This window comes from Streptomyces incarnatus (assembly GCF_001027185.1).
Taxonomy (GTDB): Bacteria; Actinomycetota; Actinomycetes; order Streptomycetales; family Streptomycetaceae; genus Streptomyces; species Streptomyces puniciscabiei.
This window is the reverse complement of the sequence record NZ_CP011497.1, coordinates 5,667,725-5,783,067: the sequence shown is the minus strand read 5'-3', so window position 1 is coordinate 5,783,067 and position 115,343 is coordinate 5,667,725. Positions and strand designations below refer to the sequence as shown.

General features: G+C 72.2%; 100 protein-coding genes and 2 tRNA genes (1 of these 102 cut by a window edge). 29 read left to right on the top strand and 73 right to left on the bottom strand.

Annotated features, from left to right (window positions below):
* Positions 1-264, top strand: the end of a protein-coding gene (locus ABB07_RS26065) for a dihydrodipicolinate synthase family protein (protein WP_208900972.1). It extends 663 nt beyond the left edge of the window; only the last 264 of its 927 coding nucleotides appear in the window; the start codon falls outside the window, past its left edge; the stop codon is at positions 262-264.
* Here ABB07_RS26065 and ABB07_RS26060 read toward each other — a convergent pair.
* From ABB07_RS26060 to leuA, 6 genes are all read right to left on the bottom strand, one after another.
* Positions 261-1,439: a sialidase family protein gene (locus tag ABB07_RS26060; RefSeq protein WP_208900971.1), complete on the bottom strand. Its 1,179-nt coding sequence runs from the start codon at positions 1,437-1,439 to the stop codon at positions 261-263. The genes ABB07_RS26065 and ABB07_RS26060 overlap by 4 nt on opposite strands.
* Positions 1,436-2,101, bottom strand: coding sequence for a response regulator (locus tag ABB07_RS26055; RefSeq protein ID WP_208900970.1), 666 nt, complete (start codon positions 2,099-2,101; stop codon positions 1,436-1,438). The genes ABB07_RS26060 and ABB07_RS26055 overlap by 4 nt, the downstream gene beginning before the upstream one ends.
* The gene (locus tag ABB07_RS26050; protein ID WP_425264762.1) at positions 2,098-3,324 is read right to left on the bottom strand and encodes a sensor histidine kinase; all 1,227 of its coding nucleotides are present in this window, start codon (positions 3,322-3,324) and stop codon (positions 2,098-2,100) included. Before ABB07_RS26050 ends, ABB07_RS26055 begins: the two co-directional genes overlap by 4 nt.
* Positions 3,325-3,339: 15 nt before the next feature.
* Positions 3,340-5,415: an MMPL family transporter gene (locus ABB07_RS26045; RefSeq protein WP_208900968.1), complete on the bottom strand. Its 2,076-nt coding sequence runs from the start codon at positions 5,413-5,415 to the stop codon at positions 3,340-3,342.
* Positions 5,416-5,575: 160 nt separating this feature from the next.
* Entirely contained in the window at positions 5,576-6,271 is a 696-nt protein-coding gene (locus ABB07_RS26040) for a TerB family tellurite resistance protein (protein ID WP_208900967.1), read from the bottom strand.
* Between the two features lie 238 nt (positions 6,272-6,509).
* Positions 6,510-8,231 (bottom strand): 2-isopropylmalate synthase, encoded by a 1,722-nt coding sequence (leuA, locus tag ABB07_RS26035; protein WP_208900966.1) that lies wholly within the window; start codon positions 8,229-8,231, stop codon positions 6,510-6,512.
* A 359-nt stretch (positions 8,232-8,590) separates the two neighbouring features.
* Here leuA and ABB07_RS26030 point away from each other — a divergent pair, with 359 nt between their 5' ends.
* Both ABB07_RS26030 and ABB07_RS26025 read left to right on the top strand, forming a co-directional pair.
* Complete coding sequence (locus ABB07_RS26030; protein WP_208900965.1) at positions 8,591-9,661, top strand: M4 family metallopeptidase; 1,071 nt, start codon at positions 8,591-8,593, stop codon at positions 9,659-9,661.
* A gap of 20 nt (positions 9,662-9,681) precedes the next feature.
* Entirely contained in the window at positions 9,682-9,948 is a 267-nt protein-coding gene (locus tag ABB07_RS26025) for a protealysin inhibitor emfourin (RefSeq protein ID WP_208900964.1), read from the top strand.
* 30 nt (positions 9,949-9,978) lie between these two features.
* Here the strand turns inward: ABB07_RS26025 and ABB07_RS26020 are convergent, their stop codons facing one another.
* Positions 9,979-11,283 carry a UDP-glucose dehydrogenase family protein gene (locus tag ABB07_RS26020; protein ID WP_208900963.1) on the bottom strand — a complete coding sequence of 435 codons (1,305 nt, stop codon included), beginning with the start codon at positions 11,281-11,283 and terminating at the stop codon, positions 9,979-9,981.
* Positions 11,284-11,514: 231 nt separating this feature from the next.
* Between ABB07_RS26020 and ABB07_RS26015 the strand changes: the two genes are divergently transcribed.
* The 4 genes from ABB07_RS26015 (at position 11,515) to ABB07_RS26000 (ending at position 15,821) form a co-directional block, all read left to right on the top strand.
* Positions 11,515-11,736, top strand: a complete 222-nt coding sequence (locus tag ABB07_RS26015) for a hypothetical protein (RefSeq protein WP_208900962.1) — start codon at positions 11,515-11,517, stop codon at positions 11,734-11,736.
* Complete coding sequence (locus ABB07_RS26010; RefSeq protein WP_244189528.1) at positions 11,733-13,127, top strand: glycosyltransferase; 1,395 nt, start codon at positions 11,733-11,735, stop codon at positions 13,125-13,127. Before ABB07_RS26015 ends, ABB07_RS26010 begins: the two co-directional genes overlap by 4 nt.
* A gap of 127 nt (positions 13,128-13,254) precedes the next feature.
* Positions 13,255-14,568, top strand: coding sequence for a GH1 family beta-glucosidase (locus ABB07_RS26005; RefSeq protein WP_208900961.1), 1,314 nt, complete (start codon positions 13,255-13,257; stop codon positions 14,566-14,568).
* Positions 14,565-15,821 (top strand): MFS transporter, encoded by a 1,257-nt coding sequence (locus ABB07_RS26000; RefSeq protein ID WP_208900960.1) that lies wholly within the window; start codon positions 14,565-14,567, stop codon positions 15,819-15,821. The genes ABB07_RS26005 and ABB07_RS26000 overlap by 4 nt, the downstream gene beginning before the upstream one ends.
* A gap of 76 nt (positions 15,822-15,897) precedes the next feature.
* On the opposite strand, the gene ABB07_RS25995 is transcribed toward ABB07_RS26000, so the two are convergent.
* Positions 15,898-16,461 carry a ScbR family autoregulator-binding transcription factor gene (locus ABB07_RS25995; protein WP_244189527.1) on the bottom strand — a complete coding sequence of 188 codons (564 nt, stop codon included), beginning with the start codon at positions 16,459-16,461 and terminating at the stop codon, positions 15,898-15,900.
* Between the two features lie 329 nt (positions 16,462-16,790).
* Here ABB07_RS25995 and ABB07_RS25990 point away from each other — a divergent pair, with 329 nt between their 5' ends.
* The 5 genes from ABB07_RS25990 to ABB07_RS25970 all read left to right on the top strand — a co-directional run bounded on the left by ABB07_RS25990 (position 16,791) and on the right by ABB07_RS25970 (position 21,832).
* Positions 16,791-17,897, top strand: a complete 1,107-nt coding sequence (locus ABB07_RS25990) for a ScbA/BarX family gamma-butyrolactone biosynthesis protein (protein WP_208900958.1) — start codon at positions 16,791-16,793, stop codon at positions 17,895-17,897.
* Positions 17,897-19,105: an acyl-CoA dehydrogenase family protein gene (locus tag ABB07_RS25985; protein WP_244189526.1), complete on the top strand. Its 1,209-nt coding sequence runs from the start codon at positions 17,897-17,899 to the stop codon at positions 19,103-19,105. The genes ABB07_RS25990 and ABB07_RS25985 overlap by 1 nt, the downstream gene beginning before the upstream one ends.
* Positions 19,102-19,815: an HAD family hydrolase gene (locus ABB07_RS25980; protein ID WP_244189525.1), complete on the top strand. Its 714-nt coding sequence runs from the start codon at positions 19,102-19,104 to the stop codon at positions 19,813-19,815. Before ABB07_RS25985 ends, ABB07_RS25980 begins: the two co-directional genes overlap by 4 nt.
* Positions 19,816-19,928: 113 nt before the next feature.
* Entirely contained in the window at positions 19,929-20,525 is a 597-nt protein-coding gene (locus ABB07_RS41575; RefSeq protein ID WP_208900957.1) for a TetR family transcriptional regulator, read from the top strand.
* A gap of 161 nt (positions 20,526-20,686) precedes the next feature.
* Positions 20,687-21,832: a hypothetical protein gene (locus ABB07_RS25970; RefSeq protein ID WP_208900956.1), complete on the top strand. Its 1,146-nt coding sequence runs from the start codon at positions 20,687-20,689 to the stop codon at positions 21,830-21,832.
* Positions 21,833-21,924: 92 nt separating this feature from the next.
* Here ABB07_RS25970 and ABB07_RS25965 read toward each other — a convergent pair whose 3' ends face one another.
* The 6 genes from ABB07_RS25965 to ABB07_RS25940 all read right to left on the bottom strand — a co-directional run bounded on the left by ABB07_RS25965 (position 21,925) and on the right by ABB07_RS25940 (position 28,150).
* Positions 21,925-23,025, bottom strand: coding sequence for an amino acid kinase family protein (locus tag ABB07_RS25965; protein WP_208900955.1), 1,101 nt, complete (start codon positions 23,023-23,025; stop codon positions 21,925-21,927).
* The gene (locus ABB07_RS25960; protein ID WP_244189524.1) at positions 23,022-24,113 is read right to left on the bottom strand and encodes an aspartate-semialdehyde dehydrogenase; all 1,092 of its coding nucleotides are present in this window, start codon (positions 24,111-24,113) and stop codon (positions 23,022-23,024) included. Before ABB07_RS25960 ends, ABB07_RS25965 begins: the two co-directional genes overlap by 4 nt.
* A gap of 6 nt (positions 24,114-24,119) precedes the next feature.
* Positions 24,120-25,130 carry a DMT family transporter gene (locus tag ABB07_RS25955; protein ID WP_244189523.1) on the bottom strand — a complete coding sequence of 337 codons (1,011 nt, stop codon included), beginning with the start codon at positions 25,128-25,130 and terminating at the stop codon, positions 24,120-24,122.
* Between the two features lie 205 nt (positions 25,131-25,335).
* Positions 25,336-26,337, bottom strand: coding sequence for an amino acid ABC transporter substrate-binding protein (locus ABB07_RS25950; protein WP_208900954.1), 1,002 nt, complete (start codon positions 26,335-26,337; stop codon positions 25,336-25,338).
* Positions 26,334-27,713 carry a methylaspartate mutase gene (locus tag ABB07_RS25945; protein ID WP_208900953.1) on the bottom strand — a complete coding sequence of 460 codons (1,380 nt, stop codon included), beginning with the start codon at positions 27,711-27,713 and terminating at the stop codon, positions 26,334-26,336. Before ABB07_RS25945 ends, ABB07_RS25950 begins: the two co-directional genes overlap by 4 nt.
* Entirely contained in the window at positions 27,710-28,150 is a 441-nt protein-coding gene (locus ABB07_RS25940) for a cobalamin B12-binding domain-containing protein (RefSeq protein WP_208900952.1), read from the bottom strand. Before ABB07_RS25940 ends, ABB07_RS25945 begins: the two co-directional genes overlap by 4 nt.
* A 372-nt stretch (positions 28,151-28,522) precedes the next feature.
* On the opposite strand from ABB07_RS25940, the gene ABB07_RS25935 reads away from it, so the two are divergent.
* From ABB07_RS25935 to ABB07_RS25905, 7 genes are all read left to right on the top strand, one after another.
* Entirely contained in the window at positions 28,523-29,749 is a 1,227-nt protein-coding gene (locus ABB07_RS25935; protein ID WP_208900951.1) for an MFS transporter, read from the top strand.
* 286 nt (positions 29,750-30,035) lie between these two features.
* Positions 30,036-30,578 carry an SRPBCC family protein gene (locus ABB07_RS25930; protein WP_208900950.1) on the top strand — a complete coding sequence of 181 codons (543 nt, stop codon included), beginning with the start codon at positions 30,036-30,038 and terminating at the stop codon, positions 30,576-30,578.
* A gap of 107 nt (positions 30,579-30,685) precedes the next feature.
* Positions 30,686-32,332, top strand: coding sequence for a class I adenylate-forming enzyme family protein (locus tag ABB07_RS25925; protein ID WP_208900949.1), 1,647 nt, complete (start codon positions 30,686-30,688; stop codon positions 32,330-32,332).
* A gap of 77 nt (positions 32,333-32,409) precedes the next feature.
* A complete protein-coding gene (locus tag ABB07_RS25920; RefSeq protein ID WP_208900948.1) occupies positions 32,410-33,183 on the top strand; it encodes a 2,3-dihydro-2,3-dihydroxybenzoate dehydrogenase in 774 nt (257 codons plus the stop codon).
* A 127-nt stretch (positions 33,184-33,310) separates the two neighbouring features.
* A complete protein-coding gene (locus ABB07_RS25915; RefSeq protein WP_208900947.1) occupies positions 33,311-33,976 on the top strand; it encodes an isochorismatase family protein in 666 nt (221 codons plus the stop codon).
* Between the two features lie 27 nt (positions 33,977-34,003).
* Positions 34,004-36,034 (top strand): anthranilate synthase family protein, encoded by a 2,031-nt coding sequence (locus tag ABB07_RS25910; RefSeq protein WP_208900946.1) that lies wholly within the window; start codon positions 34,004-34,006, stop codon positions 36,032-36,034.
* Positions 36,035-36,189: 155 nt separating this feature from the next.
* The gene (locus ABB07_RS25905) at positions 36,190-37,176 is read left to right on the top strand and encodes an NADPH:quinone reductase (RefSeq protein WP_208900945.1); all 987 of its coding nucleotides are present in this window, start codon (positions 36,190-36,192) and stop codon (positions 37,174-37,176) included.
* 35 nt (positions 37,177-37,211) lie between these two features.
* Here ABB07_RS25905 and era read toward each other — a convergent pair whose 3' ends face one another.
* Positions 37,212-38,165 (bottom strand): GTPase Era, encoded by a 954-nt coding sequence (gene era / locus ABB07_RS25900; RefSeq protein ID WP_208900944.1) that lies wholly within the window; start codon positions 38,163-38,165, stop codon positions 37,212-37,214.
* Positions 38,166-38,317: 152 nt separating this feature from the next.
* On the opposite strand from era, the gene ABB07_RS25895 reads away from it, so the two are divergent.
* Both ABB07_RS25895 and ABB07_RS25890 read left to right on the top strand, forming a co-directional pair.
* A complete protein-coding gene (locus ABB07_RS25895; protein ID WP_208900943.1) occupies positions 38,318-39,634 on the top strand; it encodes an ammonium transporter in 1,317 nt (438 codons plus the stop codon).
* Complete coding sequence (locus ABB07_RS25890) at positions 39,631-39,969, top strand: P-II family nitrogen regulator (protein WP_055704377.1); 339 nt, start codon at positions 39,631-39,633, stop codon at positions 39,967-39,969. Before ABB07_RS25895 ends, ABB07_RS25890 begins: the two co-directional genes overlap by 4 nt.
* Here ABB07_RS25890 and ABB07_RS25885 read toward each other — a convergent pair.
* The 5 genes from ABB07_RS25885 to ABB07_RS25865 form a co-directional block, all read right to left on the bottom strand.
* Positions 39,863-40,873 (bottom strand): WxL protein peptidoglycan domain-containing protein, encoded by a 1,011-nt coding sequence (locus tag ABB07_RS25885; protein ID WP_208900942.1) that lies wholly within the window; start codon positions 40,871-40,873, stop codon positions 39,863-39,865. The genes ABB07_RS25890 and ABB07_RS25885 overlap by 107 nt on opposite strands.
* Before the next feature lie 59 nt (positions 40,874-40,932).
* Positions 40,933-42,270 (bottom strand): beta-xylosidase, encoded by a 1,338-nt coding sequence (locus ABB07_RS25880; protein ID WP_208900941.1) that lies wholly within the window; start codon positions 42,268-42,270, stop codon positions 40,933-40,935.
* 162 nt (positions 42,271-42,432) lie between these two features.
* The gene (locus tag ABB07_RS25875) at positions 42,433-42,909 is read right to left on the bottom strand and encodes a hypothetical protein (protein WP_208900940.1); all 477 of its coding nucleotides are present in this window, start codon (positions 42,907-42,909) and stop codon (positions 42,433-42,435) included.
* Between the two features lie 220 nt (positions 42,910-43,129).
* Positions 43,130-43,483, bottom strand: a complete 354-nt coding sequence (locus tag ABB07_RS25870) for a cytidine/deoxycytidylate deaminase family protein (protein ID WP_208900939.1) — start codon at positions 43,481-43,483, stop codon at positions 43,130-43,132.
* 28 nt (positions 43,484-43,511) lie between these two features.
* A complete protein-coding gene (locus tag ABB07_RS25865; RefSeq protein WP_208903629.1) occupies positions 43,512-44,375 on the bottom strand; it encodes a helix-turn-helix transcriptional regulator in 864 nt (287 codons plus the stop codon).
* A 143-nt stretch (positions 44,376-44,518) separates the two neighbouring features.
* On the opposite strand from ABB07_RS25865, the gene ABB07_RS25860 reads away from it, so the two are divergent.
* Complete coding sequence (locus tag ABB07_RS25860; protein ID WP_208900938.1) at positions 44,519-45,961, top strand: MFS transporter; 1,443 nt, start codon at positions 44,519-44,521, stop codon at positions 45,959-45,961.
* Here ABB07_RS25860 and ABB07_RS25855 read toward each other — a convergent pair.
* The 8 genes from ABB07_RS25855 to ABB07_RS25820 form a co-directional block, all read right to left on the bottom strand.
* Positions 45,946-46,965 carry a S66 family peptidase gene (locus ABB07_RS25855; protein ID WP_208900937.1) on the bottom strand — a complete coding sequence of 340 codons (1,020 nt, stop codon included), beginning with the start codon at positions 46,963-46,965 and terminating at the stop codon, positions 45,946-45,948. The genes ABB07_RS25860 and ABB07_RS25855 overlap by 16 nt on opposite strands.
* A 42-nt stretch (positions 46,966-47,007) precedes the next feature.
* Complete coding sequence (locus tag ABB07_RS25850; protein WP_208900936.1) at positions 47,008-47,367, bottom strand: MmcQ/YjbR family DNA-binding protein; 360 nt, start codon at positions 47,365-47,367, stop codon at positions 47,008-47,010.
* Positions 47,364-48,665, bottom strand: a complete 1,302-nt coding sequence (locus tag ABB07_RS25845; RefSeq protein WP_208900935.1) for a hemolysin family protein — start codon at positions 48,663-48,665, stop codon at positions 47,364-47,366. Before ABB07_RS25845 ends, ABB07_RS25850 begins: the two co-directional genes overlap by 4 nt.
* Before the next feature lie 9 nt (positions 48,666-48,674).
* Positions 48,675-49,172 carry an rRNA maturation RNase YbeY gene (ybeY, locus tag ABB07_RS25840; RefSeq protein ID WP_208900934.1) on the bottom strand — a complete coding sequence of 166 codons (498 nt, stop codon included), beginning with the start codon at positions 49,170-49,172 and terminating at the stop codon, positions 48,675-48,677.
* Positions 49,173-49,184: 12 nt separating this feature from the next.
* A complete protein-coding gene (locus tag ABB07_RS25835) occupies positions 49,185-50,252 on the bottom strand; it encodes a PhoH family protein (protein ID WP_208900933.1) in 1,068 nt (355 codons plus the stop codon).
* Positions 50,253-50,394: 142 nt separating this feature from the next.
* A complete protein-coding gene (locus ABB07_RS25830) occupies positions 50,395-51,552 on the bottom strand; it encodes a carbohydrate kinase family protein (RefSeq protein WP_208900932.1) in 1,158 nt (385 codons plus the stop codon).
* A gap of 64 nt (positions 51,553-51,616) precedes the next feature.
* On the bottom strand, positions 51,617-52,906 hold the full coding sequence (locus ABB07_RS25825) for a glucarate dehydratase family protein (protein ID WP_208900931.1): 1,290 nt from the start codon (positions 52,904-52,906) through the stop codon (positions 51,617-51,619).
* Positions 52,903-53,859, bottom strand: a complete 957-nt coding sequence (locus tag ABB07_RS25820) for a 5-dehydro-4-deoxyglucarate dehydratase (protein WP_208900930.1) — start codon at positions 53,857-53,859, stop codon at positions 52,903-52,905. Before ABB07_RS25820 ends, ABB07_RS25825 begins: the two co-directional genes overlap by 4 nt.
* A 211-nt stretch (positions 53,860-54,070) precedes the next feature.
* Between ABB07_RS25820 and ABB07_RS25815 the strand changes: the two genes are divergently transcribed.
* Complete coding sequence (locus ABB07_RS25815; protein ID WP_208900929.1) at positions 54,071-55,348, top strand: MFS transporter; 1,278 nt, start codon at positions 54,071-54,073, stop codon at positions 55,346-55,348.
* Here ABB07_RS25815 and ABB07_RS25810 read toward each other — a convergent pair.
* The 10 genes from ABB07_RS25810 to hrcA form a co-directional block, all read right to left on the bottom strand.
* Positions 55,300-56,304 carry an adenosine deaminase gene (locus tag ABB07_RS25810; protein WP_208900928.1) on the bottom strand — a complete coding sequence of 335 codons (1,005 nt, stop codon included), beginning with the start codon at positions 56,302-56,304 and terminating at the stop codon, positions 55,300-55,302. The two genes, ABB07_RS25815 and ABB07_RS25810, sit on opposite strands and share 49 nt — an antisense overlap.
* Positions 56,305-56,324: 20 nt before the next feature.
* The gene (locus ABB07_RS25805; protein ID WP_208900927.1) at positions 56,325-57,230 is read right to left on the bottom strand and encodes a ribonuclease Z; all 906 of its coding nucleotides are present in this window, start codon (positions 57,228-57,230) and stop codon (positions 56,325-56,327) included.
* A 6-nt stretch (positions 57,231-57,236) separates the two neighbouring features.
* Positions 57,237-57,590 (bottom strand): histidine triad nucleotide-binding protein, encoded by a 354-nt coding sequence (locus tag ABB07_RS25800; protein WP_208900926.1) that lies wholly within the window; start codon positions 57,588-57,590, stop codon positions 57,237-57,239.
* A gap of 49 nt (positions 57,591-57,639) precedes the next feature.
* Positions 57,640-60,834, bottom strand: a complete 3,195-nt coding sequence (locus ABB07_RS25795) for a S41 family peptidase (protein ID WP_482268866.1) — start codon at positions 60,832-60,834, stop codon at positions 57,640-57,642.
* Positions 60,835-60,880: 46 nt separating this feature from the next.
* On the bottom strand, positions 60,881-61,429 hold the full coding sequence (locus ABB07_RS25790; protein ID WP_208900925.1) for a hypothetical protein: 549 nt from the start codon (positions 61,427-61,429) through the stop codon (positions 60,881-60,883).
* A gap of 434 nt (positions 61,430-61,863) precedes the next feature.
* Positions 61,864-62,256 carry a VOC family protein gene (locus ABB07_RS25785; RefSeq protein ID WP_208900924.1) on the bottom strand — a complete coding sequence of 131 codons (393 nt, stop codon included), beginning with the start codon at positions 62,254-62,256 and terminating at the stop codon, positions 61,864-61,866.
* 15 nt (positions 62,257-62,271) lie between these two features.
* Positions 62,272-63,024 (bottom strand): 16S rRNA (uracil(1498)-N(3))-methyltransferase, encoded by a 753-nt coding sequence (locus ABB07_RS25780; protein WP_208900923.1) that lies wholly within the window; start codon positions 63,022-63,024, stop codon positions 62,272-62,274.
* Complete coding sequence (locus tag ABB07_RS25775; protein WP_208900922.1) at positions 63,021-64,097, bottom strand: nitronate monooxygenase; 1,077 nt, start codon at positions 64,095-64,097, stop codon at positions 63,021-63,023. The genes ABB07_RS25780 and ABB07_RS25775 overlap by 4 nt, the downstream gene beginning before the upstream one ends.
* Before the next feature lie 112 nt (positions 64,098-64,209).
* Positions 64,210-65,346, bottom strand: coding sequence for a molecular chaperone DnaJ (dnaJ, locus tag ABB07_RS25770; protein ID WP_208900921.1), 1,137 nt, complete (start codon positions 65,344-65,346; stop codon positions 64,210-64,212).
* The gene (gene hrcA, locus ABB07_RS25765) at positions 65,347-66,363 is read right to left on the bottom strand and encodes a heat-inducible transcriptional repressor HrcA (RefSeq protein ID WP_208900920.1); all 1,017 of its coding nucleotides are present in this window, start codon (positions 66,361-66,363) and stop codon (positions 65,347-65,349) included. It abuts the gene before it with no gap.
* 172 nt (positions 66,364-66,535) lie between these two features.
* Here hrcA and ABB07_RS25760 point away from each other — a divergent pair, with 172 nt between their 5' ends.
* Positions 66,536-67,258, top strand: a complete 723-nt coding sequence (locus tag ABB07_RS25760; protein ID WP_208900919.1) for an MBL fold metallo-hydrolase — start codon at positions 66,536-66,538, stop codon at positions 67,256-67,258.
* 34 nt (positions 67,259-67,292) lie between these two features.
* A complete protein-coding gene (locus ABB07_RS25755; protein WP_208900918.1) occupies positions 67,293-68,111 on the top strand; it encodes a DUF3097 domain-containing protein in 819 nt (272 codons plus the stop codon).
* Here ABB07_RS25755 and ABB07_RS25750 read toward each other — a convergent pair.
* From ABB07_RS25750 to lepA, 5 genes are all read right to left on the bottom strand, one after another.
* On the bottom strand, positions 68,089-68,364 hold the full coding sequence (locus tag ABB07_RS25750; RefSeq protein ID WP_244189521.1) for a hypothetical protein: 276 nt from the start codon (positions 68,362-68,364) through the stop codon (positions 68,089-68,091). The genes ABB07_RS25755 and ABB07_RS25750 overlap by 23 nt on opposite strands.
* Positions 68,365-68,430: 66 nt before the next feature.
* On the bottom strand, positions 68,431-69,663 hold the full coding sequence (gene hemW / locus ABB07_RS25745; protein ID WP_208900917.1) for a radical SAM family heme chaperone HemW: 1,233 nt from the start codon (positions 69,661-69,663) through the stop codon (positions 68,431-68,433).
* 27 nt (positions 69,664-69,690) lie between these two features.
* Entirely contained in the window at positions 69,691-71,517 is a 1,827-nt protein-coding gene (locus tag ABB07_RS25740; RefSeq protein ID WP_208903626.1) for an ATP-binding SpoIIE family protein phosphatase, read from the bottom strand.
* Between the two features lie 170 nt (positions 71,518-71,687).
* Entirely contained in the window at positions 71,688-73,562 is a 1,875-nt protein-coding gene (locus ABB07_RS25735; RefSeq protein ID WP_208900916.1) for an AMP-dependent synthetase/ligase, read from the bottom strand.
* Between the two features lie 271 nt (positions 73,563-73,833).
* The gene (lepA, locus tag ABB07_RS25730) at positions 73,834-75,708 is read right to left on the bottom strand and encodes a translation elongation factor 4 (RefSeq protein WP_208900915.1); all 1,875 of its coding nucleotides are present in this window, start codon (positions 75,706-75,708) and stop codon (positions 73,834-73,836) included.
* Positions 75,709-75,934: 226 nt separating this feature from the next.
* Here lepA and rpsT point away from each other — a divergent pair, with 226 nt between their 5' ends.
* Complete coding sequence (gene rpsT, locus ABB07_RS25725; protein ID WP_208900914.1) at positions 75,935-76,195, top strand: 30S ribosomal protein S20; 261 nt, start codon at positions 75,935-75,937, stop codon at positions 76,193-76,195.
* Between the two features lie 519 nt (positions 76,196-76,714).
* Here the strand turns inward: rpsT and holA are convergent.
* The 7 genes from holA to leuS all read right to left on the bottom strand — a co-directional run bounded on the left by holA (position 76,715) and on the right by leuS (position 87,164).
* Positions 76,715-77,704 carry a DNA polymerase III subunit delta gene (gene holA / locus ABB07_RS25720; RefSeq protein WP_208900913.1) on the bottom strand — a complete coding sequence of 330 codons (990 nt, stop codon included), beginning with the start codon at positions 77,702-77,704 and terminating at the stop codon, positions 76,715-76,717.
* Between the two features lie 87 nt (positions 77,705-77,791).
* A complete protein-coding gene (locus ABB07_RS25715) occupies positions 77,792-78,037 on the bottom strand; it encodes a hypothetical protein (RefSeq protein WP_208900912.1) in 246 nt (81 codons plus the stop codon).
* A 354-nt stretch (positions 78,038-78,391) separates the two neighbouring features.
* The gene (locus tag ABB07_RS25710; RefSeq protein WP_244189520.1) at positions 78,392-81,028 is read right to left on the bottom strand and encodes a ComEC/Rec2 family competence protein; all 2,637 of its coding nucleotides are present in this window, start codon (positions 81,026-81,028) and stop codon (positions 78,392-78,394) included.
* 161 nt (positions 81,029-81,189) lie between these two features.
* Positions 81,190-82,464 carry a ComEA family DNA-binding protein gene (locus ABB07_RS25705; protein ID WP_208900910.1) on the bottom strand — a complete coding sequence of 425 codons (1,275 nt, stop codon included), beginning with the start codon at positions 82,462-82,464 and terminating at the stop codon, positions 81,190-81,192.
* Positions 82,465-82,566: 102 nt separating this feature from the next.
* On the bottom strand, positions 82,567-83,412 hold the full coding sequence (locus ABB07_RS25700; protein ID WP_208900909.1) for a DegV family protein: 846 nt from the start codon (positions 83,410-83,412) through the stop codon (positions 82,567-82,569).
* A gap of 71 nt (positions 83,413-83,483) precedes the next feature.
* A complete protein-coding gene (locus tag ABB07_RS25695; protein ID WP_208900908.1) occupies positions 83,484-84,140 on the bottom strand; it encodes a hypothetical protein in 657 nt (218 codons plus the stop codon).
* A gap of 141 nt (positions 84,141-84,281) precedes the next feature.
* Positions 84,282-87,164 (bottom strand): leucine--tRNA ligase, encoded by a 2,883-nt coding sequence (gene leuS / locus ABB07_RS25690; RefSeq protein WP_208900907.1) that lies wholly within the window; start codon positions 87,162-87,164, stop codon positions 84,282-84,284.
* A gap of 439 nt (positions 87,165-87,603) precedes the next feature.
* Between leuS and ABB07_RS25685 the strand changes: the two genes are divergently transcribed.
* Together ABB07_RS25685 and ABB07_RS25680 are read left to right on the top strand one after the other, a co-directional pair.
* Positions 87,604-88,875 carry a ferric reductase-like transmembrane domain-containing protein gene (locus ABB07_RS25685; RefSeq protein ID WP_208900906.1) on the top strand — a complete coding sequence of 424 codons (1,272 nt, stop codon included), beginning with the start codon at positions 87,604-87,606 and terminating at the stop codon, positions 88,873-88,875.
* The gene (locus ABB07_RS25680; RefSeq protein ID WP_208900905.1) at positions 88,876-90,486 is read left to right on the top strand and encodes an NADH-quinone oxidoreductase subunit NuoF family protein; all 1,611 of its coding nucleotides are present in this window, start codon (positions 88,876-88,878) and stop codon (positions 90,484-90,486) included. It abuts the gene before it with no gap.
* Positions 90,487-90,604: 118 nt separating this feature from the next.
* Here ABB07_RS25680 and ABB07_RS25675 read toward each other — a convergent pair.
* From ABB07_RS25675 to ABB07_RS25630, 10 genes are all read right to left on the bottom strand, one after another.
* A tRNA-Ala gene (locus ABB07_RS25675) sits at positions 90,605-90,677 on the bottom strand.
* A gap of 462 nt (positions 90,678-91,139) precedes the next feature.
* Positions 91,140-91,373: a hypothetical protein gene (locus ABB07_RS25670; RefSeq protein ID WP_006136074.1), complete on the bottom strand. Its 234-nt coding sequence runs from the start codon at positions 91,371-91,373 to the stop codon at positions 91,140-91,142.
* Positions 91,374-91,376: 3 nt separating this feature from the next.
* A complete protein-coding gene (locus tag ABB07_RS25665) occupies positions 91,377-91,550 on the bottom strand; it encodes a hypothetical protein (protein WP_107100515.1) in 174 nt (57 codons plus the stop codon).
* A gap of 481 nt (positions 91,551-92,031) precedes the next feature.
* Positions 92,032-92,104: transfer RNA gene (locus ABB07_RS25660), tRNA-Ala, on the bottom strand.
* A gap of 117 nt (positions 92,105-92,221) precedes the next feature.
* Positions 92,222-92,890: a histidine phosphatase family protein gene (locus ABB07_RS25655; protein ID WP_208900904.1), complete on the bottom strand. Its 669-nt coding sequence runs from the start codon at positions 92,888-92,890 to the stop codon at positions 92,222-92,224.
* Positions 92,887-93,333: a ribosome silencing factor gene (rsfS, locus tag ABB07_RS25650; RefSeq protein ID WP_208900903.1), complete on the bottom strand. Its 447-nt coding sequence runs from the start codon at positions 93,331-93,333 to the stop codon at positions 92,887-92,889. Before rsfS ends, ABB07_RS25655 begins: the two co-directional genes overlap by 4 nt.
* Before the next feature lie 101 nt (positions 93,334-93,434).
* Positions 93,435-95,159: an LCP family protein gene (locus ABB07_RS25645; protein ID WP_208900902.1), complete on the bottom strand. Its 1,725-nt coding sequence runs from the start codon at positions 95,157-95,159 to the stop codon at positions 93,435-93,437.
* Positions 95,160-95,175: 16 nt separating this feature from the next.
* A complete protein-coding gene (gene nadD, locus ABB07_RS25640; protein WP_208900901.1) occupies positions 95,176-95,862 on the bottom strand; it encodes a nicotinate-nucleotide adenylyltransferase in 687 nt (228 codons plus the stop codon).
* A 56-nt stretch (positions 95,863-95,918) separates the two neighbouring features.
* Positions 95,919-96,074, bottom strand: coding sequence for a hypothetical protein (locus tag ABB07_RS25635; RefSeq protein WP_167528500.1), 156 nt, complete (start codon positions 96,072-96,074; stop codon positions 95,919-95,921).
* 120 nt (positions 96,075-96,194) lie between these two features.
* Entirely contained in the window at positions 96,195-96,359 is a 165-nt protein-coding gene (locus ABB07_RS25630) for a hypothetical protein (RefSeq protein WP_208900900.1), read from the bottom strand.
* A gap of 101 nt (positions 96,360-96,460) precedes the next feature.
* Between ABB07_RS25630 and ABB07_RS25625 the strand changes: the two genes are divergently transcribed.
* Positions 96,461-97,549 (top strand): M48 family metallopeptidase, encoded by a 1,089-nt coding sequence (locus ABB07_RS25625; protein WP_208900899.1) that lies wholly within the window; start codon positions 96,461-96,463, stop codon positions 97,547-97,549.
* A gap of 162 nt (positions 97,550-97,711) precedes the next feature.
* Here the strand turns inward: ABB07_RS25625 and ABB07_RS25620 are convergent, their stop codons facing one another.
* The 13 genes from ABB07_RS25620 to ABB07_RS25560 all read right to left on the bottom strand — a co-directional run.
* On the bottom strand, positions 97,712-98,782 hold the full coding sequence (locus tag ABB07_RS25620) for an SCO2583 family membrane protein (protein WP_208900898.1): 1,071 nt from the start codon (positions 98,780-98,782) through the stop codon (positions 97,712-97,714).
* Between the two features lie 88 nt (positions 98,783-98,870).
* On the bottom strand, positions 98,871-99,437 hold the full coding sequence (locus tag ABB07_RS25615; RefSeq protein ID WP_463670915.1) for an SCO2584 family spore wall biosynthesis protein: 567 nt from the start codon (positions 99,435-99,437) through the stop codon (positions 98,871-98,873).
* 120 nt (positions 99,438-99,557) lie between these two features.
* Positions 99,558-100,844: a glutamate-5-semialdehyde dehydrogenase gene (locus ABB07_RS25610; RefSeq protein WP_208900896.1), complete on the bottom strand. Its 1,287-nt coding sequence runs from the start codon at positions 100,842-100,844 to the stop codon at positions 99,558-99,560.
* 92 nt (positions 100,845-100,936) lie between these two features.
* Positions 100,937-101,362 (bottom strand): hypothetical protein, encoded by a 426-nt coding sequence (locus tag ABB07_RS25605; protein ID WP_055703589.1) that lies wholly within the window; start codon positions 101,360-101,362, stop codon positions 100,937-100,939.
* Between the two features lie 181 nt (positions 101,363-101,543).
* Positions 101,544-102,650 carry a glutamate 5-kinase gene (proB, locus tag ABB07_RS25600; RefSeq protein WP_208903625.1) on the bottom strand — a complete coding sequence of 369 codons (1,107 nt, stop codon included), beginning with the start codon at positions 102,648-102,650 and terminating at the stop codon, positions 101,544-101,546.
* Between the two features lie 232 nt (positions 102,651-102,882).
* Positions 102,883-104,097, bottom strand: coding sequence for a glycosyltransferase family 2 protein (locus ABB07_RS25595; protein WP_279617401.1), 1,215 nt, complete (start codon positions 104,095-104,097; stop codon positions 102,883-102,885).
* 265 nt (positions 104,098-104,362) lie between these two features.
* Positions 104,363-106,474: a hypothetical protein gene (locus ABB07_RS25590; RefSeq protein WP_208903623.1), complete on the bottom strand. Its 2,112-nt coding sequence runs from the start codon at positions 106,472-106,474 to the stop codon at positions 104,363-104,365.
* Positions 106,475-106,657: 183 nt separating this feature from the next.
* Positions 106,658-108,154, bottom strand: coding sequence for a bifunctional cytidylyltransferase/SDR family oxidoreductase (locus tag ABB07_RS25585; protein ID WP_208900895.1), 1,497 nt, complete (start codon positions 108,152-108,154; stop codon positions 106,658-106,660).
* Between the two features lie 206 nt (positions 108,155-108,360).
* Positions 108,361-109,506, bottom strand: coding sequence for a hypothetical protein (locus ABB07_RS25580; RefSeq protein WP_208900894.1), 1,146 nt, complete (start codon positions 109,504-109,506; stop codon positions 108,361-108,363).
* Positions 109,507-109,688: 182 nt separating this feature from the next.
* Entirely contained in the window at positions 109,689-111,137 is a 1,449-nt protein-coding gene (obgE, locus tag ABB07_RS25575; RefSeq protein ID WP_208900893.1) for a GTPase ObgE, read from the bottom strand.
* Positions 111,138-111,263: 126 nt separating this feature from the next.
* Positions 111,264-111,518: a 50S ribosomal protein L27 gene (rpmA, locus tag ABB07_RS25570; protein ID WP_023550764.1), complete on the bottom strand. Its 255-nt coding sequence runs from the start codon at positions 111,516-111,518 to the stop codon at positions 111,264-111,266.
* 14 nt (positions 111,519-111,532) lie between these two features.
* Positions 111,533-111,853: a 50S ribosomal protein L21 gene (gene rplU, locus ABB07_RS25565; RefSeq protein ID WP_028422127.1), complete on the bottom strand. Its 321-nt coding sequence runs from the start codon at positions 111,851-111,853 to the stop codon at positions 111,533-111,535.
* 231 nt (positions 111,854-112,084) lie between these two features.
* The coding region (locus ABB07_RS25560) for an Rne/Rng family ribonuclease (RefSeq protein WP_244189519.1) at positions 112,085-115,343 on the bottom strand (3,259 nt) is incomplete at its 5' end.

Genomic DNA, 115,343 nt, shown 5'->3' with positions numbered 1-115,343 from the left:
GTCCGGCTGTACCGGATGTGCCGGGCCGGTGACTGGGAGGGGGCGCGGGGGGAGCAGGAGCGGTTGTGCGCGCTGTTCGGGATGGTCACGGCCGGGGATCCGGCGCGGATGGGGGGCAGTTCGTCGGCGCTGGGCGCGTTCAAGGCCGCGCTGCATCTGCGGGGGGTCATCGCGTGCGGGGTCACGGCGGAGCCGCAGGTGCCGTTGTCGGGGGAAGAGGTGGAGAGGGTGGGCAAGTTCCTGGCGGCCGCCGGGTTGCTCTAGTTCCCTGGCAAGGCCAGTCTGCGGAACTCCACGGTCTCGTACGCCTGCTTGTTCCCCGTCTCGTACAGGACGCCGATCGTGTCATGGCCCAGCTGGACCAGGTCCGAGTAGGCGGCCGGGTGGTTCGAGAGGGTGAGGAGTCTGGTGAAGGTGCGGCCGGCGTCCCTGCTGGACCAGAGGGCCAGGGCGCGGCGGGCCGTGGGCACCGAGGGGGCCGAGAAGAGCAACGGGGTTTCCCGGCCGTGGAGTTGGAGGAGGCTGCCCTGGACGACCGGGACGGCGTTCAGGGTGGGCTGGACGGTGTAGGGGCGGTCGAGGGTGGTGCCGCCGTCGGAGGAGTAGGTGTCGAGGCGGTTGCCGGGGGCGGTGCCGTACTGGTCGCGGGCGTTGAAGTAGAGGCGGCCGTCCGGGAGTTGGGCGGCGGTCGTCTCGTTGACGTCGGTCACGCCGTCGTGGGGCCCGGTCACGAAGCCGAGGTGCCAGGTGCGGCCGCCGTCGTCGCTGTAGAGGGCGTGGCCGCCGTCGTACCGGGACGCGCGGCCGGAGGAACCGGCGGGCGGGGCCACGGAGTGGTTGGCGGGGACCAGCAGGCGGCCGGCGTGCGGGCCCCGGGTGAGGGCGACGGCGTGGCCGGGGCCGGTGGCGTACCAGCGCCAGCCGGGCCGCTTCACCCGGGCCGTGATGTCCGCCGGGGATGTGAAGTGCCGGCCGTCGTCCCGGCTGCGCTGTACGAACACCCGGCGGTCCCCCGCACCGCGCCGGATCTGGTCCTCGGTGGCCTTCCCGCTGTTGGCGCAGGTCACCAGGACGACGTCGCCGGTGCGCGGGTCCACGACCGGCGCCGGGTTGCCCCGGGTGTCCCCGTCCCCGGCGGCCACGACGGTCAGCGGGCCCCAGCTGCAGCCGCCGTCGGTGGAGCGGCGCAGGACGACGTCGATGTCACCGGTGTCGGCGGCACCGTGGCGCCGGCCCTCGGCGAAGGCGAGGACGGTGCCGAGCCGGGTCCGCACGACCGCGGGGATGCGGTAGGTGGCGTAGCCGCCCCGGCCGGAGACGTACGGCACCGAGGAGGCGCAGCCGGGGCCGGGCCGGGCGGATGCCGTGGCGGGCAGGCCGGCGGTGAGCGCGGTGAGGAGCGCGAGGGTGGTGAGCAGGGGGCGGCTCTTCGGGGTCACCCGCCCATGGTCCCCGGAATCACCAGTCCCGACTCGTAGCCGACGATCACCAGCTGGGCGCGGTCCCGGGCGCCGAGCTTGCCCATGATCCGGCTGACGTGGGTCTTGGCGGTGAGCGGGCTCAGGCCCAACGCCTCGGCGATCTCGGCGTTGTTGAGGCCGCGCGCGACCAGGGTCAGGACCTCGCGCTCGCGGTCCGAGAGGCACTCGGGGCCGCCCGTCACCGGCGCCGAGGGGCTGCGCAGAAACCGCTCGATCAGGCGTGCCGTGGGCCCCGGGGAGAGCAGTGCCTCGCCCGCCGCGACCGTGCGGATCGCGTCGAGGAGGTCGGCCGGACGGGTGTCCTTCACCAGGAAGCCGGAGGCGCCGGCCCGCAGCGCCTCCACCACGTGCTCGTCGGTGTCGTAGGTGGTGAGCACCAGGACCCTGACCCCGGCGAGGTCCTCGTCGGCGGCGATCAGCCGGGTCGCCTCGATGCCGTCCAGGCCGGGCATGCGGATGTCCATCAGGACGACGTCGGCGCGCTCGGCGCGGGCCAGGTCGACGGCCTCGCGGCCGGTGCCGGCCTGCCCGACGACCTCCATGTCCGGCGCCGACTCCACGAGCATCGCGAACGCGGCCCGCACCAGGGTCTGGTCGTCGGCGAGCAGGACTCTGATCATCCCTCGGCCCCCACTCTCTCTCCCGGTTTCTCCCCCAGCGGCAGGACGGCGCTCACCTCGAAGCCCGGTCCGCCGGCGCGCGGTCCGGCCTCGACGGTGCCGCCGACGCTGCGGGCCCGCTCGCGCATGCCGACCAGCCCGAAGCCGGGCGGGCCGGCATCGGGCGCGCCCACGCCGTCGTCGGTGACCCGGACGCGCAGGCCGTCCTCCTCCTCGTGCACGGCCACCCGCACGGTCAGGTCGGCCCGGCCGCCGTGCCGCACCGCGTTCGTGAGCGCCTCCTGCACGATCCGGTAGGCGGCCGCGCCGACGGCGGGCGGGACCGCGTCGGCCCGCACGGTCAGCTCCGCCTCGGCCCCCGCCGACTTCGCCAGTTCGGCGAGGCCCGCGAGGCCGGGCAGGGGGCCGCGGGCGTCCGGGGTGCCGGGGGCGCGCAGCACCTCCAGGGTCGTACGGAGTTCGCCGCGGGCCGTGCGGCAGGTCTCGGCGATGTCGTCGAGGGCCTGCGCGACGGCCGTGCGGTCCAGGCGCTCGGGGTCGGCCGCCAGGACGTGCGCGGCGACCGAGGTCTGCACGCCGATCAGGGTGATGCTGTGGGCGAGCAGGTCGTGCAGGTCGCGGGCGATGCGCAGGCGTTCCTCGGCGACCCTGCGGCGGGCCTCCTCCTCGCGGGTGCGCTCGGCCCGTTCGGCGCGTTCCACGGCCGCGGCGGCGTTCTCCCGGTGGACGCGGATGTAGCCGCCGAGGACGAGCATGGAGACGATCCAGCCGGTGATCTGGAAGCTCACCTGGACCCCGGCCATGCCGTGGCGGATCTTCAGGAGCAGCATCAGCGTGACGACGGCGGCGCCGACGAGGGCCGTGCGCCGGGGGCCGTGGGTCACCGCCACCGTGTAGAGGACGACCATCGAGGCGGCGGTGGGCGCCGAGTGGTTGTAGTCCAGCTGGTGGTAGGTCGCGATCAGGGCGATCATGACCGCGAGCACGGTGAGCGGGGCCCGCCGGCGCCACACCAGCGGCACGTGCAGGCCGAGCAGCAGGGCCCAGCCGAGCGCGTCCGGGTGCCGGCCGCTGCCGACGGTGACGGCGATGCCGGAGGCGAGGGCGGCGAGCCCGGCGGCCAGGAGGGCGTCCTGCCGCAGCGGATCCAGGGAGGCGAGGGTCCGGCCGGGCCGGGACGCGGCGGTGGTCGCCTGCACGGGGTTCGTGACGGTTGCCTGCACGGGGTTCATCTTCCGCTACGCGCCCACCGGCTCCGGCGCGCGGTCGGCCTCCGGCGCCGGGCGGGACAGCCGGCCCGGCCACCACACCCTGCGCCCGAGCGCCACGCTCGCGCTGGTCACGAGGTAGGTGCGGACGAGGAAGGTGTCCAGCAGGACGCCGACGGCGATGACGAAGCCCAGCTCGACCAGCGGCACCAGGCCCATGTTCGTCAGCACCGCGAAGGTGGCCGCGAGCACCAGCCCGGCGGAGGCGATGACCCCGCCGGTGGTGCGCAGGGCGGTGAGGGCGGCCGCCGCCGGTTCGGCGCCCTTGACCGACTCCTCCCGCATCCGGTGCATCAGGAAGATGCCGTAGTCGACGCCGAGGGCGACCAGGAACACGAAGGACAGCAGGCCGAGGCCGGGGTCGGTGCCGGAGAAGCCGAACAGCGGGCCGAAGGCGAGCCCGCCGAGGCCGAGGGCGGCACCCCAGACGGCGACCACGGCGGCCACCAGCAGCAGCGGGGCGACGAGGGAGCGCAGCAGGGCGATCAGGATCAGCAGCACGGAGGCGAGGACGATCGGCACGACCACCAGGCGGTCGCGGGCGCTGGTGTCCTTCAGGTCGAGCTGCTGGGCGCTGGGGCCGCCGACGTGGGACCCGGGCAGGCGGTGCCGCAGCGCCTCGATGGTGGCGGTCTCGGCGGCGGACTGGGGCGGCGCGGACGCGGTCACCGTGATCTCGGTCCAGCCGCCGCCGGTACGGCCCTCGCGGGCATCGGCCACTCCCGGGGTGCCCTTGACCGCGGCGAGGGACGCGTCGGCACGCCCGGCCGGGGTCATGATCTCGACGGGCTGCGCGGACCGCTCCGGGTAGGCCTTGGCCACGGTTTCCATGGCGGTCACGGACTCGGGCCGGTGCACGAAGGTGTCCAGCTGCTTGACCGCGCCGGGCAGGTTCAGGGTGCCCAGCGCGAGCGCGCCGAGCAGGACGGCGCCGGAGGCGAGGACGGTCAGCGGGCGGCGCCCGGCGGAGGAGCCCATCGCCGCGAACAGGGAACGGCGGGCCTTGGGCGTGCTGCCGTACGCCGGGACCAGCGGCCAGAAGACGCGGCGGCCCAGCAGGACGAGGACGGCCGGGAGCAGGGTGAGCATCGCGGCGAGCGCGCACAGCACGCCGGCCGTGCCGAGCGGGCCCATGCCCCGGCTGGAGTTGAGGTCGGCGGCGAGCAGGCAGAGCAGTCCGGCGGCGACCGTGCCGGAGGAGGCGAGGACGGCGGGCCCGCAGCCGCGCAGGGCGGCGCGCATCGCGTCGTACGGCCGCTCGTGACGCCGTAGCTCCTCGCGGTAGCGGGCGACGAGCAGCAGCGCGTAGTCGGTGCCGGCGCCGAAGACGAGGATGGTCATGACGCCGGCGCTCTGGCCGGAGACGGTGGTGCCGAAGGCCTGGTTGAGGCCGTACGCGGCGGCTCGGGCGAGGAAGTCGCCGACGCCGGCGACGACGAGCGGGACCAGCCACAGCAGGGGGCTGCGGTAGATGAGGATCAGCAGGATCGCGACGACGGCGACGGTGGTGTAGAGCAGGGGGCCGCCGAGCGAGGCGTACACGCCGGAGGCGTCGGTGGCGAGGGCGGCCGGACCGCCCACCCGCACGCTCAACCCGCCCTGGTCATGGGCCACTTGACGGACGTCGTCGACGAACGTGTTCCGCTTCTTCTCGTCCGTGCCGGGCTCGTTGCTGGTGACGGGGTACATGAGGGTGGTGCCGTCGGCGGACGGGATGCCGTGCGGGGTGCCCCCGGTCAGCCGGTGCCGCCGGCCGATCCCGGCGACCTGGGCCTGTGCCGTGGTCCGGTCGGCGGCGGTGAGACCGGCCGTCCGGTGGTAGACGAGGACCAGCTCGGTGGTCTGGCCGCCGGGCAGCCGGTCCTCCAGCTCGGCGACCTGGGTGGAGTCGGCGGACGCCGGCAGGTAGTCGGTGGCCCGGTCGTGCTGGACGTCGCCCAGCCTCGCGGCGAACGGCCCGGCGACGGCCAGCAGCACCGCCCACAGCCCGACCACCAGCCAGGGCAGCGCCCCGGTCCTCCGTGTCTTGGCAGCCCCCGTGAACATCGGGCCTCCCCTGCGCAGTGGATGTCTGGATACGGCTTCCAGACTCCCGGCGAAGGGGGCGGCAGACGTCGGACGCGGGAGCGACTTCTCGGGTACTGCCGAGGGCGGCCTCGGGGTGCCGTTACTCCCCGGGGAGTACGGGGGGCGACGGGCGGGCGGGTCAGGAGGGCGTGCGCGCCGCCGCGAGCAGCCGGGTCACGTCGTCGGCGCAGATCGTCAGGGCCGCGCCCACCGTCGTGAGGGCGTCGTGCTCGGCGGGGGTGTAGGGGCCGTCGGCGAGGGCGATGCGGGCGGCCTGGAGGAGGAGGGACTCGCGGCCGGCCGGGGCGAGGTGCGGGGCGAGCGGGTCCAGGGCCTCGTGCAGCTCTATGGTCAGGCTGGTGCCGGTCTCGGCGCCGAGGACCCGGCCGGTGTCGGCGGCGAGGGCGTCGACCAGGGCGGCCAGCTGCTCCTCGGTGCAGCCGTCGAAGCCGGCCGCGCGCACGGCGCCGGCGGCCGTCTCCAGGGCCGTACGGGAGGAGGTGCCGCCCGCGGCGAGCACGGCGAGGGCGACGGTGTGCACGGCGTCGCGGAGCATCGCGGAGAAGCGGCGGGTGGTGGGGTGGTCGAGGACGTCGGTGCCGTAGTGGTGGCGGCAGGCGGCGCACTCCACGACCGGGCCCGCGGCGCCGCGCGGCAGCAGCGGGACGCCGAGCAGGGTGAGCCTGCGGCGGCCGGTGAGCCGCTGGTAGTTGCGGTCGCCTCCGCAGCCGGGGCAGTAGAACTCGCCGTCCCCCACCGGTGTCCACGCGGTGCGGATGCGCAGGAAGTGCGCAGCCCTGGCGGCACGGCCGTCTCGTCCCCGTACTGGCAGCACGTCGCACCTCCGTAACGACGCCGCAACATCGCGGCGCTGGCGTGATGTTAGCCACATCACCGGCGTGCAGTCAGTACCCCGTAAGAGACCTTTCTGTGACCTGCGCTGGACCTTGGCCGGAAAACGGTGGGCGGGACAGCGCCCCGAAGGGGCGCGGGGAACTGCGCGACCAGCCACAACGGCGCTGCAGCCGAGCGACGGCCCATCGCGGCACTTCCCCACGCGCCCCGGCCAAGCGCTAGCGTGCCGCGCGGTTGACCGCCGAGACGACCGCCTTCAGCGACGCACGCGTCGTGTTCGCGTCGATGCCGATCCCCCACAGGACCTTGCCGTCGATCGCGCATTCGATGTAGGAGGCGGCCTGCGCGGAGGCGCCCTCGCTCATCGTGTGCTCCTGGTAGTCCAGCAGGCGTACGTCGATGCCGATGGACTCCAGGGCGTCGAAGAAGGCCGAGATCGGACCGTTGCCGGAGCCGGTCAGGACGGTGTCCTCGCCGTCGACGGTCGCCTCGACGGTCAGGGTGTCCACGCCGTCGGTGTCGGTGGTCGACTGGCCGGTCCTGACCTGAATGCGGCCCCAGGGGTTGTCCGGGTTCGGCAGGTACTCGTCCTGGAAGACCGCCCAGATCTCCTTCGGCGTGATCTCGCCGCCCTCGGCGTCCGTCTTCGCCTGGATGAGCCTGGAGAACTCGATCTGCATCCGGCGCGGCAGGTCCAGCTTGTGGTCGTTCTTCAGGACGTAGGAGATACCGCCCTTGCCGGACTGCGAGTTGACGCGGATGACGGCCTCGTAGGAGCGGCCGACGTCCTTGGGGTCGATCGGCAGGTACGGCACCGCCCACTCGATGTCGTCGACGGTGACGCCCTTGGCCCTGGCCTCGGCCTCCATGGCGTCGAAGCCCTTCTTGATGGCGTCCTGGTGGGAGCCGGAGAAGGACGTGTAGACCAGGTCGCCCACGTACGGGTGGCGCGGGTGGACCTCCATCTGGTTGCAGTACTCCCACGTACGACGGATCTCGTCGATGTCGGAGAAGTCGATCTGCGGGTCGACGCCCTGGGAGAACAGGTTCATGCCCAGGGTGACCAGGTCGACGTTGCCGGTGCGCTCGCCCTGCCCGAACAGGCAGCCCTCGACGCGGTCGGCGCCGGCCATCAGCGCCAGCTCGGCCGCCGCCACGGCCGTACCGCGGTCGTTGTGCGGGTGGACGGACAGGCAGACGTGCTCGCGGCGGGACAGGTTGCGGTGCATCCACTCGAAGCGGTCCGCGTGCGTGGACGGGGTCGAACGCTCCACCGTGGCGGGCAGGTTGAGGATGATCTCGCGGCCCGGACCCGGCTGCCAGACGTCCATGACCGCCTCGCAGACCTCCAGCGCGAAGTCCAGCTCGGTGTCGGTGAAGATCTCGGGGCTGTACTGGTAGCCGAACTCGGTCTCGGGGCCCAGCAGCTTCTCGGCGTACTCCATCACCAGGCGGGTGCCGTCGACGGCGATCTGCTTGATGTCGTCCTTGGAGCCGCGGAAGACCACGCGGCGGAAGACGGGGGCGGTGGCGTTGTACAGGTGGACGGTGGCCCGCTTGGCGCCCTTCAGGGACTCCACGGTCCGCTCGATCAGGTCCTCGCGGGCCTGGGTCAGCACGGAGATCGTGACGTCGTCCGGGATCGCGCCCTCTTCCTCGATGATCGAGCGCACGAAGTCGAAGTCGGTCTGGCCGGAGGCGGGGAAGCCGACCTCGATCTCCTTGTAGCCCATCTTCACCAGCTGGTCGAACATCCGGCGCTTGCGCTCGGGCGACATGGGGTCGATCAGGGCCTGGTTGCCGTCGCGCAGGTCGGTGGAGAGCCAGCGGGGGGCGGCGGTGATCCGCTTCTCCGGCCAGGTGCGGTCCGGGATGTCCACCTGCTCGTAGCGGCCGTACTTGTGGATCGGCATGGAACTGGGCTGCTGGCGGTTGGCCATGTCTGCGTGGCTCCTCGAAGGTTCCGCGGGGGCGGGTCCGGTGGACGGCCGACGACGCAACACCAAGCTCCGCGGGGAGGGAGTCGGCCTTTGTCTACAGGCCCTCGCCGCGGCAGCTAAGGAGAAGCAGCCCGAAACGCATGATGCTCCGCAGCCTAGCCGAGCCGCCCCGGCGCCGGGGGGCGTGTCCCAGTATGCGGGACCGCACCTATAAACCCATTAGAAAGCGGATAAATAGTGCGCCGCTCCACAGCGGCCGTACCACAGCGTCACGGAGCGTTGCCTTCCGTGTCCGGGTATTTCACCAATCATGGTGGCCTCTAGTGACACCGGCATCACGGAGTGCAATGGTGCCAGGCATGACGACCAACGGGGGCTTCCAGCCCGTCTTCTGCACGATCGTGCCGCCGCACGTCCTCGACCGGCTCGCGCAGGCCGAGGACACCGCGCTCTCCGGCCCGGCCCGCCGGTCCCTGGAGCACGACGCCTACCAGCGCACCAAGCGCCGCCTGACCACGGTCATCGGCGCGCCCTCCGTCGCCGCGCCCGCGGGCGCCGCCGCGGACCAGCCGCACCGCACGATCTACGACGCCCGGCACACCCAGGACCTGCCCGGCACACAGGTCCGCGCGGAGGGCTCCGACCCGGTCCAGGACGCCACCGTCAACCGCGCCTACGCGGGCCTCGGCGCCACCTTCGAGCTGTACCTGAAGGCGTACGGCCGGCACTCCATCGACGACAACGGGCTGCCGCTGGACGCCAGCGTCCACTACGACCAGAACTACGACAACGCCTTCTGGAACGGCGAGCAGATGGTGTTCGGCGACGGTGACGGCGAGATCTTCCTCGACTTCACCATCCCGGTCGACGTCATCGGCCACGAGCTGACCCACGGCGTCACCCAGCACACCGCCAACCTGGAGTACTTCGGGCAGTCCGGCGCGCTGAACGAGTCGGTCTCGGACGTCTTCGGCTCGCTGATCAAGCAGTACACCCTCGGCCAGACCGCCGCCGAGGCCGACTGGCTGATCGGCGCCGGCCTGCTCGCCCCGCACGTGCACGGCACCGCGCTGCGCTCGATGAAGGCCCCGGGCACGGCGTACGACGACCCCAACCTCGGCAAGGACCCGCAGCCGGCGACCATGGACCACTACGTCCGCACCGGCCGCGACAACGGCGGCGTGCACATCAACTCCGGCATCCCCAACCACGCCTTCTACCTGGTCGCCAGCGCCATCGGCGGGCACGCCTGGGAGCGGGCCGGGCAGATCTGGTACGACGTGCTCACCGGCGGCGAGCTGAAGCAGGACGCGCTCTTCGCCGACTTCGCCACCCTGACGGTGAAGGCGGCGCGGGAGCGGTACGGCGCCGGGGACGAGCTCCAGGCCGTGCAGAAGGCGTGGGAACAGGTCGGGGTGCGGACGCTGTAGTTCCGTACTAGACACTCCCCATGCGTATTCGAGTACGGCGCACGGGCGGCTTCGCGGGCATCGAGCGCCGGGCCGAGGTGGACACCTCGGGCCGGCCCGACGCCCCCTCCTGGCACACCCTGGCCGACCGCGTCCTCACGTCCGGCCGCAGCACCCCCCCGGCCGGCGTCCCGGACGGCTTCCGGTACGAGATCACCGTGGACGACCGCACGGTGTACGCGGCGGATCCCCGACTCACCGAGGACGAACGGGAGTTGGTGTCGCGGGTGTTGAAGGAGGGGGCTTAGCGAGCGGTCCGGCCGGCCGCTCCGACCCCGTCACGGCCGGACCGTGGCGCGCCCCACACTCATGCAGGTGTAGCCGAACCGGCCCAGCGTGTCCGGATCGAGCACGTTGCGCCCGTCGAAGAGGACGGGCGTGCGCATCAGGCTCCGGGCTGCCGCCCAGTCCGTGTCGAGCAGGTCGTGCCATTCGGTGACGATGACGGCGGCATCGGCTCCGGTGAGGGCTTCGAGGACAGTGGGCCGCCGCTCGGCCTGGTTCCAGGGCGCGGTGTCGGCCGGCCGCGCCATGGGGTCCCAGCAGGTGAGGTCGGCCCCTTCGGCGAGGAGTCGGGAGGCCATGACGGTGCTCGGGGCCTCCCGCATGTCGTCGGTGCCGGGCTTGAAGGTCATGCCGAGCAGGGCGATGCGCTTGTCGCGCAGGGTGCCGAGTTCGCTCTTGAGGCGCTGGACTGCGCGGCGGGGCTGGAGGTCGTTGACCTCGATGACAGCGTTGAGGAGCTGGAAGGAGTAACCGGAGTTGCTGGCCATGGCGCGCAGGGCCCGGGAGTCCTTGGGGAAGCACGATCCGCCGTAGCCGAGGCCGGCATTGAGGAAGTGGCGGCCCAGGCGGTGGTCGAGGCCGACAGCGTCGGCGACCCGGGTGACGTCGGCGCCCGTCGCCTCGCAGACGGTGGCTATCTCATTGATGAAGGTGATCTTCGTGGCCAGCAGGGCGTTGGACGCGAGTTTGACCATCTCGGCGGAGGCGACGTCCATGGTCTGCACGGGCCCGTGGATGCCGGCGTGCAGACCGGCCACCAGCTCGGCGGTGTCCGGGTCGTCGGTGCCGACGACGATGCGATCCGGCTGGAGGAAGTCGGTGACGGCCCTGCCTTCGGCGGTGAACTCGGGATTCGAGGCGTAGCCGACGTGCTGCAGGCCCGCGCTGTCCAGCGCGGCGCGGATACGGGCTCCGGTGCCGACGGGAACGGTGGACTTCACGACGACCGCGGCCAGGTGGGTGGCGCCGCGGAGGCTGTCGATGACGGACCAGACGCGCGAGAGGTCGGCGTCGCCTGAGGCGGTCGGGGGTGTGTCGACGCAGATGTAGGCGACGTGGGCGTCGCGGACCGCTTCGCTCGCGTCGAGCGTGTAGGTCAGCGACTCCTTGTTGTCGGCGAGCAGTTCACCGAGGCCCGGCTCGTAGATGGGCACGTCCCCGGCCTGCAGCAGCCGGACGCGTTCGGGCTGGATGTCGCGAACGGTGACGCGGTGCCCCAGACGGGCGAAGCAGGCGGCGGTGACCAGGCCGATGTAACCGGCGCCGAATATGGCGATGTTGCGGGCGCTGCCCTGCATGATCAGGCTCCAGAGCGGTGAGAAGGCGGTACGGCTGGGCGGAGGCCGTACGCCTCGGATACGTGGGCAACGGAGCTTACGGGTACTCACATCGCCGTGACCTGCGGACTTGTCTCTTCGTGATCTCCCCGTGACGAAGTACCGCTTTCAAGTACTTACATGCTATACACATCCCTTACAGGATCTTCACGTTCCTGTTCCTGGTGCTTTCTCATCTCCTTGGGGGGAGTTATGTCCGGACACGGACAGCTTGCGCAGACCGGTATGCCCGCCATCGTCATCGGCGGCATCACCTACCCGCTGGGGGGCTGGATGGTCGCCGCCGCGGTCGCCGTCGTCGTCGGCGCCATCCTCGTGGTGCGCTTCCGCTACCGCCGGGGACTGGCCGCGGGTCAGGGCGCCGTCGGGCAGGGCGGTGCGATGCAGGATCGTTCCTCCCGTCGCCCCCGGTGAGCGCCGGCCACACCGCAGAACCGGTGCTGTCGGCCTATCAGCACCGGTCCGCGACGGTCCTGATGGGGATCGTCGTCATGCTCGCGGCGGCGGCCTGGGCGGGGTACCACGCGCTCAGCACGTTCGCGCACGACAGCCACAGCCAGAACCGGCTGACCGTCGTCTGGGTCTCCCTGTTCCTGATCTTCCTGCTGCAGACGTTCATGTACCACCTCGAGCGTCCCCGTAAGCTCACCTCGCGTATCGCCCGGCAGTTGGAGGCCCTGCACGTGGCGATCCTGGTGCCGGTCTACAACGAGGATCCCGGCTACCTCCGGCTCGGGCTCGAGTCCTTCCTGCGCCAGACCCGCAGGCCCGACTCCGTCCACATCGTCGACGACGGCTCCACCCACACCGACTACGCCGAGGTGCGCCTCTGGTGGGAAGCGGCCGCGCACGACGCCGGCATCGCCACGACCTGGCAGCGCGTACCCAACGGAGGCAAGCGCCATGCCCAGGCGCACGCCGTCCGGGTCAGCCCCGAAGCGGACATCTATGTCACGTGTGACAGTGACAGCTGCTTCGCCCCCGCCGCGCTGGAGCAGGCCCTCATCCCCTTCTCCAGGCCCCGGGTGCAGTCGGTGGCGGGCATCGTCATCGCGACGAACAACCGCGCCAACTGGCTCGTACGCATCACCGACCTGTGGTTCGTCGTCTGTCAACTCGTCGACCGTTCCGGCCAGTCCGCCGTCGGGGCCGTCATGGTCAACTCCGGGCCGCTGGCCGCCTACCGGGCGGACATCATCCGTGACAACCTCGACGGCTACCTGAACGAGACGTTCATGGGGCGGCCCGTGAACTTCTCCGACGACAGCATGCTCACCCTCTACGCCCAGGAACGCGGACTGACCGTCCAGCAGCCCTCGGCCATCTGTTTCACGGCGATGCCGGAGAAGTGGTCCCACTTCAACCGCATGTACCTGCGCTGGATGCGCGGCTCCACCATCCGCTCCATCTGGCGCATGCGCTACCTCACCCCCGCCCGCCCCGCTTTCTGGCTGCACACCATGCGCTGGGTCCAGATGGTGCTCACCCAGATGATCACCCTCTGGATGCTCGTCGTCGAGCCCCTCGCCTACGGCAATCTGCCCCCCAGAAGCATGCTGGTCGTGCCGTTCCTCATCGGCTGGGCCCAGGGTCTGCGGTACCTCGGCATCATCCGGTCCGACGAACGCATCCGATCCCGCGCGGTGACGTGGCTCGCCATGCCTGCCGCCATCGTCATGGCCTGGACCGTCCTGCGCTGGCTGCGCTGGTACGGCATCGTCACCTGCGCCAAGACCGGATGGGGTACCCGCCAGAACGGCGCCGAGGTCACCCTCAACGGCGCCGCGCCGACGGCTCCGGCGTGACCTGGCCGGCCATGCCGTCCGCCGGCGCCCGTCCCCACCTCCGGACGGACGCCTGGGCGCAGCGGCCCAACATGGGATCCGTACAAGGCCGTTGACTTCTGTTACCGGGGGTAAGGATGATCCGGCCATGGCGACTGACGACGGCAATCCGATCCCCCGGTTCCCGGCGGACTTCCTGTGGGGTGTCTCGACCTCGGCGCATCAGATCGAGGGGGCGGCCGGGGAGCGCGAGGCGTCCGTGTGGGACGTGTTCACGGCCGAACCGGGGCGGGTGAAGGACGGTTCGACGGCGGACATCGCCTGCGACCACTACCACCGCTACCGCGAGGACGTGGCCCTGCTCGGCGGGCTCGGCGTCGACGCGTACCGCTTCTCCGTCTCCTGGCCCCGGGTCAACTCCCCCGGCGGCCTGGACTTCTACGACCGCCTGGTGGACGAGCTGTGCGCGGCGGGCGTACGGCCCGTGCCCACCCTCTTCCACTGGGACCTGCCCGCCTCGCTGGACTGGCTCCAGCGGGACACGGCGGCCCGGTTCGCGGACCATGTGTCGGCGGTCGCCGAGCGGCTCGGCGACCGGGTCGGCACGTGGATCACCCTGAACGAGCCCGCCGAGCACACCCTGCTCGGCCACGCCCTCGGCGCCCACGCCCCGGGCAGGCGGCTCCTCTTCGACGCGCTCCCCGTCGCCCACCACCAGCTCCTCGCCCACGGCCTCGCGGTCCGGGCCCTGCGCGCCGCCGGGGCGGCGGACGTCGGCATCGCCAACTCCCACGGCCCCACCTGGCCCGCCTCCGCCGAACCGGCGGACGTGGAGGCGGCCGGCTTCTACGACGTCCTGCTCAACCGCCTGTTCGCCGAGCCGGTCATCCTCGGTGAATACCCCGACGGCATGGGCGAGTTGATGCCGGGGGACGTTGCGGCGGACCTGAAGGTCATCGCCGAGCCGGTCGACTGGTACGGGATCAACTACTACGCGCCGACGCGGGTGGGTGCGCCCGGCGGCACCGACAGCGAGTACGGCGGCCTGGCACTGCCCGCCGAACTGCCCTTCTCGGTACGGGAGATCGAGGGCCGGCCGGTGACCGACTTCGGCTGGCCGGTCGTCCCCGAAGGTCTCACCGAGCTGCTGTGCGGCTTCCGCGAGACCTACGGCGAGCAGCTCCCGCCGATCGTCATCACCGAGAACGGCTGCTCCTACGACGGCCTCGACGACCAGGGCCGGATCGCCTACCTGGACGCCCACATCCGCGCCCTGCACCGCGCCATGGAGGCCGGCGTGGACGTGCGCGGCTACTTCGTGTGGTCCCTGATGGACAACTTCGAGTGGGCGGAGGGGTACGCCCGCCGCTTCGGCCTGGTGCACGTGGACTACGCGACGCTGGAGCGCACCCCGAAGGCCTCCTACCACTGGTTCCGGGACGTGCTCCGGGCGCAGAGATGACCGCGGTCGGCCGTTCGGCCGCCGCCCTCGCCGAGCCCGTCGAACCCGTCGGCCGGGGCTGGACGGCGGCCCTGTCGCTGGCCAACGGGGCGATCTGGGTCGGCTGGTTCGGCCCGCTGCAGATCCTGCTCGCCTCCCAGGCGGACGACTTCGCGCCCGGCTCGGGGATGTCCAAGGAGACGCTGCTGGCCTGGGTGACCGGCGCCGGCGCGGTGGTCTCCCTGCTCGCCAATCCCTTCTTCGGCGCCCTGTCCGACCGTACGACCGCCCGGCCCGGCCGCCGTACGCCGTGGATCGTGGCCGGGGCGGCGGGCGGCGCGCTGTCCCTGCTGCTGCTCGCGCGGGCGGGCGGGGTGTGGTCCATGGCGGTGGGCTGGTGCCTGGTGCAGCTCACGCTGAACGCGGCGTTCGCGGCGGTGACGGCGGCCGTGCCGGACCGGGTGCCGCGGCTCCAACGGGGCGCCGTGGGCGGCTGGTTGGGGGCGGCGCAAATCCTGGGCGTGGTCGGCGGCACGGGCCTGGCGACCGTGGCGGGCGGGGTCGGCGCCGGGTACACGGCGTGCGCGGTGTTCACGGCGGCGGGCGTGCTGCCGTACGTCCTGTGCTACGACGACCTGCCGCTGGCGCCCCAGGACCGCCCGGCGTGGTCCTGGCGCGGGTTCCTCGCGGGCTTCTGGCTGAGCCCGCGCCGCCACCCCGACCTCGGCTGGGCCTGGCTCACCCGGTTCCTGATCAACCTCAGCAACTCCCTGGTCCTGTTGTACCTGCTCTACTACCTCCGCGACCGCCTGCACCGTCCCGATCCCGGCCGGGGCGTGCTGGTGCTGACGGCCGTCAACAGCCTGACGCTGATGGCGACCGTCGTGGCGGGCGGGGTGTGGTCGGACCGGGTGGGGCGGCGCAAGCCGTTCGTCGTCTGGTCGGGCGTGCTGATGGCGGTGGCGACGGCGGCCCTGGCCGGCTGGCAGACCTGGCCCGGCGCGATCGTGGCGGCCGCCGTCCTCGGCGTCGGCTTCGGCGTGTTCACCTCGGTCGACTTCGCGCTGATGACGGACGTCCTGCCGAAGGCGCTGGACCGGGGCAAGGACCTGGGCGTCATCAACGTGGCCAACGCCCTGCCCCAGGTGGCCGCCCCCGCGCTGGCGGCGCCGGTCGTGACCTACCTGGGCGGCTACCGGGTGCTGTACCTGGTGGCGGCGGTGATCGGGCTGGCGGGGGCGGTGCTGGTGGGGCGGATACGGGGCGTGGACTGAGCCGGACCGCGTATCCGTCCGGACGCGGCCGGCCCGGGGCCCGCCGCGCCCGGTGCCCGTCGTACGGGCGGGTTCGTCAGGCCCGCAGCGCGCGCAGGAAGAGGTCGCGGACCTCGGGCCAGCGGTCCGCGATGTCGGTGCGCCGGTGGAGGACATCGGAGATGTGCTGCATCCCGAAGAAGCCGGCGACCAGGGCGCGGGCGGCGGCGGCCGGGTCGGCGTCGGGGCGGAGCTGGCCCTGGTCCTGGGCCTGGACCAGGAGGGAGTGCAGGAGGTTGGTCCAGTCCACGTAGGGGGTCGGAAGTTCGGCGTCGATCTGCAGGCGCTCGATCTGCAGGCGGGCCCCGGCCTGGACCATGACGTTGTCACGGAAGGCGAGGGCGGCGCGGTCGAGCATGGCGATCGCGGTCTCCAGGGGCGGCAGCTGCTCGGCCTGGACCTCCTGAAGCAGGCGCGGCCACTGGGCGTAGTGCTCCTCCACGACGGCGACGGCGAGTGCTTCCTTGTTCGGGTAGTGGAAGTAGACGGCGCCCTTGGTCATCTCGACCGCCTCGGCCACGTCCTTCACGGAGGTCTCCCGGAAGCCGTGGGCGGCGAACAGTTCGGCGGCCGCCTTCAGCACGATCGCCTTGGTCCGCACGGCGCGGTCCTGGCGTGGCTCGGGGCCTCGGGCAGCGGCGATCTTCTTGCTGGGAAAGGAAGTTGACGCTGTCTGCGCAGCGGACGGGGTCCGAGTCATGGGTGGTGGCTCTCTCCTCTGTCGCATCGTGCGCCGCCTGTTGGGCGACCCTTGCAATATACCTTCCCGCAGGTATATTTTCGAGCCGCAAACGTCCTTGTGATCTAGGAATCCGCTGCTCAAGGGCGTGCTGAGGCATCGGGGGATGCGTGCGCACGCGTACGTATGCGCTCCGCTGCGGTCACACGTCCGTCGGGCATCCGCGATTCCCTCTTGGGGAGGAGCTCAACATGGATGTCAGTGCCGTGGTCGTCGCGGGGGACGCGCACACCAGGCCGGGGGGATACCACCAGTGTGCGCATGACGGAACGCACGCGGCTCGCGCCTGCGGGGGATTCAGGACCAGGGCGCCGAAGGACGCGCGCTGCACGCTGCACGCCGCCTCGGCGATCCGTGCCGCGGGCCGGCTCATAGCGGAACGGACGCATGTCCCCAAGGAGTTGGTGCACAAGGCCGTGGCCGGTGAGGTCCTGCTGGCCGACGCCGTCCAGGTCGCCGAGGAGCGCTTCACCGTCGCGGTCCGCCGGCCCCGCGACCGCTTCCTCGGGCACCGGGGCGACCGGCCCGTGGGTGACCCGCTGCTGCTCGCCGAGGCCGTCCGGCAGGCCGCGATCTACCTCTCGCACCGTTTCCACGAGGTGCCGCGGGACCACGCGTTCGTCCTGTGCGACCTGGAGTTCGCCCTGGAGGCGCCGCTGCCGCCGGGTGGCGCGCAGTCGGCCCCCGTGATGCTGGAGATCGAGTGCACCCGCGCCGGGCGCGCCACGCGCATGGCGGTCGAGGTGTACGCCGGCGGGGTGCGGATCGGCCGGGCCGGGATGCGCTGGACCGCGATGGAGCGCCGGCGGTACGCGGCGCTGCGGCGGCGGACCGGCGGGACGACGGTGCACTCCAACGCGACGCTGGACGAGGCGGTGGCGGCCGCGGCCGGGCACGTGCCGGTACGGGCGGGAGCCGGGTGCGCCGACCGCGACTCCGTACTGAAGGACGCTCAGGGCGGGGCGGCCGGGGGCCGGTGGCAGCTGCGGCTGGACCTCGGGCACCCCGTGCTCTTCGACCACGCCTGCGACCACATCCCCGGGATGGCGCTGCTGGAGGCCTTCCGGCAGGCGGCCCGCGCGGCCTCGGCCGACCCGGCGAGCGGCCCGGAGAGCTGGGAGGCGGTCTCGGCGTCCATCACGTTCGACGCCTTCGGCGAGCTCGACACACCGGTGTGGATCACCCTGGCCGAGGGCCGGCCGGGCGACGGAGCCCTGCGCCTGACCGCCGTCCAGGGGGAGCGCACCCTCGCGACCGCCGAACTGACCGGTGCCCGCCTCCCCGTGGGCGGTGCCTGATGGCGACGGCCCCGATGCTCGACGTGCGGATGCCCGAGCCGGTCCGGCAGCCGGACGGGCGGACGGCGGACCCCGCGCCCGGCAGGCTGTCGTACGCCGGGGTGATCGCGGCGGCGGCGGACGAGCGCGGTGCCCTGGACGGCCGGCGGCGGCTGTCCGCCGCGGTGGCCGCCGCCCTCAGCCGGGCCGGCTTCGCCCGGCACTTCGTCCCCGTGGAACGGGGCGGCCGCGCGGGCGGGTTCGCCGAGCTGCTGGCGGCGGTGGCCGCGGTGGGCGAGACCTGCGCGTCGACCGCGTGGTGCGCGGCGTTGTACGCGGCGCACGGCCGGCTTGCCGCGTATCTGCCCGAGGCCGGGCAGCGCGAGGTGTGGGCCGACGGCCCGGACGTGCGGATCGCCGCCTCGGTCGTACCGCCGCAGGGCGAGGCCCGCCCCGAGCCGGGTGGCTGGCGGCTGACCGGCAGCTGGACGTACGCCAGCGGAGTGGACCACGCGGAGTGGGTGCTGCTGGCCAGCAGGACACCCGTCGAGGGGGAGGCCGGGCACCGCGTCTTCGCCGTGCCGCGGACGGCGGTGACCGTCGCGGACACCTGGCGCACGCTCGGGCTGCGCGGTACGGGCAGCAACTCGGTCGCCGTGGACGGGGTTCACGTCCCGGAGCACCGCTCCTTCACGCTGGCCGACCTGGGTCGGGTACGGCCGGGGGCGGCACGCTGCCACCGGGTGCCGTACGCGATGGTCGCCGCGCTGATGTTCGCGGCGCCGGCCCTGGGCACGGCCCGGGGCGCGGTGCGCGACTGGGGGGTCCGGGTGGCCGGCAGGACGGCGGCCGACGGGCGGGCGGCGCGCGACAGCGGTGCGGTGCAGCAGGTGCTGGCCCGCAGCACCGCGCACATCGAGTCCGCTCAGCTGTTGCTGGAACAGGCGGCGCACCGGGCGGACCACGCCGAGGCGACCCCGCTCGCCGTGGCCGCGAACCGGCGGGACGCGGCGCTGGCGGTGGAGCTGTGCACGGCCGAGACCGAACGGCTGTGGCGGGCCCTGGGCGCCGGCGGCCTCGCGGAGGACGATCCGGTACAGCGGCGGTGGCGCGACGCGGCGGCGGTGGCGGCCCATCCGGCGGTGAGCTTCGAAGCGGCGGCGGGGGCGTACGCGCACGCCGTGTTCGCGCGCGGCGCGGGCGCGGGGGACAGGGCGGAGGGCCGGTGACGGGCACGCTTACGGGCCGGGGCACGAGTACGGGCGCGGGTGCGGGGGTGCTGTCCCGCGCGCGGGGGATCGCCTTCTTCGACGTCGACGAGACGCTGATCACGGCGAAGAGCATGTTCGCCTTCTGGGACCACTGGGTGGCCTCCGGTGCGGCCGGGCGCCATGGTACGGCGGCCGGATCGGACGACGGACCGGACCGCGCCGCACGCAATCGCGCGCACTTCCGGCGGTACGCCGGGGTCCCCCTGGCACAGCTGCGCACCGCCGCCCGGGAGTGGTACGACCGCTACCGCACCGGGCCGACCGCCTTCGTCGGCCCGACCGTCGAGGCGCTGCGGCGGCATCGGGCCGCAGGAGACGCGGTCGTGCTGGTCTCCGGGTCGGCGCGGCCGATGCTGGAGCCGATCGCCCGTGATCTGGGCACCGATGACGTCCTGTCCACCGAACTCCTGGTCACGGAGGGCGGCTTGCTGACCGGGGAGGTGCGGCGGCCGATGATCGGCGCGGCGAAGGGCGAGGCGGTGGCCCGACTGCTGGAGCGGTACGGGCTGCCGGCGGAGCGGGCTTACGGCTACGGGGATCACGCCAGTGACCTCTCGATGCTGCAAGCCGTGGGGCGTCCCCATGTCGTGGGCGACGACCCGGAGTTGGCGGCTCATGCCGCGCGCCGGGGCTGGCCACGCGTGCCGGCCTCGGCCGGCCCCCGGTAGCGGGGGCGCCGCGATGCGGGCCCGGTGTGGCCCGTATCGTTCGAAGCTGAAAACATTCCTTTCGGAAGGTATGTTTCATCCAGTGGCGACGTACGGAACGCGAGGGAGGGCACATGGCGCAGCAGGAACGCGCCCGGCGCACCAGAGAACGGGCGCTGGAGCTGGCGGCCGAGGAGATCGCGGCGCACGGATACGCACGGACCAACCTGCAGACCGTGGCCGACCGCCTGGGCACGACCAAGGGTGCGCTCTACGGGCATTTCGCGTCCAAGGAGGCGCTCGCGGAGGCCCTGGAGCGCGAGGCCGCCGAGCGCTGGCACGCGCTGCGCGCCACGGCCGAGGCATCCTGCGCCGGCCCCGAACAGGCCCTGCACGACACGATGCTGGCCCTGGCCCGGCAGCTGGAGGACCCGCGCATCCGGGCGGCCCTGCGGCTGGCCGCGGACAGCGGGCGCCGCGGCCGCGGGACGCCCAACCTCCTGGAGGAGGTGCGCCGCTGCCTGCTGGAGCAGCTGCGCAGCGCCCACCGGCTCGGCCGGCTGGCGCCGGAATGGCGGCCCGAGGTGGCCGCCCAGGTGCTGCTCGCCATGGTCTACGGCGCGGTCTTCGCCGGCTGGACCGCCATCGGGAAGGAACCGACCCGCTGGCGGGAGGCACTGTGGGCGTTCCTGGCGTCGTTGCGCGCGGGCGGTCCGGGTCCGGTCACCTGAGCCGTACCGGCCAGGCGGCACAGTCGTACGGCCGTACCACCCGGCAGTAGCCCGTCCGGGGCCGTCCCCTGAGCGAAAAACATACCTTCTAGAAGGAATGTAATGAGCCGGGCTCCACCCGGCCGTCACCCCTACTCGTCTACTCGTCCCGAAAGGCACCCATGACCGTCATGGACCTCTCCCCCAGCTCGTCCCGCGCCCCGCTCGCGCCAGGGGGACAGCACGCCGGCACCGGACTGCGCGCCGCGCTCGTGCTGGACGGCGCCGCCCTGTCCCGTACCCGTTTCATGGTCTCGCCGATGAACGAACTGCTCGCCCAGGCCGCCCGGCACGCGGGGGCCGCGGGACCGGGGCCGGCCCGCCCCTACCGCGGCGAGGTCCCCCCGCGCGACGCGCGGACCGAGGCGACGGTACGGCGGCTGACCGCCGCCCTGCGCGCGGTCCGCCGGCCGGTGGCCGGGCTGCTCTCCCCCACGCTGCTGGACCGCACCAGCTGCCCCGGCTTCGAGGAGGAACTGGAGGCGCTGCGGGCCAGGATGACCGAAGGCTGCCGCCCGTTCGACAGCACGTACTCCGGTCGCGCCTACGGGCCCTCGCCAGGCGGTCCGGAGCCCCTCGGCCCGGAGCCCGCCGGACCCGCGCACGACAGGAGCGACGGCCCCCCGCCGGTGCCCGTCGAGGAGATCGGCGAGCTGATCGAGGCGCTGCGCGCCGCCTTCGGCCTGTGGCTGGCCGAGGACTGGCCCGCGCACCGCCGCGCGCTGGAGGAGGACGTCGCCTGCCGCGCGCATCAGCTCGCCCGGCACGGGGCGGCCCGGCTGCTGGACACGCTGCACGACCGGATCGCCTACGCGGACCAGATCCTGTACGTCTCCCCGCCCCCGTACACCGCGCAGGGGGGCGGCCGGCGTCCCGCGGTGCAGCCGCCCCGGCACAGCGTGGACGGGCTGCTGCTGGTGCCCAGCGCGGTGGCCGCGCACCCCACGGTGCTCAGCGGCGGCGAGCTGCCGGTGCTGCGGTACCCGTGCACGGTCCGGGCCACCCGGGACGAGGCCCGCGCGGCCACCGAACCCACCCCGCTGGCCGCCCTGTTGGGCCGCGCCCGCTCGGACGCCCTGACGTCCATCGGCACCGGTTGCAGCACGACGGAGCTGGCCGGCCGGCTCGGTGTCGGGGCGGCGACCGCCTCCAGCCATGCCGCCGCGCTGCGCCGGGCCGGGCTGATCGTCACGCACCGGCGGGGCAAGCAGGTGGAGCATCTGCTGACGGAGCTGGGCTCGCAACTGCTGACCGCGGGCCACGGCTGAGCCGTCCCGCGTCGCGGGCCGCGGCCTTCGTCCTCCGCCGACGCACGGTGGCCCCGGGGCGTAATCGCCCCGGGGCCACCGTGCGTCCTGCCTCAGGCCCGGACCAGCGCCTCCCGCTCCCGCCCGGCCTGCGCCGTCGTCAGCTCGTCGTGCAGCTCGGCGCCGAGCCGGCGCGCGGCCTGCTCGTCGTCCGCCACATGGATCGTCGCCACCCCGTCGCGCACCGCCGTGACCAGCCGCTCGCTGCCGATGGAGACCGGCAGCCCGGCGTCCGCCAGGGCGCGGCCGACGTCGAAGAAGCCGCCCGTGACGGCCGCCAGGTGACGGCCCGGGACCTGCGGCCGGTGGGCCTGGGCGCCCTCGGCGAGCAGGTGCTCGTAGGCCGCGTCGGCCGTGGCCACGTCCGGGAAGGACGCCACCACCGAGCGCAGGTCGACCACCACGGCCCGCACGCCACCGGTGTCGCCGATGACCGAACCCGAGCTGAAATCGCCGTAGTTGAGGCGGCAGACGATGCGGACGCCATGCCGCTGGGCGGTCCGTACGGCCTGCGGGTGCAGCACCTTCGCGCCGTGCCCGGCCAGCGTGATCATCTCCTCGTAGCCGATCCGCGGCATCGGACGGGCGGCGTCGATGATGTAGGGGTCGGCCGAGTAGACACCCTCCACGTCGGAGAAGATCTCCACCTCCGGCAGGCCCAGGGCTCCCGCCAGTGCCACCGCGCTCAGGTCGGAGCTGTTCTTCCCGAGCCAGGTGGGCCGGTGCTGGTCGTCCGCGCCCTGCCCGCCGGGCAGCACCGGCGTGATGCCGCGGTCCAACAGGTCCTCGATCTCGCCGAGTTCGGTGCGCAGCAGCGGCGCCGCGCGGTCCTCGACGGCCTCGGTGACCAGTCCCGTGCGGTGGCCGTGCAGCAGCGTGGCGGGCACGCCCTCGCGCTCCAGGCCGATGCGCAGCAGACCGGCGCCGGTGGTGTCGGCCAGCGGCAGCACACCGTGCAGGGCCGCGGTGCCCACCCCGGGGTCGATGGAAGTGGCCAGCGAGCGGAGGTTCTCGGTGGCGCCCTGCATCCCGCTGGCGACGATCACCAGCTGCTCGCCACGCGCCATGCGGCGGCGCAGGTAGCGGGCGATGGACCGGTACTGGTGCGTGGACGGGAAGGTCGATCCGCCGAACTTCAGAACGTGCAGGCTCACAGCGCACCTCCGACGATGCCGTGGGAAACAGCTTTCTCGGCGATCTGCAGGGCGTTCAGCGCGGCGCCGATCCGCAGGTTGTCGGCGACCAGCCACAGCAGGAGCCGGTTCGCGTTCTCCGGGTCGGTCCGCACCCGGCCGACGTGGACCAGATCGGGCTGGTCGGTGACCGTACGGGGCGTGGGGAAGCCCTCGGTCCACACCCGCACCTCCTCCTGTCCGGCGAGGAGCGCGGCGACCTCGGCGGCGTCCGCGGCGCGTTCGGTGTCGATGACCACGGCCTCGGAGTGACCGTTGACGACCGGGACGCGGACGCAGGTGGCGGTGAGGTCGAGGCCGTCGAGTCCGAGGATGCGCCGGGACTCCTGGCGCATCTTCTGCTCCTCCAGCGTGCCGCCGTGCTCCAGGAAGCGGTCGATGGCGGGTACGACGTTGAAGGCGAGGCCCGGACCGAAGCGGCTGTTCCCGGGAGCCGGCGCGGCCGGGTCGGCGAGCCGGGCGGCGGTGTCGGCGCGCAGCTCGTCGATCCCGCTCTGCCCGCCGCCGGAGGCCGCCTGGTACGTGGACACGGTCACCCGGCGCAGCCCGTAGCGCTCCTGGATCGGCTTCAGCAGCCGGGCGAGGGGGATGGTGGAGCAGTTGGGGTTGGCCACGATGCCGCTCTTCGGGCGCTCGGCCAGGAGGTGCCCGTTGACCTGGGGGACGACGAGGGGGCTGTCCGGGTCCATGCGGAAGGCGTTGGTGTTGTCGACGACGAGGGCGCCGGCCGCGGCGGCACGGGGGGCGTGCTCGGCGCTGATGGGCGTACCGGCGGAGAAGAACGCCAGGTCGACCCCGGCGAAGTCGCAGGTGGCGAGGTCCTCCACGACGGCCTCCGCGCCGCCGGGCACGGGCAGCACCTGGCCGGCGGAACGAGCCGAGGCGATCAGCCGGATCGAGGAGGTCTCGAAGCCGCGCTGGGCGATGAGTTCGAGGAAGGTGCGGCCGACGGCGCCGGTGCCGCCCACCAGGGCGATGCGGGGGGCGCCGGTCACGGGCCGGGCGCCGGTCTCGGGAAGGGTGGCGGTCACGGGAAGGGTGGCGGTCACGGTGGTTCAGCTCCTGGTGTCGACGGCGACGGCGGGTGCCGGGGAGGGGGAGGACGGGGACGAGACGGACGAGGCGGTGGGTGCGGAGGAGAAGGAGGACGGAGCAGAGGAGTCGGCGGACGGGTCGGACCTCCTCGAGGGGTAGGCGCGCCAGCCGAGGGTGACGCCCAGGCTCGCCACGGTGATGAGGACGATGCCGACGCCCTCGCCCAGCGAGAGGTGGTGGCCGAAGAAGACCAGGTCGGAGAGGATGGCCACGGCCGGGTTGACGAAGGCGACCACGGCGATGGTGGCGCTGGGCAGCCTGGGCACCGCGGAGTACATGAGGAAGTACAGCAGCGCGGTGTGGAAGAGCCCGATCGGGACCAGCCAGCCCCAGCCGCTGCCGGCGTGCGCCAGCGAGCCGAGGTCGGCGAAGGGCAGCAGCAGCGGCACGCCGACGGTGAACTGGATCAGCGCGGTGAGCTGCGGCTTGACGCCCTTGACCTGCTTGGCGGTGACGGTGGCGATGCCGTAGAGCACTGCCGCGGCGGTGGCGCAGCCCATGCCGAGGAGATAGCCGTCGCCGAGGTCCTCCGAACTGAGCTTCCAGATCTCGGTGGTGGCGACCAGGCCGACGAAGGCGAGGACCACCCAGGCGACCTTGTGCCCGGTGATGGCCTCCTTGAACGCGAGCGCGCCCATGAAGAGCACGAAGAACGGCTCGGTGTGGTAGAGCACGGTGGCCAGCGTGATCGAGGTCAGCTTGAACGCGGTGAACAGGAAGACCCAGTTGAAGACCAGGCAGATACCGCCGCCGACGATCAGGGACAGGTTGCGCTTGGTGAGGTTGGTGTCGCGGAAGTCGCCGCGCAGCAGGCAGATCACGGCGATGGCCACGGCGCCCAGCAGGCACCGGACGAAGGCCACGTTGAAGGACGGCTGGCCGCTGGCCAGCACGAAGGCCCCGATGGTGCCCCAGCCGGCCATGGCGGTGCCGATCTGGAGCAAGGGCCGGGCAGCGGAGGGGGGTTGCATGGTGGGAACTCCAGGTGAGTCGGGTCTCCGGAGGCGGGCCGTGAGGGGAGGGGACGGCCACGGCCGATGGACGGGCGGTGGGCGGGCAGTGGCCGGCGGTCGGTGGGCGGCGGGCGGCGGGCGGTGGACGGTCGTGGGCAGGCGGTGGGCGGCGGGCGGTCGTGGGCAGACCACACCCCGTGGACCAGGCGAGCCGGCCCGTGGGTCAGGCGAGCGGCGGGGCGTAGATCAGGCCGCCGCGCAGCCACAGGTCGTTGAGGCCGCGCGGGATGCCCAGGCCGGAGGCGTCCCCGAGGTTGCGGTCGTAGATCTCGCCGTAGTTGCCGACCTGGCCGACGGCGTCCTGGATCCAGGTGGCGGGCAGACCGGCGGCGGCGCCCAGCCCGGCCTGCCGGTCCAGCAGCGCCGACGGGGTGCCGGCCGCGACGCCGGCCGCGGTCAGGCCCTCCGCCTCGGCGGCGACCAGGGCGAAGAACACCCAGCGGTTGATGCGCAGCCAGGCCGGGTCGTCGTCGCGGACGGCGGGACCCATCGGCTCGTTCGAGATCGTCTCCTCCAGGATGACGTGGTCGTCCGGGTCGCCGATGCGGGTGCGCTCTCCCGCCAGCACGATGCGGTCGCAGACGTAGCCGTCGACACTGTCGTCGGCGTACGCCGCCAGGGCCTCGGCGGGCGTGTCGAACGGGACGGCGGTGACCTCCAGACCCTGTGGTCCGTAGTAGGCGTCCAGGCTGGCGGCGCTGCTCGTGCCGCCGAGCACCGCCAGCTTGCGGCCCGCGAGCTGGGCGGCCTCGGTGATGCCGGTGGACTTCTTGACCATGAACGCGCCGCCGTCGTAGGCGGTGGTGGGCAGGAACACGGCCCCGGCCCCGCACTCGCGGGTCAGCGTCCAGGTGGCGTTGCAGCTGAGCAGGTCGATCGAGCCGTCCGCGAGGGAGGGCATCCGCTGCTCGGGGGTCAGCTCGACGTAGTCGACGGCGTCGGCGTCGCCGAGCACGGCCGCGGCCACGGCGCGGGCGGTGTCCACGTCGAGACCTCGGCGTACGCCCTGCTCATCGGTCCAGGACAGGCCCTTGATGCCGGTGGAGACGCCGACGCGGAGCCGGCCGCGGGCACGGACGGCGGCGAGGGTGGGGGATGCGGTCGATCCGGTGGTGGCGCCGGTGGAGGTGTCGGTGGTGGTGTCGGTGGTGGTGTCGGTGGTCATGCGAGGGCCGTTGCCTTTCGGAGGGTGGGACGGGTGGAGACGTGATCGGTGGTGCCGTCGTGGGTGCCGGCGGTGCGGTCGCCGGCGCCGGTGACGCGGTCGTACGTGTCGGTGCTGCCGTCGTAGGCGCGCTGGTTGTGCGAGAGCATCCGCAGGAGTTCGGCGGAGCCCACCCGGCGCAGCCGCTCGGCGGCCGGTATCACGGCGGCCGGCAGCGGCATCCGGCCCGGGTCGGACCAGCGCAGCCGGCCGTCCGGCGCGATGCGGGCGCGGGCCCGCTGCGCGGTGTCCGGGTGCAGGCAGTACGGCACGTCCAGCAGGCCGCGGGCGAAGGCCGTGACGAGTGCGGTCCCGACGTCCGGATGGAGGTCGAGCACCGCCTCGACGAGGGTGCGGGCCTCGGCATAGGTCTCGTTGTCGGTCAGGTCCGCGTCGTCCCCGGGCCGCCGCGCGGGCACCTGGCGGGCGCGGGCGGCGGCCGACTCGAGGGCCTCGACGTTCTCGCCGACGGTCGGGATGCGCATGGCCTCCGCCGCCGTCTTCACGATCAGCCGCTCGGCGCCCGCGGCCCTGGCCAGGTCGACGCTGTCCCGCAGGATCGCGGCGGACCCGGCGGGGGTCCTGGGGAAGAGCCCCATGAACGTGTAGACCACCAGGTGGACCTCCACATCCGGCAGGAACTCCGTGGCCAGTGCCCGCAGGGCGCGCAGCGCCTCGGCGTCCTGGCCCGCGTGCACCTGCTGGGAGTAGCTCAGCGACAGGCTGCGCACGCCGTACGCACGGGCGAAGAGGCCCTCCAGGACACCGAGCGCGACCAGCAGGCCCGGCGGGCAGAGCTGGCCCAGCATGCAGCCGGCGAAGCTCTCCAGGTGCCCGGGGCGCCCGTCGCCGGGGCCGTCGGCGAGCAGCCGGCAGCACTCCGCCCAGGCCGCGACCGCCTGGCGCAGCGGCACGCGGCTGTAGGGGAGGCAGTACGAGACCGGGCCGCCCTCGGTCGCGTCCAGACCGGAGTCCAGCAGCGCCTGGAAGATCTGCAGCGGCTGTGCGGAACCGTGCCGTACCTGGACCGGGAAGCCGGGGCCGATCAGACCGGCCAGCATTCCGCGGGTGCGGTCGGCGCCGTGCGCCACGAGCGGAAACCCGTTCAGGTCCTTTCCGGCCGCCAGGGCGCGGGCCGCCGCGGCGTGGTCGTTGACGCGGGTGTAGCTGTCGAGGGTGAGCGTGCCGACGGTGTCGGCGTCGGCACGTCGTACGGCCTGAAGTGCGGCGCGCATCCGGGCCGTGGTGGCGAAGCCGAGGCGGGGCTGGACGACCAGGGAGCCCGCGGCGGCCCGCTCGGCGACGTAACGGCCGAAGGCGACGGGTGGGCTGCTCATGCCGCCGTCACCAGGCTCAGGTTCCCGACGTAGCGGAGGAATTCCGGCACGGCCTCGTCGCCGACGAACACGCCGTCGAAGCCGGCGTCCAGCAGCTCGGGCACGAGATCGCGGTCCGCTTCACCCGCCACACCGAGCTTTCCGCCGATGACGACCGGGGTGCCGGCGAGTTCCTCACGGCCCTTCAATTCCCTGACGTAATCGGCGCCCTGCAGCCCGCCGTGGCCATTCACGCTGGAGAGCAGAATGAGGTCGGGCCGCAGTTCCAGGGCGCGTTCGGTGAGCATGTCGGGCGGTACGCAGGCGCCGAGATTGGTCACCTCGAAGTCGTTCTCCTCCAGCAGCAGTTGAAGGAAGACGAGGTTCCAGGTGTGCGAGTCCGAAGAGACGCTGGAGATGATCGCGTGCCGTTTCTGAGGTGGAAACCGACCGGGCATGAGGTCCCCCTGGGTACAGGTGTGGTGTGGGCTGGGGAGGAATGGAACGGGATGGCTTCGGGGAAAGGGGATTGGTGATCGGTGACCGGTGGGGCGACCGGCTCGTCCGATGCCCTGGACATTAGGCTGCTCTGGTCAATTCTCGCGATCTGTTCGGCCGTTGGTCGAATGCTGCGCCGTCGCGCCGAGGCCTGGGGCGCTGGTTTCGGCGCTGCGTCGAATACATCGCGCGAAAGGCGGCGCCGGGTGGATGCTGGGGCGCATCCGCCCCATCCCGGAAGGTGTCCGTCCCCTCCCGGAAGGTGTCCATGCCCTCCCGGAAGGTGTCCATGCCCTCCCGGAGATGTCCCCCCCACCCGCAGGAGTACCGTCATGTCCACCACGTCCGCGGCCACCCGGCCGCCGAAGTCAGCACAGGCCGGCGGCGCGGCCCCCGAGACGCCGCGCCGCGGTCTCACCGCCACGCTCGTCCTGGCCCTCGGCACCTTCGCGGTCGGCACCGACGCCTTCGTCCTGGCCGCGTTCCTGCCCTCGATGGCCGCGGGGCTGCGCGTCTCGCAGGCCGCCGCCGGCCAGGCGATCACCGTCTTCGCGATCGCCTACGCGCTGCTCGCGCCCGTCGTCGCCACCCTCACCGCGCGCCTGGAGCGCCGCACCCTGCTGGTCGGCGCGCTGGGCGTGCTGGCCCTCGCCAACCTCGGCTCGGCGCTCTCGCCCAGCCTCTCCGTGCTGCTCGTCACCCGCGTCCTCGCCGCGGTCGGCGCCGCCGCGTACACGCCCAACGCGGGGGCGGTCGGCGCCGCCCTGGTCCGCCCCGAACAGCGGGCCCGGGCCCTCGCGGTGGTCATCGGCGGGCTGACCGTCGCCACCGCGCTCGGCGTGCCGCTGGGCGGCGTGGCGAGCCACTGGCTGGGCTGGCGCAGCGCCCTCGCGCTGGTCGCCGCGCTGTGCCTGCTCGCCGGCGTCGGCGTGGCCGCCATCATGCCCAGGCTGCCCGGCAACCCCCGGGTGCCGCTGCGCGACCGGCTGGCCGCGCTGCGCCGTCCCGGAGTGCTCGCCGTGCTCCCGCTCACCGTGCTGGGCATGGCCGCCTGTTACACCGTCTACGCCTATGCCGTGCCCACCCTGCACGCGGTCGGAGTCCCCACCGCGGACGGCACGCTGATGCTGTTCCTGTACGGGCTGGGGGCGGTGCTCGGAAACCTCCTGGCCGGTGTGGTCACCGACCGCTGGGGCGCCGTGCGACTGCTGACCGGCGCGTACGTCGCCATGGGTGGCTCGCTGGCGCTGCTGGGCGGGATCGCGGCCCACGGCGGCGGAGCCGAACTCGCCGTCGGGCTCCTCGTGTTGCTGTGGGGTGGCAGCAGCTGGTCGCAGACCCCGCCGCAACAGCACCGGCTGATCGCCGCCGCACCGTCCGAGGCGCCGCTCCTGGTGTCGCTGAACTCCTCCGCGATCTATCTGGGCATCAGTGCGGGTACGGGCCTGGGCGGCCTGGCGCTGGCGCACGGGCCGGCGGCCGCGTACGGCCTGGGCGCGGTGCTCGCCGTCGTCGCGATGGCCTTCCTGACGGTGACCGGTCGCGGCCGCAAGGGGTAACTCCGCCTTCGGTCCCGCGCATTGTCCCCCTGCACGCATTCTCCCCCTGCACTCATTCTCCTCCTGCGCGCATTCTCCTTCCGCGCACGTTCTCCTTCGACTCACGTCTCATGGCCCCGGTACGCGGCGCAAGCCCGTGCCGGGGCTTCTCTTTGCCGCAGAACGTGGTTCTCCGGTATCCGAACCCTTCGACGGATCGCCGTACCGTTTCCCGCCCCTCCCCCATCCTTTGGGCACTGGACCGAAAGCATCGCGCGCCCCGGGAAATGCTGCGAGTTTCTTTCCCATGACGAACACGATGCTCGAAGCCCAGGAAACCTTCCGCGCCAGTGCCGGGATCTTCGTCCCGGCGCCTCCCGCCGAGGTCTACGACACGGTCAGCGACCTGCCCCGCAGCGGCGAATGGAGCCCGGAGTGCACCGGCGGCAGCTGGGTCGACGGAACCCCCGCGAAGGTCGGTTCGGTGTTCCGCGGCACCAACCACCGGGCCGCCGACGTCGTCGGCTGGGCCCCGGTCGTGCGCGGCGAGTGGACCACGGAGGCCGAGGTCACCGCGGCCGAGCCGGGCCGCACCTTCCGCTGGGCGATGCGCGACAGCGCGGGCCACGCGCAGGAGAGCGTCTGGGGCTTCGACCTGGCGGAGACCCCCGGCGGAACCCTCCTCACCCACCACTTCCGGATGGGCCGGGCCACCGAGGGCATCGAAGGCATCACCGCGGACATGTGCCGTGCCGAGCGGGCGCAGTTCATCCGCGAATGGCAGGTGAAGATCGAGAAGGACCTCCGGAAGACCGTCGAGCGCATTGCCCGGCTCATGAGCGCCGAATAGCGGCCACCCCTCCAGAAAACACCTCCCCGCTCGCCCCGAAGAAATTCCCCGCACCACCCGGAAATTCCCCGCACCACCGTCCGCCCGTACCGAAATAAGGAACCACCATGTTTCTGCAGCGCATCGGCAACAAGGGAATCGGTCTCGGCACGATACTCGACCGGGCCGCGGCCAAGCACCCGGCGAACGTCATCACCCTCGACCACGACCTGGACATCGCCCCCGAGCGCGGCCGCCGGCTGACCGTCGCCGAGGCCGCGGATCTGGTCGACGACTTCGCCGCCCGGCTGTGGGCGGCCGGCGTACGCTCCGGCGAGCGCGTCGTGCTGCACAAGTCCGACGGCTTCGACATCCCGCTGCTGGCCTTCGCCGTCTCCCGGATCGGCGGCGTACCCGTCCTGCTGTCCCCGAAGCTCGACGGCGCGTCGGTCGCCGAGCTGCTGCGCCGGGCCGCCCCCGCCCACCTGCTGACCGACCAGAGCAAGCTGGAGCGCGAACTCCCCGGCACCGTCCACGAGTACGCGACCAGCGTGCTGCTCGCCGCGGGCCACCACCCCGGCGCCACGGCGCTCGCGGACCTGGCCGGCGTGGCGCGGGTCGCCCCGGTCACCCTGCCGGCCGACCACCCGGCGCTGGTGACGCACACCTCCGGCACCACCGGCCTGCCCAAGCTCGCCGTGCACACCAGCCGTACGCTGCAGGCCCGTTACCGGCCGCAGGCCTCCGCGGTCGCCCTGGTCCGGGGGCGCGAGACCGTGGCCATGCACGTCTCCTTCGTGCACTCCCGGGTCATCAGCGCGATCGCCATCTCCCTGTACCGCGGCTTCCCGCTGCTCGTCCTCAAGGACTCCTCGCCGCGGCACACCGCCGACCTCTTCGCCCAGCTGCGGCCCGGCATCCTCGAAGCACACCCCAACTCATTCATGGAGTGGGAGGAGTTGGCGGGGGATCCGCGCGGCCCGCTGGCCCACGTCAAGTACTTCTCCAGCACCTTCGACGCGATCCACCCGCGCACCGTGCACCGCCTGCTGCACGCCTCCCGCCGTACGGCCCCGCTGTTCGTCCAGCTCTACGGGCAGAGCGAGACCGGGCCCGTCGTCGCCTCCTGCTTCACCCGCCGCCAGGCCGCGGACGCGAACGGGCGCCGGGTCGGCGTCCCCTTCCCCGGTATGACCGAGGTCCGGGTGGTCAGCCGCGACGGCAGGCCCGTCACGCCCGACAACCCCGGCTACATCGACGTCCGCAGCGACGGCCGCGCGGTGACCTTCCTCGGCGAACCGGAGCGCTACGCCCGGCAGGTCACCGCCGACGGCTGGTGGCGGATGGGCGATGTCGGCTACCGCGACCGGCTGGGCCGCCTGTATCTGCTGGACCGCGAGGTCGATGTCATCGAGGGCTTCGGCTCCACCCTGACCGCGGAGGACACGCTGCTGGCGAAGCTGCCGGAGCTGACCGAGGTCATCGTCGTACGGGGCGCGGACGGCCGGCCGGTGCCGGTGGTGTGCACACGGGAGGACCGGCCGCTGGACCTGGCGGCATGGAAGGCCGCGGCGGCCGGGCTGCCGGACATGGCCGATCCCGTGCGGTGGCGCATCGACGAGCTGCCGCACACCGCCACCACCAAGATCAAGCGGCTGGAGCTGGGACGCATGCTCGCCGCGGCGGCCGAGGAGCCGAAGGAGGGGACCGTTCTTGCGGATTCGCTCGCCCAGGAGCCGAAGGAGACGGCCTCGCTCGCCGGTTCGCCGGCCTGAAGTACCCGCCTGCCGACGGGGTACGGACCGGGCCCTCCCCCGCGCGGCCCGTACCCGCCCACCCCGAGGAGCACCGCATGGAACTGCACGGACGCGTCGCCTGGGTCACCGGCGCGGCGGGCGGCATCGGCCGCGCCGTCGTCCGCCGGCTCGCCGAGGACGGCGCCCGGATCGCCGCCAGCGACACCGATCCCGTCGCGCTCGAGGAGGTGATCGCCGAACTGCCCGGAGCCGCCCGGCACATGGCTGTCGAGCTGGACGTACGGGACGCCGATGCCGTCGAGTCCGCCCTGGACCGCGTCGAGGCCGGACTCGGTCCGGTCGACGTCGCGGTGAACTGCGCGGGCATCCTGCGCACCGGCCCGATCGCCGCGCTGACCCAGGAGACCTGGGAGGAGGTGCTGCGCTGCAACGCCACCGGCGTCTTCCTCGTCTCCCGCGCGGTGGCCGGACGGATGGCGGCCCGCGGCGGCGGCAGCATCGTCACCGTCGCCTCCAACGCGGCCGCGCTGCCGCGGATGAACATGGCCGCCTACGCCGCCTCCAAGGCCGCCTCGACGATCTTCACCAAGTGCCTCGGTCTGGAACTGGCCGCCACCGGTGTGCGCTGCAACGTCGTCGCGCCCGGCTCCGTCGACACCGCCATGCAGCACGCCCTGTGGCACGGCCCCGACGCCCGGCAGAAGGTGATCGACGGCGACCCGGCCACGTACCGGCTGGGCATCCCGCTGCGCCGGCTCGCCACCCCCGAGGACGTCGCGGAGACCGTCGCCTTCCTGGCCTCCGATCGCAGCCGGCACATCACGATGCAGGACATCTACGTCGACGGCGGACAGTCACTGCGCGCCTGACGGCCTGCCGGGCCCCTTCTCGTCACCGGGCCGCCCCCTTCTTCCCCACCGGGCACCCCCTTCTTCCCCCCGGGCCGCCCGTCTCCTTCGCCCCGCCGCCCTACTCTCCGCAACGGGAGGACCCACCATGTCCCTCGCCCCCATCCCCGCCTACCCGCTCCCCGGGCGCGACGCCTGGCCGGCTCAGGCCGTCGGCTGGCGGCCCGACCCGTCCCGTGCGGCGCTGCTCGTCCACGACATGCAGGAGTACTTCCTCGCGCCGTACGCCGCGGACGCCGAGCCCCGCCGCTCGGTCACCGCGCACGTACGGGCCCTGCTGGACGCCGCCCGCCGGGCCGGGATGCCGGTCTTCTACACCGCGCAGCCCGGCAGCATGACACCCGCCGAACGCGGACTGCTGATGGACGTGTGGGGGCCGGGGATGCGGGCCGACGCGGCCGACCGGAGCATCCTGGCGGAGCTGGCGCCCCGGCCGGGCGAGACCGTGCTCACCAAGTGGCGCTACAGCGCCTTCGCCCGCACCGACCTGGCGGACCGGCTGGCCGCCGCCGACCGCGACCAGCTGGTCGTCTGCGGCGTGTACGCGCACGTCGGCTGCCTGATGACGGCCTGCGACGCGTTCACCCGGGACATCCAGCCGTTCCTGGTCGCCGACGCGGTGGCCGACTTCTCCTACGACTACCACGTCCAGGCCCTGACATACGCCGCCGAGCGCTGTGCCGCCACCCCCGCCACGGCCGACGTCCTGGCCGCCCTGCACCCCGTACCCGCCCTCGCGACCGCCACGCGCTGAACGCGACCGCCACGAAAGGGAGATGACATGACCGCGCACCAGGCGCCGGCCCTCGAAGGAGGGCTCGCGGACCTGCTCCGCGCCGCCCTTCCCCCGTTCGCCCTCCTGTACCGCCCCCAGACCGGCGGGCCCGGGATCGTGGACCTCCTGATCGGTGACGTCCGGCGGCTGGACCGGCTCGACGACCTGCCCCGGCCCCCGCGCGGCGCCGCCGCCCGTCCCGCCGCACCGGTGATCGACAGCCTCGCGCTGATCCCCTACCGGCAGATCACCGAACGCGGCTTCGCCTGCCAGGACGACGGCGAGCCGGTGCTCGCGCTGGTCCCGCACACCCACCACCAGCTGCCGCTGGAGGAGGTCATCGCCTGCCTGCCCGAAGACGCCCCCGAGCCGTCCACGCCGCGTTTCGAACCCGACGACGCGACGTACGCCGCGACCGTCCGCCGCGTCCTGGAGGACGAGATCGGGCAGGGCGAGGGCGCCAACTTCGTCATCCGCCGCTCCCTGGTCGCCGAGCTCGGCACCCCCTCCCTGCGGCCGGTCACCGCGGCCTTCCGGCGGCTGCTGGAGCGCGAGCGCGGCACCTACTGGACCTTCCTCGTCCACACCGGCGACCGCACCTTCATCGGCGCCACCCCCGAACGCCACATGTCCCAGCGCGGCGGCACCGTCACCATGAACCCCATCAGCGGCACCTACCGCTATCCCGCCGCCGGACCGGACCTGCCCGGTGTGCTGTCCTTCCTCGACGACGCCAAGGAGCGCGACGAGCTCTACATGGTCGTCGACGAGGAACTGAAGATGATGGGCCGGGTGTGCCCCGAGGGCGGCACCGTGCACGGCCCGTTCCTCAAGGAGATGTCCGGGCTGGCGCACACCGAGTACGTCATCGAGGGCCGCAGCGGGGCGGCGCCCGCCGACATCCTGCGCGCCGGCCTGTTCGCCCCGACCGTCACCGGTTCCCCGCTGGCCAGCGCCTGCCGGGTCATCGCCCGGCACGAACCGCGCGGCCGCGGCTACTACAGCGGCGTGATCGCCCTGCTGGGCCGGGACGCGGACGGCCCGACGCTGGACTCGGCGATCCTCATACGCACCGCCGACATCGACGCGGCCGGACGGCTGGAGATCGGCGCGGGTGCCACCCTCGTACGCCACTCGGACCCGGCGGCGGAGGCGGCGGAGACGCGGGCGAAGACGCAGGCGCTGTGGCGGGCGTTCGCGCCCTCCGCCTCCCGGACCGCCACCGTCGCCGCAGCGGATGCCACGGCCCACGCCGCCGCCGGCCCCTCCGCCTCCGCCCAGGCGTCCCCCGCGGTCCGGCCGCCCCGCTGCTTCGCCGCGCACCCACAGGTGCGGGAGGCCCTGGAGCGGCGCAACGCCCGCCTGGCGCCGTACTGGTTCGCCCGGCCGGAGGAACGCCACGCCGTGACCGCGGCGGTGGCCGGCCGCAGTGTCCTGGTGGTCGACGCGGAGGACAGCTTCACGGCGATGCTCGCCCAGCAGATCCGCTCGCTCGGTGCGACGGTGACGGTACGCGACCACGACGCGTACGTCGACGCCTCGGCGTACGACCTCACGGTGCTGGGGCCCGGGCCCGGCGATCCGCGCGACATCCACCACCCCAAGATCGCGGCACTGCGCGCGCTGACGCTGCGACAGCTCGCCCACGGCCGACCCACGTTCGCGGTCTGCCTGAGCCACCAGGTGCTGTGCACCCTGCTGGGACTGCCCGTCGTCCGCAAGGACAGCCCGCACCAGGGCCAGCAGGAGAGCATCGACTACTTCGGCCGGCGCCAGCCGGTCGGCTTCTACAACACCTTCGCCGCCGTGCACGACAGCGACCTGCTCACCCACCCGCTCGCGGCCGGCCCGGTCGAGGTCTGCCGCGCCCCGGAGACCGGCGAGGTGCACGCGCTGCGCGGACCGGCGTTCGCGTCCGTCCAGTTCCACCCGGAGTCGCTGCTCACGCCCGGCGGCCTGGGCATCGTCTCGGACGCCCTCGCCCGGCTGCTGACCCCGGCGCCGATCACCACCGCCCCGGCGCTCGCCCTGGGCTGAATCCCCCCGGGGCGGCGCCGGAACTGGTGGACGCGGCGCCGGTCATCGGCGGGCCGGAGAGTGCGCCGGCCGTGCCCCGCGCACCGTGACCCGCCGGCCCCGCCAGGCCGCACCAGCCCTTGACACCCCTGCCCTCGAAAGGGAGACCACTCGCCATGCGCGCCGCCTACATCGAACGGCTCGGCACCCCGGAGGCCATTCGCCACGGCGAACTGCCCGATCCCCGCCCGGGCCCCACCGATGTCCTCGTCGACGTCACCGCGACCACCGTCAACCCCGTCGACACCTTCGTGCGGTCGGGTGTCTTCCGTACGCCGCTGCCGTTCCCGTTCGTCGTCAGCCGCGACCTGGTGGGCACGGTCGCCGAGGCGGGACCCGGCGCTCCCGGGTTCGCCGTCGGGGACACCGTGTGGTGCAACAGCCTCGGCCACGAGGGCCGGCAGGGCGCCGCGGCCGAACGGGCCGTCGTACCCGCCGACCGTCTCTACCACCTGCCCGCCGGCGTCGACCCGAGGACCGCGGTCGCCGTGCTGCACCCGGCGGCCACCGCCTACCTGGGCCTGTTCACGCACGGGGAGCTGCGGCCCGGAGAGACCGTGGTCGTGGCCGGGGCCGCCGGCAACGTCGGCAGCGCGCTGACCGTCCTGGCCGTCGAAGCGGGGGCCCGGGTCGTCGCGACCGCCGCCGCGCGCGACGCGGACCACTGCCGTTCCCTGGGGGCCGACGCGGTCGTCGACTACCGCTCCGACCGCCTCCTGGACGCCCTGCGCGAGCACGTCCCGAACGGCGTCGACCTCTACGTCGACACCAGCGGCACCAACGACCTCGGCCTCGCCGTCCCGCTCCTCGCCCCGCGCGGCCGGATCGTCCTGCTGGCCGGCGCCGCCTCGCACCCCGTACTCCCGGCAGGCGCCCTCTACATGAAGGACTGCAGCATCCGGGGGTTCGTCATCTCCCATGCCACCACCGGCGAACTCGCCGAGGCCGCCGTCACCATCAACCGCCTCCTCGCCAACCGCCGACTGCGCCCCCGCGCCGTCACGTCCTTCCCCCTGAGCGCGGCCGCGGAGGCCCACCGCAGCGTGGAACAGGGCGAGACCCGCGGCCGGCGCGTCATCCTCGACGTACGGGGAGGGGAGTGATCAGAAGCCGAGTCCGAACGGGTGGGAAGGAAGGCTCAGAAGCCCAGCTTGCGCAGCTGCTTCGGGTCGCGTTGCCAGTCCTTCGCCACCTTCACGTGCAGGTCGAGGAAGACCGGCGTGCCCAGCAGCGCCTCGATGTGCTTGCGGGACTTGATGCCGACCTCCTTCAGGCGCTTGCCCTTGGGGCCGATGATGATGCCCTTCTGGCTGGGGCGCTCGATGTAGACGTTGGCGTGGATGTCGAGGAGGGGACGGTCGGCGGGGCGGTCCTCGCGCGGGAGCATCTCCTCCACGACCACGGCGATGGAGTGCGGCAGCTCGTCGCGGACGCCCTCCAGCGCGGCCTCGCGGATCAGCTCCGCGATCATGACCTGCTCGGGCTCGTCCGTGAGGTCGCCCTCGGGGTAGAGCGCGGGGCCCTCGGGCAGCAGCGGGATCAGCAGGTCGGCCAGGAGGTCCACCTGCTTGGCGCCGACCGCCGACACCGGCACGATCTCCGCCCACTCGATGCCGAGGTCCTTGCCCAGCTGGTCGATGGCGATCAGCTGCTCGGCGAGGGCCTTGGAGTCGACCAGGTCGGTCTTGGTCACGATCGCGACCTTCGGGGTCTTCCTGATCCCGGCCAGCTCCTTGGCGATGAAGCGGTCACCGGGACCGATCTTCTCGTTCGCCGGGAGGCAGAAGCCGATCACGTCGACCTCGGCCCAGGTCGTGCGGACCACGTCGTTGAGCCGCTCGCCGAGCAGCGTGCGCGGCTTGTGGAGGCCGGGGGTGTCGACCAGGATCAGCTGGGCGTCGGGCCGGTGCACGATCCCCCGCACCGTGTGCCGCGTCGTCTGCGGCTGGTTGGCGGTGATCGCCACCTTCTGCCCGACCAGAGCGTTCGTGAGGGTGGACTTGCCCGCGTTGGGGCGGCCCACGAAGCAGGCGAAGCCGGCGCGGTGGACGGCCTCGGCCGACTGCTCGGATGACTGGGTACGCACGCTCATGCCGTTCATTGTCCCTGATCCACGAGGCCCCGCCGTACCGTGAGATTTCGGTAACCCAGCCGCAACGAAACGTCACGGAAACACACCCGTACACAACCGGAAACGCGCACCGGTGACCCTCTGACGAGCCCGCACACCCGTTGGAGACGCCCGTGACCCTCGCCGCCGCGCACGTCGACACAGGCGACACCGCCTGGCTGCTCGCCGCGACCGCCCTCGTCCTGCTGATGACCCCGGGCCTGGCCCTGTTCTACGGCGGCATGGTCCGCACGAAGAGCGTCCTCAACATGCTGATGATGAGCTTCGTGTCGATCGCCCTGGTCACGGTGGTCTGGCTGGCGGCCGGCTACTCCCTCGCCTTCGGTGACGACGCGTTCGGCGGGCTCATCGGCGGGCTCCACTACGCTGGCATGGCGCACATCACCCCGGGCAGCGTGCACGGCACCGTCCCCACCGCCCTCTTCGCCACCTTCCAGCTCACCTTCGCCATCATCACGGCCGCCCTGATCAGCGGTGCGGTCGCCGACCGTACGAAATTCTCGGCGTGGCTGGTCTTCGTCCCGGTGTGGACCCTGCTCGTATACGTTCCGATCACCCACTGGGTGTGGGGCCCGGGCGGCTGGATCGCCGACGCGCTCGGCGCGCTCGACTTCGCGGGCGGTCTGCCCGTCGAGATCACCTCCGGCGCCTCCGGTCTCGCCCTGTGCCTGGTCCTCGGCCCGCGCCTGGGCTTCAAGAAGGACGCCATGCGGCCGCACAACCTGCCCATGGTGATCCTCGGCGCCGGTCTGCTCTGGTTCGGCTGGTTCGGTTTCAACGCGGGCAGCGCGCTCGGCGCGAACGGCCTCGCCGCGGCCGCCTTCCTCAACACCCTCGCCGCCGGCTGCACCGGTCTGCTCGGCTGGCTCTTCGTCGAGCAGAAGCGGGACGGCCACCCGACCACGCTCGGCGCCGCCTCCGGCGCGGTCGCCGGTCTCGTCGCGATCACGCCCTCCTGCGGCACGGTCTCCCTGCTCGGCGCGCTGATCGTCGGCCTCGCCGCCGGTGTCGTCTGCTCGTACGCGGTGAGCTGGAAGTTCAAGCTCAACTACGACGACTCCCTGGACGTCGTCGGCGTCCACCTGGTCGGCGGCGTCATCGGCACCCTGCTGATCGGCCTGTTCGCCGAGAAGGCGATGACCGGCCACGCCGAGGGCCTCTTCTACGGCGGCGGGCTCGCCCCGCTCGGCAAGCAGCTGCTCGCCGTGGTGGTCGTGGCCGGGTACGCCTTCGCGGTGACGTACGGCCTCGGCAAGCTGCTCGACAGGGCGCTGGGCCTGCGCGCGAGCGAGGAGCAGGAGCACACCGGCCTGGACCTTACGGTGCACGCCGAGACGGCATACGATCACGGCGTCCTGGGCCACGGCGCCCCGGTCTCCCACTCCCTGCTCACCGCAGCCAGCACGCAGAAGGTCGACAGCCAGGCATGAAGCTCATCACCGCGATCGTCAAGCCATACCGTCTGGACGAGGTCAAGACCGCCCTGCAGGAGCTCGGCGTGCACGGTCTGACCGTGACCGAGGCGAGCGGCTACGGCCGGCAGCGCGGCCACACCGAGGTGTACCGGGGCGCCGAGTACCGGGTCGACCTGGTGCCGAAGGTGCGCATTGAGGTCGTGGTCGAGGACGCGGACGCCGAGGCCGTGATCGACGCGATCGTCAGGGCCGCGCAGACGGGGAAGATCGGGGACGGGAAGGTGTGGGCCGTGCCCGTGGAGACGGTCGTACGCGTGCGGACCGGCGAACGCGGCCCCGACGCGCTCTGACCAGCAGCACACCGGTCACCACACCCGCGACGAACACCAGCGCCGCGAGCAGCCACGGCAGCGCGAGGAAGGACGCGCTCGCCGACTGCCGGGTGCCGGGCGCGCTCGCGGTCAGCGTCACGTCCGCCCGGTCGAGCTGCGGCGCCCCGCGCCAGGTCTCGGTGAGCCGGACCGACTGCCCCGGCAGCAGCTCCGACGGCACCCCGGTCAGCTCCCGGTCGAGCAGCGTACGGCCGAACAGCCCGCGCGCCTTCAGCTCCACCTTCGGGTCGAGGGTGATGTTCCCGGTGTTGCGCAGGGTGTAGGAGACGGTCGCCGTGCCGGCGCCGAGCCACGGGATCAGCGGCTGGTGGTGGGTGAGGTGCAGCTGCCCGACGGAGAGCGCGGGCAGTGTGGGCCCGCTGACCCGGAGGTAGACCCGGGCGCCGACGGCCCGCTGCACCCCGAGGGCCAGGGAGCCGCCGCCGGGGTCGACCCGTTCGTCGAGGGCGACGATGGCACCCGGATGGTCGCCGGGTTCGGCCCCGTCCGGGACGTGCAGCGTGAACGGCACGGTGACGGTCCCGTGCCCCGGCACGGTGATCCGCGACCTCGCGGGCTTCGCCCACGCGCCCACCCCGAGCATCCGCTCCTTCAGCGTGCGTACGGCGAAACCGCCGTCGCGGGCGGTGTTGTAGGCGTCGGCCGCGTAGACGCGGAAGGTGAGCGGCGTGCCGGTCCTGTTCTGGACGGCGACCTGGTCGGTGAGGGTCTGGCCGGGGTCGGCGGAGAGGTAGAAGTAGGGCCGCGCGGCGATCTTCGAGGCGACCGGGTAGACGGACCAGCTGCCGTTGTCGGCGGCGCGTGCGGGCGTGGCCTGCCATGCCAGCATCAGGCCCAGGAGGAGGACGTACAGCTTGCGCATGGGTGCGGACCCCCGCGGAGGAGAGACGAAGGAACGGGCGGGTGCGGACGCCCGCACGCTCAGGTGAGCGTCAGCGTGAGCACGCCGGAGTACCCGCCCGGCGCCGTGAACGCCGGTACGTCCAGGGATAGTCCGGCGTCGACGGTGAACTCACCGCCGGTCAGCGTGCCGTCGGAGGTCGATGCCAGGGTCGCGCCCGAGGCGCCCACACTGCCCGCCGAGCCGGCCTTGCAGGTGCTGGGGCTGCCCGCCTTGGTCGCGCACGCGGGCGTCCAGCTCAGCTTGCCGGCGTCGATCCTGCCGCCGGGACCGGCGAAGTCGGTGACCTTGCCGGTCAGGGACCAGCCCGCGGGCCCGCCGCGGAAGTCCCGCACGGTCACGGTCTGGAGCTTGCCGGTCGAGGCCCCGCCCTTGCCGAAGTCGACCGCCGACAGCGCGACGGAGTCGCCGGCCTGGGACATGGACAGCGTGCCCGCCTTGACGGTGGTGGTCAGCTTCTGACTGCCGGGCGGGACGGGGGTGTTGTCGTTGACGACGTAGGCCGCGGGTCCGGCGCCCTTGTCCGCGCTCCAGGAGGCGCCCTCGTAGGCCACGATGCCGGTCGTCGTCTTGTCGTTGACGACCAGCGAGCCGCTGAAGGAACCCTGGGCGTTCGCGGTCACGGTGGCCGTGTCGGCCGTCTGCTGGTTCCCGGACCGCCCGGCCAGGGTGACGGTGGCGCCCGGCGTGAAGTTCGTACCGCTGACCGTGACCCCGGCACCGGGGTCACCGGAGGCCGAACTCAGCGAGATGGCCCGGGTGTTGGCGGGTGTGCCGTCGGTCGCCGTGACCGTCTCCGACACCGGGGCGGGCGGGTTGGTGACCGTGCACGGGGTGTCCAGCTCCAGGATGTAGCTGGTGTGGATGTTGTAGTCGCCGGGCGAGAGGGTGATCTTCCCGGCCTTGGTGACGGTGAACGTGCCGGTCATGGAGAAGGACGGGAAGGCGGCCTTCCCCGGCACCGGCGGATTCTTCTTGGGCCCCGCGACGGTCACGTCCCCCGTCTGGGCGCCGCCGAGGGTCACCTTCCCGGTCGGGGTCATGATGTCGGCGGGCAGGGCGAGGTCGGTGGGATTGCTCGCGGCGGCGGTGACCACGGTGTAGGTCACGGTGATGGTGTCGCCGACCTTGGGACTGGTGTTGTCCACCGACACGTTGGCGGTCGTGGTGCCGTCGATCGGCGGGATGCCCGCGACGGCGGGCGGGATGCAGTGCGTGGCGAAGTCCACGTTCGTGCCGGCGGCACCGGCCGGACAGGCCAGCGCGCCGCCCGCGGTGACCGCGAGCGCGGTCGCCCCGAACAGGGACGCCCAGCGCCACCGTCGGGATCTTCGTGGTCTTGGGGGTGTCGAACCCATGGGGCCCCCTCCTGAGGGTTGCGGGCGCAGCGGCTCGTCTGCGCCGACAGGGGGCATTGATGTGGAGCCGGGGTGAGAAGTCAATGGAGATGCCGCAGAAATCTGACGGATCATCAGTTCTCGTCGGTTTCTGCGGCATCCGGAACAGATCGCTCAGGTCGGTCAGTCGAAGACGAAGGGGCCGGGCGCCTGCGGACCGCTCGCCGTACAGGTCACCGTGACCCCGAAGATCACCATCTTCAGCGAGCCGCCGTAGGCGTCCAGGCTGTCACCGGAGGCGACGGTGCCGGGGAGCGGGCCGACGCTGACGGCGTCGCCGGTGTTCATGGCGGGGTTCTTGGTCCCGCTGAACACCACGGAGCCGCCGCCCGCCCTGGCCAGGGTGAGGGTGGAGGAGATGGAGTCCTGCGCGACCGCGACCGGCGCGGTGATCGCGGAGGAGGTGAGGGTGATGGTGGCCGAGGTGCCGCTCTGGGTGGCGGTGAGCGTGGCCGAGCCACCGCCGAAGATGCCGCAGCTCGCGGTGATGGTCGCCGACTGTGGGGTGACGGCGGCCGCGGTGGGCGCGAAGGCCAGTCCGGTGACCGCGAGGGCCCCGGCGGCCAGCGCCGCACCCGTTGCCGTGCGCTTGCCTCTCATGGGGATCCGCTTCCCTTCCCTGTGGGGGGTGCCGTGTGGGGGGCCGACGGGCGGGTGCGGATCTGACGACCCGTCGGACGTACGGCTTCATTGATGCGCAAGGGAAGGAACCCAACAAGGTTGAATTCCAGCCGACCTTTCGTTCGGTGCCCTCTCAGCCGACCGAGACGGGTGGGCGGGTGGGCAACCGGGGGTCCAGGGGGCGGAGCCCCCTGGTACGTCAGCCGGCGGAAACGGTAACCCGCACAACACCGTCAGGGCCGGCCAGCAACACCGGCGTCTCCACACCGCCGAGGTCAGCGACAGCAGCCCGGTCCTCGTCCGGCAGGACTTCCGCGTCGCTCACCACCGCCGCCGCCTCCAACGACGTAGCCCCGGAAGCCACCGCCATGGCCACGGCCGTACGCAGCGCGCTCAGCTCCAGCGACGGCAGCGAAACCGACCCGGCGGCATACGTACGCCCGGTGTCGTCCCGTACGGCCGCCCCCTCCGGCACACCGTTGCGGACCCGCACGGAACGGGCCAGGGTCACGATCTTGCGGTCCTCGGGGTCAAGCGCGTTGCTCTCGGTCATGCCCAGAGCATACGAAGCCCGGGCCGCGTCACCCCGCCACGGGGTACATCGCGCCCCGCCGCCCCTCCGGAGAGGCCAGCCACTCCAGCTTCGCCGCGGTGTTCGCCTCGTCCAGCGGAGTGTGCAGCACGATCATCAGATCGGGCCGGGCCGGCACCTTCATCACCGTCGACTCCACGACCAGCAGCCCGACCAGCGGATGCTCCAGTTCCTTGCGGATCTGCCCCTGGTCCTCGATGTCCCGCTCGGCCCACATCGCCCGGAACTCGGCGCTGGCCTCGCTCACCTCGGCGAGCACCGACTGGAAGCCCTCGTCGTCCGGACGCGCCGCGCACGCCGCCCGGAACTGCGCCACGACCGTACGCGCGTTCCGCTCCCAGCTGTGGCTGCGCGAGCGGTACAGCGGGTCGGTGAAGAAGTCGACGAGACAGTTCTGGGTGATGTCCGGCCGCATGCCGAGCACGATCGCGGCCGCGTCGTTGTACATCACGCAGTTGTAGTACAGGTCCATGATGTGCGCCGGATACGGCATCCAGGTGTCGATCAGCCGCCGCAGCCCGTCGCAGTTCGCCCGCTTCCGCTCGGGCGCGACCTCGGGCGCCGGCGGGTTCATCCCGGCCAGCAGGTACAGGTGCCGGCGCTCGGCGTCGCTCAGCCGCAGCACCCGGGCGACCGCGTCCAGCACCTGCGGGGAGACGGAGATCTCCCGTCCCTGCTCCAGCCACTGGTACCAGGAGGCGCCCACGCCGGCGAGCACCGCGACCTCCTCCCGGCGCAGTCCCGGCGTACGGCGCCGACCGCCCCCGGCCGGCAGCCCGGCCTCCTCGGGACTGACCCGGGCCCGCCGGCTCATCAGGAACTCCCGCAGTTCGTCGCGCCGATGACTCCTCATCGCCCCCGCAGCAGGCACGTACCGCTCCTCCCCCGTCGTGTCCGATGCCCGTCGTGTCCATTGGTGCCACGTGTCTGGTGGTGCCACCACCACCATAAGTTCCGACTCCCCACCGTTGTTCCGTTCGCCGGAAGCTCTTTGCCATGGCGATCGACACCACCACCCAGTCCACCACCCCCACGGGCACACCGCTCGACACCCCCCGGCCGCCCCGGTTGTCGACGCGTGACAAGCTCGTCCTGTTCGTCCTGTGCGCGGCCCAGTTCATGGTCGCGCTGGACTTCTCCGTCCTGAACGTGGCCCTGCCGGAACTCGGCACCGACCTCGGCATGAGCCGCTCGGCCCTGCAGTGGGCGGTCACCGCGTTCGCGCTGCCGTCCGGCGGCTTCCTGCTCCTCTTCGGCCGCATCGGCGACCTGTACGGCCGCCGCAAGCTGTTCCTGACCGGCCTGGCCCTGTTCGGCGCGGCCTCGCTGCTGGCGACCCTGGCCTGGGACCCGGCGTCCTTCCTCACCGGACGCGCACTGCAGGGCCTCGGCGCGGCGGCGATCGTCCCGACGGGCATGTCCCTGCTGACCACCACCTTCCCGGAGGGCCCGGCCCGCGACCGCGCCCTCGGTATCTCCGGCACGCTGCTGTCGCTGGGCTTCACCGTCGGCATGGTCGCGGGCGGTGTGCTCACGGACGCGCTCGGCTGGCGCTCCACGATGGCCCTGCTGTCGGTGTTCGCGCTGATCGTGCTGCCGCTGGCGCCGGGTCTGCTGCCGGAGTCGCGCACCCCGCAGCGGCCGCGCCTGGACGTGCCCGGCGCGGTCACCGTCACCGGCGGTCTGCTGTCCCTGATCTACGCCCTGTCCACCGCCGCCGACCACGGCTTCGGCCGCGCGGACGTCATCACCACCCTGGTCGCCGGGCTGCTCCTGCTGGCCGTGTTCACGGTCGTGGAGTCCCGTACGGCCGCCCCGCTCGTCTCGCTGCCGATGCTGCGCCGCCGCACGGTGGCCTGGGGCAACGTGGGCGGTCTGGTCACCTTCTCGATGATGTCGACGGTGATCTTCGTCCTGACCCTGTACCTCCAGGAGATCCTGCGCCTGTCGGCCTTCGAGACCGGCCTGGTCTTCGGCGTCCAGGGCGTGCTGTCGGCCGTCGCCGGCTCGCTCGCCCCGAAGGTGATCGGCCGCTTCGGCGCCCGCCGCACCCTGGTCGGCTCGCTGACCGGCCAGGGCGCGCTGATCGCGGCGCTGCTCCTGCTGAACTCGCACGTCTGGTCGGTCTGGCTCGCCACGGCGGCCGTGTCCCTGGCCAGCATGTGCCACCTGGGCGCGATCATCTCGTACGGCCTGACCGTCACCTCCGGGGTCCCGGACGAGGAGCAGGGCCTGGCCACCGGTCTGGTGACCTCCACCCAGCAGGTCGGCATCACGGTCGGCATCCCGCTGCTGGGCGTCCTGGCCACCACGTCCGGCGACCTGCTGGCCGGTGTCCACACGGTCCTCGCCCTGGACGCGGCCATCGTCCTCGCCGCCGCCGTCCTGGTCGGACTGGGCCTGCGCCAGGGCCGGAGCCGGGGTCAGTCCAGGGTCTGAACGATCCCGCTCCGCGCGGCCGTGTGCACCACACGGCCGCGCGCGCCGTTGACCAGGGGAAGGCAGGGGGCGACATGCCCGCACTCGACATCGGCGACGATCGGCACCCCGAGCGGGCCGAGCGCGTCGAGCACGGCCTCGTGCTGGGTGAGGGTGCGGCTGTCGGGGGCGTGGGTGCGGCCGACCAGGACGGCGGCGGCCCGCTCGAAGAAGCCGGCAAGACGCATGCCGTGCAGATTGCGGCAGATGGTGAACGCGTCGTCCCCGCAGGCCTCGACGTAGACGAGCAGCGGCTCACCGGCGGCGAAGGCGGATGTGTCCAGGTACGGCGTACCCGCGAGGTTGACGAGGGTCTCGACGCACCCGCCGATCAGCCGGCCCGCGGCGTCCACGTCACCGTCCCCGTCGAGCCGGGTCCAGGTGCCCTCGGCGTCCAGCGTGAGCTCGCGGATCCCCGGGTTCCGGGTCCAGTCGTCGTACCCCCCGGACCGGTACCGTCCGGGCGGGGTCTGCGCGAACGGCTCGCCCTGCGGCGCGGCGACGATGTCCAGCCAGGAGTCGAGGCCCTCGGGCGCCCGGTACGGGGTGTCCATCAGGTTGTTGCCGTGCACGGTCGCGACGCCGGTGAGCAGGGTCAGCGGCGTGATGATCGTGGACATGTCGGAGTAGCCGACGACCCAGGTCGGCTCGGCCCGCCCGATCGCCGCGAAGTCGAGCAGCGGCAGCAGGTCGATCGCGGTCTCCCCGCCCCACGGAGGCACCACGGCCCTGATGGACGGGTCGGTCAGCATCTCGGTCAGTTCGGCGGCGCGCTCGGCGGCCGGGGCGCTGACGTGGGTGGAGCCGTCCATGCACCGGCCGACGACCACCTCGTAGCCGCGCGCCTCGATCTCCTTGAGCGCGACGTCGAGGCGCCCGCGGAGTTCCGGGGCCACTCCGCTGGAGGGAGAGGTCACACCGACACGGTCACCGGGGCGCAGGGGGCGCGGATATCTGATCGTCATACGGGAGATACGACCCCGCGCCGACCGCCCCGGGCAACGGATTTACGGCCGGTCCAGCCGCAACCGCTCCGCCCGGGGAAGCCCCGCGACCACGAGGTCGTACGAGTCCTCGATCAGCTCTTTCACCAGCCGCTCCGGCAGCCCGCCGTCGACCGTCACGGTGTTCCAGTGCCGCTTGTTCATGTGGTACCCGGGGATGATCAGCCCCTCGTGCTCCCCGCGCAGCCGGACCGCGTCCTCCGGGTCGCACTTGAGGTTGACCGTGAGGGGCCGCGCGCCGAGGTTCGTCAGGGCGAACATCTTGCCCAGCACCTTGAACACCGAGGTCTCCGGGTTGAACGGGAAGTCCTCCTCGGCGGCGTTGAAGGACAGGCAGAAGGCGCGCAGTTCCTCGGGCGTCACTCGGGGTTCGCCTCCTCGGCGGCCGGCACGGGGACGGGCTCCACCAGGACCGTCACGATCTTGTTCCGGCGGCCGGCCGCGGCCTCCGCGGTCAGCTTCAGCCGGCGCTCGTCGGGCAGCTCCACCTCGGCGGACGCGCCCGCGATGGGCACCCTGCCCAGGGCCTTGGCGAGCAGGCCGCCGACGGTCTCCACGTCCTCGTCGTCGTACTCCTCCAGGCCGTACAGCTCGCCGAGGTCGGTGATGTCCAGGCGGGCGGTGACCCGGTAGCGGTCGTCGCCGAGTTCGACGACGGGCGGGAGTTCCCGGTCGTACTCGTCGGTGATCTCGCCGACGATCTCCTCGAGGATGTCCTCGATGGTGACGATGCCGGCGGTGCCGCCGTACTCGTCGATGACGACGGCGACGTGGTTGCGTTCCTTCTGCATCTCGCGCAGCAGGTCACCGGCGTTCTTGGTGTCCGGCACGAAGGCGGCGGGCCGCATGGCGGTGGAGACCAGGTCGCTCTCCGCCTCCCGGCTGATGTGCGTCTTGCGGACCAGGTCCTTCAGGTACACGATCCCGACGATGTCGTCCTCGCTCTCACCGGTGACCGGGATCCGGGAGAACCCGGAGCGCAGGGCGAGGGTGAGGGCCTGCCGGATGGTCTTGAAACGCTCGATGGTGACCAGGTCGGTGCGCGGCACCATGACCTCGCGGACGAGTGTGTCGCCCAGCTCGAAGACCGAGTGCACCATGCGGCGCTCCTCGTCCTCGATCAGGGACTCCTGCTCGGCGAGGTCGACCAGCGCCCGCAGCTCGGCCTCGGAGGCGAACGGGCCGCGCCTGAAGCCCTTGCCGGGCGTCAGCGCGTTGCCGATGAGGATGAGCAGCGACGGGATCGGGCCCATGATCCGGGCCAGCGGCAGCAGCACGTACGCCGCCGCGGTCGCGGTGTTCAGCGGGTGCTGGCGGCCGATGGTGCGGGGCGACACCCCGACGGCGACGTACGACACCAGCACCATGACCCCGATGGCGACCAGCAGGGCCTGCCAGGTGGCGGTGAACTCCTCCAGGCAGGCGTAGGTCACCAGGGCCGCGGCCGCCATCTCGCAGGCGACGCGGACCAGCAGGGCCACGTTCAGATAGCGGGTGGGGTCGGCGGCGACCTGGGCCAGCCGGGCGCTGCCGCGGCGGCCGGACTTGACGGCCTCCTCGGCGCGGAAGCTGGAGATCCGGGCGAGGCCCGCCTCCGCGCAAGCGGCGAGCCAGGCGACGACGACCAGCGCGATCGCGCCGACCACGATCTGCGGAGACATGCGGCCCGCTCAGGAGACGGTCGGCGCCGGGGACGGCCCGGTCAGCCCGCGCTCGGCCCGCCAGCCGTCCACGATGGCGGCCTGCAGCCCGAACATCTCGGCCTTCTCGTCGGGCTCCTCGTGGTCGTACCCGAGCAGGTGCAGCACCCCGTGGACGGTGAGCAGCTGGAGCTCCTCGTCCATGGAGTGCTGCGTCTCGGCCTCCGCGCCCTGCTTGGCGGCGACCTCCGGGCACAGCACGATGTCGCCGAGCAGCCCCTGCGGCGGCTCGTCGTCGTCCTTGGACGGCGGCCGGAGCTCGTCCATCGGGAACGACATGACATCGGTCGGACCCGGCAGGTCCATCCACTGGATGTGCAGCTGCTCCATGGCGTCGGCGTCCACGACGATCACCGAGAGCTCGGAGAGCGGGTGGATGCGCATCCGCGCGAGCGCGTAGCGGGCGATGTCGAGGATCGCCTGCTCATCGACCTCGGTACCGGACTCGTTGTTGACGTCGATCGACATGGTCGTGCTGGTCTACTTCCCCTTGTGCCGGCCCCGGCCGCCCTTGTGGGTGCCGTTCTCGGTGCCGTACCTGTTGTCGTACTCCTCGTACGCGTCGACGATACGGCTCACCAGCTTGTGCCGTACGACATCGTGGGACGACAGCCGGGAGAAGTGGACGTCCTCGACCCCTTCGAGGATCTCCTGCACCTGCCGCAGACCGCTCTTGGTGCCGTTCGGCAGGTCGACCTGCGTCACGTCACCGGTGATCACGATCTTCGAGTCGAAGCCGAGGCGGGTGAGGAACATCTTCATCTGCTCGGGGCTCGTGTTCTGGGCCTCGTCCAGGATGATGAAGGCGTCGTTGAGGGTCCGGCCACGCATGTACGCGAGCGGCGCGACCTCGATGGTCCCGGCGGCCATCAGCCGCGGGATCGAGTCCGGGTCGAGCATGTCGTGCAGCGCGTCGTACAGCGGGCGCAGGTAGGGGTCGATCTTCTCGTAGAGCGTGCCCGGCAGGAAGCCGAGCCGCTCGCCCGCCTCCACGGCCGGCCGGGTCAGGATGATCCGGTTGACCTGCTTGGACTGCAGGGCCTGGACGGCCTTGGCCATGGCCAGGTACGTCTTTCCGGTACCGGCGGGGCCGATGCCGAACACGATGGTGTGCTTGTCGATCGCGTCGACGTACCGCTTCTGGTTGAGGGTCTTCGGGCGGATGGTCCGGCCCCGCGAGGACAGGATGTTCTGCGTCAGTACCTGCGCCGGGGTCTCGGGCCCGTCGCTCGTCCCGTTCTCGCTCGCCTTGAGCATGGCGATCGAGCGTTCCACTGCGTCCTCCGTCATCGGCTGCCCGGTGCGGAGCACCAGCATCATCTCGTCGAACACGCGCGAAATGAGGGCGACGTCGGCGGGGTCGCCGGCCGCGCTGATCTCATTGCCCCGGACGTGTATGTCGGCCGCCGGGAAGGCCCTCTCGATCACACGCAGGAGGGAGTCACCGGAACCCAGCACGGTCACCATGGGGTGCTGGGCGGGGACGGTGAACTGCGCTCTCGCCTGCTCCTGCGGGGGAGTGGTGTGAGCTGTGGGTGTCTGTGTCATGGGCCGGCGCTGAAGGCCTGCGCTTCCTCCTCGTCACGGCCGCACGGCTGAGGGCGGCCTCGCGCTTCCAGAGTACGACGGTGCGCTGACAAGCCCGTAGGACTTTTCGGCGGACGGACACGGCCGGTGCCCGCCCCGCCGGTCAGGTGGACCGCCGGAAGCCGATGGTCGGGACGGCCCGGCGCAGGGGCCAGACCCGGTCCAGTTCCTCCGGCACCAGTCCCTCCAGGAACGCGTACCGCTGCAAAGCCGCCGGATCCTGCCCGGGAAGGGCCTGCACACGCCGCCACCACGCCCCGATCTCCGACCACCCCGGCGCCGACAGCGACCCCCCGAACTCCTGCACCGACAGCGCCGCCGTGAGCCCGGCGAAGGCCAGCCGGTCCGCCAGCGGCCACCCCGCCAGGGATCCCGTCACGAACCCGGCGACGAAGACGTCCCCCGCCCCCGTCGGATCCAGCGCCTCCACGGCGATCGCCGGCACCTCCGCCGCCTCCCCCGTCCGCCGGTCCACGGCGTACGCCCCCTCCGGCCCCAGCGTCACCACCACCACCGGCACCTGCGCGGTCAGCGCATGCGCGGCGGCCCGCGGACAGTCGGCCCCCGTGTACCGCTTCGCCTCCTCCGCGTTCGGCAGGAACGCCTCGCAGTGCTCCAGATCGGCGAGCCCGGCGAGGTCCCACGCCCCGGTGTCGTCCCAGCCGACGTCCGCGAAGATCCGGGTGCCCTCCCGCGCGGCCTCGGCGATCCACGGCGCGCGCGTGCCGGGTGTCAGGGAGGCCACGGCCGCTCGCGCGCGGGGCGGGTGCGCCGGGGCCCCCTCCGCGCCGAACACGGCCGCGGGCGGCGGCTCGTGCCCGTGGGACACCATCGTCCGCTCCCCCTCGTACGCCATGGACACCGTCACCGGCGAGTGCCAGCCGGCCACCGTCCGGGACGCCGACAGGTCGATGCCCTCGCCCTGCGCCAGCACGTCCCAGCAGTACTCGCCGTAGTGGTCGTCCCCGAAGGCCGCCGCCAGGGAGGTCTTCAGGCCGAGCCGGGCCAGGGCCGTGGCCATGTTGGCGACCCCGCCGGGGCTCGACCCCATGCCCCGGGCCCAGGACTCGGTGCCGCGCACGGGCGCCGAGTCCAGGCCGGTGAAGATGATGTCGAGGAAGACCGTGCCCGTCAGATAGACGTCCCAGGGCGGGTCGCCGGGCCGGCGCAGCGCGGCGAGCGGGTCGACCTGGGCCTGACAGCGCGCGGCCTGGGTGAGGTGTTCCGGTTCCTCTCCGGTGATCGTGTGCGACGCGGTCACGGTGCGCTCCCTGGCGTGGTGCGGATCTGGCCAGTGTGCACCAATCGGCCCGTCGTGCAGGGGCTTACCAGCGGGGCATCACGGGTTGCCGCCAGCCCGGTTCGGCCAGCCGCATGGCGGCCGCGTCGTCGCGGTCGCGCAGCGCGCCGTCGTCCTCGGCCCACCGCCGGTGCAGCCGGGCCAGTTCGTCCCGGTCGAGCTCGACGCCGAGACCGGGGGCGTCGGAGACCTCGACCCGCCCGCCACGGAACGCCGGCCGCTCGGTGAGGACGTCCTCGGACTGCCAGGGGTAGTGGGAGTCGCAGGCGTGCCGCAGGCCGGGGACGGTGGCCGCGACCTGGGTCATCGCCGCGAGGCTGATGCCCAGATGGGTGTTGGAGTGCATCGACACCCCGACCCCGAAGGCGGCGCAGATCGCGGCGAGCCGCTGGGTGTTGCGCAGCCCGCCCCAGTAGTGGTGGTCGGAGAGCACGACCTGCACGGCGTCGCGGGTGAACGCCTCCTTGATCTCTCCGAAGGTGGTCACGCACATGTTGGTGGCGAGCGGGACGCCGGTTCCCGCGGACACCTCGGCCATCGCGGCCGTACCCAGCGTCGGGTCCTCCAGGTACTCCAGGACGTCCCCGAGTTCCTTCGCCACCTTCAGCGAGGTCCCCACCGACCAGGCGCCGTTGGGGTCGAGGCGCAGCGGATGCCCGGGGAAGGCCTCGGCGAGGGCCCGTACGGCCGCGATCTCCTCGTCGGGCGGGAAGACACCGCCCTTGAGCTTGAAGGACGTGAAGCCGTGCCGCTCGGTGAACCTCCGCGCCTGTGCCACGACTCCGGCCGGGTCGAGCGCGGCACCCCAGTCGTCCTCCTCGCAGGTCACGCCCGCCGGATGGCCGGCCCACTTGTAGAACAGGTAGGCGCTGTACTCGACGGCGTCCCGCACCCTGCCGCCGAGCAGCGCGTGCACGGGCAGCCCGAGCGCCCTGCCCTGGGCGTCCAGGCAGGCGACCTCGAAGGCGGACAGCACCGACAGCCGGAGCTTGTCGGCGCTCTGCACGCCGCGCAGCCCGCCGGCGTCGACCTCGCCCTGGACCCGGGACTCGTCGACGCCGAGGTCGATCCCGAAGAGCCCGTTCACATCCATGACCGAGCGTCCGGTGAGCCGTTCGGCCAGCGGGCGGGCGAGCTCCAGGTACTTGGTGTCGCCGTAGGTCTCGCCGAGCCCGGTGATCCCGTCGGCGGTGACGATCTCCACGATCAGCCGCGGGGTGTACGGCTGGTGCACGCCCTGGGTGTTGAGCAGCGGCGGGTCGGCGACCAGGATCGGCGTCAGCCGTACCTCGGCGATGGTCAGGTCACGGGTCACAGGGCGGCTCCTACGAGGTCGAGTCCGGCGGTGAGCAGGGCCTCGAGGTCGGTGAGGTCGGCGGGCGCGGGGTCGGTGAGCGGGGCGCGCACGGGTCCGACGCGCTGTCCGCGCAGCCGGGCCGCCGCCTTCACCAGGGACACGGCGTATCCGGGCGCGCGGTCGCGGAGTTCGACGAACGGGACGTAGAAGTCCCGCAGCAGCTTGTCGGCCATCCCGTGGTCGGCGTCCCGCAGGGCGGTGAAGAAGGCGCCGGCGATCTCGGGGGCGAAGGCGTGCACGGCGGAGGAGTAGGCGGGGACGCCGACGGCGGCGTAGGCGCGGGCCTGGATCTCGGCAGTGGCGGCGCCGTTGAAGAAGAGGAAGCCGTCGGGGGCGGCGAGGGTGAGGCGCTGGAGCCGGTCGAGGTCGCTGTGGCCGTCCTTGAGGCCGATGACGTTCGGGATGCGTGCGACGCGCCTCAACGTCTCGGCGGTGTAGGCGACCTGGCCGCGCTGGTAGGCGATCAGCGGCAGCCGGGTGCGTGCGGCGAGCCGCTCCAGCTGGGCCGCGAGGCCGTCCTGGGGGGCGTCGACGAGGTAGTGCGGCAGCACCAGCAGTGCGTCGGCGCCGGCCTCCTCGGCGATCCGCGCGAACCGGGCGGCCTGCGCCCAGCCGTACCCGGTCCCGGCCACCACCGGCACGCGCCCTGCCGCCTCCTCGACGGTGAGCCGTACGACGGTCCGGTACTCCTCCTCGTCCAGCGAGAAGAACTCGCCGGTGCCGCAGGCCGGGAAGACGGCGCCGGGCCCGGTGGCGAGCCGGCCGGCGACATGGGCGCGCGAGCCGTCGGGATCCAGCGTGCCGTCCTCGTGGAAGGCGGTGAGCGGGAAGGACAGCACCCCGCGCGCCATCCCCTCCCGCAGCCGTCGCGCCACACCCTCGGGACTCGGATCGCCGCCCACCCTGATCATCTCCTCTTATGAATAGCGTCTACATATGCGAACAGCCTAGCGGCTTTTACCCCGGGCCCCATCACGCAAACCGAAAAGTGACGTAGATCGCATCCCCCGGCCTTCTTCCGTGAACCGCGTGCTTGGTACAACTTCCTCGGATGTTCCTGTCCGTCGACAGGCGTCACCCCCCCCTCTCGAAGCCCTTCCCTTCGCCTGCCCAGGAACGCCCGTGTCCGCCCCCCGCCCCCTGCCCTGGCCCCTCGTCGCCCTTTTCACGGCCGGCTATCTCGCTCCCTATCTGCTGCCGACCACCGTCGGCCGGCTCGATTCCGCGCTTCCGCTCACCGCCACCCAGGCGGGGGCCATCGGCAGTGCGCTGCTGCTGAGTTCGGCGACGGCGGGCTTCCTGCTGGCCTCCCGGGTCGACCGCATCGGCGCCCGCACGCTCGCCCGGCTCGGCCTCGCGCTCGCCGTCCTCGGCTACGGCGGTGCGGCCCTCACGGCCTTCGTACCCGCCGTCGTCGCGGGCGCGGTCATCGGCGGATTCGGCTCCGGCACGGTCACCGCGGTCGCCGCGAGCGGCATCGCCGCCATGGGGGTCCCCCCGCGCGAGGATGTTCGAGCGTGGGGGAAGGACCCGCACCGGGTCACCACCCTCGGCCTGCTCGGCGTCTCCGCCCTGGCCGGCGCCCTGTACCTGACGATCCCCCATCTCGGCCCCGGCCACGGCCTGCCACTGGCCGCCATCGCGCTCACGGCACTCGCGGTCCTCCCGCTCACCGGCCGCCTGCCCGGCCGTACCGCACCGGCCCGTACGACCGCCGCGCGCGGCCGGCTCCCCCGGCCCCGCGCCGGGCTGCTGCTGGCCGCCGCCATGCCCTGCTGGTCCCTCGCCCAGAACGCCCTCTGGGGCGTCAGCGGCCGGATCGGACTCGGCCAGGCCCACCTCACCGAGGTCACCGTCGGCGCGGTGTTCGCGGTCGCGCTCGGCGCCGGACTCGTCGGGGTCGTCGGCGCGGGCGCACTCGGCCCCCGGCTGGGCCTGGCGGTGCCCATCGGGGCCGGTACGGCGCTGATCGCGGGCTGCGTCGCGCTCAGCGCGAGCGCGCACGACCTCACGGCCTTCGCGGCGGGCGAGATCTCCTGGAACGTGCTGTACCCGGTCGTCCTGTCCTACGTCATCGGCCTCGCCGCCTCCCTCGACCCGCGCGGCCGCTGGGCGGTCCTGGTCGGCTCGGCGGCTTCACTGGGGACGGCGGCCGGACCGCTGGCGGGGAGCGTGCTGGCGGCGGGCGCGGGCTTCCCGGTGATGGGACGGGTGCTCGGCGCCGCGCTGCTGCTGATCGCCGTGCCGATGACGGCGGTGGCGCTGCGGGCGGGCAGGCGGCCCCTCCCCGTCGTGGAACTCCCGGTCGTGGAAGTCCCAGTGGAGAGGGCCGCCGTGCCCGCCCAGCACGCCTACGACACGGCCTCGCCGAACTCGTACGCCTCCACCTCGGCGAGGTAGCGCGCCCGGCGCTCCTCGTCGTCCTCCAGGAAGGAGGCGAGGAAGGAGTTGCGGGCCAGCTCGCGCAGCCGGTCCCGCGAGAGGCCCAGGGTCTGGTGCACGGCCGCGAAGTTGTCGCCCGCGTACCCGCCGAAGTACGCCGGGTCGTCGGAGTTGACCGTGCACAGCAGGCCCGCGTCCAGCATGGCCGGCAGCGGGTGGTCGGCCAGCGTGTCGACCGTGCGCAGGCGGACGTTGGACAGCGGGCACAGGGTGAGCGGGATCCGCTCCCGCACCAGCCGCTCGACCAGCGCCGGGTCCTCCACGCAGCGCAGCCCGTGGTCGACGCGCTCGACGCCGAGCACGTCCAGGGCCTCGGTGATGTACTCCGGCGGCCCCTCCTCACCGGCGTGCGCGACGCGCCGCAGCCCGAGCCCGGCCGCGGCCTCGTACACCTCCCGGAACTTCACCGGCGGATGTCCGACCTCGGCGGAGTCCAGGCCGATCCCGGTGATCCGGTCCAGGTACGGCCGGGCCGCCCGAAGGGTTTCCAGGGCCGACTCGGCGGACTCGTCCCGCAGGAAACAGAGGATGAGCCGGGTGGAGATCCCGTGGTTCTGCTCGCTGCTGCCCAGCGCCCGCCACAGCCCGTCCACGACCGTGCCCATGGACACGCCCCGGGCCAGGTGTGCCTGCGGGTCGAAGAAGATCTCCGCGTGCCGGACGCCCTGCGCGGCGGCGCGGGCCAGGTAGGCGTCGGCCAGGTCGGCGAAGTCCCGCTCGGTGCGCAGGACGGCCATCAGCTCGTAGTACAGGTTCAGGAAGGACTGGAGGTCCTCGAACTGGTAGGCCTTGCGCAGGGCGTCCGTGTCGGCGTACGGCAGTTCGACGCCGTTGCGGGCGGCGAGCTCGAACGCCAGCTCCGGCTCCAGGGTGCCTTCGATGTGGAGGTGCAGTTCTGCTTTCGGGAGGGGCATCAAAGCATCGTACGGATCTTTTATCGCCGTTTCGGAACCGCCACCCGCTGCAGGTCGTGCGCCACGGTCAGCTCGCCGTCGAAACCGGCCGCCCGCGCCTGCCGCTCGAACTCCTCCGGTTCGGTGTAGCGCTGGCTGAAGTGGGTGAGGACGAGGTGCCGTACGCCCGCGTCCCGGGCGACGGCGGCGGCCTGCCCGGCGGTCAGGTGCCCGTGCTCCACGGCAAGTCCGGCGTCCTCGTCCAGGAACGTCGACTCGATGACGAGCAGGTCGCAGCCCTCGGCGAGCGCGTGCACGCCCGCGCAGAGCCGGGTGTCCATGACGAACGCGAACCGCTGCCCGCGCCGCACCTCGCTGACGTCCTCCAGCGCGACCTCCCCCAGCCGGCCCGCGCGCTGCAGCCGGCCGACGTCCGGGCCCGTGATCCCGAGCGCGGCGAGCCGGTCGGGCAGCATCCGGCGGCCGTCGGGTTCGATCAGCCGGTAGCCGTAGGACTCGACCGGGTGCGACAGCCTGCGGGCCTCCAGGGTGTACGACCCGGTCACCGCGAGGATGCCGTCGGCGGCGACCGGTGCCTCGGTGATGCCGGCCGTCTCCCGGTAGGCCGTGGCGTACCGCAGCCGGTCGAAGAAGCGCTGCCCGGAGCGCGGGTAGTGCGCGGTGATCTCGTGCGGCACCTGGTCCAGGTTGATCCGCTGGATGACACCGGCGAGGCCCAGGGAGTGGTCGCCGTGGAAGTGGGTGACGCAGATCCGGTTCAGGTCGTGGGCGGCGACCCCGGCGCGCACCATCTGCCGCTGCGTGCCCTCGCCGGGGTCGAACAGGATGCCCTCGCCGTCCCACCTGAGCAGATAGCCGTTGTGGTTGCGGTGCCGGGTGGGGACCTGGCTGGCGGTGCCGAGGATCACCAACTCACGTACGGGCACGGCGAGTTACCCGGGCGGCCACTGCAGGCCACGGCCGCCGAGGACGTGCGCGTGGGCGTGCCAGACGGTCTGGCCGGCGCCGGAGCCGGTGTTGAAGACGATGCGGTAGCTCTCCAGCTTTTCCTCGTCGGCCACGGCCTGGGTCTCGGCGAGGACGTCGGCGGCCGCCTGCGGCGCTTCGGCGGCGAGCTCGGCGGCGTTCCTGTAGTGGACCTTGGGGATCACCAGGATGTGGGTGGGAGCCTGGGGGTTTATGTCCCGGAAGGCGACGGTGGTGTCTGTCTCGCGGACGACCGTCGCCGGGATCTGACCCGCGACGATCTTGCAGAACAGGCAGTCGTCCTGCGGTTCTCCGGCCATGCGTGTGCCTCCTCACGCTGGTGATCAATACCGGTGCATCGTAGTCGTATCAGGCCGGCATGCCCGGCGGAGTTTTCGCGGGCCGTTCCTCCAGCGCCTCCAACGCGAGCCGGATCGCCTCATCGAGCTGGGTGTCCCTGCCCTCCGCCCAGTCCTGGGGTCTCTGTACGACCTCCACGTCCGGGTCCACCCCGTGGTTCTCCACGTCCCACCCCACGCCCTCCAGCCACATCGCGTACTTCGGCTGGGTGACCAGGGTGCCGTCGACCAGGTGGTAGCGGCTGTCGATGCCGATGACGCCGCCCCAGGTGCGGGTGCCGACGACGGGGCCGATGCCGAGGGCCTTGATCGCCGCGTTGACGATGTCGCCGTCGGAGCCGGAGAACTCGTTGGCGACGGCGACGACCGGGCCGCGCGGGGCGTCGAGGGGATAGCTGGTGGGGCGCATGCCGCGCGGCAGGTCCCAGCCGATGATGCGGCGGGCCAGTTTCTCGACGACCAACTGGGAGGTGTGGCCGCCGCGGTTCTCGCGGACGTCGACCACCAGGCCCTCGCGGGCCACCTCGACCCGCAGGTCCCGGTGGATCTGCGCCCAGCCCGGGGCCTGCATGTCGGGGACGTGGAGGTAGCCGAGGCGGCCGTCGGAGGCGGCGTGGACGTGGGCGCGGCGATCCGCGACCCAGGCGTGGTAGCGCAGGGGCTCCTCGTCGGCGATCGGGACGACGACCGTGTGGCGCGGCTCGCCGCCGGCCGCCGGGGAGATGGTGAGCTCCACGGGGTGGCCGGCCGTGCCGACGAGCAGCGGGCCCGGTCCCGTCACCGGGTCGACCTGGTGGCCGGCGACCGCGATGATCGCGTCGCCCGGGCGGACGGCGACACCGGGTGCGGCGAGCGGGGAGCGGGCGTCCGGGTCGGAGGTCTCCGAGGGCAGGATCCGGTCGATGCGCCAACTGCCGTCCGGATGGCGGGAGATGTCGGCGCCGAGCAGACCGTGCCGGGGACCGCCGCCGCGGCCGCCGGAGGGGATGACGTAGGCGTGCGAGGTGCCGAGTTCGCCGTGCAGCTCCCACAGCAGGTCGACCAGGTCGCTGTGGGTGGCGAGGCGGGCCAGCAGGGGACGGTAGCGGGCCAGGGCACCGGACCAGTCGACGCCGCCGAGGTCGGGCCGCCAGAAGTGGTCGCGCATGAGGCGGCCGGTCTCGTCGTACATCTGCCGCCACTCGGCGGCCGGGTCGAGGGTCTGCCGGACGCGGGCGAGGTCGACGGTGACGCTGGTGTCGCCGTCGTCGTCGGTGCCGGTGCGGCGGTCGCTGGGGACGACCCGCAGCCGGTCGTCGCTCCACAGCAGTACGCGTCTGCCGTCGCCGCTGACCTCGAAGTGGCCGGCGTCGGAGGCCAGGTGCTCCAGGCGCCGCTGGGCGAGGTCGTAGCGCTCCAGCTCGGTGTGCGGGTCGGGGTCCTCGGGGTGGGCGCGGGCGGTGCCGAGGACGCCCTGCACGGGGTGGCGCAGCCAGAGCACGCCGTCCTTGGCGGCGCGCAGGGTGGAGTAGCGGCCGGCCTCGACCGGGAAGGGGACGATCCGGTCGGCGAGGCCTTCGAGGTCGATGCGGGTGGCGGGGGTGCCCTCGCTGTCGGGGGTCTCGTCCTTGTCGGGGGTCTCGAAGGGGCGGCCGTGGCGCTGCGGGCCGAAGGGCGAGGGTGTGGTGGCGGCGAGGGTGATCAGGTGCGGGCGGGCGCCGACCACGAAGGCGAGGTCGAAGACGTGCTCGTCGTAGACGGGGTCGAAGGCGCGGTTGGAGAGGAAGGCGAGGTGTTTGCCGTCGAGGGTGAAGGCGGGGGCGTAGTCCTGGAAGCGGAGCGGGGTCGCCTCGGTGACCGACAGGTCGGTGGTGTGGGCGATGCGGAGCTGGGAGAGCGGGCGGGGGCCGGGGTGGGCCCAGGCGAGCCAGGCGGAGTCGGGGGAGAAGGCGAGGCCGGAGACCTCGCCGTCGTCGCTGCTGTCGACCTCGCGGACCTCGCCGGTCTCGCGTTCCACGAGCAGCAGGCGTCCGTCGTGCGCGGCGACGGCGGCCCGGCTGCCGTCGGGGGCCATGGCCAGCTCCAGGACCCGGCCGAGCTGTCCGGCGGCGAGCCGGCGGGGCGGGGCGCCCGGTACCGTCCCGGTCGCGGGGGCGAACTCCAGGGCGTCGTCGCCCTCGGCGTCCGTCACCCACACCACCCACTCCTCGCCCTCGGCGCGGAAGGCGCGCGGCATCCGGGCGCGGACGCCTGGGGTCGCGGCGAGGGCCCGGGCGGGCCCGGAGCGGTGGGTGACCCAGTGGACGCCACCGCGCACGCAGACGGCGCTGCCGCGCGCGGTGTGGTCGGGGGCCGCCTCGCCGAACCAGTGGGCGGCGTTCACCGGGCGGGGCCGCAGATCGATCCGGGGTCCGCCGAGCCGCACGTCCAGCCGGCGCGGCTCGGCGCCCTCCAGGTCGTCCAGCAGCCACAGTTCACCGCCGGAGCCGTAGACGACGCGACGGCCGTCTCCGGACGCGTGCCGGGCGTAGAAGCCGTCGAGCGGGGTGTGCCGGCGCAGGTCGGAGCCGTCGGCGAGGGAGGAGTAGAGCGCGCCGGTGCCCTCGTGGTCGGAGAGGAACGCGACGCGCTCCCCCACCCACACCGGCCGCTCGATGTTCCCGTCGACGTCCTCGTGCAGCCGGACGAACTCCCCCTCCCCCTCCCGGTCGATCCACAACTTGCCCGCCGTGCCGCCCCGGTAGCGCTTCCAGTGGGCGGCCTCGCGGCCCATCGGCGCGGACAGCAGCACGGTGGCGGGGCCGAAGGCCACAGCGCCGACCGGGCCGTACGGGAGCGTCTCGGCGGGTCCACCGTCCAGCGGGACGGCGTACGCCCAGCTGTGCCGGAAGCTGTGCCGGCCGTGCGCGCCGAGCGCGAGCACCCGCCCGTCGGGGGTCCAGCCGAGCACCTCGGTACGGCGGTTGCCCCAGTGGGTCAGCCGGTCGGCGGGGCCGCCGTCGACCGGGGCGACATGCACCTCGGGGGCGCCGTCACGGGTGGAGGTCCAGGCGAGGTGCCGTCCGTCCGGGGATATCCGGGGCGAGGTCACCGGCATGTTGTCGGCGCTGACCCGCCAGGCCCGGCCGCCGTCGAGGGGCGCGAGCCATACGTCGTCCTCGGCGACGAAGGTCACCAGGTCGCCGTGCACATGGGGAAAACGGAGGTATGCGGCACCCTGAGTCACTCCGTCACTGTACGCAGCGACAGGCGCGGCCCGCCGGGTGTTCGGATCACTTTCCCTCTGCGGGCCAGCAGGTGGGGTCGCCCTTGCACCACAGGGTCCGGGTGACGGTGACGGTCACGGTCGGCTTCCCGCCTCCCGGCCGATAGGTGGGCGGCCGGTACGTCGGCCCGTGCGTGGCACCGCAGTCGCCGAGCCCGTCGACGCGGAACACCCGCCTCCCCCCGACCTCTGCCGTCAGATGCCCCCGCACACAGGCCCCGTCGACGGCCTTGGTCACCTTGCCCGTGACGCGGATCTTCCGCCCGTCCTTGGTCTCACCCTGACAGTCCACGGAGACGACGGTGCTCTCACTCGCCGAGGGCGCCCGCCCCGCCGCGCCGCCGTAGTTCCCGGTGCAGGTGAGCCAGCTGACGTCGACGTGCTGCCGCTTGAGCTCGGCCGTCGCGGTGGCGTCGGTGGTGTACGCGGCGGTGGCGGGACTGAGGCCGGCGGGCTGACAGGCCACCACGGCCGCACCGCCCACGACGACGAGCCCCGCCACGGCCACCACCCGAGTCCCACGCGTCCGGCCCCGAATCCCTCTCAAAACCCCCATGCAGGGCAGACTGCCACCGGCCCGCCCGCCCCGGAAGGCCACATACGGCCACTCACGTCTTCTGGGCTCAACCAGTGGAGCGCCTGGCGCCTGGTCTGGCCGCATGCGCGGTGAACGCAGACTCAGGCGGCTCGTCCTGCCGGACGGGACCGTGTACCGGTGGACCGTGCGACACCGGCACCGGGACGACGGGCCGTGCGCCGAGGTGCTGACGCTGTACCGGGGCGGGTCCCGGACCAGGATCGTGTTCCCGGGGACCGGTGGCGCCTACGGGCACTCCGGCCTGGTCGCCGACGAACGCGGGTATTCCGTCAATCTGCACGAGCCCGGCGCCGTGCGAGCCTTCGCGGAGGAGATACGACGGCGCAGGCCCGCCTCCGGTGACGTGAACGCCGGTGAGCTGGACGGGTGGGCCCTGCTGCCCACCGTCGCCGTCAGCCGCGCAGCAGCAGCCACTCCTGGAGTTCCACCAGATTGCCCTCCGGGTCCTTGAGGTGGGCGACGCGCATGCGGTCGGTCATGGAGGCCGGGCCGTGCGCCAGGACGGCGCCACGGGCGGTGATCTCCGACACGTAGGCGTCCAGGTCGTCGACGCGCAGCACGACCAGGGAGCGGTGGCCGGTGGCGGTCTCGCCCAGTTCCTGAAGGACCTCGGCCATCATCGAGCGGTCCTGCAGCGCGATCCCCGCCGAGCCGGCGTGCGGGCTGAACTTCTCGTACGGGCCCTCGGTCGCCCCGGACTGCGGCTTGAGGCCGAGGACGTCGGCGTAGAAGCGGTAGCAGGCGGCGAAGTCGGTGACGAGGAGCCGGACTTGGGCGAGTTCCACGGTGTCCCCCAGGTGTCAGGACCAGCGGCCGGTGCGGCCCAGCAGCAGGGCCACGGCGGCGGTGCCGGCGGTGGATGTACGCAACACGGTAGGACCGAGCACGTACGCCTTGGCACCCGCCTCCTCGAAGAGCGCCAACTCGTCCCGCGCGACGCCACCTTCGGGGCCGACGACCAGCACGATCTCGCCCTCGGCGGGCAGTTCGGCGGTCGCCAGCCGGCCGCTCTCGTGCTCGAAATCGGAGTGGAGCACGGCGGCGAAGTCGGCTTCGGCGAGAAGCGCGGCGACCTGCTTGGTGCTCGCCGCGTCCGCGACCCGGGGAAAGCGCAGCCGCCGTGACTGCTTGCCGGCCTCGCGGGCGGTGGCCCGCCACTTGGCGAGTGCCTTCTGGCCCCGCTCGCCCTTCCACTGGGTGATGCACCGGGCGGCCTGCCAGGGCACGATCACGTCGACACCGGTCTCCGTCATCGTCTCGACGGCGAGTTCGCCCCGGTCGCCCTTCGGGAGGGCCTGGACCACGGTGATCCGGGGGCTGGGCTCCGGCTCCACCGGGAACTCGAAGGGCTCCACCACCAGGTGGTCCTTGCCGGACACGCCGACGACGACCCCGGCGGCCCCGCGCCCCTCGCCGTCCGTCAGCACCACGTTCTCCCCGGGCTGCAGCCGCCGTACCGAGACCGCGTGCCGTCCCTCGGGGCCCGTGACGTCGACGACCGAGCCGGGGCCCACGCCCTGGAGCGAGTCGACGACGAACACCGGCGCGGTCATCGCAGGCCCCCCTTGGCCGACAACGCTGTCCGGGCGGCGTCGAGTTCGGCGGCCAGCACCTGCACGAGCTGCCCGGCGGGCAGCTCGCGGGCCAGCCGGTGGCCCTGGCCCGCCCACAGCGCCATGCCCTGCGCGTCCCCGGCCTTGGCGGCGGCCTTGCGCAGCGGCGAGGTGAGGTGGTGGATCTCCGGGTAGGCGGCGGGGGCGTACGGGCCGTGCTCGCGCAGGAAACGGTTGACCAGTGCGCGCGCCGGGCGGCCGGAGAAGGCGCGGGTCAGCTCGGTGCGCGCGAACAGGGGGTTGGTCAGCGCCTGCTTGTGCACCGGCTGGGCGCCGGACTCCGGGGTGGCGAGGAAGGCGGTGCCCAGCTGGGCCGCGCTCGCGCCGGCCGCGAGGACGGCGGCGATCTGGCCGCCGCGCATGATGCCGCCGGCGGCGACGACCGGGATGCGCACGGCCTCGCGGATCTGCGCGACCAGTGAGAGCAGCCCGATGCCGGAGCCGTCGTTCTCGGTCAGGTCCCGGTGGGTGCCCTGGTGGCCGCCGGCCTCCACGCCCTGCGCGATCACCGCGTCGGCCCCGGCCCGCTCCACCGCCAGCGCCTCCTCGGCGGTGGTGGCGGTGACCAGGGTGAAGGTTCCGGCACGGCGGAGGGAGTCCAGGACCTCCCGGGTCGGCACGCCGAAGTGGAAGGAGACCACCGGCACCGGGTTGTCGAGGAGGACGGCGAGCTTGGCGTCGTAGCCGTCGTCCCGGCCGCTGTCCGGGTCGCCCAGTTCCGTCTCGTACCAGGCGGCCTCTCCGGCGAGCTGGTGGGCGTAGACCTCCACGGCACCGGACTCGGCATACTCGGGCTGCGGCATGAACACGTTCACGCCGAAGGGGCGGCTCGTGAGCCCCCGCAGCTGCTTGATCTCCTGGTACATGCCGTCGGCGGTCTTGTACCCGGCGGCGAGAAACCCGAGGCCGCCGGCCTCGGAGACGGCGGCGGCGAGCTGCGGCACGGAGACGCCGCCCGCCATGGGGGCCTGCACGATCGGGTGGGGGAAGAGATCGGTCAGCGCGGAGGACATGACCGCATGTTGTCACGTCCTTTGAAGGAGTCCGAATCGGGGCGTCCGATGGCATAAACCAACGGCATACGGGGTGCCTAAGCACCCCGTCACAGCCTCCGCGAGTGGCGGCTCAGCGCCCGTTGAACGCGTCCTTCAGCCGGCTGAACAACCCCTGCTGACCCGGCTGGAACTGCCCTTGCGGCCGTTCCTCGCCGCGCAGCTTGGCCAGCTCGCGCAGCAGCCGCTCCTGCTCGGGGTCCAGCTTGGTCGGGGTCTGCACCTCGACGTGGACGACCAAGTCACCCCGGCCGCCGCCGCGCAGATGCGTGACGCCCCGGTTGTGCAGCGGGATCGACTGGCCGGACTGGGTGCCGGGCCGGATGTCGACCTCCTCCATGCCGTCGAGGGTCTCCAGCGGCACCTTGGTGCCGAGGGCCGCGGCCGTCATCGGGATCGTCACCGTGCAGTGCAGGTCGTCGCCGCGCCGCTGGAAGGTCGGGTGCGGCAGCTCGTGGATCTCGACGTACAGGTCACCGGCGGGACCGCCGCCGGGGCCGACCTCGCCCTCACCGGCCAGCTGGATCCGCGTGCCGTTGTCGACACCGGCCGGGATCTTCACGGTGAGCGTGCGGCGGGAGCGGACCCGGCCGTCGCCGGCGCACTCCGGGCACGGCGTCGGCACCACGGTGCCGAAGCCCTGGCACTGGGGGCAGGGCCGCGAGGTCATGACCTGGCCCAGGAAGGACCGGGTGACCTGCGAGACCTCACCGCGGCCCCGGCACATGTCACACGTCTGGGCCGTCGTACCGGGCGCCGCGCCCTCGCCGTTGCAGGTGTTGCAGACGACCGCGGTGTCGACCTGGATGTCCTTGGTCGTCCCGAAGGCCGCCTCGTCCAGCTCGACCTCGATGCGGATCATCGCGTCCTGGCCGCGCCGGGTGCGCGAGCGCGGCCCGCGCTGCGACGCCGTACCGAAGAACGCGTCCATGATGTCGGAGAAGTTGCCGAAGCCACCGGCCCCGAAGCCGCCCGCGCCGGCGCCGCCGGACTGCGAGAGCGGGTCGCCGCCGAGGTCGTAGACCTGCTTCTTCTGCGGGTCCGACAGCACCTCGTAAGCGGCGTTGATCTCCTTGAACCGCTCCTGGGTCTTCGGATCCGGGTTGACGTCCGGGTGCAGCTCGCGCGCGAGCCGACGGAACGCCTTCTTGATCTCATCCTGCGACGCGTCGCGGCGCACGCCGAGAACGGCGTAGTAGTCCGTGGCCACTTACGACTCCGCCAGGATCTGTCCGACGTACCGTGCCACTGCGCGTACCGCTCCCATCGTTCCCGGGTAGTCCATGCGGGTCGGTCCGACCACGCCGAGCTTGGCAACCGCCTCGCCGCCCGAACCGTAGCCGACCGACACCACGGAGGTGGAGTTGAGTCCCTCGTGGGCGTTCTCGTGCCCGATGCGCACCATCACGCCCGGATCCTTCGCCTCGCCGAGGAGCTTGAGGAGCACGACCTGCTCCTCCAGGGCCTCCAGGACGGGCCGGATCGTGAGGGGAAAGTCATGTCCGAAGCGGGTGAGATTGGCGGTGCCGCCGATCATCAGCCGCTCCTCGTTCTCCTCGACGAGTGTCTCCAGGAGGGTGGAGAGCACCGTCGAGACCGTACCGCGGTCCTCGGCCTCGAAGGCCTCCGGCAGGTCCTCGACCAGCGTAGGCACGTCCGTGAACCGGCGGCCCGCGACCCGGCTGTTCAGCCGCGCGCGCAGATCGGCGAGGGAGGTCTCGCCGAAGGGCGCCGGGCAGTCGACCATCCGCTGCTCGACCCGGCCGGTGTCCGTGATCAGCACGAGCATCACGCGCGCGGGGGCGAGCGAGAGCAGTTCCACGTGCCGCACGGTGGACCGGGTCAGGGACGGGTACTGCACGACCGCGACCTGCCGGGTGAGCTGCGCGAGCAGCCGTACCGTACGGGCCACGACGTCGTCGAGGTCGACGGCGCCCTCCAGGAAGTTCTGGATCGCCCGCCGCTCGGGCGCGGTCATCGGCTTCACGCCCGCCAGCTTGTCCACGAACAGCCGGTAGCCCTTGTCGGTGGGGATGCGCCCCGCGCTGGTGTGCGGCTGCGCGATGTACCCCTCGTCCTCCAGGGCCGCCATGTCGTTGCGGACCGTCGCCGGGGACACGCCGAGGTTGTGCCGCTCGGTCAGGGCCTTCGACCCGACCGGCTCCTCGGTGCCGACGTAGTCCTGGACGATGGCGCGCAGTACCTGAAGCCTGCGTTCACTCAGCATCCGCGCGCACCTCCAGCACGTCGTCCCCTCGGTTCCACTCGGTCCTGCGGTTCGTCCGCCTGGCACTCTTCGCAGGCGAGTGCCAGCGTTCCCGGGCCCAGTGTACGGCTGTCGGGTACACCGAGGGCAAGGTCGGTGCGGTCCCGGCGGCTCGTACGGCTAGCGTCGCGGTATGACGGTGACTTGGGAAGAGCTGGGGTGGGAGCGGCTGGCCGCGGGGGTCGGCCGGTGCCGGCTGCCCGGCTGGGACTGCACGGCCGGACTGGTCCTCGGGGAGGGTAGGGCGCTGATGGTGGACGCCGGTTCGAGCCTGGCCGAGGGCGCGCGGCTGCGGGCCCGGGCGGAGGAGCTGGCCGGCGGTCGTGTGACCCATCTCGCGCTGACCCATCCCCACTTCGACCACGTCCTCGGGGCGGCGGCCCTCGCGGGGGCGGAGGTGTACGGGGCGGTGGGCCTGGACGCCGTCTTCGCGTACGAGCGGGAGGAGCTGCGCCTGGACGCGGTCAGAAACGGCCTGCCGGTGGCCGACGCCGACGAGGCGGTGGACGCGCTGGTGCCGCCCGGCCACCTGGTCTCCGGCGAGTGGACGCTGGACCTCGGGGGCGGCCGCCAGGTCCTGCTGGCGAACGTGGGCCCGGGGCACACGGCCCATGATCTGGCCGTGCTGGTCCCGGGGGATCCGGAGGTGGTCTTCTGCGGCGACCTGGTCGAGGAGTCCGGCGAGCCCCAGGCCGGCCCGGACGCGCTCCCGTCCCGTTGGCCGGACGCGCTCGACCGGCTGCTGGCGCTGGGCGGTGAGGACGCGGCGTACGTGCCCGGTCACGGAGCGGTGGTGGACGCGGGGTTCGTACGACGGCAACGTGATCAGCTGGCGACGCGTTTCGGCGTGTCGTAAGTCTTCGGGTACGGCTTCTCCTATCGTCACTCGAATGCGCCAGTACTCCGCCGACCTGACCCCGCCGTGGAAGAAGAAGCAGCAGCCCGCGCCGGAGGTACCGGCGGAGCCGGGCCTGGTGGTGGAGGAGCCCGGCACCGGGTTCTGCGGGGCGGTGATCCGCTGCGAGGCGGGCACGGTGACGCTGGAGGACCGTTTCGGCAAGCACCGGGTGTTCCCTCTGGAGCCGAGGGGCTTCTTGCTGGAGGGGCGCGTGGTGACGCTCGTACGGCCCTCGTCCTCCGGTCCGGTACGGCCCACCCGTACCGCCTCCGGTTCGGTCGCCGTCCCCGGTGCACGCGCCCGCGTGGCCCGCGCCGGCCGCATCTACGTCGAGGGCCGGCATGACGCCGAGCTGGTCGAGAAGGTGTGGGGCGACGACCTGCGCATCGAGGGCGTGGTGGTGGAGTACCTGGAGGGCGTGGACGACCTGCCGTCGATCGTGTCCTCCTTCGCCCCGGGTCCGGACGCGCGGCTGGGTGTCCTGGTGGACCACCTGGTGCCGGGCACGAAGGAGTGGCGGATCGCGGAGTCGGTGACGAGTGAACACGCGCTGGTGGTGGGCCACCCGTACATCGACATCTGGGAGGCCGTGAAGCCGTCGTCGCTGGGGATCGAGGCGTGGCCGACGGTACCGCGCGGTCAGGACTGGAAGACGGGGGTGTGCCGGGCGCTGGGCTGGCCGTCGGAGAACACCGGGGCGGTGTGGCAGGCGATCCTGAAGCGGGTGGGGTCCTACAAGGACCTGGAGCCGGAGTTGCTGGGGCGGGTGGAGGAGCTGATCGACTTCGTCACGGGTAGCGGTGGGGCCTGACCTTCTCGTAGGTGGCGAATCCACTGGTGCCGAGTTCGACACCAAGGGACTCCAGGGGCATCAGTTCACCGAACTCGGCTTTCCGTTGCGAGCGGTAGTCGGCGCTCTCACCCTCGCCCCTCGGCTCGGCGTTCGTGTTGTGCACCGGATCGGGGCTCCGCGTCATAACGACGGTCCTCCGCAGGAGCTCCATCCAGATGCCCTCCGGCGGCTCCAGCTGCTGGAAGAACTCGATCATGCCCTGATCGTTCACAGCCGTACCCTACGAAGCGAGACGAAGCCCTAGCCGCAATCCATGGCGATTCACCCGCCGGAGTGATCAGTCCACCAGGTCCCGCACCACCGCGTCCGCCAGCAGCCGCCCCCGCAGCGTCAGCACGGCCCGCCCGTCGTCGTACGGGCCCTGCTGGAGGAGCCCCTCCGACAGTGCACGGCGGGACGCTTTGCGTCCCTCCTCCTTCAGCAGGGACAGCGGCGCACCCTCGCGCAGCCGCAGCTCCAGCAGGATCCGCTCGACCCGGCGGTCCTCCTCGGACAGCAGCTCCCGCCCCGCGCCGGGTGAGCGGCCGGAGGCGAGGGCCGCCGCGTACGCCCCCGGATGCTTGACGTTCCACCAGCGCACCCCGCCCACGTGCGAGTGCGCCCCGGGTCCCGCGCCCCACCAGTCGGCGCCGCGCCAGTACAGCTCGTTGTGCAGGCAGCGGCCCGCCTCGGAGGTGGCCCAGTTGGAGACCTCGTACCAGTCGAAGCCCGCCGCGGACAGGGTTTCCTCGGCGATCAGGTACCGGTCGGCGTGGACGTCGTCGTCGGTCATCGGGACCTCGCCCCGGCGGATCCGGCGGGCCAGCTGGGTGCCCTCCTCGACGATGAGCGCGTACGCGCTGACATGGTCCGGACCGGCGCCGATCGCCGCGTCCAGCGAGGCCCGCCAGTCGTCGTCGCTCTCGCCGGGGGTGCCGTAGATCAGGTCGAGGTTGACGTGCTCGAAGCCCGCCGCCCGCGCCTCGGCGACGCAGGCCTCGGGGCGGCCGGGGGTGTGGGTGCGGTCCAGGATCTTCAGCACGTGCTGCCGCGCGCTCTGCATGCCGAAGGAGATCCGGTTGAAGCCGCCCTCCCGGAGCGTGGCGAGGTAGGCCGGGTCCACCGACTCGGGATTGGCCTCGGTCGTGATCTCCGCGTCCTCCGCCAGCCCGAACTCGTCACGGATCGCCCCCAGCATCCGTACGAGGTCGTCGGCGGCCAGCAGCGTCGGCGTACCGCCCCCGACGAACACCGTACGGACCTGACGCGGGTCGTCGCCGAGGACCTTCCGCGCGAGCCGGATCTCGTCCGTCAGGGTGTCCGCGTAGTTGTCGCGGGACGCCAGCACGCCTCCCGTGCCGCGCAGCTCGGTCGCGGTGTAGGTGTTGAAGTCGCAGTAGCCGCAGCGGGTCGCGCAGTACGGGACGTGCAGGTAGAAGCCGAGCGGGCGGCCGGCGGCCCCGGCGAGCGCGTGCGCGGGCAGCGCGCCGTCGGCGGGGACGGGCTCGCCGTCGGGGAGAGCGGAAGGCATGCCTTCCATTGTCCAGTACGCCGGCCCTTACTCCGCCTGGAGCACCAGCAGGGCGAGGTCGTCCTCGGGCGGGCCCTCGCCGAAGTCGTCCACCAGGCGCCGGATCCTTTCCGCGATCAGTTCGGCGCTGAGCCCGGCGCAGCCGGACAGGGCGCGGGCGAGGCCGTCGCCGTCGTCGAACTGGCGGGAGCCGGAGCGCCGCTCGGTCACCCCGTCGGTGACGCACAGCAGGCTGTCGCCGGGACGCAGATCGAGGGTCTCGCTGGTGTACGTCTCGTCCTCGACCACGCCGAGCAGGGTCTGCGGGCCGGCGGCGGTGCGCACGGTGCCGTCCGGGCTCAGGACCAGCGGGAGCGGGTGGCCGGCGGAGGCGAGCGTGCAGCGGACCCCGCCCTCGTACGGGGTCAGCTCGCCGTAGAGCAGGGACAGGAAGCGGGTCTGCGGGCCGTCCGCGGCCATCGGCCGGCCTCCGACGGCGACGAGGGCGCGGGCGGCGGCGTCGGCGGCCTCGGTGGCGTCGTCCAGGAGGAGCTGATTGAGCCGGTCGAGGACGTCGGCGACGCGGTAGCCCTCACGAGCGAGGAGGCGCAGCCAGGGGCGGGCGAGGCCGATCACTACCGCCGCCTCCGGGCCCTTGCCCTGGACGTCGCCGACGGCGAAGCACCAGCGGCCGTCGCCGGCCGGGAACAGGTCGTAGAAGTCGCCGCTGGGGCCGCCCTTGTCGCAGGGCTCGTAGACGAGCGCGCTGCTCACCCCGGGGATCTCGGCGACCGCGCCGGGCAGCAGGCCGCGCTGCAGGACGGCGCTGATGGTGGCCTGACGGGCGTACTGGCGGGCCGCGCCGATGGCGAGGGCCACCCGGCGGCCGAGGTCCTCCACGAGCCCGGTGACCTCGTCGGGGAAGCCGAGCAGCCCGCACCGGCCGATGACCAGGGTGCCGAGCGGCCGGCCGCCCGCGATCAGCCGGTACGCCAGCGCCGTGCCCTCGGCGCCCTGCGGGCCGAGCGCGTGACCGGGCCACGGGTACGGCTCGGGGCCGGAGCGCAGGCCCTCGTGCGGGCAGGGCGGCTCCTTCTCCAGGGCGCAGCGCAGTTCCTCGATGTGGTTCTCGCTGGCGTGCCAGACCCGGTCGGGACCGTTCGCCGCGCCGCCGCGCACGGTCGCCTCGTCCTCCAGCCACACCGCGCACCAGTCGGCGAGCCGGGGCACGATGAGCTGGCCGGTCAGCGCCGTGACCAGGTTCTCGTCCAGCTGCCCGGCGAGCAGGTCGGAGGCCTCGGCGAGGAACGACAGCGCGCCCCGGCCGAGCCAGTCCCGGTCGCCGCCGGCGCGGTGCGGCTGCGGGGCCAGGTCCTCGGCGACCTCCAGGGCGGCGTCCGGGGCGGGGGTGTCCGGGTCCTCGACGCCGCCCGGGGGCAGCCGCGCCCAGACGGTCTTGGCGCCGGCACGGTAGGTGACGCCCCAGGACTCGGCGAGCGTGGTGACCAGCCGCAGGCCGCGGCCGTACTCGGGGGTGTCGTACGGCCCCTCGGCAGCGAGGGGGTCGCGCGGGGCGCGGGAGGGATGCCGGTCGCCCACCTCCATCACGAACGCGCCGGTCTCCTCCAGCAGCCAGTCGACCTGCACGTCCGTGCCGGCGTGCACGACGGCGTTGGTGACGAGCTCGCTGACGACGGCCATGGCGTCGTCGACGAGCCGCGCCGGGACCTCGGACACCTCGGCGCCCTCGGCCAGCGCGGCCCGCACCAGCGCACGGGCCGCCCCGGGCGCGAGAGGACTTCCGGGCAGCGTGGCCCGCCCCCGCACCTCCCGGGCCCGGGGCTCACTCTCCCGCTGCGTCGGTATGGCCGCCATGTCCATGCGGCCAGGGTGACAGAGAGGGGGCGGCTATAAGCGCTGAGTCACTGAAATGGGCAGAAGACGACCACTTTCGAACGCCGGCGAGCTCAACCTACCCAGGGGCGCGGGGAACTGCGCGAGCAACCACAACGGACCCGCAGTTCCCCACTCACCGAACCGACCCCTTACTTCTCCCGCGTCCCGGCGTACATCTCCTCGATGAGGTGCTTGTACTCCCGCTCCACCACCGGCCGCTTCAGCTTCAGGCTCGGCGTGATCTCCCCGTGCTCGACGTCGAGATCCCGCGGCAGCAGCCGGAACTTCTTGATGGTCTGCCACTTCTGCAGTCCGGCGTTGAGCTGCTGCACGTACCCGTCGACCATCTCCACCGTCTGCGGCGCGGCGACGATCTCCGCGTACGGCTTGTCCGCCAGGCCGTTCTCCTTCGCCCAGTCCGCGATCGCGAGCTCGTCCAGGGCGATGAGGGCGGTGCAGTAGTTCCGGTCGGCGCCGTGCACCAGGATGTTGGAGACGTAGGGGCACACCGCCTTGAACTGGCCCTCGACCTCGGCCGGGGCGACGTACTTGCCGCCGGAGGTCTTGATGAGGTCCTTCTTGCGGTCGGTGATGCGCAGATAGCCGTCGGGCGAGAGCTCGCCGATGTCGCCGGTGTGGAACCAGCCGTCGGACTCCAGCACCTCGGCGGTCTTCTCGGGCAGCCCGTGGTAGCCCTCCATGATGCCGGGGCCGCGCAGCAGGATCTCGCCGTCGTCGGCGATGCGCACCTCCGTGCCGGGCAGCGGCTTGCCGACCGTGCCGGTGCGGTAGGCCTCGCCCGGGTTGACGAAGGAGGCGGCGGAGGACTCGGTGAGGCCGTAGCCCTCCAGGATGTGGATGCCGGCGCCGGCGAAGAAGTAGCCGATCTCGGACGCGAGCGCGGAGGCGCCGGAGACGCAGGCGCGCAGCCGGCCGCCGAAGGCCTCGCGGAGCTTGCCGTAGACGAGGGTGTCGGCGACCTTGTGCTTGGCGGCGAGCCCGAACGGCACGGCGTGGGTTCCGGTGCGGCGGAAGTTGTCCTGGCTGACCTTGGCGTACTCGCGGGCGACCTCGGCGGCCCACTGGAAGATCTTGTACTTGGCCGGGCCGCCCTCGCGGGCCTTGGCGGCGACGCCGTTGTAGACCTTCTCGAAGATGCGCGGCACGGCCGCCATGTACGTCGGCTGCACCACCGGGAGGTTCTCGATGATCTTGTCGACGCGGCCGTCGACGGCGGTGACGTGGCCGACCTCGATCTGGCCGGAGGTGAGCACCTTGCCGAAGACGTGGGCGAGCGGCAGCCACAGGTACTGCACGTCCTCGCCGCTGATCAGGCCGGTCGCGGCGATGGCCTTCGCCATGTACGCCCAGTTGTCGTGCGGGAGCCTGACGCCCTTGGGGCGGCCGGTGGTGCCGGAGGTGTAGATGAGAGTGGCGAGCTGGTCCCGCTTGATCGCGCCGACCCGCTCCTTGATCAGCTCGGGGTGCGTCTCCAGGTAGGCGGCACCGCGCCGCTCCAGCTCGGCGAGCGTGATCACCCACTCGCCCGTCTCGGCGCCGGCCGGGTCGATGACGACGACCTTGGTCAGCTCGGGCAGCTCGGCGCGCTTCTCGAGCGCCTTGGCGACCTGGGCCGCGTCCTCGGCGATCAGGACCCGGCTCTCGGAGTCGGAGAGGATGAAGGCCGACTCGTCGGCGTTGGTCTGCGGGTAGATGGTGGTGGTGGCGCCGCCGGCGCACATGATGCCGAGGTCGGCGAGGATCCACTCGACCCGCGTCGAGGAGGCGAGCGCGACGCGCTGCTCGGGCTGCACGCCCAGCTCGATGAGGCCGGCCGCGATCGCGTACACCCGCTCTGCCGCCTGCGCCCAGCTGAGCGACTTCCAGTCGTCGGGGCCCTGGCCGGAGGCGGGCGGCACCGGGTAGCGGTAGGCCTCGGCGTCCGGTGTCGCCGCCACGCGCTCCAGGAAGAGGGCCGCCACGGACGGCGGACGGTTCTCGATCAGGGTCTGTGTGTCGCTCACGACATCCTCCGGGGGCCCGCGACGGTGCGGCTGACTCGGTGCGGCTGGGTTAACTCACGGTGGGGGTTCGTGCTGGTGCTTCGCGTTGTTTAACTCGCGAGTAACTATCGAGCAGGGATCAGAGTAAGCCGCGACCGGCCGCTGCGTAAGGGGCATCGGCCTGTCACTTTCCACGCAGAGCGACGCTACGCACGCGTAGGGGCCCGCCACGCTTTCGCACGACGAGCCCCTTTGTGTCCCGTTTATCGACGTAACCCGTTGTTACCCCTGGTTACTTCTTGCCCTTGGCCGACCCCGCGCTGTCATCGCTGGACAGGACGGCGATGAAGGCTTCCTGCGGAACCTCCACGGAACCCACCATCTTCATCCGCTTCTTGCCTTCCTTCTGCTTCTCCAGCAGCTTGCGCTTACGGGAGATGTCACCGCCGTAGCACTTGGCGAGGACGTCCTTGCGGATGGCGCGGATGGTCTCGCGGGCGATGACCCGGGAGCCGATGGCGGCCTGCACCGGCACCTCGAAGTTCTGCCGCGGGATCAGCTCCTTGAGCTTGGCGACGAGCCGCACGCCGTACGCGTACGCCTGGTCCTTGTGGGTGATCGCCGAGAAGGCGTCCACCTTGTCGCCGTGCAGCAGGATGTCGACCTTGACCAGGGAGCTGCTCTGCTCACCCGTGGGCTCGTAGTCGAGGGAGGCGTAGCCGCGCGTCTTGGACTTCAGCTGGTCGAAGAAGTCGAAGACGATCTCGGCGAGCGGAAGGGTGTACCGGATCTCCACCCGGTCCTCCGACAGGTAGTCCATGCCGAGGAGCGTTCCCCGCCGGGTCTGGCACAGCTCCATGATCGCGCCGATGAACTCGGCCGGTGCGAGGATCGTGGCCCGGACGACCGGCTCGAAGACCTCGGCGATCTTGCCCTCGGGGAACTCGCTCGGGTTGGTGACGGTGGCCTCCGTGCCGTCCTCCATGATCACGCGGTAGACCACGTTCGGGGCGGTGGCGATCAGGTCCAGGCCGAACTCGCGCTCCAGCCGCTCGCGGATCACGTCCAGGTGCAGCAGGCCGAGGAAGCCGACGCGGAAGCCGAAGCCGAGGGCCGCGGAGGTCTCCGGCTCGTAGACCAGCGCCGCGTCGTTGAGCTGCAGCTTGTCCAGGGCCTCGCGCAGCTCGGGGTAGTCGGAGCCGTCCAGCGGATACAGCCCCGAGAAGACCATCGGCTTCGGGTCCTTGTAGCCGCCGAGGGCCTCGGTGGCGCCCTTGCTCTGGCTGGTGACGGTGTCACCGACCTTGGACTGCCGGACGTCCTTCACACCGGTGATGAGATAGCCCACCTCGCCGACGCCGAGGCCGTCGGCCGGGAGCATCTCGGGCGAGCTGACGCCGATCTCCAGCAGCTCGTGCGTGGCGCCGGTGGACATCATCCTGATGCGCTCGCGCTTGTTGAGCTGGCCGTCGATGACACGGACGTACGTCACGACACCGCGGTAGGAGTCGTAGACGGAGTCGAAGATCATCGCGCGGGCGGGCGCGTCCGCGACGCCGACCGGCGCCGGGATCTCCCTGACGACCTTGTTCAGCAGCGCGTCGACGCCGAGACCGGTCTTGGCGGAGACCTTGAGGACGTCCTCCGGGTCGCAGCCGACCAGGTTCGCCAGCTCCTCGGCGAACTTCTCCGGCTGGGCGGCCGGCAGGTCGATCTTGTTCAGTACGGGGATGATCGTGAGGTCGTTCTCCATCGCCAGGTAGAGGTTGGCGAGGGTCTGCGCCTCGATGCCCTGGGCGGCGTCGACGAGGAGGATGGTCCCCTCACAGGCGGCGAGCGACCGCGAGACCTCGTAGGTGAAGTCGACGTGCCCCGGGGTGTCGATCATGTTGAGGATGTGGGTCGTGCCCTGGTCGGGGCCCTCGGTGGGGGCCCAGGGCAGACGCACCGCCTGGGACTTGATCGTGATGCCGCGCTCGCGCTCGATGTCCATCCGGTCGAGGTACTGAGCACGCATCTGCCGCTGCTCGACCACACCGGTCAGCTGGAGCATCCGGTCGGCGAGCGTGGACTTGCCGTGGTCGATGTGCGCGATGATGCAGAAATTGCGGATCAGAGCCGGGTCGGTACGGCTCGGCTCGGGCACATGGTTAGGGGTCGCGGGCACGCAGGGTCCTGTCTCTTGAGGCGCCTTATGCCTCGGGTCGGATCGATACGTAGTCTCCATGGTCCCACGCGGAGGGACCGGGCACCGTTTTGGGCCGCTCGCAGGGCCACTGGTACTGTAGATGGCTGTGCCTCATGCCCTCTCAGCGCGAGGCGCGTCAGAGAAATTTTGGATCACCGGTACGGGACCCTCGCGGCCCCGCGCCAGAACCTGAAAAGGCTCCTTCGTGGCGAACATCAAGTCCCAGATCAAGCGGATCAAGACCAACGAGAAGGCTCGGCTGCGCAACAAGGCCGTCAAGTCCTCCCTGAAGACCGCGATCCGCAAGGCCCGCGAGGCCGCTGCCGCGGGTGACGTCGAGAAGGCCACCGAGCTGCAGCGCGCTGCCGCGCGTGCGCTCGACAAGGCCGTCTCGAAGGGCGTCATCCACAAGAACCAGGCCGCCAACAAGAAGTCGGCGCTTGCTTCCAAGGTCGCGTCCCTCTAAGGCTGACCTCCTTTCTGATCTGACCGCCGGAAGGACCCAGAGCGGGCCCTCTCTCATCCGCTCCCGCCCGGCACCCCCGGATTCGCACGCGGCCTGCGTTCGCCACGCGGGTGCGAGTCCACCAGCTTGATCCGAAGGCCCCGGCACCCTCCCTTCCCCAGGGCGGGCGGCGGGGCCTTCGGCATGCCCCCATTACGACCGGAGCCGGGTCGACGCGGGGTGTCTGTCCCCCCGCTGCCGACAGTTGCCCGAGGGGCTCATGCGCCTGCTGGAGAAGGCACATGGCGCTTGCGGACGAGCGTGCAGATGACCGTTGCGTGCCGTATTGGCCAGTTACGAGCGCCGCCTCGCTGTACTCGGCGGGGCCGCCACGACTGTCCGTGGTTGCTGTTCCGGGGCGACTGGATCCACCCGGGGCCGGGAGCGGCGCCGGAGCCCTCCCAGGTCAGTGGATGAGCCGCGCCGATTCGGCGCCGGTCCGCCCGAGGCGGCGGTGGGTCAGCCGGGGTCGGTGGTCGGTCAGCCCCGGCCCCTCGACCGCGCCGCACGGGCGATCGTCACGACCGCCTTCTCCAAGGCGTACTCGGGATCGTCACCGCCGCCCTTCACCCCGGCGTCGGCCTCGGCAACGGCTCGCATCGCCACCGCGACCCCGTCCGGTGTCCACCCCCTCATCTGCTGTCTCACCCGATCGATCTTCCACGGCGGCATCCCCAGCTCCCGCGCCAGGTCGGCCGGCCGCCCCCCGCGCGCGGAGGACAGCTTCCCGATGGCCCGCACACCCTGGGCCAGCGCACTGGTGATCATCACCGGTGCCACGCCCGTCGCCAGCGACCATCTGAGCGCCTCCAGGGCCTCCGCCGTACGCCCCTCCACGGCCCGGTCGGCGACCGTGAAGCTGGAGGCCTCGGCCCGGCCGGTGTAGTACCGCCCGACCACCGCCTCGTCGATGGTCCCCTCCACGTCGGCGACCAGCTGGGACACCGCCGAGGCCAGCTCCCGCAGATCGCTGCCGATGGCGTCGCAGAGCGCCTGGCAGGCCTCGGGCGTGGCCGACCGCCCGAAGGAGCGGAACTCGCCCCGCACGAAGGCCAGCCGGTCCGCCGGCTTGGTCATCTTCGGACAGGCCATCTCCCGCGCCCCCGCCTTGCGCGCGGCGTCGAGCAGCCCCTTGCCCTTGACCCCGCCCGCGTGCAGCAGCACGAGCGTGATCTCCTCGGCGGGCGCCCCGAGATAGGCCTTCACGTCCTTGACCGTGTCGGCGGACAGGTCCTGCGCGTTGCGTACGACCACGACTTTCCGCTCGGCGAAGAGCGAAGGACTGGTGAGCTCGGCAAGCGTGCCGGGCTGCAACTGGTCCGGGGTGAGGTCGCGTACGTCCGTGTCGGCGTCGGCGGCCCTGGCGGCGGCCACCACCTCCTGCACGGCACGGTCGAGCAGAAGGTCCTCCTGGCCCACGGCGAGCGTCACCGGGGCGAGAGGGTCGTCATTCGCAGTCTTCCTGGCCATCACTCACAGCATCCCACGCGGCACTGACAACGAACCGGCCCCGGCACCCTGACCGATCCCGGAGCGGACCCGGAGTCCGCCTCGGGGTCACGGCTCCTCGCACCAGCCGTCCCACTCCGCGGCGAACCCGTCGAGCTCCGCCGGGTCCAGCCGCTCGTCCTCGTCCCGCAGGACCACCAGCCACTGCGCGTCCTCGGCATCGTCCTCGCCGGCCAGGGCGTCCCGGACGAGCCGGGGCTCCTCGTCCAGCGCGAACCGCTGCCCGAGCGCCTCGGCCACCTCCTCGGCGGCATCCCGGTCGGGCAGCACCAGCACATGTCTCACATCGCTCACGCGCCCATTCTCCGGCACCCCAAGAGGGACGAACCGCCAGGTCAGGTCTCTGCGGCGGGCAGGTCGGGCCCGGGCGCCCGGAAGGTCGGCCACCGGAAGGTGATGTGCGCGGGGGCCGGCCGGGCCACCACCGCGCCGCACGGGACGACTTCGCGGTGAGCCGGCAGTCGATGCCGGCGCGGGGCATCGCGGCCGTCGGGCCGACCATCCGCGTCGACCGCTGCGGGCAGACCGCTCCGAAAGAGCTGACGTGCCCGTGCGTGTGCCGGAAGCCCGGTCTGCGAGTGCCCGCAACCTGTCGCCATGGGGCCTGCGGTGAGTTCATGGGACTCGCTCCGGGGGAACTCCCGGTCCTCAGTCCCGTGCCACCCGCAGCTCCCCGCCCGTCCCGCTGACCGCGAGCTCCCCGTCCCGGTCGGTGCGCAGCACCAGCGCCCCGCCCGCACGCAGCGCTGCGACGGTCGCCGGTGCCGGATGGCCATAAGGGTTGTCGGCGCCGCACGAAATGAGCGCCACCCGGGGAGCGACGAGCCGTATCAGGTCCGGGTCCTGATGGGCCGAGCCATGGTGAGCCACCTTCAGGACGTCCACACCGGCCAGCTCGGCCGCCGCCGGTGACCGTGCCAACGCCTGCTGGGCCGGTGGTTCGAGGTCGCCCAGCAACAGCAACCGCAGCCCGCCCGAGCGCACCAGCATCGCGACACTGGCGTCATTCGGGCCGTCCGGCTCGGGCAGCGGACCCGGCCAGGCAGGGGTCTGCGTGTCCCCGGGTGGCCGGACGCCCGGCGGGGGCCACAGGACCCGCCAGGACAGCGCTCCGGCACGCCGTTCCTCTCCCGCTACGGCATGCGTGACCGGGATGTGCCGCGCCGCCGCCTCCTTTCTGACGAACTCGGCCTGATCGGCGGGCTCCTGGAAACCCGTCGTCTCGATCGCGGCCACCGAACGGCCCCGCAGCACCCCGGGCAGTCCCGCCACATGGTCGGCGTGGAAGTGGGTCAGGACGAGAAGCGGGACGCGTGTGATGCCCAACTGCCGCAGACAGTGGTCGACCAGCGCCGGATCGGGACCGGCGTCCACGACCACCCCGGCTCCCTCGCCCGCCGCCAGGACGGTCGCGTCGCCCTGCCCGACATCGCACATCGCGAACCGCCAGCCCGGCGGTGGCCAGCCCGTGATCACCCGGGTCAACGGTGCCGGCCGCACCACCGCCAGCAGGATCAGCACACCGAGCAGCCCGCACCACCACGGGTGCCGCGTCAGCCGCCGGCCTGCCAGAACGACTGCCACGGTGACCGCCGCGAGCAGCAGCGCCCCGGCCCAGCTCCCCGGCCAGTCCACTCCCGCACCGGGCAGCGCCGCCCCTGTCCGGGCCACACCGGCGATCCACCCGGTGGGCCAACTCGCGCACCAGGCCAGCGCCTTGGCCGGGGCCATGGCCACCGGCGCCGTCATGAGCGCCGCGAACCCCAGCACCGTGGCCGGTGCCACCGCCACCTCGGCCAGCAGATTGCACGGCACCGCCACCAGGCTCACCCGCGCCGACAGCACCGCCGTGACCGGGGCGCACACCGCCTGTGCCGCGGCGGCCGCCGCCAGCGCCTCCGCGAGCCTCGGCGGCACCCGGCGCCGCCGCAGCGCCTCGCTCCAGCCCGGTGCCAGGACGAGCAGCGCGCCGGTGGCCAGCACGGAGAGCAGAAAGCCGTAACTGCGGGCCAGCCACGGGTCGTAGAGCACCAGCAGCAGAACGGCCGTGGCCAGCGCCGGGATCAGGGATCTGCGGCGCCCGGTGGCCAGTGCGAGCAGCGCGACGGCACCACAGGCGGCGGCCCGCAGCACACTGGGGTCGGGCCGGCACACGACCACGAATCCCGAGGTGAGCGCACCGGCGAACAGCGCGGTCGCCCGCAGCGAGAGTCCGAGGCGTGGAGCGAGGCCACGGCGTTCGGCCAGCCGGGCCAGTCCGGGCGGTCCGATGAGCAGCGCGAGCAGGACGGTGAGGTTGCTGCCGGACACGGCGAGCGTGTGCGCCAGGTCCGTCTCCTTGAACGCCTCGTCCAGCTCGGGCGTGATCCGTGAGGTGTCCCCGACGACCAGCCCGGGAAGGAGCGCCCGCGCGTCCCCCGGCAGACCGTCGGTGGCCTGCCGCAGTCCGGCTCTGAGGCGTCCCGCGAGCCGTTGCGGCCCGCTGGGCCCCGCCACGATGCGCGGCGCCGGCCGGCTACGCACCCGCAGCACGGCCGCGGTCCGCTCCCCACCCGCCGGCACGGGCGCCAGCCGCCCGCCGACCCGCAACCGCGTGGACGGCAGCAGCCCGAGCCAGGCACCACGCGCACCCACACCCTGCGCGCCCGGCCCGCCGTGCTGGCCCCACGCGCCGTGCCCGGCCCGCGCCCCTGCGGCAGCGGGCCGCGCCGCGCCGGCCTCTGCCGGAGAGTCTCCCTCGCGAGCAGCCGTCCCCGGCGGCGCCGGGACGTCCGCGCCGACGACCAGCAGCACCGGAGTCCGCGTCCGCACGCTCGTCCCGTCGGGCTGTTCGACGCGCCGCACCTCCGCCCGGGCCAGCACCGCGAGCGGCGCGGTGTGATCGCCACGCACTCGTGGCCGGCTCAGCCAGGGGTCGCCGCTCACCTCCACCTCGGCGGTCACGGTCGCGTACCGCCGGGCCAGCTCGGGCACCGGCCCGCGCCGCAGGTCCGCCCCGTGCAGTCCGGCCGAGGCGGCCGCCGCGGCCACGCACAGCAACACGGCGGCGAGCGAAGCACGGGCCCATGCGAAGCGCCCGAGCGGCCTCCCGGGCTGTGCTCTCCGCGTGACCTGCCCGGCAGGTAAGGGCCGTCCGGGCCGTGGGCACTTCCGCGCCGCCAGCAGCACGACCCCGCCCACCAGGCAGGCGACGGCGATCCCTGCCGTCCAGCCCGTCCGGATGTCCAGCGTCAGCGCCGCCGTGCCCCAGGCCGCGAGCGCGGGCGGAACCAGGCGCAGGTCCATGGGTCCCGCCCGTTCGCCGCGAGCGGGGGTCCCGTCCTCCCCGGTGTCGCGGACTTCGATACCGACACGCCCCGGCTTTACCGCCCGCTCGCCTTCTCGCCGGGCTTGCGCGCGTACGCCGGTCCGCCCACCCTCTGGGGGCTCGTCAGTGTTCGCGCGGCTCATGGGCGTACCAGGTTCCGCAGATCGCCGAAGCGGCGGTCGCCGATGCCGTTGACCTCGCGCAGTTCGTCCACGGAGCGGAAACCGCCGTGCTGGGTGCGGTAGTCGATGATGTGCTGAGCGAGGACGGGACCGACTCCCGGCAGCGCGTCGAGCTGGTCCGCCGTGGCGGTGTTGAGGGAGACGGGCGCCGCGGGACCCGGACCGGCGGATCCAGGGGCGGACCCGGCCGACGAGCCGGGGGGAGGCGCCGCTCCGCCGGGCGCGCCGACGACGACCTGTTCGCCGTCGACCAGGAAGCGGGCCCGGTTGAGGCCCTCGGTGCTCACGCCCGGACGGACACCGCCGGCCGCCCGCAGCGCGTCGGCCACCCGGGAACCGGCCGGCAACCGCTGGATCCCCGGCTTGCGGACCTTGCCGCTGACGTCGACGACGATCTGCCCACCCGGCGTCGCCGATACGCCCGCGCCCGCACCCGGCTTCGCGTCCGCCTCCTTCTTGTCGTGGGGCGGGTCCGCCTTGGCGTAGGGCGCCTCCGCGCGCACCACCTGAGGGGCGCTCACGGACTCGGTCCGCCCGGCCCAGAAGTGCTGCACGGCGAACACCGAGGCGCCCACGAGCACCACGGCGAGCGCCACGACTCCCCGCCGCTCCACCCCGCACCGCGCCTGCAGCCACACCGGCATCCGCTCCTGCAACGCCGCTCCGAACCGCTCCCGCCAGCGCCGGCCGACGGGGCCAGGACGCTCCAATGGGCCTGCCGCGCCGACTGGTTCGGGGCTACGGGTCTCGCTCGGTGCCGGAGCCGGGGTCAGCGCCGTTCCGTCGGTCGGCACGGCGTGCGGTGGCTCGGGCGCGGCGGGCTCGGCCGGGACAGGCTCGGCCGCGGCAGGCTCCGTCGGGGCAGGTGCGATCGTGGCCATCGCCGGCCTGGCAGGGCTCAGCCCGGGCGCCCGGCCCGTGACCGATGCCGTAACCGCCCCGGTTGCCACCTCGGCCGCCGCGCCAGCCTCCACCTCGGCTGCCCTCGCGGTCGCCATCCTCGCGGGTCCGTCGCCGTTCGGCGGCCCGTTCCCCGACTCCCGCCATCGGACGGCTCGTTCACCGAAGAGGAGTTCTGCTCGGCGGCGCAGTTCCTCGGCCGGTGCGGGCGGGCGGTGGCGGCCACGGCCGCGGTCGATGCCACGGCGGTGGCGGATGCGGCCGTCCGAGGTGGGGCCACGGCCGGGGCCGCTGGTCGGAGTGGCTGTGCGTGAACGTGATCCAAGTGCCATGCGACGAGGATGGGGCATCCCGCCGACTCGCGATGATCTTGGTCAATTTCCGTGGAGGACGGCCCAGTTGTGGAAAACTCCGTCACCCCGACGAGTGATGGGTCAGCGGGGCGAGATCACCGCTCCGAGCAGCCCGGGGCCGGTGTGTGCCCCGATCACCGCTCCGACCTCGCTGACGTGGAGCTCGGCCAGGCCCGGCACCCGCTCCCGCAGCCGGTCGGCGAGCGCGGCGGCGCGGTCGGGGGCGGCAAGGTGATGGACGGCGATGTCGACTTCGCCGCCACCCGCCCGCTCGGCGGCGATTTCCTCCAGGCGCGCGATGGCCTTGGACGCCGTACGGACCTTCTCGAGGAGTTCGATGCGGCCGCCGTCCAGCTGAAGCAGGGGTTTGACGGCGAGTGCGGAGCCGAGGAGGGCCTGTGCGGCTCCGATGCGGCCGCCGCGGCGCAGGTAGTCGAGGGTGTCGACGTAGAAGTAGGCGGAGGTGCCCGCGGCCCGCTTCTCGGCGGCGGTGACGGCCTCGTCCACCGTGCCACCGGCCTCCGCGGCCTCGGCTGCGGCCAACGCGCAGAAGCCGAGGGCCATCGCGACCATCCCGGTGTCCACCACCCGTACCGGCACCGGCGCCTCGCGGGCCGCGAGGACCGCCGCGTCATAGGTGCCGGACAGCTCGGCGGACAGGTGCAGGGAGACGATGCCGCTCGCGCCGGACTCGGCGACCCGGCGGTAGGTTTCCGCGAACACCTCGGGGCTCGGGCGCGAGGTCGTGACCGGACGCCGCTTCTGCAGGGCCTGTGCCAGGGAACGGGTGGAGATCTCGGTGCCCTCTTCGAGCGCCTGATCGCCGAGGACCACGGTCAGGGGCACCGCGGTGATGCCGTGACGCTCCATCGTCCGCGGCGGCAGGTAGGCCGTTGAATCGGTGACGATCGCGACATGGCGGGACATGAGCTGGAGGTTACCTGCCGTAGCGCTCGTACGGCAGCCCGGCCCCCATGTGCGGGCCTGGAGCGGCCAGGTCAGGTGGTGCTCTCGGGGCGCGGCTTCTTCTGCCAGGGGTAGGTGGGGCGCGGGGACGGCGGGGTGATGGCCTCGCGCGGCTGCTGCTGTCCCTGCGCCGGCGCCGGACCGGCCGGGGTCCAGTGACGCAGGGCGTCGGCCTCGATGTCTATCTGATCGCTGAGCGCTCCCAGATCGTCGTCGACGAAGCGGCGCGCCCGGTCGCGGACGGCCCACCGCAGTGAGTCCGCGGACTTGGTGACGCGCTCGGTGCGGCTGCGCAGCTCGGGCAGGCGTGCGCCCAGTTCGGCCCGGTCCGGCTCCCTCTCCAGTCGCCGGAGGTCGGCGTCCAGCTCGTACCCGTGCGCGCTGAGCCGTTCGAAGAGACCGAGGGACTCCTTCAGCGACTCGTCCTCGGCCGCGCCCGCGCGCAGCGCGTCCTGGGTGGCGCGCATGGAGGTGCGCAGTGCGAGCCTCAGCTGCGCGATCTCGGCGGCCGGACCGACCTGGGCGAAGGACCTGGCGCGCAGCGTGTGGTCCTCGACGGTGCGGCGGGCCTGCTCGATCGTCCGGTCCACCCCGCGTTTGGCGGCGCCGACCGCCTTGACCGTGGCGTACGCGCCCAGGCCGATGAAGAGCAGGAAGAGCAGGGCGAACACGGCGATCACTGTTTCCATGACGCTCCTCCTCCGGCCGGCGCGGCACTCGCCGCTGCGCTTTCCACGGTAAACGCAGCGGGCAGGTCCGGAGTTCCAGAAAAACCCCGAACCTGCCCGTAGGGGACTACCCGGAGGCAGCCTGCGCCGGCTGCCCGAGGGTCACGCCGGAACGATGTTCACCAGCTTCGGCGCCCGGACGATCACCTTGCGGATGCCCGCGCCGTCCAGTGCCGCGACGACCTTCTCGTCGGCCAGCGCCGCCTTCTCCAGCTCCTCCTCGGAGATGGCCGGCGGCACCTCCAGGCGGGCCTTGACCTTGCCCTTGATCTGCACGACACAGGTCACGGTCTCGTCCACGACGTACTCCGGGTCGGCGACCGGGAAGTCCTGGTGGACGACCGAGTCGGTGTGGCCCAGCTTGCGCCACAGCTCCTCGGCGATGTGCGGGGCCAGCGGGGCGACCATCAGCACCAGCGGCTCGGCGACCGAGCGCGGCACCGCCGTGCCCGCCTTGGTCAGGTGGTTGTTCAGCTCGGTGACCTTGGCGATGGCGGTGTTGAAGCGCAGGCCCTCCAGGTCCTGGCGGACGCCGTCGATCGCCTTGTGCAGGGCGCGCAGCGTCTCCTCGTCGGGCTCGGTGTCGGTGACGGTGACCTCGCCGGTCGTCTCGTCGACGATGTTGCGCCACAGCCGCTGCAGCAGCCGGAACTGGCCGACCACCGCGCGCGTGTCCCACGGCCGGGAGACGTCCAGCGGGCCCATGGCCATCTCGTACAGGCGCAGGGTGTCGGCGCCGTACTCGGCGCAGATCTCGTCCGGGGTCACCGCGTTCTTCAGGGACTTGCCCATCTTGCCCAGCAGGCGGGTGACCTTCTCGCCCTGGTAGTAGTAGGCGCCGTCGCGCTCCTCGACCTCGGCGGCCGGCACCGCGATGCCACGGCTGTCGCGGTAGACGTAGGCCTGGATCATGCCCTGGTTGAACAGCTTGTGGAACGGCTCGGCCGACGACACGTGGCCCAGGTCGTACAGGACCTTGGACCAGAAGCGCGCGTACAGCAGGTGCAGCACGGCGTGCTCGGCGCCGCCGACGTACAGGTCGACGCCGCCGTGCGGGCGGCCCTCGCGCGGGCCCATCCAGTACTGCTCGATCTCGGGGTCGACCAGCTGCCGCTCGTTGTGCGGGTCCAGGTAGCGGAACTCGTACCAGCAGGAACCGGCCCAGTTGGGCATGGTGTTGGTCTCGCGGCGGTACTTCTTCGGCCCGTCGCCCAGGTCCAGGGTGACGTCGACCCACTCCTCGTTGCGCGACAGCGGGGTCTCGGGCTGGGTGTTGGCGTCGTCCGGGTCGAAGGTGCGCGGGCTGTAGTCCTCGACCTCGGGCAGCTCCAGCGGCAGCATCGACTCGGGCAGCGGGTGGGCGACACCGTCCTCGTCGTAGACGATCGGGAAGGGCTCGCCCCAGTAGCGCTGGCGGCTGAACAGCCAGTCGCGCAGGCGGAAGTTGACCGTGCCCTCGCCGATGCCCTTGTCCTGCAGCCACCCGGTGATGCGGGCCTTGGCCTCCACGACGCCCAGGCCGTCCAGACAGACCTCGTCGCTCGCGGAGTTGACCAGCTTCGCGTCGTACGACACGAACGCGTCGTCCCAGGTCGCGGTGTCGGTGCCGCGGCCGTCGCTCGGCTCGACCACACAGCGGATCGGCAGCTCGAAGGCGCGCGCGAAGGCGAAGTCACGGGTGTCGTGCGCCGGGACGGCCATGATCGCGCCGGTGCCGTAGCCCATCAGGACGTAGTCGGCGATGAAGACGGGGACCTGCTCGCCGTTGACCGGGTTGGTCGCGAACGCGCCGGTGAAGACGCCGGTCTTGTCCTTGGCCTCGGCCTGGCGCTCGACGTCGGACTTCGAGGCGGCCTGCGCGCGGTAGGCGGCGACGGCCTCGGCGGGCGTGGCGTGGCCGCCGGTCCAGACCTCGTGCGTGCCCTCGGGCCAGGCCTCGGGGGTGAACTTCTCGACCAGCGGGTGCTCGGGCGCCAGCACCATGTAGGTCGCGCCGAACAGGGTGTCCTGGCGGGTGGTGAAGATCGTGATGTGCTCGCCGTCGATCGGGAAGTCGACGCGGGCGCCCTCGCTGCGGCCGATCCAGTTGCGCTGCTGCAGCTTGATGGCCTCGGGCCAGTCCAGCTCCTCCAGGTCCTCCAGCAGCCGGTCGGCGTAGGCGGTGATGCGCATGTTCCACTGGCGCAGCTTGGCCTTGAAGACCGGGTAGTTGCCGCGCTCGGAGCGGCCGTCGGCGGTGACCTCCTCGTTGGCCAGCACGGTGCCCAGGCCCGGGCACCAGTTGACCGGCGCGTCGGAGGCGTAGGCCAGGCGGTACTCGCCCAGGATGTCGGCGCGCTCGCGGGCGTTCAGCTCGCTCCACGCGCGCGTGGTGCCCGGGACCGCGCGCTCACCGGACTCGAACTGCGCGATCAGCTCGGAGATCGGCCGGGCCTTCTTCGCCTCGTCGTCGTACCAGGAGTTGAAGATCTGCAGGAAGATCCACTGGGTCCACTTGTAGTAGTCCGGGTCGATCGTGGCGAAGGACCGGCGCTTGTCGTGGCCCAGGCCCAGCCGGCGCAGCTGGGCCTTCATGTTCTCGATGTTGGCCTCGGTGGACACGCGCGGGTGCGTGCCGGTCTGCACGGCGTACTGCTCGGCGGGCAGGCCGAAGGCGTCGAAGCCCAGGGTGTGCAGGACGTTGTGGCCGGTCATGCGCTGGAAGCGGGCGTAGACGTCGGTGGCGATGTAGCCCAGCGGGTGACCGACGTGCAGGCCCGCACCCGAGGGGTACGGGAACATGTCCATGATGAACTTCTTGGGCCTGGCGGCCAGCCCGGGGTCGCCCGCCAGGTCGCCCTTGGGGTTCGGCGCCGCGTACGTGCCGTCGGCGTCCCAGAAGTCCTGCCAGCGTGCCTCGATGTCGGCCGCCATGGCGGCCGTGTAGCGGTGCGGCGCGGCCTCCGCCGACGTGGTGGCGGCGGCAGCGGGGTTCGTCTCGCTCATGATCCTCAAAGCTCCATCGATCGTCTCTGCCTGCGGCTGTGACATTCAAAGAAACGAAAAAACCCCTCGCACAGGAGGGGACGCCGCGCCGATGCCGACCCACCGCTCGACCGGGGGTCGGTACTGATCAGCGCGGCCCGCTAAGCAGAAGGCGTACGGCACGCATGGCGTTAGGGTACCGCAGGCCCTGAGCGGGCGGCGACGGCCTTGAGCAAGGCGCGGCCCTCTTCCGTATCCCCTGTGGACATGCCAGGAAGCGCCAGGGGGGAGCTGAACCAAGGTCAACAATTACTTCGCGTACCGTCCACTAAGGGACATCACCCCAGTCGCATTGTCCGTTGATAACAACGCAATAACTCAAACCCCGTACTGATCGGTATGGCGCCACTTAGAGTTCGGCAGCGGGACCGCTTTCCCGAAACTGCTCGGAGTTGCCCCCATGAACCCTCGTCGTAGTACCAGCTCCCTCCCCAAACCGGGCCGCTCGGCCTGGGGGGTGGCGACCGCCATTGTCCTGCTGCTGATCCCCGTGAGCGTGGTGGCCGGAGGCAGCAAGTTCCAGGATTTCCTGAACTTCGGCGCAGGCGTGATGTCCCTGGTCTCGCTCAGCTGCTCGGTGATCTGGGGCCTGTTCGCCCAGGACCGGATCTTCCTGAACATCCGGCAGCGGATCATCGGCCAGGCGGTGCACCGCACGCTGGGGGTCGCCTCGATCGCGTTCCTGCTGCTGCACATCACCATCAAGCTCGCACTCGGCCACACCCAGCTGATCGGCGCGATCATCCCGTTCTCGCTGGGCGTCACCGGAATCGGCGGCCTGATCGGACTGGGCTCGGTGGCTGGCCTGCTCATGATCTTCGTGGGCGTCACCGGCGCGCTGCGCAGCAATTTCGCCACCCCTGCCCCGGTCGCCGCTCGCTGGCGTGCCATGCACATGCTGTCCTATCCGGCCTGGTGCGCCGCACTGATCCACGGCCTGTACGCGGGCCGGCCGGTGAAGAGCCCGCTCTTCACGTACCTGTACGCGCTGTCCCTGCTCGCGGTCATGGCGGCCCTCGCCCTGCGCGCCGCCCCGCGCCCGGTCAAGCGCAGGGTCGCCGACCGGCTGGTGGCGATGTTCGGCAGTTCGGAGCGTCCCGGACTCGATGAGCTGGACGCGAGCCGCTCCCGGGTGGCCGAATCGGCACCGGGGGGCTTCGAGAGCCGGCGTGAGACCGAGGCCGCCCCCGCCGCGCCGCTGTACCAGTCCCCCGTCACCCCTGCGCCGGAACCCGCGTCGGGCTTCGCGGCCGCCTACCGCGCCGTCTCCACGCCGGGCCGCTCCCGGCAGTCGTACCCGACCGGCCAGACCGCCCGGATGGACCTGCCGCTGGACATGCAGGCCACCGGGGCCATGCCGCGCGTGGACGGTCCTGCCGGCGCCTCGGGCAGTTGGCCGGTCCCGTCCCCGCCACCGGTCGGCGAGGCCCCACCGTCCGCGTACGACCCGCTCCAGGACACCGGGCAGACCATCCCGGTCTACGGCAATCCGGGCACCGCTGGATACGGCGGAAGTGACATGTACGACACCGGTGAGACAAACGGCCTCTATGGCACGTACAACGCCAGTGACACGTACAACAGCGGTCCCGCTACCGAAACGCTGCCCGGCGCGTCCTACGACACTCCGGGTTCGGGCGAACCTTGGAACACGCCGTCCGGAGGCTTTTAAGTGAACGAGGCCCTGCCCGACGTCCCCGAAGTCCGCGTGGTCGGCCTTCCGCAGCTCACGTCGGGCTTCGACCTTGTGGAACGGCTCGACCTGCCCATGCACCTGAAGGTGCACGGGCCGCTCGACCCGCTCGGCGGCGAGCAGCTCGCGCAGCTCGCCGAACGCATCAACCTCAGGGGCCGCGGCGGCGCGGGCTTCCCCTTCCACAAGAAGCTGCGCTCGGTCGCCGAGTCGGCGATCAAGCGCGGGGTGCGGCCGGTCGTCGTCGTCAACGGCAGCGAGGACGAGCCGGCCTGCCGCAAGGACACGGTGCTGATCAACCGGGCCCCGCACCTGATCCTGGACGGCGCACTGTTGTGCGCCGAGGCGCTCGGGGCGCGGACGCTCGTGATCGGTGTCACCCGCGAGTCCACCCAGCGCTCCATGGAGGCCGCGCTCGCCGAACGCGGGCTGAGCAACAGCCGTAGATCGGCGCTACGCGCGTGGGTGCAGCGCAACCCCGTGCGGATGGTCACGGGCGCCGCCGCCTCACTGATCCGCTCGGTCGACGGCGGCCCGGCGATCCCGCCCGGCCGCAAGATCAGCGCCTCGCAGAGCGGAGTCGGCGGCGCGCCCACCCTGCTGTCGAACGCGGAGACGTTCGCCCAGCTGGCCATCGCCGCCCGCATCGGCCCCGAGCGCTACGGCAACACCGGCCTGTACGACGAGCCGGGCACCGTCATGCTCACCGTGTCCGGCGCGGTCGCCCGCCCGATGGTGATCGAGGTGCCCACGGGCGTGCCGTTGCGCTACGTACTGCAGCTGGCGGGTGCCCCGCCGGTGCCGCAGGGCGTGCTGACCGGCGGCTATCACGGCAAGTGGATCGACGCGGCGACCGTCAACGAGGCGATCGTCTCGCGCAACTCGCTGGACGCGGTGGGCGGTTCGCTGGGCGCGGGCGCGATCCTGCCGATCAGCCAGGAGACCTGCCCGCTCGGCGAGTCGCTGCGGGTGGCGCAGTGGCTGGCCGAGGAGAGCGCCGGCCAGTGCGGGCCCTGCTACCTCGGACTGCCCGCCGCCGCGCGCGGCATGGAGGACATCCTGAACGGCGGCGGTCCGGCCGCCCTGGAGGCGCTGAAGCAGGTCGCGAAGAACGTCAAGCGCCGCGGCGCGTGTTCGCATCCGGACGGCTCGGCGATGTTCCTGGAGTCGACCATCAAGGCGTTCACCGACGACCTGGCCGCGCATGTCCTCGGAAACGGCTGCGGACGGCCCGTGGAGGGCGTTCTGCCGCTCTTCGAGGGAGGCAGGGCCCCTACGGGCATCCCCGGCGGCGGAGAGCCCGAGGAGACCGGCGCGAGCCGCCAGAAGATCTACGTCGACTGGACGCTGTGCCGGGGCCACGGCCTGTGCGCCGACATCCTCCCGGAGGTCTTCGAACTCGGCGCCGACGGTTTCCCGACCGTCGCCCAGGCACAGGTACCGCGGTACGCGGAGGCGAAGGCGCTGCGCGCGGTGCGCCGCTGCCCCGCGCTCGCCCTGCGCATCGAGGAGGACACGCGCGGGCAGGCGCCGTCCCGCAACCTGCCGGTCGTCTCCCAGGGCCGCGGCCGGCGCGCTCTCGGCCGCTGAGCGGCCGAAGGGGTGGTCACCCGTACTGGGTGACCACCCCTTCGTCCGACTGCGGCTCTGCGCGACACAACACGCCGAAGGCGGACCATCCGTCGGGATGGTCCGCCTTCGACTTCTGTGGAGCTAAGGAGAATTGAACTCCTGACCTCCTGCATGCCATGCAGGCGCTCTACCAACTGAGCTATAGCCCCTTGTTCTGCTGTTTCGCCCGGTTCCCCCGGCGACGACGTAAACATTACAGGCCCGGGGGCACAGCGCCAAATCGGTTTCGGGTTCGCGTCGATACAGGAGCAATGTCCACTTTTGTGACCCTGCGGGATGCCGGCTACGCGCGCGTGGAGGGGGGCCGCCGATCAGGCCCTGCGCGGCGTTCTGGCGCGCGTTCCGCGCGGGCTCGGCCACCGGAGCCTTCCGGGTCGCATCGGCGGCCGTGGTGGCCGTAGTGGCCGCTGCGGGCGTCTCGGTCACCGTGGGCGGCAGAGTTGCGCTCGTACGCCCCGGTGGGTGCCCGCAGGGAACCCGGCGGGCCGAACTGCGGCAGGCAGCCCGGGAATTGCCGCTCCCGGCCCTCCGCGCCGCAGCTGGTGCGCTGTTCCTCGTGCCGACCCCGCCCCGGACATCGTTGCCGGGACGCGACAGCGGTGCGCCCGGTATCAGGCGGTCACGAAGGAGTAGAACCGCTTGAGTGTGCAGTGCTCTTCGAGAAGGCGGCCGTAGATCGGCTCACCCTCCAATTCCCGGTACGTCTCGATCGGGTCGCCTTTTATGATCAGCGCCCGCGCGCATTCCTCGCACCAGTACTGGTAGTCGGGATTGATCGGCTCCATGTCACGGACGATCGGCGTACCGCTCCCACACCAGTCACACTTTCGCCTGTGTGCACCCATCGATCAGCTCCAGCTGTGGCCGCAGGCCGTGCACACGTAGGAGACTCCGCCGTTGTCACCGAGAACTTGGGCGACATGCGCGGAACCGCAGGAAGGGCAGCTCAGCCGGGTGGTCGTGTCCCGTATCAACGCCGCACCGAGGAGGTGGCCGACCTCCTCAAGGATGCTCGCAGGCATCGCTACTCCCTCCCGTCGGGCCGCGCCCCCTTCCGGCCGTTTGATTCTGCCACGGCCGGAGCAATACGGTCAGCGACGCCTCAGTACCAGTCCGGACACGGCGAGCACCGCGGCCGCTGAGGCCAGCGCCCAGGCACACACCGAGAACGCCTCCGCAGAGGTATACGAGCGCAGAACGCCGAGTGACTCAACCCGTCCAGGAACAGTGTGCCGAACGACCCTACGCCCATCAGCCGACCGGGCTGCGCGAGCCGCGGCCGGGGCTCGTTGTCAGTGCCGGGTGCTTCACTGTCGGTGGCTCGGGATGCGGGAGCGGTCCGCGGCCGGCGGGTCACTGTCAGTGGCGGGTGCTTCACTGAGGGCAAGGCTCGAAACGGGCCCGGCGGGCGGCCGTCGGCGTGCACAACAGAAAAATCCCGCCCCCCTGAGGGGACGGGACCTTCATCACCGATCTTTGACAACTCAACAGAGTGTCGATCAGTGGAGCTAAGGAGAATTGAACTCCTGACCTCCTGCATGCCATGCAGGCGCTCTACCAACTGAGCTATAGCCCCTGGCCACACGGCGGAGCCGCATGGTGTTTCGCTTCCCGCTCGGCGGGGCGAACAAGAAGAACTTTAGCCTGTGACCTGCCAGAAAGTGAAATCCGGGGTCCGGAAGCCGGAGGAGGCTCAGTCGTCGTCGCCGAGGACGGGCTCCGGGAGGGTGCCGGCGTTGTGCTCCAGCAGCCGCCAGCCACGGGCGCCCTCACCGAGCACGGACCAGCAGCAGTTGGAGAGACCGCCGAGGCTCTCCCAGTGCCCGGCCTCCAGGCCGAGCAGCCGGCCGATGGTGGTGCGGATGGTGCCACCGTGGCTGACGACGACGAGCGTGCCGTCCTCGGGCAGCTTCTCGACGTGCCGCAGTACGACAGGTGCGGCGCGGTCGGCGACCTCGGTCTCCAGTTCGCCGCCGCCGCGGCGGACCGCCTCGCCGCGCTTCCAGGCGGTGTACTCCGCGCCGTACCGGGCGATGATCTCCTCGTGCGTCAGCCCCTGCCAGACGCCCGCGTAGGTCTCGCGCAGGCCCTCCTCGCGGGTGATGTCGAGGCCGGTGAGGGCGGCCAGCTCGGCGGCCGTGTCCGCTGCCCGCTGCAGGTCCGAGGAGATGATCGCGTCCGGTCCCAGGGAGGCCAGCAGGCGGGCGGCGCGGCGGGCCTGGCCGATGCCGGTCTCGGTCAGCGAGACGTCCGTGCTGCCCTGGAAGCGGCGCTCGACGTTCCAGGCGGTCTGGCCGTGCCGCCACAGGATGATGCGGCGGCCGCGGCTCCTGCGGTCGGTCACCTCGCCGGTGGCGCTCATCGCCACTCCCCGCCCGGCTTCTGCTCGGCCTCGGCGGCCTGCAGCTTCGCGTGCTCCTCGGCCTTGCCGCGGGTGGCCTTGGCGTCGGCGGGCAGCTCCAGCTCGGGGCAGTCCTTCCACAGCCGCTCCAGCGCGTAGAAGACCCGCTCCTCGCTGTGCTGGACGTGCACGACGATGTCGACGTAGTCGAGCAGGATCCAGCGGGACTCGCGGTCGCCCTCGCGGCGCACCGGCTTGGCGCCGAGCTCCTTCAGCAGGCGCTCCTCGATCTCGTCGACGATGGCCCTGACCTGGCGGTCGTTCGGAGCGGAGGCCAGCAGGAAGGCGTCCGTGATCGACAGGACGTCGCTCACGTCGTAGGCGATGACGTCGTGGGCGAGCTTGTCGGCCGCCGCCTGGGCGGCGGTGTTGATGAGCTCAAGGGAACGGTCGGTGGCGGTCACTACGAAGCTTTCGGTCGGCGGTCACTGAACCTCAAGGGTCTCACGGACCGCCCCGCGCACCCCACGTGATTACTGTGGCACGTGGGGTGCGCGAGACCTGGTCAGGAACTGGCGGGCTTGTAGTCCTGGCCGAGGACGACCGAGACGTCGGCGCCGGAGGAGACGGTGCCCTTGGTCACGGAGCCGGCGGGCAGGCCGAGGGTCTTGGCGACCTCGGTGGCGTCCGACTTGTGGGAGGCGTCCGAGTAGACCACCTTCGAGGTGCCCTGCGTGCCGGAGGCGGTGCCGCCCTCCAGGAAGGTGAAGCCGCCGTTGATCAGCACCACGCGGGCCTTCTCCGTGTCGTCCTTCACACCGGTGGCGTTCTGCACGGAGACCCGGACCGCGGATCCGGCGTCGGGGCTCTTGGCGGTGCCGCCGAGGATGTCCTTCACCACACTGTCGCTGGTCCTCGTGCTCAGGGTGCCGTCGGCCTGTACGGGCAGCAGGGCGGTCTTGTAGGCGCCGCTCTTGGCGAGGTCGGCGAGCTTGGCGAGGAAGGTGCCGAGGTCCTTGTCGGTGAGCGGCGGGTCGAGGATCTGCGCGAGGGTCTGCACGGTGACCGTGGCCGCCGACGGATCGGAGGACATCTTGCGCAGCACGCCCTGCATGACCTGGCCGAACCGCTCCAGCTGGGCGTCCTCGGACTCGCCGGCGGCGCGGTAGGTGGCGTAGGCGACGGCCATCTTGCCGCTGAGGGTCTGCTGGCTGCCCTTGTGGACGAGGGGTTCGGCGCCCTTCTTCTTGGCGTCCGGGTCGGGCACGTCGGTGTTGGTGTCGATGTCGATGTTGCCGACCAGGTCGACCAGGTTCTGCAGGTAGGGGGTGTCCAGCCGCCAGGTGCCCTGGATGTTGGTGCCGAGCACGGTGTCGAGCTGGTCGAGGGTGCCGGAGGAGCCGTCGTCGGCCACCGACTTGGCGAGGGTGGTGGTGGAGCCGTCGTCGCCGCTCAGGGCGAGGGAGTTGGGCAGCAGCACCATGCTGCCCTGCTTGGTGGTGGTGTTGTCGACCAGCAGCGCCGTGGAGGTGCCGCCCTTGCCGGTGTTGTGCAGGTGGACGACGATCACGTCGCGTTTCTGGGCGCCGACCGGCGTTGCCGCGCCGGGCTTGGAGCCGGCGGAGGAGAGGCCGGGCAGCTTTCCGGCGTACCAGAGGTAGCCGGTGCCGCCGACGGCGACGAGGGCGAGGACGACGAGGAGGGCGATGATCCGGCTGCGGGCGCGGCGGCGGGCCTCCTCGCGGCGCTCGGTGCGGTTCTCGGTGAACTTGAGCCAGTCGATGACGTCCTCGGAGTCGCCGTCCGGCTCCTCGACGAACGCGAACTGCTCGGTGTGGTAGTCCCGTTCACCGTCGTCGTGCGGCCTCGCGGGCTGTGCCGGGGCGTGCGTGCCCTCCGCCGGGCCTGCCTGTTGCGGGATGTGGGCGGTCTGCTCGGTGACCCGCGGCTGCTGTCCGCTGTTCGCGGCCCGCCCGTAGGGGTCGTAGCCGGCGGGGTGCTGGGTGCCGGTGCCGTAGGGGTCGTACGGGGCCTGGGAGCCGTAGGGGTCGTAACCGGGTGCGGGCCGGCTGGTGTCGTAGGAAGTCACCGGCGGCTGCTGGCCGGTGGCGTACGGGTCGTAGCCGTAGCCCTGCTGCTGGGCGTACGGGTCGTAGGTCGCCTGCTGAGCCTGCGGTGCCGGCTGTGCCGGGACCTGCTGGTACATGGGCCGGCCGTACTCGTCGTAGCCGACGATTTCGTACGGGCCGGCGCCGTAGCCTGCGTCACCCGCGTCGTATCGGTCGTTCACCGGTGCCCCTCTCGGCTCACTCGCCGCGGTACAGCTCGCGCTTGTCGATGTAGCGCACGACTCCGTCCGGCACCATGTACCAGATGGGTTCTCCCTTGGCGACTCTCGCCCGGCAGTCGGTGGAGGAGATGGCGAGCGCCGGCACCTCCACGAGCGAGACGCCGCCCTCCGGCAGGCCGGGGTCGGTCAGGTGGTGGCCGGGCCGGGTGACGCCGATGAAGTGCGCGAGGGAGAACAGTTCCTCGCTGTCCCGCCAGGTCAGCAGCTGGGCGAGGGCGTCGGCGCCGGTGATGAAGAACAGGTCCGTGTCGGGGTTGAGCGCGCGCAGGTCGCGCAGGGTGTCCACGGTGTAGGTGGGGCCGCCGCGGTCGATGTCGATGCGGCTGACGGAGAACTGCGGGTTCTCGGCGGTGGCGATGACCGTCATCAGATAGCGGTCCTCGGCCGGGGAGACCTTGCGGTGGGACTTCTGCCACGGCTGCCCGGTGGGCACGAACACCACCTCGTCGAGCTGGAACTGCGCGGCGACCTCACTGGCCGCCACCAGGTGCCCGTGGTGGATCGGGTCGAAGGTGCCGCCCATGACGCCGAGGCGCCGCTTGCCGGTGTGGGCGGGGCCGCCGAACGGCCGGTACTGCGGGTGCGTGACCGTGTCGTCGGCGGTCTCGTACGCCGGACCGGTAGGCATGTCCTGCTCTCCCATGCGTGCAGACCCTACCGGCCCGGCCTCGGGCGTCCGGCCGGGGACGGGGTCCCCGCTCAGCGGTCGCGGTTGAAGCGGGTGGTGATCCACAGCAGGAGCAGCAGGATGGCGAGGGCGCTGCCGCCGGTGACCGCCGGGTTGAGGCTGTTGTGGTGGCCGCCCTCGGCTTCGGCGAGGGTGACCAACGGGGCTGCGGCGCTGTGAAGGCTCATCTTCGGCAGGACCTAACGCGTGTGGGCGGGATAAAGATGTCGGCTCATCGTATGCGGGCGCCCCGGCGGCGATCACGCCGACTCTGCCGTTCGGACCGCGCGGGGAACTTATCCGAGCTGTCAGTCGTCTTTCCGCTTGTAGCCGCTCAGCAGGAACCAGGCGGTCAGTGCACAGCCCAGGACCATCACGACCAGGACGATGCGGAGCAGATTGCCCGACCCGTGCTGTTGGACGGCGCTCGCCGCTGCCTCGGTCAGCCGGGCGGCTGCGGGGTGGTGCTCCATGAGTGGACTCCTTCGGCTGTACTGCCCGTCCACGGTATCTCCGCCTAGGCTGGGCTCCGCTTCGGGGGCACAGTGGCACTCATACGCACATGGGGGAAGACATGTCCGACGACGGCCAGCAGCACACGGGGCACGAGCGCGTGCCGAGCAGGCAGCGCAGGCGCTTCCCGGGGATCTCCTCGCGTGCCTACGAGCATCCGGCCGACCGCTCGGCCCTGGTGGCGCTGCGCAAGCTGAGCGGATTCGACACCGTCTTCAAGGCGCTCAGCGGGCTGCTGCCCGAGCGGAGCCTGCGGCTGCTGTTCCTGTCCGACTCGGTGCGCGTCTCCGAGCGGCAGTTCCAGCATCTGCACGACATGCTGCTGGACGCCTGTTACATCCTGGACCTGGAGAAGGTCCCGCCGATGTACGTCAACCAGGACCCGCAGCCCAACGCGATGTGCATCGGCCTGGACGAGCCGATCATCGTGGTCACCACCGGGCTCGTGGAGCTCCTCGATGAGGAGGAGATGCGGGCGGTCGTCGGGCACGAGGTGGGACACGCGCTGTCCGGGCACTCGGTGTACCGCACGATCCTGCTGTTCCTGACCACCCTCGCGCTGAGGGTGGCCTGGATCCCGCTGGGCAACCTCGCGGTCATGGCGTTGGTGACGGCGCTCAGGGAGTGGTTCCGCAAGTCGGAGCTGTCCGCGGACCGGGCGGGGCTGCTGGTGGGGCAGGACGTCCGTGCCTCGATGCGCGGCCTGATGAAGATCGCGGGCGGCAACCATCTGCACGAGATGAACGTGGACGCCTTCCTGGAGCAGGCCGAGGAGTACGAGTCCGGGGGCGACCTGCGGGACTCCGTGCTGAAGATCCTGAACGTGCTGCCCCGCTCCCACCCCTTCGCCACGATCCGTGCGGCCGAGCTGAAGAAGTGGGCCGAGTCCCGGGACTTCCAGCGGATCATGGACGGCCACTACCCGCGGCGTGCCGAGGACAAGGACACCTCGGTCAGCGACTCCTTCCGCGAGACGGCGGCCAGCTACGCGAGCGATGTGAAGACCTCCAAGGACCCGCTGATGAAGCTGGTCACGGATCTCGCGGGCGGCGCGGGCGACCTGGGCGGCCGGGTCCGCCGCGGCTTCGACGGCTTCCGCAGCCCGCCCCCGGCGAAGGGAGGCCCGGCGGACGCCCCTCAGGAGGGATGACGGCACACCACCGCAACCGCGCCCGGCGCTCCCACCGCCCTCAGCCCGAAGGGCCGGCCACGGGCGCCCGGAGAACGCCGGCTCACCCCGGGCACCCGCCCCCATCACCCCCCGCCCCACACCACCCCGCCCTCACCCCCGTCGACGCGAAGGCTCCCCCGCTCACACCGTCGGCTCAGCCCCAGCGGCCAGCGTCCCGCACAGGGCCGCAGGGCTGTCCGTCTCGTAGGGGTCGGTGCCCGCGGGGCCGCCCAGGTGGGCGGTCTGGCCGGCCAGGAGGGGGCGGAAGTAGGACGTGGAGTCCTCGGCGCAGGCGAGGGGGCCGGCCTGGACGTAGGACGTGAGCAGCTGGATCTGGTGGGTGCGCAGGTCGTCGCGGGTGAAGCGGAAGGTCAGCTCGCGGCGGACCGTGAACAGGGACACCAGCGCGTTCGTCGCGGCACCGGTGGGGCGCAGGGCGTAGACGAAGGTGTGGTCGGCGGTGACGTCCAGCGTGCTCGCGTCGCTCTCGGTCGCCTGCAGGTCGCCCTTGACGCGAATCCGGTCGTCGGCGAGCTGGGCGCGGGAGGGGTCGAGACGGACCAGCCAGCCGGTGGGGGCGTGCCGGCCGTCCGCCGCCGGGTGGTCGAAGCTCCGGTCGAACTGGTCGAGCTGGTCGGCGTCGAGGAGGGACCGGGCCGGGCGGACCTGGCGGCCGGTGAGCACCTCGGGGTAGAGCGAGGAGCGGACGATGTAGTCCTTGGCGGTGGTGAGCGCGGTCAGCACCTGGCTGTCGGAGAAGTGGGCGGTGCTGCGGGTGACCGGCAGGGGTATGCCCTCGGCGCCGACGTCGTACTGGGCGGCGGGACTGTGCGCGTACAGGTACTCGGCGTCGGCGGTGCCGGGCACCTTGCCCGTCGGGGCGAGCGGGATCACCGTCATCCGCAGGGGCTCGACGGGGCGCCGGGCCTCCGGGGAGCCGTAGGGGTGGCGGAGGCCCATGTAGATCGCGGTGCCGAAGGCGACGGCGATGAGCAGGACGAGGATCAGGGCCTGCCGGGTGAGTCCGCGGTGCAGGGACGGGCGGCGGCGCACGGCGGGCGCGTGATCGGCCATCCGCTCCTCGGCGGAGAACTCCTGGAGGCGGGCAGCGCGGACGAACGACTCGTCGAACACGACGGATCGGTACTCGTCCTCGCCACCTCCGGGGGCGCCCTCGGGTGTGCCCTCCGGTGGGTCTCCAGGCCCGCCCATACTTTCAGAGTAGGTCGCGCGGGCCTCAGGTAAACGCCCTGGTACACGACAACTTCTGACAGGTGCTCACCAAGAGCGGGGCGGGTGTTCAGGGGGAGCGCGGGATGGCCGAGGCCGCCGGCTGGGAGGTGTCGGCGGAGACGGAGGGCGCGGCTGCGCTGCCCTGTTCGAGGCCGGTCGGGGCGGGCGAGGGGACCCCGTCCCGGGTGCCGGCGGAGCCACCCCGGTAGACGGCCGCGAAGGCCAGGGCGACCATGCCGATACCCATCACGACGGCCAGCACCCAGGCCACGGGGCGGTGCCAGCGGACCTGCTTGCCGTATCCGCCGAAGTGACGGTCGCCGAGGACATAGGTGTCCTCCAGCTCGTCGTCGTCCGGATCTTGGCCGAAATCGGTGCCCTCGGGGCCGTAGGCGTCGTCGTAGTGCTCGCCTCGGGCATGGGCGCGGCGAGCCTCCGCCTCGGAGGCCTCGGCTCTGGCCTGGGCGGCGGCAAGGAGGCGCTCGACGGCGGTCGGCTCATGGACCGTGGCCGCCTGTACGAAGGCCTCGTCGAAGACCACGGAGGCGAACTCTTCGTCCGACACCCCGTGGTCGTGGTCGTCGTCGGGCTCCCAGCCGTCAGGGAACGGCGTGCCCCCCACGTCCTCCGGCACGCCTCCAGAGTAGACCTGGGGGGTCAATTTGGGCAGACGGTATGGAAATTCGTCTGACTGGTGAGACGACGTTTCGGCCGCCCGCCAGGGCTCCCGGGCGTGCGGCCGAACCGGTGGGTGTCAGGGGCGCACGTGGCCGTCGCCGGTGACGATGTACTTGGTGCTGGTCAGCTCCGGCAGGCCCATCGGGCCACGGGCGTGCAGCTTCTGCGTGGAGATGCCGATCTCGGCGCCGAAGCCGAACTGGCCGCCGTCGGTGAAGCGGGTGGAGGCGTTCACGGCGACGGTGGTGGAGTCGACCAGCTGGGTGAAGCGGCGGGCGGCCTGCTGGGAGGTCGTGACGATGGCCTCGGTGTGGCCGGAGGTCCACAGCCGGATGTGCTCGACGGCCTTGTCCAGGGAGTCGACGACCGCGGCGGCGATGTCGTACGAGAGGTACTCGGTCTCCCAGTCCTCGGCCACGGCCTCCACGACCGTCGCCTGGGAGTCCTTGGCGTAGGCCATCACACGCTCGTCGGCGTGCACGGTGACCCCGGCCCCGGCGAGGGCGTCGAGGGCGCGCGGCAGGAACTCGGGGGCGATGTCCTGGTGGACGAGGAGGGTCTCGGCGGCGTTGCAGACGCTGACCCGCTGGGCCTTGGAGTTGATCAGGATGTCGATGGCCATGTCGATGTCGGCGTGGGCGTCGACGTAGACGTGGCAGTTGCCGGTGCCGGTCTCGATGACCGGGACGGTGGACTCGCTGACCACGGTCTGGATCAGGGAGGCACCGCCGCGCGGGATGAGGACGTCGACCAGGCCGCGGGCGCGCATCAGCTCGCGCACGGACTCGCGGCTCTCGCCGGGCACCAGCTGGACGGCGTCGGCGGGCAGCCCGGCGCCGCCGACGGCGTCCCGGATGACCCGGACGAGGGCGGTGTTGGACTCGTAGGCGGAGGCGGAGCCGCGCAGCAGGACGGCGTTGCCGGACTTCAGGCAGAGCGCGGCGGCGTCCACGGTGACGTTCGGGCGGGCCTCGTAGATGATGCCGACGACGCCGAGCGGGACGCGGACCTGGCGCAGGTCGATGCCATTGGGGAGGGTGGAGCCGCGGACGATCTCGCCGACCGGGTCGGGCAGCTTGGCCACGTCACGGACGTCGGAGGCGATGGCGCGGACCCGCTCGGGGGTGAGGGTGAGCCGGTCGACGATGGCCTCGCTGGTGCCGTGCTCCCGGGCCTTGGCGACGTCCTTGGCGTTGGCCTCGACGATCTCGCTGGTCCGGACCTCGAGGGCGTCGGCGATGGCCAGCAGCGCGTCGTCCTTCACGGCACGCGGGAGCGGCGCGAGGTCGGCGGCGGCGGCCTTGGCCCGGTAGGCGGCCTGGGTGACCGGGGACATCGAGTCGTACGGCGAGAGCGTGGTCATGAGGGAAGGGTAGTGCGCGGGGCGGGCCGGCCACCGCTCATCCCAAACCGCGAGACAAGGTCTCAGGAGGGCTCAAGAGGGTTCAGGACGGATCAAAAGGGATGGACTCCCACCGGTGTGGCGGGCGGCGGGCCGTAGCCCTCGGCGATGCGCTGGTGGTAGGTCTCGCGGTCGATCACCTCCAGGCCGACGATCTCCCAGGGAGGCAGTCCGGCGGTCTGCCGGTGCTCGCCCCACAGGCGCAGCGCGACGGCGGCGGCGTCATGCAGGTCGCGGGCCTCCTCCCAGTACCGGATCTCCGCGTGGTCGCTCGCGTACCGGCTGGTCAGCAGGAAGGGGTGGTCGTGGGCCAGCTGCTCCAGGGCCCGCCGCAGATCCGTGAGGGGGACGTCCGGGCCGGCGACGCTGAGGGTGACGTGCCAGAGCCGGGGCAGGTCCTTGGGCTCCTCATAGGTGTCGCCGGCCGCGACGCTCGTCAGGGCACCGCGGGTGGCCACCCCAGGGCGCACTCGTCTCACGACGGCCTCCTTCACCCACTGCTCGGCAACGTCTGGCGGAACGTCTTTCGGAGCGTCCCTCGGTACCTTGCCCGGAACACGCCTCGGAACGTCTCTCTGAGACAAAGTTGAGCAGGCCCCACGGCACCGCGGGGCGGTTTTACGGAACGTCCCCCACCGGGGGCCGTCGTTACGTCCCGTTTTACGTGTGCAGGAGCACCAGGTCGTCCCTGTGTACGACCTCGCGTTCGTACGCCGGGCCGAGTTCACGGGCGAGTTCGCGGGTCGAACGCCCGATCAGCCGGGGGATCTCCTTGGCGTCGAAGCTGACGAGTCCACGGGCCACCGCACGCCCCGACGTGTCGCGCAGCTCGACGGGGTCGCCGGCGCTGAACTCTCCCTCCACGGAGGCGATTCCGGCGGGCAGCAGCGACTTGCGCCGCTTCACGACGGCGTCCACCGCGCCGTCGTCCAGGGTCAGCGCCCCTTGCGGGGTGGAGGCGTGCTGGAGCCACAGGAGCCGGTCGGCGGAGCGCCTGCCGGTGGGGTGGAAATAGGTGCCGGTGTCGCCGCCGCCCAGGGCGTCCGCCGCGTGCACCGCGCTGGTGAGGACCACGGAGATGCCGGCCGCGGCCGCGATCCGGGCGGCCTCGACCTTGGTGACCATCCCGCCGGTGCCCACTCCGGCCCTGCCCGCGCTGCCGATCTCGACGCCCGCGAGGTCCTCCGGGCCCTTCACCTCCGCTATCCGCGAGGTGCCCGGCTTGCTGGGATCTCCGTCGTAGACGCCGTCGACGTCGGAGAGGAGGACGAGCAGGTCGGCGTGGACGAGGTGGGCGACGAGGGCCGCGAGGCGGTCGTTGTCGCCGAAGCGGATCTCGTCGGTGGCGACCGTGTCGTTCTCGTTGACGATCGGGAAGGCGCCCATCGCGAGGAGTTTGTCGAGGGTGCGGGAGGCGTTGCGGTGGTGGGCGCGGCGGCTCATGTCGTCGGAGGTGAGCAGGACTTGGCCGACGCGGACGCCGTAGCGGGCGAAGGAGGCGGTGTAGCGGGCGACGAGCAGACCCTGGCCGACGCTGGCGGCGGCCTGCTGCCGGGCGAGGTCCTTGGGGCGGCGGCGCAGGCCGAGCGGGGCGAGGCCGGCGGCGATGGCACCGGAGGAGACGAGGACGATCTCCCGCTCTCCCCCGCTGCGGATCTTGGCCAGCACGTCGACCAGCGCGTCGACGCGGTCGGCGTCCAGCCCGCCGGCGGCGGTGGTCAGCGACGAGGAGCCCACTTTGACGACGATCCTGCGGGCCTCGCCCACGGCCTGCCTTGCCCTTGCCACCTTGCCCTCGGTTTTCTCACGCGGTTTGGCTGCCTGTGCGGCAATCTACGCGAAGCGGATCGAGCCGCGCCCGTCGGTCCAGCCTCCGGACGGCGGTCCGTAGCCGTTCAAACATAATCCCGCAGACACCGGACACCGAGGCCGTCCCAGGCACACCCGGCCCCTCAGGGACCTCGGCGCGCGGGCCGGTCATGGCGAGTCGGGGTGGCGGTCAGGCCGCCGCTGTCCTGAAGTGCCTCGCCGACAGCATCCGCCGTACCTTGCGGAGCGCACGGCGCAGGAAGGAGTTGGCGGCGGCCTCGCGGTAGCCGTGGACGGCGCGGGCCTCGCGGGGGGCGGCGAGGTAGAGGTCGTCCGGGAGGCCGGCCGTCTGAGACCGGAAGTGCGGGTAGGCGAGGTAGACCTCGGTGCCGCGCTTCTCCAGGATCGCGTCGGGCTGCTTCTTCGCCTTGACGAACTCGACGACGTCCAGCAGCAGATCGGTGCGCTGCAGGGCGACCAGGTGCAGCCGCAGCCGCTCGTGCACCTTCAGCCGCCGGGCGACTCCGGGCGTCCAGTGGGCGTCCATCAGCGGCTCGGCCAGCTCCAGCTTGTGCCGGCGGACCTGCTCGCTGTCCTTGAGGAACTTCGGTCCGAACTGCGGCAGCAGCGTGATGAGGAACGGCCGGACCATGAGCAGATCGCGCTTGTCGCCGGCCGGGACCATGTCGGTGATCAGCTTCATCAGCGCACGCGCGGAGTCGAAGCGCAGGGTGTAGCTGCCGCTCTTGGTGACGTGCTTGCCGTCGTCGCGGCCGACCAGGTAGTAGCAGGGGTAGTCGGCGAGGACGGAGACGCCGTCCGCGCGCAGGTACGCCTCCATCGTGAACAGGGCGTCCTCGCCGGTGAACAGCGACTCGTCGAACCGCATGCCGTGCTCGTCCAGCAGCGCGCGGCGGAACAGCTTCTGCGCGCTCAGCGTGAACTTGATGTTGGAGGAGAAGACGTCGGTACGGCCGAGGGTCTTGCCCCACATGGACTGCGGCGGGATGCGGTTGACGCCCTCGACCTTGCCGAGCACCACGTCGGTGCCGTTCTCGTCGGCCATGGCGACCATGCGATCGAGGGCCTCGGGGCCGAGCCGGTCGTCGGCGTCGAGGAAGAACACGTACCGGCCGGACGCCCTGCCCAGGCCGACGTTGCGGGGGCCGCTGGGGCCGCCGGAGTTCTCCTGGCGGATGACGGTGACCCGCATGGGGGCGCGCGCGGCGAACTCCTCCAGGTACTCCCCGGTGCCGTCCGTCGAGCCGTCGTCGACCGCGATGACCTCCAGGCGTGCCGGGTCGATGGTCTGCGCCTCGACGGACGCCAGGCACTCGACCAGGTACGGCATCGCCTCGTACGCCCCGATGATCACGCTCACATCAGGCTGCGTCACGACGGTCACGCTTTCCCCTTACTTACCAAGAGAGATACCTACCAAGAGGGATTTGCCCCAGATCGTCCCAATATCACCCCGATGGGCAATTCGTTAGACGGGCTGCCCGGGTAAACAGTTGCCCCACGCCAAGTAAGAAGTGGTGCAGGTCACACAGGGTTCGGGTGTCCACCCGACAGTACGTAGGGCCGGTAAGAGACAGGCGAGAAGTGACGAAAAGGGCCGGCCCCGGGAGCGGTCCCGGGGCCGGCCCTCGTCGGCGGTGCGGCGTGTGTCAGCCCGCGTTCAGCTCCTCCGTGTCACCGGCGGACGCCGTCCGCTGCCCCGGCACCGCATTGGTCAGCTGGGCGGGGTCCGTACCGTTCCCGCCGGCCAGCCGGGACTGCTGGCCGACGTTGCGGGCCTCCGCCTTGAGGGCAAGGTCGGCCACCGCGGCGTTGAACTGGTCGATGGACTTCGGCTCGTCCGGGCCCAGCAGATAGCGCTTGAGCTCCTTGCGGGCCTCCCGCAGCGGGTCGGCGGACGGGTCGCGCACGGCGTCCAGCAGGCCGCCCAGCTCGCGCGCGTCGTTGGACAGGATCACCGCGGCGCGCACCGCCGTGTTCTGCCGCTTGAACTCCTCGTGACCGAGCTCGCCGGAGTCGGTGACCGCGTACGGCTTGCCGCTCGCGATGAAGTCGGACACCACGGAGGAGATGTCGGAGACCATCGCGTCCGAGACGTTGAAGCAGTCGTACAGGCGCGGCTCGGCGCCGGTGATGACGCGGTGCTCGTACGACGGGAAGGAGCGCCAGTAGGCGTCGTTCCACTCGGCGCGCAGCCGGGCGATCTCCTCGTGCCGGGCCGGGTCCACGACACCGTCACGGGTGGCCTCGGCCTCGTCGGCCTTGTCGTCGCCGGCCGCGGTCAGCTGGGCGAGCCGGGCCTCGATGCGGGCCAGGTCGGCCTTGGCCTGGGCCATCGCCTTGCCGTCGGCCGTGAAGCGGGAGTCGGCGGCGCGCCGCGCGGCGGCCTTCTCCACCAGGGCGGTGATCCGCTGGTGCGCGGCGGCGGCCCGCTTGCTGACCGTGCCGGTGAACGGGTGCGGCTTGTACAGGACGCGGACCGGCGGATCGGCCGCGACCAGCTTCTTCACGATGTTCTCGCCGGCGAGCACGATCGAGGTGTTGCCGGGGTTGCCGTCCCAGCCCTCCCACGTCGGGGCGTACAGCACCGTCGGGACGCGCCCGTCGGCGGCTCCGCCGCCGGGGCCCTCGCTCACGCCCTGCCAGGTCTGGATGGGCGCGAGCTGCGGGCGGCCGACCTCCACGATGTCGTCGTCGCGGACGCCGACGTCGGCGATGGCGTAGCGGTCGCGGCCGGCGCGGCCGGCGGTCCACACCTCGTCGTAGACCTTGCTGTACGGGTTGACGCTGGCGAGCTTGTCGCTGTCGCCGTGGCCGATGAAGACGTGCTTCATGGTGGGCACGCGCAGCAGGTGGATGTTCTTGCCGACGTTCGCGGCGTACAGGGCCACGCGCACGGTCGACAGGTCCAGGTTCATCAGGTGCACCCCTCCGGGCACGCAGATGACGGGGACCGTGGTCGGTGCGAGGCTGCTCAGGATGGCCCGCTCACGCAGGATGATCAGCGGCCGGGACTCCAGCTGCTCCATCGTCTCCAGCCACATGTTGACCTGGTACGCGGAGTCCTTGGAGCCGGAGAAGTACAGGACCGTCTCCGGCTTGTAGCCGGCCAGCCAGTCGTCGACGGCGGCGAGGACGACGTCGGCCTTCGGCGGGATCTTCCGGCCGCGCACGTACGGCACCAGCACCAGGACGTACAGCACGCCGAGGGCGATGGTGAGGCCGATGCCGGCGAAGCCCGGGGTGGCCGGGGAGTCCTGCCCCGCGGAGACCAGGATGCCGATCATCGCGAAGACGTCCAGGTGGAGCATCTTCTCCGCGCTGCGGTGCAGCAGTCCGCGCGAGGGCGCGTCCGGGATGCGGATGCGGGACTTCAGGTCGATGTTGCGGGTGGCGACCGGCATCCGGCGGCGGTTGCGGATGAGGGTGACCAGCGCGCCGTGCGGGGCCTGGAGGCCGTAGAAGGCGATGAAGCAGGCGACGGCGCCGTAGAAGATCAGGTCGTCCGCGTGCGACAGGCGGGCCAGCAGCAGGATCAGCAGCAGCTGCCGGATCAGGAAGCGGATCGACAGACCCGCCCGGATCTTGCTGAGGCGGTTGATCAGGTAGCTGCCCTTGCGGTGCAGATAGTGGTCCGCCAGGTACGTCACGGCCGCCACGGCCGCGAAGGCGGGAACGCTCGGGACGATCGCGGCCAGCATGAGAGCCGGGAAGCCCAGGATCATGAGGGCCGCCGCGGTCAGCTCGGCCGCGCTGCCCACCCGGGCGACGCGAATAGCGGTGGATATCACGGAGAAACCTGCTCTGGGAGGGGGAGTGCCGGTTCGCTAGATTTTGTGAGGGATGTAAGAGGTGTAAGAGATGGACGGATTCAGGCCTCTGCAAACGCCCGGTTAACGAGCGGCGACAGAGGCCTGAATTCGGTAAAAGCTATTGACGAATTATTACATGCCGTCCTGGCGGTCCAGAACGGTGGCCAGCGCCTGCTCGAACCCGGAGGCCTTGGCGGCGCCCGCCGTCGGGTCCTGTTGACGGACGTCGATGACATGGCCGGTCAGCTCCGACAGCAGCACGTCCAGGGAGGTGCGGGCCACGGCCTCGGAGGAGAGCAGCGTGCCGGCGGGCTCCTGGCCGAAGGCCTTGGTGCGCATCGGGGTGGCGGTCCGCTCGGGGTTGATGCAGTTGACGCGGATGCCGTCGCCGGCCCACTCGTCGGACAGCGCCTGAGTGAGGTTCACCATGGCGGCCTTGGTGGAGGAGTACAGCGAGTACTCGGCGCGGCCGCGGGTGTAGCTGCTGGAGGTGTAGAGCAGCAGCTGGCCCTTGGTCTCGGCGAGGTACTTGTAGCTCGAACGGGCGATCTGCACCGGGGCCAGGTAGTTGACCTTCAGCGCCTCCTCGATGGTGGCGTTGTCGGTCTCGGCGAGCTTGCCGATGCGCAGCACGCCCGCGGTGTTGACGACGTAGTCGATCCGGCCGGTCTCGGCGTACGCCGTGGACAGCGCGTCGTCGACCTCCTCCGGGTTCTCCACGTGGGTGCCGGTGGTGGAGCGGCCCAGCGCGTAGACGTGGGCGCCGTAGGACTCGGCGAGGTGGGCGATGTCCTTGCCGATGCCGTAGGAGCCGCCGAAGATGACGAGCGTCCTGCCGGTGAGGAGTTCGCGGTAGGCGTCCTCGCCGACCTGCTCGGGGGCGGCGGTGGAGGCGAGCTGGAACAGCTTGTCGGCGATGAAGACGTCGACCGGCTGGGTCACCTTCATGTTGTACTCGTCACCCGCGACGACGTGGATCGGCACGTCCGGCAGGTACTTGAGCACGACGGAACAGTCGTCCGTGGCCTGGAAGTTGGGGTCACCGGCGGCGACCTCGTAGGCGCGGCGGATCGTGGACAGCTTGAAGGCCTGCGGGGTCTGGCCGCGGCGCAGCCGGGAGCGGTCCGGGATCTCGGTGATGAACTCGCCGTCCTCGCCGTGGGTGCGGGTGACGATGATGGTGTCCGCGGACGGGATGGCCACGTCCACGGCCTGGTAACGCTCCAGGGCGGTCACGCAGTCGTCGATGACGCGCTGCGAGAGCAGGGGGCGTACGGCGTCGTGGAAGAGGACGTTGAGGTCCTCGCCCTCGCCCAGTCCCTCACCGAGGGCCGAGATGGCGCGCTCGGTGGTCTCGTTGCGCGTCGAGCCGCCCTCGATGATCTTCTTCACCTTGGTGAATCCGGCCTTGGCGACGATCTTCTCGACGTCCGGGACGTAGCCCGGCGCCATCAGCACGATGACGTCGTCGATCGAGTCGGCGTTCTCGAAGGTGGTCAGAGTGTGCTCGATGACTGCCTTGCCGGCGATCTTCAGCAGCTGCTTGGGGATCGACAGACCCACCCGCTGGCCGGTGCCACCGGCCAGGATCACTGCGGTGGTACGGGGCTTGGCTATGTGCTGGGACACAGGTGACCTACCTTGGGGCGACAGGGAACTGCGAAATGCTCCCACTTTAGGTAAGGGGAGTGCAAGGTGAGGGACACCCCATGCATATGTGAGCGCAACCTGTCATTCACCTTGCACTCCCGGTGATTGGACCTCGGTACCGCGAACACCCGTGAATTTGCTGTGAGTAAGTGCACAAGTCCGTCACGATGACGAACGGGCGCGGTTCAGCGCCGGCCGAGCCGTTTCAGGCAGCGGTGCCCGAGCACCCGTACGAGCTCCTTCGTCGAGGTCTGGTGCACGCTGCGGACGCAGGTCTGCCCGGCCGCCGCGGCGAGCGCTCCATACAGCGCCCGGGCCGCGACCTCCGGGGCGAGAAGGGGCTCGTCGGAGGCCGATACCGGCTGCTCGGGAACGGCGGACAGCAGGGCCGGGTCACCGAGGACCCGCACCCCCAGCGCGGCGATCCGCTCCGCCGATTCGGCGCCGATCGCACACGCCGCCTCCACCGCCCAGCGCGGGGTCACGATCTTCACGTCTCCGGGCACGGGAGGGCACGCGTTCTTCATATGCGGCACGGCGCCGCCGCGGACCAGTCGGGAATACAGCTCGTCCGGCAGTCCATTACCGCGGAATTCGACATTAAGATTCCGCAGCATTTCGGTCTCGGCGAGGGTAAGAGAACGATTAGCGGCGTCTGGAACGGGCCTCAGGAGATTCTCCGGAAGCCCGAGCAGCGCCTCGAAGGCGCGCAGCAGGGCACCGCGGTCCCGGTCGTCCACCACGACCACGGTGACCCGCTCGGGACCGACGGCCCGCGCCCAGCGCTCGACCAGCAGGTGGTGCCGGTGCCGGTGCCAGAAGCTCGGATTGGGCTTGTCGTACGGCGGCCTGCGGAGCATGTGCTCCAGCCAGTCCGCGTAGCCCATGCGCAGCCCGTTCTGCACGTACTGCTGCCACTGCGAGGGCATGATCCGCGCCAGGGGACGCAGCGTGACCAGCACCCGCACGCGGTCGCCGCCGAGCTGCTCCACGATCCGGGCGACGGTCTCGTCGTCGGGGGCGTCGGCGAAGAACTCGCTGCTGATCACCGAGGTCCGCGCGCCGGTGGCCGCCACCTGGTCCAGCAGCCTGCGCCAGTGCCGGTCGGTGGGCACGGTGTCACCCATCATCGCGGGCCGGGCGCAGGCGGCGAGGGCGGCTTCCATGGGGTGCCGGGTGTGCGCGGGGAACGCGACGCCGTACTCCGGCATGCGGTCCCTGGCCGCGAAGAGGGCGCCCTGGATGGCGGTGGTGCCGGTCTTGTGCGGACCGATGTGCAGCAGGCGGGTGCCCGGGGGCAGGGGTGCGGGGGTCGTACAGGCCGTCTCCATGGTCAGGGGACGGTAAGAGCCTCACCTGAGGCGAGGCTGAGAGCGGCCTGGGACCGCGATGAGTCCCTGCCAGCCCGTCCGGCGTCCGAGGGCGAGGCCGTTCGGGCCGAAGCCGGGAGGCCTGGGGGCGGGGGGCCTGGGGGCGGGGCAGCCCCCAGGCGGCGACGGCAGCCGACCGAGCCCTACTCGAAGGGGTCGAACTCGTCGTACTCCTGCAGGGCCTCGTCCCGCTCCGCCTGCTTGTCCCGGCGGCGCTGCGCCGCGGGCCGCTGCGCGTCGAAGCGGTGGTCCTCGCCGCGGCGGCCCAGCATCTCCGCGCCGGCCATGACCGTCGGCTCCCAGTCGAAGACGACCGCGTTCTCCTCGGGACCGATGGCGACACCGTCGCCGGACCGGGCGCCCGCCTTCATCAACTCCTCCTCGACACCGAGGCGGTTGAGGCGGTCGGCGAGGTAGCCGACGGCCTCGTCGTTGTTGAAGTCGGTCTGGCGGACCCAGCGCTCCGGCTTCTCGCCGCGCACCCGGAACAGCGGCTCGCCGCCGACCTCCTCGCGGGTGACGGTGAAGCCGGCGTCGTCCACGGCCTTGGGCCGGATGACGATCCGGGTCGCCTCCTCCTTCGGCTTCGCGGCGCGCGCCCTGGCGACCAGATCGCCCAGCGCGTACGACAGCTCCTCCAGCCCGATGTGGGCGACGGCCGACACCTCGAAGACGCGGTAGCCGCGGGCCTCCAGGTCGGGCCGGACCAGCTCGGCGAGGTCCTTGCCGTCGGGCACGTCCACCTTGTTCAGGACGACGATCCGGGGCCGGTTGTCCAGGCCGCCGTACTCCCGCAGCTCGGCCTCGACGATGTCGAGGTCGGAGACCGGGTCGCGGTCGGACTCCAGGGTCGCGGTGTCCAGCACGTGCACCAGCACGCTGCACCGCTCCACGTGGCGCAGGAACTCCAGGCCGAGGCCCTTGCCCTGGCTGGCGCCGGGGATCAGACCCGGCACGTCGGCCATGGTGTAGACGGTCGAACCGGCGGTCACCACGCCCAGGTTGGGCACGAGCGTCGTGAACGGATAGTCGGCGATCTTCGGCTTCGCCGCGCTGAGCACGGAGATCAGCGAGGACTTGCCGGCGCTCGGGTAGCCGACCAGCGCCACGTCGGCGACGGACTTCAGCTCCAGGACGATGTCGTGCAGGTCCCCGGGCTCGCCGAGCAGCGCGAAGCCGGGCGCCTTGCGGCGGGCGGAGGCCAGCGCCGCGTTGCCGAGGCCGCCGCGGCCGCCCTGCGCGGCGATGTACGACGTGCCGTGGCCGACCAGGTCGGCGAGCACGTTGCCCGCCTTGTCCAGCACGACCGTACCGTCCGGCACCGGCAGGACCAGGTCCTGGCCGTCCTTGCCGGAGCGGTTGCCGCCCTCGCCGGGCTTGCCGTTGGTGGCCTTGCGGTGCGGGGAGTGGTGGTAGTCGAGCAGCGTGGTGACGGACTGGTCGACGGTCAGGATGACGTCACCGCCCCGCCCGCCGTTGCCGCCGTCGGGGCCGCCGAGCGGCTTGAACTTCTCACGGTGGACGGAGGCACAGCCGTGACCTCCGTTACCCGCGGCGACATGCAGCTCGACGCGGTCCACGAAGGTGGTCATGGTTCAGTGCCTCCAGAAACTCATGGGTATTGCCTATGTCAACACGCGAAAGGCGGACCCGCCTTCCCGACCGGGAAGTGAGGTCCGCCTCGCGAAACGTTCGGTCCGAGCCCTGTGTCAGGCGACTCAGGCGACCGGAACGATGTTCACGACCTTGCGGCCGCGGTGGGTACCGAACTCCACCGCACCGGCCTGCAGGGCGAACAGCGTGTCGTCGCCGCCACGGCCGACACCGGCGCCGGGGTGGAAGTGGGTGCCGCGCTGGCGGACCAGGATCTCACCCGCGTTGACGACCTGACCGCCGAAGCGCTTCACGCCGAGCCGCTGGGCGTTGGAGTCGCGACCGTTCCGGGTGGACGATGCGCCCTTCTTGTGTGCCATTTCTCCTCAGTCCCTTACTTCGCAGCCGTGGGGATCGACGTGACCTTGATCGCCGTGTACTGCTGGCGGTGGCCCTGCCGACGGCGGTAGCCGGTCTTGTTCTTGTAGCGCAGAATGTCGATCTTCTGGCCCTTGTGGTGGTCCACGACCTCGGCCTGGACCTTGATGCCGGCCAGCACCCACGGGTCGCTGGTCACGGAGTCGCCGTCGACAACGAGCAGGGTCGAGAGCTCGACCGTGTCGCCCACCTTGGCGGTGGAAATCTTGTCAACCTCAACGATGTCGCCGACAGCAACCTTGTGCTGGCGACCACCGCTGCGCACGATGGCGTACACGCGGATCTCTCTTTCGCTCGAAGAAACGGCACCCCCGCAGGCCAGCCGCCCAGAAACACCACGGACGACCTCTCCCGGTCCGCCATGCGCCCGGGAGGAAGAGGTTTACGGGGATGTGGCGTGTTCAGTGGACACGCCGACGGTCAAGGTTACGGGGCCACGACCTGGGGGGTCAAACCGGGCCCGCCGGGTGTGGGGCCGGTCACGCGGACCGGCCCCACACCACGGGCGTCAGCCCTCGTCGGAGGCGTCCGCGGCAGCCGAGACCGTGGTGGTCTTCTTCGCCGTCGACTTCGCGGCGGCCGTCTTGGCCGCCTTCTTGGCCGTGGTCTTCTTGGCGGCCGTCTTCTTGGCCGCGGTCTTCTTCGCCACGGTCTTCTTGGCGGCGGCCTTCTTCGCCGTGGCCTTCTTGGCGGTCTTGCGGGCCGCCTTCTTGGCCGGCGCGGTCGCCTCGGCCACCTCCTCGGCGGTGACGTCGCCGGCCGGGGCCTCCTCCCCCGCGGCCGACGGGACGACCACGACGGCCGCCTCCTCGGACGCGGTCGGCGCACCGACCTTGCGCACGGCACGACGGCGCGGACGGGCCGGAGCGGCGCTCTCGGCGGGCTCGGGCGCCACCTCGACGGCGACCGGGGCCGGAGCCGGGGGCGCAGCCTCTTCGGCAGGAGCCTCGGGCGCGGTCTCGGGCACCGTCACCACGGCCGCCTCCGCACCCGCCGGGGAACCGGCCGGCGCGGACACCTTCCGGGTCGCACGACGGCGCGTACGGCCCTTGGGCGCGGCTTCCTCGGCCGCCTCGGCCACCTCGGCCTGCGGCGCCGGGACCACCTGGTCCTCGACGGCCGGGGGCTCGGCCAGGGCCTCGACGGCCGGCTCCGGACGCACCGGGCGCGCCGCCGCCTCCTCGGCGGTGACGTCCTGTGCGGTCGGCGCCTCGGCGGCCTCGGTCTTCAGGGCCTGCGCGACCCGTTCGCGACGGGCCTCCGCCTTCGGCGCGCCCGCCGGAGCCGAGGCCCGGCGGCTCGCCCGGCGCCGCGTACGGCCACGGGTGGCCGCCGCCTCCGCCTCGGCGACGCTGCTGTACAGCTCCTCGTCCGGCGCGAACTCGGGAGCGGGGAGCGCGACCGGCTCGGCGACCTCGGCGGCCACCTCGACGGCGGTCTCCACCTCGGGCTCGACGGCCTCACCGGTCTCCACGGCCACCGCGGCGGTCTCGTGCACGTGCTCCTGGGCGTCGGCACCACGGCCGCGCTTCTTGCGCTTGCCGCCACCGCCGCCGGCGGACACCGGCTGCTCCATGTGCACGATGACACCGCGGCCGTTGCAGTGGACGCAGGTCTCCGAGAACGACTCCAGCAGGCCCTGGCCGACCCGCTTGCGGGTCATCTGCACCAGGCCCAGCGAGGTCACCTCGGCCACCTGGTGCTTCGTACGGTCGCGGCCCAGGCACTCCAGCAGGCGGCGCAGCACCAGGTCGCGGTTGGACTCCAGGACCATGTCGATGAAGTCGATCACGATGATGCCGCCGAGGTCGCGCAGCCGCAGCTGGCGCACGATCTCCTCGGCCGCCTCCAGGTTGTTCCTGGTGACCGTCTCCTCCAGGTTGCCGCCCTGGCCGGTGAACTTGCCGGTGTTGACGTCGATGACGACCATCGCCTCGGTCCGGTCGATCACCAGCGAACCGCCGCTGGGCAGCCAGACCTTGCGGTCCAGCGCCTTGGCGAGCTGCTCGTCGATCCGGTAGGTGGCGAAGACGTCGACCTCGGACGTCCACTTCGACAGCCGGGCGGCGAGGTCCGGCGCGACGTGCGAGACGTATCCGTGGATCGTCTCCCAGGCGTCGTCACCGCTGACGACGACCTTGGAGAAGTCCTCGTTGAAGATGTCGCGGACGACCCGGACGGTCATGTCCGGCTCGCCGTACAGCAGCGTCGGCGCGTTGCCGTTCTTCGACTTCTTCTGGATGTCCTCCCACTGCGCCTGCAGCCGCTCGACGTCCCGGCGCAGCTCGTCCTCGCTCGCGCCCTCGGCAGCGGTGCGCACGATGACGCCCGCGTCCTCGGGAACGATCTTCTTGAGGATGGTCTTCAGCCGGGCCCGCTCGGTGTCGGGCAGCTTGCGGCTGATGCCGGTCATCGAGCCCTCGGGGACGTACACGAGGTAGCGGCCCGGCAGGGAGACCTGGCTGGTCAGACGCGCGCCCTTGTGCCCGATCGGGTCCTTGGTGACCTGGACGAGGACGGACTGCCCCGACTTCAGCGCGGACTCGATACGACGGGGACCGTTGGCCATCCCCAGCGCCTCGAAGTTGACCTCACCGGCGTAGAGAACGGCGTTCCGCCCCTTGCCGATGTCGATGAAGGCGGCCTCCATCGACGGCAGCACGTTCTGCACCTTGCCCAGGTAGACGTTGCCGACGTACGACGTCGACTGCTCCTTGTTGACGTAGTGCTCGACGAGGACGCCGTCCTCCAGGACGCCGATCTGCGTGCGCTCGCCGTGCTGGCGCACGACCATCACGCGCTCGACGGCCTCACGGCGGGCCAGGAACTCGGCCTCGGTGATGATCGGAACGCGCCGGCGGCCCTGCTCACGGCCCTCGCGGCGGCGCTGCTTCTTGGCCTCCAGACGCGTGGAGCCCTTGATGGACTGCACCTCGTCGGACGGCTCGGCGGGCTTGCGCGGCTCGCGGACCTTGACGACCGTGCGCTCCGGGTCGCCCTCGCCGGGCTCGGTGTCGACCGTGGTGTCACCGGCCCGGCGACGACGGCGACGGCGACGGCGGCTGCCGGCGCTGGAGGCACCGGCCTCCTCGTGGGCCTCCTCGGCGTCCTCTTCCTCCTGCTCGGCGGTGTCCTCGGCGTCCTGCGCGGCCTGCTCGGCGGCCAGCTCCTCGGCCTCGGCCTCGGCGCCCTCGCCGTCGGCGGCCTCACCGCGACGGCGACGCCGGCCGCCACGACGGCGACGGCGGCGCGAGCCGGACTCCTCGAAGCCCTCGGCGCCCTCCGTCTCCTCGGCCTCCTCGGCCTCCTCCGTCTCCCCGGGCTCCTCGGGCTCCTCGGCCTGCTCGCCCTCGGCGACGGCCTCGGCAGGCTCCTCTTCCTCGGCGGCGGCCTCGACGGCGCGCGTCTCCTCGGCGGCACCCCGGCGGCGGCGACGGCGGCGCGCACCGGTCTCGGCGCGCTCCTCCGCGTACTCCTCGGGCTCCTCCGCCTCGGCGGACTCGGCCGCGGCCGCCGCGGCGGCGCGCTCCGGGGTCTGGAACCTCGGCTCGGTGAACACCGGCGCCTGGAAGACGGCGACGGCCGGGCGGGCGGGCCGGCGGCGGGTCTCGGCCTCGGCCTCCTCGCTCTCGGCGGCCGGCGCGGGCTGCGTGGGCTGTGCAGGCTGCGCCGGCTCGGAGAACCCGAACACGGGGCGCACGGCCCGGCGACGGGTACGACGCGGGGCGGCCTCCTCGGCGGGGGCCTGCGCGGCGGGCGCCTGCGGT

Coding starts and splice junctions, on each gene's coding strand:
- ABB07_RS26055 (WP_208900970.1), bottom strand. CDS start 2,101: ATGATCAGAGTCCTGCTCGCCGACGACCAGACCCTGGTGCGGGCCGCG.
- ABB07_RS26045 (WP_208900968.1), bottom strand. CDS start 5,415: ATGTTCACGGGGGCTGCCAAGACACGGAGGACCGGGGCGCTGCCCTGG.
- leuA (WP_208900966.1), bottom strand. CDS start 8,231: ATGGCCAACCGCCAGCAGCCCAGTTCCATGCCGATCCACAAGTACGGC.
- ABB07_RS26030 (WP_208900965.1), top strand. CDS start 8,591: ATGACGACCAACGGGGGCTTCCAGCCCGTCTTCTGCACGATCGTGCCG.
- ABB07_RS26025 (WP_208900964.1), top strand. CDS start 9,682: ATGCGTATTCGAGTACGGCGCACGGGCGGCTTCGCGGGCATCGAGCGC.
- ABB07_RS26020 (WP_208900963.1), bottom strand. CDS start 11,283: ATGCAGGGCAGCGCCCGCAACATCGCCATATTCGGCGCCGGTTACATC.
- ABB07_RS26015 (WP_208900962.1), top strand. CDS start 11,515: ATGTCCGGACACGGACAGCTTGCGCAGACCGGTATGCCCGCCATCGTC.
- ABB07_RS26005 (WP_208900961.1), top strand. CDS start 13,255: ATGGCGACTGACGACGGCAATCCGATCCCCCGGTTCCCGGCGGACTTC.
- ABB07_RS26000 (WP_208900960.1), top strand. CDS start 14,565: ATGACCGCGGTCGGCCGTTCGGCCGCCGCCCTCGCCGAGCCCGTCGAA.
- ABB07_RS25990 (WP_208900958.1), top strand. CDS start 16,791: ATGGATGTCAGTGCCGTGGTCGTCGCGGGGGACGCGCACACCAGGCCG.
- ABB07_RS25985 (WP_244189526.1), top strand. CDS start 17,897: ATGGCGACGGCCCCGATGCTCGACGTGCGGATGCCCGAGCCGGTCCGG.
- ABB07_RS41575 (WP_208900957.1), top strand. CDS start 19,929: ATGGCGCAGCAGGAACGCGCCCGGCGCACCAGAGAACGGGCGCTGGAG.
- ABB07_RS25970 (WP_208900956.1), top strand. CDS start 20,687: ATGACCGTCATGGACCTCTCCCCCAGCTCGTCCCGCGCCCCGCTCGCG.
- ABB07_RS25955 (WP_244189523.1), bottom strand. CDS start 25,130: ATGCAACCCCCCTCCGCTGCCCGGCCCTTGCTCCAGATCGGCACCGCC.
- ABB07_RS25950 (WP_208900954.1), bottom strand. CDS start 26,337: ATGACCACCGACACCACCACCGACACCACCACCGACACCTCCACCGGC.
- ABB07_RS25945 (WP_208900953.1), bottom strand. CDS start 27,713: ATGAGCAGCCCACCCGTCGCCTTCGGCCGTTACGTCGCCGAGCGGGCC.
- ABB07_RS25940 (WP_208900952.1), bottom strand. CDS start 28,150: ATGCCCGGTCGGTTTCCACCTCAGAAACGGCACGCGATCATCTCCAGC.
- ABB07_RS25935 (WP_208900951.1), top strand. CDS start 28,523: ATGTCCACCACGTCCGCGGCCACCCGGCCGCCGAAGTCAGCACAGGCC.
- ABB07_RS25930 (WP_208900950.1), top strand. CDS start 30,036: ATGACGAACACGATGCTCGAAGCCCAGGAAACCTTCCGCGCCAGTGCC.
- ABB07_RS25925 (WP_208900949.1), top strand. CDS start 30,686: ATGTTTCTGCAGCGCATCGGCAACAAGGGAATCGGTCTCGGCACGATA.
- ABB07_RS25920 (WP_208900948.1), top strand. CDS start 32,410: ATGGAACTGCACGGACGCGTCGCCTGGGTCACCGGCGCGGCGGGCGGC.
- ABB07_RS25915 (WP_208900947.1), top strand. CDS start 33,311: ATGTCCCTCGCCCCCATCCCCGCCTACCCGCTCCCCGGGCGCGACGCC.
- ABB07_RS25910 (WP_208900946.1), top strand. CDS start 34,004: ATGACCGCGCACCAGGCGCCGGCCCTCGAAGGAGGGCTCGCGGACCTG.
- ABB07_RS25905 (WP_208900945.1), top strand. CDS start 36,190: ATGCGCGCCGCCTACATCGAACGGCTCGGCACCCCGGAGGCCATTCGC.
- era (WP_208900944.1), bottom strand. CDS start 38,165: ATGAGCGTGCGTACCCAGTCATCCGAGCAGTCGGCCGAGGCCGTCCAC.
- ABB07_RS25890 (WP_055704377.1), top strand. CDS start 39,631: ATGAAGCTCATCACCGCGATCGTCAAGCCATACCGTCTGGACGAGGTC.
- ABB07_RS25885 (WP_208900942.1), bottom strand. CDS start 40,873: ATGCGCAAGCTGTACGTCCTCCTCCTGGGCCTGATGCTGGCATGGCAG.
- ABB07_RS25880 (WP_208900941.1), bottom strand. CDS start 42,270: ATGGGTTCGACACCCCCAAGACCACGAAGATCCCGACGGTGGCGCTGG.
- ABB07_RS25875 (WP_208900940.1), bottom strand. CDS start 42,909: ATGAGAGGCAAGCGCACGGCAACGGGTGCGGCGCTGGCCGCCGGGGCC.
- ABB07_RS25870 (WP_208900939.1), bottom strand. CDS start 43,483: ATGACCGAGAGCAACGCGCTTGACCCCGAGGACCGCAAGATCGTGACC.
- ABB07_RS25865 (WP_208903629.1), bottom strand. CDS start 44,375: ATGAGGAGTCATCGGCGCGACGAACTGCGGGAGTTCCTGATGAGCCGG.
- ABB07_RS25860 (WP_208900938.1), top strand. CDS start 44,519: ATGGCGATCGACACCACCACCCAGTCCACCACCCCCACGGGCACACCG.
- ABB07_RS25855 (WP_208900937.1), bottom strand. CDS start 46,965: ATGACGATCAGATATCCGCGCCCCCTGCGCCCCGGTGACCGTGTCGGT.
- ABB07_RS25845 (WP_208900935.1), bottom strand. CDS start 48,665: ATGTCTCCGCAGATCGTGGTCGGCGCGATCGCGCTGGTCGTCGTCGCC.
- ybeY (WP_208900934.1), bottom strand. CDS start 49,172: ATGTCGATCGACGTCAACAACGAGTCCGGTACCGAGGTCGATGAGCAG.
- ABB07_RS25835 (WP_208900933.1), bottom strand. CDS start 50,252: ATGACACAGACACCCACAGCTCACACCACTCCCCCGCAGGAGCAGGCG.
- ABB07_RS25820 (WP_208900930.1), bottom strand. CDS start 53,859: ATGATCAGGGTGGGCGGCGATCCGAGTCCCGAGGGTGTGGCGCGACGG.
- ABB07_RS25810 (WP_208900928.1), bottom strand. CDS start 56,304: ATGCCCCTCCCGAAAGCAGAACTGCACCTCCACATCGAAGGCACCCTG.
- ABB07_RS25800 (WP_208900926.1), bottom strand. CDS start 57,590: ATGGCCGGAGAACCGCAGGACGACTGCCTGTTCTGCAAGATCGTCGCG.
- ABB07_RS25790 (WP_208900925.1), bottom strand. CDS start 61,429: ATGGGGGTTTTGAGAGGGATTCGGGGCCGGACGCGTGGGACTCGGGTG.
- ABB07_RS25780 (WP_208900923.1), bottom strand. CDS start 63,024: ATGACCGCGCCGGTGTTCGTCGTCGACTCGCTCCAGGGCGTGGGCCCC.
- ABB07_RS25775 (WP_208900922.1), bottom strand. CDS start 64,097: ATGTCCTCCGCGCTGACCGATCTCTTCCCCCACCCGATCGTGCAGGCC.
- hrcA (WP_208900920.1), bottom strand. CDS start 66,363: ATGCTGAGTGAACGCAGGCTTCAGGTACTGCGCGCCATCGTCCAGGAC.
- ABB07_RS25760 (WP_208900919.1), top strand. CDS start 66,536: ATGACGGTGACTTGGGAAGAGCTGGGGTGGGAGCGGCTGGCCGCGGGG.
- ABB07_RS25755 (WP_208900918.1), top strand. CDS start 67,293: ATGCGCCAGTACTCCGCCGACCTGACCCCGCCGTGGAAGAAGAAGCAG.
- hemW (WP_208900917.1), bottom strand. CDS start 69,663: ATGCCTTCCGCTCTCCCCGACGGCGAGCCCGTCCCCGCCGACGGCGCG.
- ABB07_RS25740 (WP_208903626.1), bottom strand. CDS start 71,517: ATGGCGGCCATACCGACGCAGCGGGAGAGTGAGCCCCGGGCCCGGGAG.
- holA (WP_208900913.1), bottom strand. CDS start 77,704: ATGGCCAGGAAGACTGCGAATGACGACCCTCTCGCCCCGGTGACGCTC.
- ABB07_RS25710 (WP_244189520.1), bottom strand. CDS start 81,028: ATGGACCTGCGCCTGGTTCCGCCCGCGCTCGCGGCCTGGGGCACGGCG.
- ABB07_RS25705 (WP_208900910.1), bottom strand. CDS start 82,464: ATGGCACTTGGATCACGTTCACGCACAGCCACTCCGACCAGCGGCCCC.
- ABB07_RS25700 (WP_208900909.1), bottom strand. CDS start 83,412: ATGTCCCGCCATGTCGCGATCGTCACCGATTCAACGGCCTACCTGCCG.
- ABB07_RS25695 (WP_208900908.1), bottom strand. CDS start 84,140: ATGGAAACAGTGATCGCCGTGTTCGCCCTGCTCTTCCTGCTCTTCATC.
- leuS (WP_208900907.1), bottom strand. CDS start 87,164: ATGAGCGAGACGAACCCCGCTGCCGCCGCCACCACGTCGGCGGAGGCC.
- ABB07_RS25685 (WP_208900906.1), top strand. CDS start 87,604: ATGAACCCTCGTCGTAGTACCAGCTCCCTCCCCAAACCGGGCCGCTCG.
- ABB07_RS25670 (WP_006136074.1), bottom strand. CDS start 91,373: ATGGGTGCACACAGGCGAAAGTGTGACTGGTGTGGGAGCGGTACGCCG.
- ABB07_RS25665 (WP_107100515.1), bottom strand. CDS start 91,550: ATGCCTGCGAGCATCCTTGAGGAGGTCGGCCACCTCCTCGGTGCGGCG.
- ABB07_RS25655 (WP_208900904.1), bottom strand. CDS start 92,890: ATGAGCGCCACCGGCGAGGTGACCGACCGCAGGAGCCGCGGCCGCCGC.
- nadD (WP_208900901.1), bottom strand. CDS start 95,862: ATGGGAGAGCAGGACATGCCTACCGGTCCGGCGTACGAGACCGCCGAC.
- ABB07_RS25635 (WP_167528500.1), bottom strand. CDS start 96,074: ATGAGCCTTCACAGCGCCGCAGCCCCGTTGGTCACCCTCGCCGAAGCC.
- ABB07_RS25630 (WP_208900900.1), bottom strand. CDS start 96,359: ATGGAGCACCACCCCGCAGCCGCCCGGCTGACCGAGGCAGCGGCGAGC.
- ABB07_RS25625 (WP_208900899.1), top strand. CDS start 96,461: ATGTCCGACGACGGCCAGCAGCACACGGGGCACGAGCGCGTGCCGAGC.
- ABB07_RS25620 (WP_208900898.1), bottom strand. CDS start 98,782: ATGGGCGGGCCTGGAGACCCACCGGAGGGCACACCCGAGGGCGCCCCC.
- ABB07_RS25610 (WP_208900896.1), bottom strand. CDS start 100,844: ATGACCACGCTCTCGCCGTACGACTCGATGTCCCCGGTCACCCAGGCC.
- ABB07_RS25580 (WP_208900894.1), bottom strand. CDS start 109,506: ATGGAGACGGCCTGTACGACCCCCGCACCCCTGCCCCCGGGCACCCGC.
- obgE (WP_208900893.1), bottom strand. CDS start 111,137: ATGACCACCTTCGTGGACCGCGTCGAGCTGCATGTCGCCGCGGGTAAC.
- rpmA (WP_023550764.1), bottom strand. CDS start 111,518: ATGGCACACAAGAAGGGCGCATCGTCCACCCGGAACGGTCGCGACTCC.